Origin of the sequence: Chryseobacterium sp. SNU WT5 (genome assembly GCF_007362475.1) — a bacterium.
In the GTDB taxonomy this organism is placed as follows: domain Bacteria; phylum Bacteroidota; class Bacteroidia; order Flavobacteriales; family Weeksellaceae; genus Kaistella.
On record NZ_CP041687.1, the window covers coordinates 1,902,278 to 2,017,620 of the forward strand.

The 115,343-nt window shown below is 35.5% G+C and carries 84 protein-coding genes and 5 tRNA genes (2 of these 89 running past the window's edge); 65 read left to right on the forward strand and 24 right to left on the reverse strand.

What is annotated here, in order from left to right:
- The 6 genes from FNJ88_RS09105 to FNJ88_RS09130 all read left to right on the forward strand — a co-directional run.
- Window positions 1–776, forward strand: the 3' portion of a protein-coding gene (locus FNJ88_RS09105) for a site-specific integrase (RefSeq protein WP_024564037.1). It extends 493 nt beyond the left edge of the window; the window shows 776 of its 1,269 coding nt (coding positions 494–1,269); its start codon lies off the left edge, out of view; it ends in the stop codon at window positions 774–776.
- Between the two features lie 115 nt (window positions 777–891).
- Complete coding sequence (locus tag FNJ88_RS09110; RefSeq protein WP_228050545.1) at window positions 892–3,915, forward strand: Eco57I restriction-modification methylase domain-containing protein; 3,024 nt, start codon at window positions 892–894, stop codon at window positions 3,913–3,915.
- Between the two features lie 61 nt (window positions 3,916–3,976).
- Window positions 3,977–4,639 carry a hypothetical protein gene (locus tag FNJ88_RS09115; RefSeq protein WP_139351752.1) on the forward strand — a complete coding sequence of 221 codons (663 nt, stop codon included), beginning with the start codon at window positions 3,977–3,979 and terminating at the stop codon, window positions 4,637–4,639.
- 559 nt (window positions 4,640–5,198) lie between these two features.
- Window positions 5,199–8,213, forward strand: coding sequence for a TonB-dependent receptor plug domain-containing protein (locus FNJ88_RS09120; RefSeq protein WP_228414507.1), 3,015 nt, complete (start codon window positions 5,199–5,201; stop codon window positions 8,211–8,213).
- 18 nt (window positions 8,214–8,231) lie between these two features.
- Window positions 8,232–9,713: a SusD/RagB family nutrient-binding outer membrane lipoprotein gene (locus FNJ88_RS09125; protein ID WP_143852828.1), complete on the forward strand. Its 1,482-nt coding sequence runs from the start codon at window positions 8,232–8,234 to the stop codon at window positions 9,711–9,713.
- 57 nt (window positions 9,714–9,770) lie between these two features.
- Window positions 9,771–12,116 carry a phosphocholine-specific phospholipase C gene (locus FNJ88_RS09130; RefSeq protein ID WP_143852829.1) on the forward strand — a complete coding sequence of 782 codons (2,346 nt, stop codon included), beginning with the start codon at window positions 9,771–9,773 and terminating at the stop codon, window positions 12,114–12,116.
- A gap of 89 nt (window positions 12,117–12,205) precedes the next feature.
- Here the strand turns inward: FNJ88_RS09130 and FNJ88_RS09135 are convergent, their stop codons facing one another.
- Genes FNJ88_RS09135 through FNJ88_RS09145 form a run of 3 tightly spaced genes read right to left on the reverse strand, consistent with a single transcriptional unit; the run spans window position 12,206 to window position 20,479 of the window.
- Window positions 12,206–13,123, reverse strand: coding sequence for a YihY/virulence factor BrkB family protein (locus FNJ88_RS09135; RefSeq protein ID WP_143852830.1), 918 nt, complete (start codon window positions 13,121–13,123; stop codon window positions 12,206–12,208).
- 16 nt (window positions 13,124–13,139) lie between these two features.
- The gene (locus FNJ88_RS09140; RefSeq protein ID WP_143852831.1) at window positions 13,140–15,485 is read right to left on the reverse strand and encodes a BamA/TamA family outer membrane protein; all 2,346 of its coding nucleotides are present in this window, start codon (window positions 15,483–15,485) and stop codon (window positions 13,140–13,142) included.
- Entirely contained in the window at window positions 15,485–20,479 is a 4,995-nt protein-coding gene (locus tag FNJ88_RS09145) for a translocation/assembly module TamB domain-containing protein (protein WP_228414618.1), read from the reverse strand. The genes FNJ88_RS09140 and FNJ88_RS09145 overlap by 1 nt, the downstream gene beginning before the upstream one ends.
- A gap of 407 nt (window positions 20,480–20,886) precedes the next feature.
- On the opposite strand from FNJ88_RS09145, the gene FNJ88_RS09150 reads away from it, so the two are divergent.
- Window positions 20,887–21,300, forward strand: coding sequence for a type II 3-dehydroquinate dehydratase (locus tag FNJ88_RS09150; RefSeq protein ID WP_143852832.1), 414 nt, complete (start codon window positions 20,887–20,889; stop codon window positions 21,298–21,300).
- A gap of 35 nt (window positions 21,301–21,335) precedes the next feature.
- Here FNJ88_RS09150 and FNJ88_RS09155 read toward each other — a convergent pair whose 3' ends face one another.
- The gene (locus FNJ88_RS09155) at window positions 21,336–23,177 is read right to left on the reverse strand and encodes a cation:proton antiporter (protein WP_143852833.1); all 1,842 of its coding nucleotides are present in this window, start codon (window positions 23,175–23,177) and stop codon (window positions 21,336–21,338) included.
- Window positions 23,177–23,695, reverse strand: a complete 519-nt coding sequence (locus tag FNJ88_RS09160) for an NAD(P)H-dependent oxidoreductase (protein WP_143852834.1) — start codon at window positions 23,693–23,695, stop codon at window positions 23,177–23,179. The genes FNJ88_RS09155 and FNJ88_RS09160 overlap by 1 nt, the downstream gene beginning before the upstream one ends.
- A gap of 95 nt (window positions 23,696–23,790) precedes the next feature.
- Here FNJ88_RS09160 and FNJ88_RS09165 point away from each other — a divergent pair, with 95 nt between their 5' ends.
- A complete protein-coding gene (locus tag FNJ88_RS09165; RefSeq protein WP_317132170.1) occupies window positions 23,791–24,927 on the forward strand; it encodes a hypothetical protein in 1,137 nt (378 codons plus the stop codon).
- 3 nt (window positions 24,928–24,930) lie between these two features.
- On the opposite strand, the gene recJ is transcribed toward FNJ88_RS09165, so the two are convergent.
- Window positions 24,931–26,652: a single-stranded-DNA-specific exonuclease RecJ gene (gene recJ / locus FNJ88_RS09170; protein WP_143852836.1), complete on the reverse strand. Its 1,722-nt coding sequence runs from the start codon at window positions 26,650–26,652 to the stop codon at window positions 24,931–24,933.
- A gap of 306 nt (window positions 26,653–26,958) precedes the next feature.
- Between recJ and FNJ88_RS09175 the strand changes: the two genes are divergently transcribed.
- Together FNJ88_RS09175 and FNJ88_RS09180 are read left to right on the forward strand one after the other, a co-directional pair.
- Window positions 26,959–27,666 (forward strand): ferritin-like domain-containing protein, encoded by a 708-nt coding sequence (locus FNJ88_RS09175; RefSeq protein ID WP_143852837.1) that lies wholly within the window; start codon window positions 26,959–26,961, stop codon window positions 27,664–27,666.
- Between the two features lie 42 nt (window positions 27,667–27,708).
- Window positions 27,709–28,515, forward strand: coding sequence for a ferritin-like domain-containing protein (locus FNJ88_RS09180; RefSeq protein WP_143852838.1), 807 nt, complete (start codon window positions 27,709–27,711; stop codon window positions 28,513–28,515).
- A gap of 119 nt (window positions 28,516–28,634) precedes the next feature.
- Here the strand turns inward: FNJ88_RS09180 and FNJ88_RS09185 are convergent, their stop codons facing one another.
- Window positions 28,635–30,257 carry an ABC-F family ATP-binding cassette domain-containing protein gene (locus FNJ88_RS09185; RefSeq protein ID WP_143852839.1) on the reverse strand — a complete coding sequence of 541 codons (1,623 nt, stop codon included), beginning with the start codon at window positions 30,255–30,257 and terminating at the stop codon, window positions 28,635–28,637.
- A gap of 179 nt (window positions 30,258–30,436) precedes the next feature.
- Between FNJ88_RS09185 and smpB the strand changes: the two genes are divergently transcribed.
- The 5 genes from smpB to FNJ88_RS09210 all read left to right on the forward strand — a co-directional run bounded on the left by smpB (window position 30,437) and on the right by FNJ88_RS09210 (window position 35,098).
- Entirely contained in the window at window positions 30,437–30,895 is a 459-nt protein-coding gene (smpB, locus tag FNJ88_RS09190) for an SsrA-binding protein SmpB (protein ID WP_143852840.1), read from the forward strand.
- Between the two features lie 77 nt (window positions 30,896–30,972).
- Window positions 30,973–32,406 carry an OmpA family protein gene (locus FNJ88_RS09195; protein ID WP_143852841.1) on the forward strand — a complete coding sequence of 478 codons (1,434 nt, stop codon included), beginning with the start codon at window positions 30,973–30,975 and terminating at the stop codon, window positions 32,404–32,406.
- Between the two features lie 98 nt (window positions 32,407–32,504).
- Window positions 32,505–33,245: a YebC/PmpR family DNA-binding transcriptional regulator gene (locus FNJ88_RS09200; RefSeq protein ID WP_143852842.1), complete on the forward strand. Its 741-nt coding sequence runs from the start codon at window positions 32,505–32,507 to the stop codon at window positions 33,243–33,245.
- Between the two features lie 57 nt (window positions 33,246–33,302).
- On the forward strand, window positions 33,303–34,127 hold the full coding sequence (locus tag FNJ88_RS09205; protein ID WP_143852843.1) for a UDP-2,3-diacylglucosamine diphosphatase: 825 nt from the start codon (window positions 33,303–33,305) through the stop codon (window positions 34,125–34,127).
- Entirely contained in the window at window positions 34,127–35,098 is a 972-nt protein-coding gene (locus tag FNJ88_RS09210) for a glycosyltransferase family protein (protein WP_143852844.1), read from the forward strand. The genes FNJ88_RS09205 and FNJ88_RS09210 overlap by 1 nt, the downstream gene beginning before the upstream one ends.
- A 15-nt stretch (window positions 35,099–35,113) precedes the next feature.
- Here FNJ88_RS09210 and FNJ88_RS09215 read toward each other — a convergent pair whose 3' ends face one another.
- Complete coding sequence (locus tag FNJ88_RS09215; protein ID WP_143852845.1) at window positions 35,114–36,970, reverse strand: CocE/NonD family hydrolase; 1,857 nt, start codon at window positions 36,968–36,970, stop codon at window positions 35,114–35,116.
- A 62-nt stretch (window positions 36,971–37,032) separates the two neighbouring features.
- Here FNJ88_RS09215 and FNJ88_RS09220 point away from each other — a divergent pair, with 62 nt between their 5' ends.
- The 4 genes from FNJ88_RS09220 to FNJ88_RS09235 all read left to right on the forward strand — a co-directional run bounded on the left by FNJ88_RS09220 (window position 37,033) and on the right by FNJ88_RS09235 (window position 40,262).
- Window positions 37,033–37,647: an alpha-ketoglutarate-dependent dioxygenase AlkB family protein gene (locus tag FNJ88_RS09220; RefSeq protein WP_143852846.1), complete on the forward strand. Its 615-nt coding sequence runs from the start codon at window positions 37,033–37,035 to the stop codon at window positions 37,645–37,647.
- 162 nt (window positions 37,648–37,809) lie between these two features.
- Window positions 37,810–38,289 (forward strand): BON domain-containing protein, encoded by a 480-nt coding sequence (locus FNJ88_RS09225; protein ID WP_143852847.1) that lies wholly within the window; start codon window positions 37,810–37,812, stop codon window positions 38,287–38,289.
- Between the two features lie 5 nt (window positions 38,290–38,294).
- Entirely contained in the window at window positions 38,295–38,714 is a 420-nt protein-coding gene (locus tag FNJ88_RS09230) for an SH3 domain-containing protein (RefSeq protein WP_143852848.1), read from the forward strand.
- A gap of 297 nt (window positions 38,715–39,011) precedes the next feature.
- Entirely contained in the window at window positions 39,012–40,262 is a 1,251-nt protein-coding gene (locus FNJ88_RS09235; protein WP_143852849.1) for a dicarboxylate/amino acid:cation symporter, read from the forward strand.
- A 468-nt stretch (window positions 40,263–40,730) separates the two neighbouring features.
- Here the strand turns inward: FNJ88_RS09235 and FNJ88_RS09240 are convergent, their stop codons facing one another.
- A complete protein-coding gene (locus tag FNJ88_RS09240) occupies window positions 40,731–43,172 on the reverse strand; it encodes a TonB-dependent receptor plug domain-containing protein (protein ID WP_143852850.1) in 2,442 nt (813 codons plus the stop codon).
- 268 nt (window positions 43,173–43,440) lie between these two features.
- On the opposite strand from FNJ88_RS09240, the gene FNJ88_RS09245 reads away from it, so the two are divergent.
- From FNJ88_RS09245 to FNJ88_RS09300, 12 genes are all read left to right on the forward strand, one after another.
- On the forward strand, window positions 43,441–44,547 hold the full coding sequence (locus FNJ88_RS09245) for an Mrp/NBP35 family ATP-binding protein (RefSeq protein ID WP_143852851.1): 1,107 nt from the start codon (window positions 43,441–43,443) through the stop codon (window positions 44,545–44,547).
- Window positions 44,548–44,597: 50 nt separating this feature from the next.
- Window positions 44,598–44,849, forward strand: a complete 252-nt coding sequence (locus tag FNJ88_RS09250; protein ID WP_143852852.1) for a NifU family protein — start codon at window positions 44,598–44,600, stop codon at window positions 44,847–44,849.
- Between the two features lie 146 nt (window positions 44,850–44,995).
- Window positions 44,996–45,856, forward strand: coding sequence for a BadF/BadG/BcrA/BcrD ATPase family protein (locus tag FNJ88_RS09255; protein WP_143852853.1), 861 nt, complete (start codon window positions 44,996–44,998; stop codon window positions 45,854–45,856).
- A gap of 78 nt (window positions 45,857–45,934) precedes the next feature.
- Window positions 45,935–48,220, forward strand: a complete 2,286-nt coding sequence (locus tag FNJ88_RS09260; protein ID WP_143852854.1) for an NADP-dependent malic enzyme — start codon at window positions 45,935–45,937, stop codon at window positions 48,218–48,220.
- Window positions 48,221–48,255: 35 nt separating this feature from the next.
- Window positions 48,256–48,840: a Holliday junction branch migration protein RuvA gene (gene ruvA / locus FNJ88_RS09265; protein ID WP_143852855.1), complete on the forward strand. Its 585-nt coding sequence runs from the start codon at window positions 48,256–48,258 to the stop codon at window positions 48,838–48,840.
- 36 nt (window positions 48,841–48,876) lie between these two features.
- The gene (gene sprA / locus FNJ88_RS09270) at window positions 48,877–55,920 is read left to right on the forward strand and encodes a cell surface protein SprA (protein WP_228414508.1); all 7,044 of its coding nucleotides are present in this window, start codon (window positions 48,877–48,879) and stop codon (window positions 55,918–55,920) included.
- A gap of 227 nt (window positions 55,921–56,147) precedes the next feature.
- Window positions 56,148–56,813, forward strand: a complete 666-nt coding sequence (gene folE, locus FNJ88_RS09275; protein WP_143852857.1) for a GTP cyclohydrolase I FolE — start codon at window positions 56,148–56,150, stop codon at window positions 56,811–56,813.
- 180 nt (window positions 56,814–56,993) lie between these two features.
- Window positions 56,994–58,460, forward strand: coding sequence for a cysteine--tRNA ligase (gene cysS / locus FNJ88_RS09280; RefSeq protein WP_143853905.1), 1,467 nt, complete (start codon window positions 56,994–56,996; stop codon window positions 58,458–58,460).
- 167 nt (window positions 58,461–58,627) lie between these two features.
- Window positions 58,628–61,285: a 4-alpha-glucanotransferase gene (locus FNJ88_RS09285; RefSeq protein WP_143852858.1), complete on the forward strand. Its 2,658-nt coding sequence runs from the start codon at window positions 58,628–58,630 to the stop codon at window positions 61,283–61,285.
- A gap of 238 nt (window positions 61,286–61,523) precedes the next feature.
- Window positions 61,524–62,468 carry a hypothetical protein gene (locus tag FNJ88_RS09290; RefSeq protein ID WP_185145798.1) on the forward strand — a complete coding sequence of 315 codons (945 nt, stop codon included), beginning with the start codon at window positions 61,524–61,526 and terminating at the stop codon, window positions 62,466–62,468.
- Between the two features lie 310 nt (window positions 62,469–62,778).
- Window positions 62,779–63,192, forward strand: coding sequence for a hypothetical protein (locus FNJ88_RS09295; RefSeq protein ID WP_143852859.1), 414 nt, complete (start codon window positions 62,779–62,781; stop codon window positions 63,190–63,192).
- A 97-nt stretch (window positions 63,193–63,289) separates the two neighbouring features.
- Window positions 63,290–63,790 carry a ferritin gene (locus tag FNJ88_RS09300; protein ID WP_143852860.1) on the forward strand — a complete coding sequence of 167 codons (501 nt, stop codon included), beginning with the start codon at window positions 63,290–63,292 and terminating at the stop codon, window positions 63,788–63,790.
- 59 nt (window positions 63,791–63,849) lie between these two features.
- On the opposite strand, the gene FNJ88_RS09305 is transcribed toward FNJ88_RS09300, so the two are convergent.
- Window positions 63,850–67,011, reverse strand: a complete 3,162-nt coding sequence (locus FNJ88_RS09305; RefSeq protein ID WP_143852861.1) for a UvrD-helicase domain-containing protein — start codon at window positions 67,009–67,011, stop codon at window positions 63,850–63,852.
- A 90-nt stretch (window positions 67,012–67,101) separates the two neighbouring features.
- On the opposite strand from FNJ88_RS09305, the gene rpsU reads away from it, so the two are divergent.
- From rpsU to FNJ88_RS09405, 20 genes are all read left to right on the forward strand, one after another.
- On the forward strand, window positions 67,102–67,299 hold the full coding sequence (rpsU, locus tag FNJ88_RS09310) for a 30S ribosomal protein S21 (RefSeq protein ID WP_125025681.1): 198 nt from the start codon (window positions 67,102–67,104) through the stop codon (window positions 67,297–67,299).
- An 83-nt stretch (window positions 67,300–67,382) separates the two neighbouring features.
- Window positions 67,383–68,264 carry a tyrosine-type recombinase/integrase gene (locus FNJ88_RS09315; RefSeq protein ID WP_143853906.1) on the forward strand — a complete coding sequence of 294 codons (882 nt, stop codon included), beginning with the start codon at window positions 67,383–67,385 and terminating at the stop codon, window positions 68,262–68,264.
- A gap of 3 nt (window positions 68,265–68,267) precedes the next feature.
- On the forward strand, window positions 68,268–68,558 hold the full coding sequence (locus FNJ88_RS09320) for an HPF/RaiA family ribosome-associated protein (protein WP_143852862.1): 291 nt from the start codon (window positions 68,268–68,270) through the stop codon (window positions 68,556–68,558).
- 101 nt (window positions 68,559–68,659) lie between these two features.
- Window positions 68,660–68,733 (forward strand) — tRNA-Thr (locus FNJ88_RS09325).
- A 19-nt stretch (window positions 68,734–68,752) separates the two neighbouring features.
- A tRNA-Tyr gene (locus FNJ88_RS09330) sits at window positions 68,753–68,835 on the forward strand.
- Between the two features lie 84 nt (window positions 68,836–68,919).
- A tRNA-Gly gene (locus FNJ88_RS09335) sits at window positions 68,920–68,992 on the forward strand.
- Between the two features lie 52 nt (window positions 68,993–69,044).
- Window positions 69,045–69,116 (forward strand) — tRNA-Thr (locus FNJ88_RS09340).
- A 489-nt stretch (window positions 69,117–69,605) separates the two neighbouring features.
- Entirely contained in the window at window positions 69,606–70,793 is a 1,188-nt protein-coding gene (gene tuf / locus FNJ88_RS09345) for an elongation factor Tu (protein ID WP_143852863.1), read from the forward strand.
- A gap of 56 nt (window positions 70,794–70,849) precedes the next feature.
- Window positions 70,850–70,920: transfer RNA gene (locus FNJ88_RS09350), tRNA-Trp, on the forward strand.
- 13 nt (window positions 70,921–70,933) lie between these two features.
- Window positions 70,934–71,137 (forward strand): preprotein translocase subunit SecE, encoded by a 204-nt coding sequence (gene secE, locus FNJ88_RS09355; protein WP_143852864.1) that lies wholly within the window; start codon window positions 70,934–70,936, stop codon window positions 71,135–71,137.
- Window positions 71,138–71,152: 15 nt separating this feature from the next.
- On the forward strand, window positions 71,153–71,695 hold the full coding sequence (gene nusG, locus FNJ88_RS09360; protein ID WP_143852865.1) for a transcription termination/antitermination protein NusG: 543 nt from the start codon (window positions 71,153–71,155) through the stop codon (window positions 71,693–71,695).
- Window positions 71,696–72,333: 638 nt separating this feature from the next.
- Window positions 72,334–72,777, forward strand: coding sequence for a 50S ribosomal protein L11 (rplK, locus tag FNJ88_RS09365; protein WP_143852866.1), 444 nt, complete (start codon window positions 72,334–72,336; stop codon window positions 72,775–72,777).
- Window positions 72,778–72,788: 11 nt separating this feature from the next.
- A complete protein-coding gene (rplA, locus tag FNJ88_RS09370) occupies window positions 72,789–73,481 on the forward strand; it encodes a 50S ribosomal protein L1 (RefSeq protein WP_143852867.1) in 693 nt (230 codons plus the stop codon).
- Between the two features lie 14 nt (window positions 73,482–73,495).
- Window positions 73,496–74,092, forward strand: coding sequence for a 50S ribosomal protein L10 (rplJ, locus tag FNJ88_RS09375; protein ID WP_143852868.1), 597 nt, complete (start codon window positions 73,496–73,498; stop codon window positions 74,090–74,092).
- A 54-nt stretch (window positions 74,093–74,146) separates the two neighbouring features.
- Window positions 74,147–74,512, forward strand: coding sequence for a 50S ribosomal protein L7/L12 (gene rplL / locus FNJ88_RS09380; RefSeq protein ID WP_143852869.1), 366 nt, complete (start codon window positions 74,147–74,149; stop codon window positions 74,510–74,512).
- A gap of 367 nt (window positions 74,513–74,879) precedes the next feature.
- The gene (locus FNJ88_RS09385; protein ID WP_185145799.1) at window positions 74,880–78,713 is read left to right on the forward strand and encodes a DUF11 domain-containing protein; all 3,834 of its coding nucleotides are present in this window, start codon (window positions 74,880–74,882) and stop codon (window positions 78,711–78,713) included.
- A 12-nt stretch (window positions 78,714–78,725) separates the two neighbouring features.
- The gene (locus FNJ88_RS09390; RefSeq protein WP_143852871.1) at window positions 78,726–79,271 is read left to right on the forward strand and encodes a hypothetical protein; all 546 of its coding nucleotides are present in this window, start codon (window positions 78,726–78,728) and stop codon (window positions 79,269–79,271) included.
- Between the two features lie 115 nt (window positions 79,272–79,386).
- Window positions 79,387–79,740: a hypothetical protein gene (locus FNJ88_RS09395; RefSeq protein WP_143852872.1), complete on the forward strand. Its 354-nt coding sequence runs from the start codon at window positions 79,387–79,389 to the stop codon at window positions 79,738–79,740.
- A complete protein-coding gene (locus tag FNJ88_RS09400) occupies window positions 79,737–79,952 on the forward strand; it encodes a hypothetical protein (RefSeq protein ID WP_143852873.1) in 216 nt (71 codons plus the stop codon). The genes FNJ88_RS09395 and FNJ88_RS09400 overlap by 4 nt, the downstream gene beginning before the upstream one ends.
- A 68-nt stretch (window positions 79,953–80,020) precedes the next feature.
- Window positions 80,021–80,566 (forward strand): hypothetical protein, encoded by a 546-nt coding sequence (locus FNJ88_RS09405; RefSeq protein WP_143852874.1) that lies wholly within the window; start codon window positions 80,021–80,023, stop codon window positions 80,564–80,566.
- A 63-nt stretch (window positions 80,567–80,629) separates the two neighbouring features.
- Here the strand turns inward: FNJ88_RS09405 and FNJ88_RS09410 are convergent, their stop codons facing one another.
- Together FNJ88_RS09410 and FNJ88_RS09415 are read right to left on the reverse strand one after the other, a co-directional pair.
- Window positions 80,630–81,394: a TIGR03915 family putative DNA repair protein gene (locus FNJ88_RS09410; protein ID WP_143852875.1), complete on the reverse strand. Its 765-nt coding sequence runs from the start codon at window positions 81,392–81,394 to the stop codon at window positions 80,630–80,632.
- A complete protein-coding gene (locus FNJ88_RS09415) occupies window positions 81,395–82,654 on the reverse strand; it encodes a putative DNA modification/repair radical SAM protein (protein ID WP_143852876.1) in 1,260 nt (419 codons plus the stop codon).
- A gap of 636 nt (window positions 82,655–83,290) precedes the next feature.
- On the opposite strand from FNJ88_RS09415, the gene rpoB reads away from it, so the two are divergent.
- From rpoB to FNJ88_RS09435, 4 genes are all read left to right on the forward strand, one after another.
- Window positions 83,291–87,118, forward strand: a complete 3,828-nt coding sequence (gene rpoB / locus FNJ88_RS09420; protein WP_143852877.1) for a DNA-directed RNA polymerase subunit beta — start codon at window positions 83,291–83,293, stop codon at window positions 87,116–87,118.
- Between the two features lie 83 nt (window positions 87,119–87,201).
- Complete coding sequence (gene rpoC, locus FNJ88_RS09425) at window positions 87,202–91,467, forward strand: DNA-directed RNA polymerase subunit beta' (protein WP_143852878.1); 4,266 nt, start codon at window positions 87,202–87,204, stop codon at window positions 91,465–91,467.
- Window positions 91,468–91,590: 123 nt separating this feature from the next.
- Window positions 91,591–91,902 carry a DUF3467 domain-containing protein gene (locus FNJ88_RS09430; protein WP_143852879.1) on the forward strand — a complete coding sequence of 104 codons (312 nt, stop codon included), beginning with the start codon at window positions 91,591–91,593 and terminating at the stop codon, window positions 91,900–91,902.
- A 225-nt stretch (window positions 91,903–92,127) separates the two neighbouring features.
- On the forward strand, window positions 92,128–92,634 hold the full coding sequence (locus FNJ88_RS09435) for a thermonuclease family protein (protein WP_228414509.1): 507 nt from the start codon (window positions 92,128–92,130) through the stop codon (window positions 92,632–92,634).
- Window positions 92,635–92,705: 71 nt separating this feature from the next.
- On the opposite strand, the gene ribB is transcribed toward FNJ88_RS09435, so the two are convergent.
- Entirely contained in the window at window positions 92,706–93,827 is a 1,122-nt protein-coding gene (ribB, locus tag FNJ88_RS09440) for a 3,4-dihydroxy-2-butanone-4-phosphate synthase (RefSeq protein ID WP_143852881.1), read from the reverse strand.
- Between the two features lie 259 nt (window positions 93,828–94,086).
- Entirely contained in the window at window positions 94,087–95,097 is a 1,011-nt protein-coding gene (locus FNJ88_RS09445; protein WP_185145800.1) for an LLM class flavin-dependent oxidoreductase, read from the reverse strand.
- Between the two features lie 536 nt (window positions 95,098–95,633).
- Here FNJ88_RS09445 and FNJ88_RS09450 point away from each other — a divergent pair.
- Complete coding sequence (locus tag FNJ88_RS09450; RefSeq protein ID WP_143852883.1) at window positions 95,634–96,539, forward strand: IS1595 family transposase; 906 nt, start codon at window positions 95,634–95,636, stop codon at window positions 96,537–96,539.
- 518 nt (window positions 96,540–97,057) lie between these two features.
- Here the strand turns inward: FNJ88_RS09450 and FNJ88_RS09455 are convergent.
- From FNJ88_RS09455 to FNJ88_RS09500, 10 genes are all read right to left on the reverse strand, one after another.
- Window positions 97,058–97,300 (reverse strand): hypothetical protein, encoded by a 243-nt coding sequence (locus FNJ88_RS09455; RefSeq protein WP_185145801.1) that lies wholly within the window; start codon window positions 97,298–97,300, stop codon window positions 97,058–97,060.
- A gap of 55 nt (window positions 97,301–97,355) precedes the next feature.
- Window positions 97,356–97,697, reverse strand: coding sequence for a hypothetical protein (locus FNJ88_RS09460; protein ID WP_143852885.1), 342 nt, complete (start codon window positions 97,695–97,697; stop codon window positions 97,356–97,358).
- Between the two features lie 145 nt (window positions 97,698–97,842).
- Window positions 97,843–99,045 carry a hypothetical protein gene (locus FNJ88_RS09465; RefSeq protein ID WP_143852886.1) on the reverse strand — a complete coding sequence of 401 codons (1,203 nt, stop codon included), beginning with the start codon at window positions 99,043–99,045 and terminating at the stop codon, window positions 97,843–97,845.
- 2 nt (window positions 99,046–99,047) lie between these two features.
- Window positions 99,048–99,842 (reverse strand): phage baseplate assembly protein V, encoded by a 795-nt coding sequence (locus tag FNJ88_RS09470; RefSeq protein WP_185145802.1) that lies wholly within the window; start codon window positions 99,840–99,842, stop codon window positions 99,048–99,050.
- A 54-nt stretch (window positions 99,843–99,896) separates the two neighbouring features.
- Window positions 99,897–100,493 (reverse strand): hypothetical protein, encoded by a 597-nt coding sequence (locus tag FNJ88_RS09475; RefSeq protein ID WP_228414510.1) that lies wholly within the window; start codon window positions 100,491–100,493, stop codon window positions 99,897–99,899.
- Between the two features lie 315 nt (window positions 100,494–100,808).
- Window positions 100,809–101,414, reverse strand: coding sequence for a hypothetical protein (locus tag FNJ88_RS09480; protein ID WP_143852887.1), 606 nt, complete (start codon window positions 101,412–101,414; stop codon window positions 100,809–100,811).
- Between the two features lie 6 nt (window positions 101,415–101,420).
- The gene (locus tag FNJ88_RS09485) at window positions 101,421–101,600 is read right to left on the reverse strand and encodes a hypothetical protein (RefSeq protein ID WP_143852888.1); all 180 of its coding nucleotides are present in this window, start codon (window positions 101,598–101,600) and stop codon (window positions 101,421–101,423) included.
- A gap of 147 nt (window positions 101,601–101,747) precedes the next feature.
- Window positions 101,748–102,344: a hypothetical protein gene (locus FNJ88_RS09490; RefSeq protein ID WP_228414511.1), complete on the reverse strand. Its 597-nt coding sequence runs from the start codon at window positions 102,342–102,344 to the stop codon at window positions 101,748–101,750.
- Between the two features lie 6 nt (window positions 102,345–102,350).
- Entirely contained in the window at window positions 102,351–103,754 is a 1,404-nt protein-coding gene (locus FNJ88_RS09495) for a hypothetical protein (protein WP_143852889.1), read from the reverse strand.
- Window positions 103,755–103,765: 11 nt separating this feature from the next.
- Window positions 103,766–105,736 carry a type VI secretion system Vgr family protein gene (locus FNJ88_RS09500; protein ID WP_143852890.1) on the reverse strand — a complete coding sequence of 657 codons (1,971 nt, stop codon included), beginning with the start codon at window positions 105,734–105,736 and terminating at the stop codon, window positions 103,766–103,768.
- 417 nt (window positions 105,737–106,153) lie between these two features.
- Between FNJ88_RS09500 and tssD the strand changes: the two genes are divergently transcribed.
- The 9 genes from tssD to FNJ88_RS09545 form a co-directional block, all read left to right on the forward strand.
- Window positions 106,154–106,561, forward strand: a complete 408-nt coding sequence (gene tssD / locus FNJ88_RS09505) for a type VI secretion system tube protein TssD (RefSeq protein ID WP_143851843.1) — start codon at window positions 106,154–106,156, stop codon at window positions 106,559–106,561.
- A gap of 223 nt (window positions 106,562–106,784) precedes the next feature.
- Entirely contained in the window at window positions 106,785–107,816 is a 1,032-nt protein-coding gene (locus FNJ88_RS09510) for a LysM peptidoglycan-binding domain-containing protein (RefSeq protein WP_143852891.1), read from the forward strand.
- Window positions 107,817–107,853: 37 nt separating this feature from the next.
- Window positions 107,854–108,342: a DUF4280 domain-containing protein gene (locus tag FNJ88_RS09515; protein ID WP_143852892.1), complete on the forward strand. Its 489-nt coding sequence runs from the start codon at window positions 107,854–107,856 to the stop codon at window positions 108,340–108,342.
- A 17-nt stretch (window positions 108,343–108,359) separates the two neighbouring features.
- Window positions 108,360–110,498 carry a DUF5675 family protein gene (locus tag FNJ88_RS09520; RefSeq protein ID WP_143852893.1) on the forward strand — a complete coding sequence of 713 codons (2,139 nt, stop codon included), beginning with the start codon at window positions 108,360–108,362 and terminating at the stop codon, window positions 110,496–110,498.
- A complete protein-coding gene (locus FNJ88_RS09525) occupies window positions 110,491–111,735 on the forward strand; it encodes an SH3 domain-containing protein (protein ID WP_143852894.1) in 1,245 nt (414 codons plus the stop codon). Before FNJ88_RS09520 ends, FNJ88_RS09525 begins: the two co-directional genes overlap by 8 nt.
- 43 nt (window positions 111,736–111,778) lie before the next feature.
- A complete protein-coding gene (locus tag FNJ88_RS09530; protein WP_228414512.1) occupies window positions 111,779–112,204 on the forward strand; it encodes a DUF4280 domain-containing protein in 426 nt (141 codons plus the stop codon).
- Window positions 112,205–112,295: 91 nt separating this feature from the next.
- A complete protein-coding gene (locus tag FNJ88_RS09535; protein WP_143852895.1) occupies window positions 112,296–113,582 on the forward strand; it encodes a hypothetical protein in 1,287 nt (428 codons plus the stop codon).
- A 79-nt stretch (window positions 113,583–113,661) separates the two neighbouring features.
- Complete coding sequence (locus FNJ88_RS09540) at window positions 113,662–114,618, forward strand: tetratricopeptide repeat protein (RefSeq protein WP_143852896.1); 957 nt, start codon at window positions 113,662–113,664, stop codon at window positions 114,616–114,618.
- 354 nt (window positions 114,619–114,972) lie between these two features.
- Window positions 114,973–115,343, forward strand: partial view of a DUF5991 domain-containing protein gene (locus FNJ88_RS09545; RefSeq protein WP_143852897.1) — the 5' portion only. 346 nt of this gene lie beyond the right edge of the window; only the first 371 of its 717 coding nucleotides appear in the window; it begins with the start codon at window positions 114,973–114,975; its stop codon lies off the right edge, out of view.

The window sequence follows — 115,343 nt, forward strand, 5'->3', positions numbered from 1 at the left end:
TGGATGAGGAGGGCTATAACAAGTTCCAACATTTTTTGGAATCAAAAAATCATAAAAACTCTACTATTCTGAAAGAGTTTAAGTCTTTAAAGTGGTTTTTAAAATGGGCAAAAAGAAAAGGATATCAAACAAATTCCTATTTCGAACTATTTCAACCAAAACTAAAGAACATTCCGAAAAAAGTTATTTTTCTTTCACAGGATGAATTGAAGAGATTTCGTGAATATGTAATTCCCGAAAACAAAAAACATCTTGAAAAAATTCGGGACGTTTTCTTATTTCAATGCTTTACCGGTCTGCGATATTCTGATGTTTTTAATTTACGGAAATCGGACGTCAAAGAAAAACACATTGAAATAAATTCTATAAAAACATCTGATAATCTCACAATCGACCTTAATGCGCATAGTCGTGAAATTTTGTTAAAATACAAAGATGAAGATTTTGTGCAAAATAGAGCTTTACCCGTTATTAGCAATCAAAAAATGAATGACTACCTAAAGGAGTTGGCAGAGTTAGTAGAAATTGATGAACCTATTACGCAGACTTATTATATGGGAAAAAAAAGAATTGACGAAGTGTTACCGAAATATTCTTTACTTGGAACTCACTGCGGTAGAAGAACATTTATTTGCAATGCATTATCACTTGGGATTCCTCCGCAAGTAGTAATGAAGTGGACTGGACATAGTGATTACAGCGCCATGAAACCCTATATAGATATTGCTGATGAAATAAAAGCAACCGCAATGGAGAAATTTGATTTAATAATTTAAATATTGGGACCAGGGGATTTGGTAATGTTTTTTAATCGGCAAGAATTATATTTTATTGTAACTTTGCAATAAGGTGAAAAATTCTGAACTACATAAACTTCTGATTAAGTTAAACTTGGAAAATACTGTTTTTTATAAAAATGAACAGGATGGCTCTTATGATTTTGATTTTCATCCGGATATCCTAAATAAAATTAAAAGAATTTCTCCCGATGCAGTCTATGTATTCAATAACCAACCTTTATTACTGTTTTTTGATTTAACCAATTCTGATGATTTAAATAAAGAATCTGAGATACATAAAAAAGTTTGGTCTTTTGATAATTCCCCAATCGTTTTTATATTAAAAGACAAAGATATTTCTATCTATAATGCTTTAAATTATATCAAAAATAAAGATGGTAGAGGCGGTTATCTCCAAGAGGTTGAAATATCTGATGAAGAAAGAGACGAGAAATTTTCTTTTTGGAGTTTGCAGTCGGGGGAAACTTGGGCTTGGTTTCAAGATGAATACTTGTCTAAAAAAAACGAAAACCAAACACGGGTTAATCAGAGACTATTTCAAAACATTAAAGATGTACGAAATTATTTAACTGATAAAACAAAATCAAATTTTCTTGATGAGAAATCTGCCAATTCTTTGATTCTAAGATTAATTTTTATTCGATATTTAATTGATAGAGGTATCAAGATTGATGAGGCGTATATTTCAGGCGAATCACTTAATGAAAAAAGAAAAAACTTTATTCTTTTAATTTCAGAACCTGAAAAACTCAATCAATTATTTGAAAGACTTAATGATAATTTCAATGGTGTTCTTTTCAAAGAGACAGATATAAAGTTAAATCAAATTCAAGCAAATTATTTAGCTGATGTTTTTAAAGGAGAGCTTGAGCAACAAGGCTCTTTATTTGAAGGCTCTTTCTTTGAGATTTTTGATTTTTCAATTATTCCTGTTGAAGTAATATCGGGTATTTATGAATCTTTGATTGATGATGAGACTAAAGATTTAGATTCAGCAGTTTATACTCCGTCTTTTTTAGTTGATTATATTTTATCAGATACTGTTGATAAATATCTGAATCAAAATAATGTTTCAGAATGTAAAATTTTTGAGGTTGCAGTTGGCTCGGGAATATTCTTAGTTCAATCTTTGAGAAGAATGATTGAAAAAGAAATTGAACTTAATGGAGATTCAAATAAAAATGAATTTAGTAACAAAATTAGAGAAATTGCTAAAAATAATCTGTTTGGAATTGATATAAATGAAGAGGCTCTAAAAGTTACTTGTTTCTCAATTTATATAGCATTATTGGATTATCAACAGCCAAAAGACATTGATAAGTATCCATTCCCTAATCTTTTAGGGACTAATCTTTTCAAAGCTAATTTCTTTGATAAGTCACATGATTTTAATAAAGTAATAAAAAATAATCCACCAAAATTTATATTGGGGAATCCACCATGGAAAAGCAAAAAAGAAGATGTAGTTCATGTTAAATGGTTAAAGGACAATAAAAAAACAGTTGGCAGATTTGAAATTGCTCAGTCATTTCTTTTGAGAGCTAAAGATTTTATGAGTGATGAAACACAATCGGCACTCATTGTTACTAGTACAATTTTCTATAATGTTTCACAAAAAACTAAAGGATTTAAAAAGGATTTCTTAACTACATTTTGTGTAGAAAAGTTTTTTGATTTATCCCCAGTAAGAAGATTAATTTTTGAGAAGAAAAATAGTCCTGCTAGTATCGTTTATTTTAGACTATCAAAAGATAATGATTGCCAAAAGAATATAATTAATCATCAATCAGTTAAATTTAATCGTTTTATCAAATATTTCAAAATGTTAGTTATTGAAAGGTTTGATCAAAAAGCGTTACCACAGAAATATTTTTTAGAAAATGATTGGATGTTTAAGGTTGCCTTATATGGAAGTTATTTGGATTTTAATTTCTTGAAAGTATTACCTCAAAAAAATATTGGGTCAATTATCAATAATAACACTATCTATAAAGGGGCTGGTATAGAAAGAGGGAAAGATCCGAATTTTTTTCCAGAATTAATTGGAATGAAAATTTTAGAAAACTCTCAGATTGAACAGGGCTACACTAATACCAAAAATTACAAATCTCTAAATAAAGAAGACGTTTATTTGTCGAGGGGGAGAGATAAAAATATTTTTTTGGGCAATAAAGTTTTATTTAAAGAACAGGCTCTTAATGAATCAGAACCACTAATTTCTTTTTCAAGTGAGGATTTTGTTTTTAGAAAAGGGGTGTTTTCTATCTCTTCAAAAACTGAAAATATTATATTATTATTATATTCTTTACTTAAATCTGATTTAAGTCAATACTTTCTTTTTCTAATTTCTGGTGCCTGGGGAGTAGCAACTAGACCCGCTATAAGATTTGATGAAGAATTACTAAGGATGCCATTGCTTGATTTTGATAAATCAGTATTAGAAAAATTGGTTAATAATGCTAAATCAATTATTGAATATTATGCCACTTTTTATGACAAATTTAATCTTGGAAAGCCTTCTGTAAATCATTTTTTGCTCCAAAAAAATAATCAAATAATTAATGACTCTTATGGTGTCAAAGACTACGAGAAGGATTTAATTGATTATGCTTTAAATGTCTCTCGTTATCAGTTTCAACAAAGCAAACAGCATCTTGTTACTAATTTTAATGATTCTGACCACCGTAACCAAAAACAAGTTTTAGAGAAATATGCCGATGTTTACATAAAAGAATTTGAGGAAATATATTATGATGAGTTTGTAAAAGTTGAGATTTTTACAATGAGACATTTCATTGCAATGAATTTCATTATTACAGACAAAAAGCCAAAAGAAAAAATATCATATCCTAAAAATACTGATGAAAAAGATGTTTTGGAGAAACTGGCAAATAATTTGACTATTGAAAGAATAACAGATACCAGCGACCCATCAAAAAATCTATATATTCAAAAGGATATAAAAGGATTTGAAAGTGATTCTTTTTATATTATAAAGCCAAATGAATATAAATGTTGGCATCGTGCAATGGCATGGTATGATGTTGCAGAATTTAAGCAGGCTATTCAAGAAGCAGAATTAAAACGTCTTAATAACATTTCTGCCAATGATTAGTAACGCCGATAATTTTAAAAAGAATAGAAATCGGGTTATAGAATCTCATGTTAGGAAAATAATGAGATATGTAATTGACTGCTATCATCTTATTTTAAAGGATGGAAAGAAATATGATTATGCTACAAGGGGGAAAATAAAGCAAGAAGATTTTTTAAGAAATGGACTTGTTGATGATTATATGAGGGAAAATATCAATCTTTTAAATGACAGCCCCATTAATGAATATTCAATAGAGAATTTTATCAATAAGGAATCTGCTGAATCATATTATGATGCTAAGGATGGTTTAATGCATGACGATAAAATAGATATTAAAATTGATTATCCTTATTTGAAATTAGATTTAGAAGATAAGTTGACTTATTTTGCAATAGAATGTAAAAGAATTAAAACTAATACAGATTCTATTGCTTACATAGGTGATACTATAAAGTTTTCACAGAGAAGCTATGTAAAAGGACGAATACCTTATGAAGGGCAAATCGGATTTATTGAAAACCCCAAAATATCCCATTCTTCAATTTTTCCAATAATAAATAAAAAGTTAAAATCTAATAAAAATTTGACTACTATTAAAGATTTGCAGTCTGAGATTCTTGCACCAAACTTTGAAGGTTCTTACAGGTCTCTACACCAAAAATCAAATGAAACAAAAGACAAGTTTTCAGTCTTTCACTTATTGTTCGATTACTCCAAAATCGTTCTAAATAATTATGACTAAATTAAGAAGGTTGAACTGAATTGATTTTGGTCCCTACTTCAAAAATCAGGGACAAATTCAAGGGATGTTCAATATTGTTTATAACGCTTTAATGTTTCTTAAATATTTGTAAATTATTTAAAATCAACGAAATGAATATTTATTGTGTTTTATTGAAGTATATTAATATTCCCCTACGGGCTACTTAACTTCCGAAATTTATTTCGGAAGTTTTTTTTATATGTGCAGGTGATACTTAAATTTCAGTTTTCTATAACATTAGTCAGCCTTTTACATTTCGTATTCACTATTTCACTACAATTGGCTTTTTTTAGATTGTTACATAGAACAATCGTGACCGTCACTTTCAATCCTTATTATAACATCTACTATGAGAATATTTTGTGATTCAAGAAATTGGAAAGTATTTAATTTCTCTCGATAAGCTGAACAAATCTTTTCAGCAACTTTCCTAATTTTACGACATCTACAACCCAGTACGCAATATTCATTAATAGTTAAGAAACTGTTAATAGTGTTTCGTAGCGCTGCCTATAACTTTGCAAAAAATTTCAAAACTATGAAACGTGCTATGTTAAGCAGGAAACTATTAATGCCCCTTAGTGTCATCCTTTTATATGGGGGATTAGATGCGCAAGTAATTACCTCAACCAAAGAAAAGACCTCGCTCCTGAATGATTCAATCAGTACCACAAACATTGAAGGAGTGGTTATTACGGCCTTAGGAATTTCAAAAAAGAAGGATAATATTGGTTATGCAACGCAGGAAATCAGTACAAAACAATTTGAAAGTCTTACGACTCCGAATATATCGAACCTATTTGCTGGTCAAGTATCAGGATTAAATGTATCTAATCCACCGGGCATGCAGCAAAAGCCCATATTTACGCTTCGTGGAAATACTAATCTGATCATTGTTCTGGATGGTGTAATTGTAAACCATGAAGTTTATCAAAACTTGGATCCTAATAATATAGACAACATCAATGTTCTAAAAGGAGCTCCAGCATCAGCTCTTTATGGTTCACGAGGTCGCTACGGTGCAATTCTCATCACCACTAAAAGCGCAAAGAAGAAAGGCTTCAGTGTAGATTTTTCTCAAAACTTAATGATAAGTGCTGGCTTCACGAATTTACCTGAAACTCAACACGAATACGGAAATGGATCTCATGGTGAATATGAATTCTGGGACGGTGCAGATGGAGGCGTAAATGATGGAGACATGATTTGGGGTCCGAAATTTATTCCTGGTCGTAAGGTTGCTCAATGGAATAGTCCAATAAGAAATAAAGTTACCGGTGAAACTATTGATTGGTACGGTGCAGTGACAGGAACAGCTTATGATGACCGCTCAAAATTTGAAAGAGTTCCTATTGATTGGAAATCTCATAATAATTTAGATAATTTTCTTAAACCTGCTTTAATTTTTAATAATAATTTCGCAATCTCCTATAAAACTCCAGCCAACGAATACCGACTCTCTGGAAATTATATGAAATATGACGATAGAATTCCCGAAGCCTATTTACAAAGATCCGGACTTACATTTTCTACCGTTAATAAGATTACTCCCAGATTAACTTTTGACAGTAAACTTAACTACAATAATACCTACACTCCTAATGTTCCCAATTATGATTATAATCCAAGTGGGCACATGTATACCATTCTTATCTGGATGGGCGATGATGTAAATGGCAACGATCTGAAAAACCACATGTGGGTTCCCGGTCGAGAAGGGATTAAACAGGCCAATTATAATTATGCGTGGTACAATAATCCTTGGTTTGGAGCAAAATATTTTAAAAATAAAAATAACACCGATATTATAAACTCTCAAGCGGGTTTACAATATATCTTCAATAATAAATTGAGCGTTAGAGGAAAAGCTTCTGTGGTGCAAAACCATAATATGCAGGAAATATTAAGTCCAAAATCCTATTTTAATTACAGTGCTCCGCGTGAGGGAGGCTATCAAAAAAATGACTACAAGCAGGTTGATCTTAACTATGATATTTTAGCAACTTATAAAGAACAGCTCGGTGAAAACGTTGATATTACTGCCAATATTGGAGGTTCTGGTTTTTATAGAAAAACAAAAGTGGAGAATTCGTCGACTGACGGCTTAAAAATGCCACAGGTTTATACCCTGGAAAACTCAATTGGAGATGTAAAGAAATATAACTATTTAACTGAAAAATTAATATACAGTACCTATGCTTCCTTAGATGTTGGTCTTTATAAAGCACTTTTCCTAAATCTATCAGGAAGAAATGACTGGTCCTCTACACTTCCGAAACAAAACAGATCCTACTTTTATCCGTCTGCTTCCCTAAGTGCCGTATTATCCAAATTTATTAATCTTCCGGAATCTGTTGATTTACTGAAATTGTCAGCTTCTTGGGCAAAGGTATCTTATGATTTTGAACCTTATTCAATCAGAAATTATTATTTAAATAATGGAGGCACCACTTTTAACGGTTTGCCAATGTACTATTATCCTAGCACTCTGAATTTTGAAAACTCCATTTCTCCTGAACAAACCCGTTCCTATGAGTTGGGATTAACCGTGGGTATGTTCAAGAACAGATTCACCTTTGAAGCTACTTATTTTAATACTAAAGATTACGATAATATTCTACAATTCCCGGTGGCTCAATCTTCGGGATATGTAAATCAGTACGTCAACGGAAATGATTACACAAATAAAGGACTAGAGCTTACTTTGGGTCTGACTCCTTTTAAAAATGGAGATTTTCAATGGCGCACTCTTATTAACTGGAGTACTTTCGAACAAAAATTGACTTCTATTTATAAGAATGAGAGTACTTACAAGAACATTAAGCTGAACGAACGCACGGATAGCTATTATGATTATGCCTGGGAGAAAACTCCCGACGGTCAACTCATTTTGGATGCGACTACCGGTATGCCGACTCGTGCAAATAACCCGACGAATCTGGGACATCTAAATCCCGATTGGACTTTTGGGTTTACCAATAATTTAAAATATAAAAACCTATCCTTAAGTGTTGGTATCGATGGGAGCTTTGGTGGCGTGATGAGATCTCAAGTTTCAGAAAAAATGTGGTGGGGTGGTAAGCACCCGCTTTCTACAGATTACAGAGATGCAGAATATGCAAATCCAGGTACCTATTATTTTGTACCACAAGGAGTGAATTATAATCAGACTACAAACTCGTACGTTCAACATACCAAAGCAATCAGTTTTCAGGATTGGGCACAAAATTATCCTTACAGAGCCAGAGTTACAGAAGAAGAGGGTGGTAATTTTGCTAATGTTTTCGACCGCTCCTTCGTAAAATTACGCTCCGTTATTCTTGGGTATGATTTTACCCCTTATCTAAATCCTTCCTGGATGATCAAGAATTTTACCGTGAATGTGTCCGGCTATAACCTATTTATGTGGAAGAGATCCAAAAATCTATATTCAGATCCGGATTATAAAATCGGTGGGTCTGGCGTAGGAACTGGTAATAGTTCTGCATCCGGAAACGATATACAAGATCCGTCCAGCCGTTGGATAGGATTGGGTTTTAGCGCTAAATTTTAATTTAATCAACTTATAAAAATGAAAACAATATTTAAATATATCCTGTTATCAGGAACGTTATTTTTAACTTCTTGTGAATCTGATCTTACCTCGATCAATGTGAATCCAAACGATTTGGTGTCAGTAGACGCTAAACACCTTTTTACGTATGTTTCTAAGGATATCTTTCAGGTAGATGGCGATAACCATTTCGCATCTCGAATGATGATTGCCATCGATGGTGAAAACTCTTACCAGTATTATAAATGGAATGATGCTTCTTTTTCAGATTACAGCTCTACGTTACTCAACGTTAGTAAAATGATGGTGGAAGCGGAAAAGGTTGGGAATAAAAATTACGTTGCGATTGGCAAGTTCTATCGAGCTGTAATTTTCTACAAATTAACCCTTAAATTTGGAGATATTCCTTATTCAGAAGCATTGATGGGAGAAAGTAATATTACTAAACCAAAATATGACAAACAGGAAGATGTTTTTGCTGGAATTCTCAATGAACTGAAAGAATCCAATGATTTAATAAATGCCACTGAAAAAATAGAAGGGGACATTATTTATCAGGGAGATTCACAAAAGTGGAAGAGACTTATCAATTCTTATCGATTGAAAGTACTCATGACTTTGTCTAAAAAGAGTACTGTAAATGGACTTAATATCGCATCTGAATTTTCAAACATTGCTACAACCCAACCTTTAATGGAATCAATTGCAGATAATGGACAATTGAGGTTTTTCGATGCCGCAGATAGCAGGTACAGTACCTTTAATGACAGTGGCTATGGATCCAGTCTTTATATTGCAAATTACTTTGTAAACCTTTTCAAAGATCGAAAAGACCCTCGCTTATTTACTTTTGCAGAGCAGACCTCGGGCGCAAAAGAAGCTGGGAAAGCAATCACCGATTTTTCTTCCTACAATGGTGGTAATCCTGTCTCTCCTTATTCTGATAATGCCGCTTTGGTTACTGCAAAGAACATCTCAAAAATTAATACTAGATTTTATCTGGACCCCGTAAATGAACCTTCTAATATCTTAAGTTATTCAGAACTTGAATTTATTTTAGCGGAAGGATCGGTAAGAAATTGGATCAATTCTGCTTCAGCAAAAAGCCATTATGAAAAAGGAATCGCAGCCAGTTTTGATTTTTATCGCAGGTATGTGAAAAATGCAGAAGCCTATTTTGCCGGTTTTAATATTGCTAATTATTTACAAAGTGATGTTGTGAAATTTAATGATGGCGACAGTGTACAAGATAAAATGAAGTTGATATTGGGACAAAAATACATGACCATGTTTCATCAATCTCAGTGGACTTCCTACTATGACTATCTACGGACTCAATATCCCGCATTGCCACTTCCTGCTGGAATGTCGCATCCTCCATACCGTTTCAGATATCCGATGCCGGAATACAACTACAATTCAGAAAACTTAAACGCGGCGTTGCAACGACAGTTCAATGGCAAAGATGATATTAACGAAATGCCTTGGTGGTTACAATAATTAATGCTTTTTAATAAGGATCATATTAAAATAATTCAACTTTGATGATTAGAAATTATGGATAGAAAAACCTTTTTGGAGAAGTCTGCTATGCTTATGGCAGGTTTAGGAACTGCGGGAGTTCTGCATCCCTCCATTTTGAATGCTTTCAAGATTGAACCTGCCGGCAATAGTTTTTATGATGCTGAACACGTTGTTATTCTCACGCAGGAAAATAGATCCTTTGACCATGCTTTCGGAAGTATGAAAGGGGTTCGTGGTTTTTTGGATCAGCGAGCCTTCATAAAACCTGATGGGAAGAGCGTTTTCTTCCAGCAGAAAAAAGGGAAATATGCAATTCCTACCAGACTCGATATTAAAAATACAAAAGCAACATGGATGAGTGCTTTACCTCATTCTTGGCGAGACCAAATAGAGGCATTCAATGGTGGTAAATATGATCAATGGATAGAAGCAAAAGCTTCGGGTCGAAAAGAATATGCAGAAATGCCATTGACAATGGGCTATTATACACGAGAGGATCTGCCTTTTTATTATCAATTAGCGGATGCTTTTACCATCGCAGATCATTATTTCTGCTCTTCACTCACTGGCACTACACCTAATCGGCTCTTTCATTGGTCAGGTACTATTAGAAAATCGAAAGAAGGTAGTGTAAAAGCAAATGTTTACAATGGTCATATTAATTATGACAAACAAAATCAGGCGACCTGGGAAACTTTTCCGGAACTTTTAGAAAAGAATGAGGTAAGTTGGAAGATTTATCAAAATGATATTAGTCTGCCGAAAGGAATGACGGGCGAACAAGACGCCTGGCTGAGTAATTTCACCGATAATCCGTTGGAATGGTTCGTACAATATCGTGTTCGGTTTTCGCCAGGGTATTACCATTATATTCCCTCGCTCATTCAACAATTCGAGAAAGAACTTGCTGAAAACCCTAAAAAAGCAGTTCAATTAAATGCGATCATTGATGATCTCAAAAAAGATATAGAAAATTACAAACCAGAGGATTTTAATAATTTAAATAGTTTTGAGCAAAACATTCATCAAAAAGCTTTTTCTACAAATATCAATGATCCGGATTTCTGGAAGCTTGATGAAAGTACGGATAGCAACGGAAATAGATTAGTGGTGCCGAAAGGTGATGTCCTTTACCAATTTAGAAAAGATACAGAAGAAGGAACGCTTCCATTGGTGTCGTGGGTTATTGCTCCCGAACGTTTTTCCGATCATCCAGGATCTCCGTGGTACGGTGCCTGGTTTATTTCTGAAATGATGAATATTCTCACGAAAGATCCTGAAGTTTGGAAAAAAACAATTTTCATTATTAATTATGATGAAAATGATGGATACTTCGATCACGTCATCCCTTTCACACCTCCTAATAATCCTTCACAACCAGTCGATTATAATGGTGAAAGTGGCGCGGAGTTTATCCATAACTCTCAAAAGTATATGCAAACTGATGGACTTCAAGAAAAAGATCTGGTAGAAGGACCAATTGGATTAGGCTACCGGGTTCCATTAATTGTAGCATCACCTTGGACAAGAGGAGGTTATGTGAATTCTGAAGTGTTTGATCATACGTCGGTAATCCAATTTTTAGAAAAGTTTATTGAGAAGAAATTTAAGAAAGACGTACGCATAGACAACATCAGTGACTGGCGCCGTGCAATCTGTGGTGATCTCACTTCCATATTTAACCACTCTGGTGAGAAAAGCCCCGTAATTGATTTTGTGGATCAACGTCATTGCGCTTCACAGATCAACGCTGCGAAAGATAAACCTGTACCAGATTTTAAATATTTTAATAAAGAAGAAATTGCCGGTGATTTATTGGAAATTCAAGAACGAGGGATAAAGAAATCCAATTCACTGCCCTATAATTTTCTGGTTAATCTCACAGAAAGCGGTATTGTAATGGAGAATACAATAAAAAAAGGAGTTCCATTGCAGGTTTTTGATCGTTCTAAACTGAAAGAAGCAGTAGGATTTTATTTCCCGTATGCATTATTTGGTAAACAGAAACTGACTCATTCAATCGTTGGAGCTTGTGATTATGAAGTTTTTGGTCCTAATGGATTCTACCGTTCTTTTGAAGGGGAGTTTGAAGATATTAAGAAGAGGCTTCAGGTAAAATTACTTACAGATGAAGAACGTAAAGTTTTCTTGGTGTTTTCTCTTAAAGGTTCAAAAGATCAAAAGATAGAGATTCACGATCATTACACTGGAGGCAAACAGGAAATTTTAGTTTCCAAAAATGAAAAAGTGATTCGTATAGAAACGCCTGAGCAATCTGGCTGGTATGATCTTGAAATAAAAACGCAAGATTTTAGATGGCGCTTTGCAGGTCGTGGTGAGAATGGTAAAGAAAGTATCTCCGATCCTCATTGGGCATAATTACAGTTGAATTATTAAAAAGAATTAGGAACTACATTCTATTTTTAAGTGTCGAGGTTAAATCGTTTATTCTGATTTCATCTCGGCACTTATTTTTTTTCAGCCAAAGATTCCTGATATAATTTTTCTCCACTCCATTTCGCATGTTTCGAGGGAGTTATATTAAAACCTTTCTTTTTGGAATATACCTTGGTGAATTCTGCGCCAAAGAAAATAAGCATACAGGAATAGTTAATCCACATCATTACTAAAATGATCGTTCCAGCTTTTCCAAAGGCTGAGGTAGGTTTTAATTCTGCGAAATAGAGACTTAATAATAGTTTGCCAACATTAAACAAAATTGCCGTCAGGAATGCGCCGGTCCAAACTGCTTTCCACCGAATTTCAACATCGGGCAATACTTTAAACATAAAGGCGAAAAGTAAGACGACAATCGCGAACCCAACACCGTAATTCACGACCTCCATTAAGATGTACGTTTCTACGCCTAAACTGTACATGATAAAATTATTGAGCAAACTGATGGCAGAAGAAAGCACCATGGTGATCATCAATAAAAATCCAATCACCAGAATCATCCCGAGAGAGTTAGCGCGATCTAAAAGAAACTTGAGGATGGCTTGTTTTGGTGCAGGTTCAACGTCCCATAATTTATTTAAGGATTTTTGCAATTGGAAAAAAATAGTGGTAGCACCGAAAACCAGGGAAAAGACACCGACCGTTTTCATGAAAATATTTTCCCTGTCGATTAAGGCGCTCGCAATTAATTCCTGAATACTGGAGGCTACATCGTCTCCCATCATGCTGCCGATTTGCTCAGTAATCTGTCCCCGGATTGCTTCTTGCCCGAAAAAATGTCCTGCGATCCAGATAATAATAATCAATAAACCAGGAATTGCGAAGATGGCATAATAGGCCAAACTAGCAGAATCGCGCGTAGCATCAGAGTTCACCCATTCGGTAGCTGTTTCTTTTAAAGTTTCCCAGTAAAATTTTATCTTTTTCATTTTCCTCTTCTATCAATTAAAACGGATATCCAATCGCAATGTTTAGGATTAAATTATCCTTTCTCCAGGCACCGCTTCCGAAATCAATTTTATCAAAAGTCCAGCGATTGCCTTCTTCGTAATAAGGAACTCTAAGTGGCACCGCAAGATCAAGTCTTAAGATAAGAATTGAAAAATCCAATCGAAGACCAACTCCAGCTCCAACTGCAATTTCTTTTGCAAAGTCTTTGGAGAACTTTCCGCCTGGTTTTTCAGGATCTTCATTAAGTAGCCAAACATTTCCGGCATCAGCGAAAACTGCAGCATTCAAAAACTTATAAATATTGGCGCGGTATTCGGCATTCAATTCAAGTTTAATATCTCCCGATTGATCGAAGAAGAAATTTGCTTCTTGATTTCTAGGATCATAACTTCCCGGTCCTAAAGTTCTGGCACGGAATGCACGGACACTATTGCTTCCACCCACAAAAAACTGTTTAACATAAGGCATCGTCGTCGAGTTGCCGTATGGCAAACCAACGCCCACAACTGCTCTGGTCGCAATCGTGCTTTTTTCATTCACCTTTCTATAATAACGGAAATCATGTTCCATTTTCGCATATTGGCTGAACGGAATATTGAACAGTTCTTTTTGTTTGCCTGCTTTGGCATCAGCGCCACTCACCAAACCCGTTATGGTTCCTGCTAAATCTACACTTCCTTTATAATAGAAAGTGTTCTTTTTCGGAAGCATCGTAGTCGTATAGGTATAACTATAAGTCGGTCCGAAAATCAACTGTTTATCTATTACTCGCTGGAGCGAAGGATTTGCTTCAATACCCTTGTCAACATTTCCCGTGATTTGTTCTAAATATTCATCACTTACATTTTGAGGTTTAACCAAAGTCACCTCAATTACTTTTAAATCGTGTTCTTTGCGCTCATTTTCCTTCCAAACATAGCCGAAAGAAGTATTGAAATTATGCAACGTGTATAATTTGGTTCGGCTCAAATATTCATATCCAAGATTAACGTTGGTTCTTGGAACATAGGCGCTTGAAGAATGAAATTTGAACGGCGCCACAATTCTTGGAATTGAAAGTTGGGCATTGGCTCCAAAACGGATAATATTATTCGCATCTTTTGGACCACCAACTTGAATATCGGTCGCGCCATAAATTGAGCCTTTCAATTGTTCTGCACCGCGGAAGAAATTTCGGTTGGTCCAGTTGAGGTTGACTTCTCCACCAGTATAGTTCGCTGAATTGGTTTTTCCTAAAGTTTCCAAACGTAGAGATTGAAATGGTCTTGGCGTTAAAAGATAATATGCATCAAATTTGTGGTTCAAAGAATCTGAAACTACGAATTCGTTTTTTACAAATTTAAAAACACCCAAACTGATAAGTCTGTTCAATGATAAATTATGGTCTTTTCTGTTGTAAAGATCTCCACGATTAAAGTAAAGTGTTCGGTCAAAGATCTTTGGTTTAAATTTATTTTCCGGATCGATGATATAGAGATCATTGTAGACCTTCACCGAATCCGTTTTGTAGGGAACACCGTATTTTCCCAGTTTCACATCATCAATATTATAATCTGCAAAAACGATGGTTTTATTAATAGTAAATTGATCTTTTGCAATTTCTGGCGTGTTCTTTTTCAGTTTGACGAAAAGTTCAACTTTTGGTTCTTTCATTACCGTACTGTCCGCTTGAACAATAATATTATCAGGACTGAAATAATAGAAACCTCGATTTTTTAAGTGTTCATCAATTCTTTGTCTTTCGGCTTTTATCACATCTAAATCAAAATGACTTCCAACTTTTAAGAAGGTTTTGTCTTTAATCGATTGAATCTCAGAATTGATAACGGTTGAATCTTCAGGGAAATTTACTTGACTAATTAAATATCTTGCTCCAGGTCGCACTTTGTAGATGACTTGCGCTTTTTTATTTTTAGCAATCGTGTCAGATGACGCTTTAGCATTAAAGAAACCTTTGTTCTCAGAATAATTAACGATAATCTTTTTATTAAATTCCCGATCTACGTCACCTAATAAAACCGGTTTTTCACCAATTTTATATTTCAGCCAATAGCGAAGTCCTTTTTGCTTTTTTGGTTCTTTGGTAATATTATAAATATAAAGTCGAGGTCTTAATCCTAAAAAAGAAGAGTTTGGTTTTGGCCTTAATTGATCTTGAAGTGCTTCTTTTAAATTAGATTTCTCTTTTTTCGAAAGCGTATCATTTTTAATATTAATTTTTGCACCAGTGTAAAGCATCTGATTTTCTTGTAGGAACTTGGTATTGCTACAAGACGAAATTACAATCGCAAAAGATAATAGTGTTGCTATTTTAAAGGAGTATGTTTTCAATTTTATCATTATTTTGAAGACGTATTTTGTTTTCTAATTTCTTTATTCTTTTTTGATTTTTCAAAAATCTCCCGGAATTTATCGTAATCCAAAGTGATAATGAATCCAATTCCGGTTTCGATAATCTGACCTTGCAGTGCAACCTGATAATCATTTTTACGATAAGCACGCAACATATATCTGCCGTCTTTTGACAAACTGTAATCCAAAGTAATATCGCCAGCAATATTGGTCATCTGCTCCTTTTCACGAGCATCTCCTTCCAAGGCAAAATTATTTCCAACCGTCACTTTTAAACGGTCATCGAATAATCTTTTACTCAAACCAATATTCAAATCAGTTCTTTCATTTTTATTTCCAGTCGAATAATCTTCAGTTGATTCTAAGTCGAAATTGAGTTCAACGCCACCGATTAAGTCTTTTGCCAGATTATTCAATTGTTCTGATAAAATTCGACTCACAGATTGTTTCGCCAAAGTAGAAGCAGATAATCCAGTTTCACTTTGGAAAGGATTTTCGCCAATAAATCTGTTTAGCAATAACAAAGCAAAAACCTGTTTGTTCATTTCAGATTCGTCCCGTCGCAGTTGATCGAGCTTGGCCGTTGTATTATCGATGACTTCTGCCGATACAGAATTGTTTTCCTTGGAAGTCGTAATGTCGAATGTAATAATCGGCTTCATCAGTTCGCCTTTCATCATTAATAAAGTGTTGAAAGGAATTCTTTGTTTGTATTGATTCAACTGATTTCCAGAAACGCCCGTTAATTGTTGCTGCAATAAATCGAGTGGCGCCGCATCGGTTTTATAAACTGCCGTAATATCTAAATTCGCTGTCATCGGTTCGCCAGTCCAGGTGATCGTACTTCCTTTTTCAATCTCAAATTTTCTTTTTAGTAAACTCACCGACATTTCATAAGCTCCTTTTTCAACCTGATAAACTCCGACTAAAGTTGTTTTTCCCGATGGATCAATTCCACCTGTTAATTGTGCTTCTCCTTGAAGTTTTACAAAATCGCCGTTGGCTTTATCGATAATTAAAGAAATTTTTGCTTCTTTATTTACTTCAATATTCACGTTAACATCCATTCCTTTAATCTGGCTTTGGTCTGTCAATGAATCTGCTTTTACGGTTTTCTGTAGCGCAATTTGATCTTGATCGATAAATTCTACAATTCCTTCTCTATCCTCTAAAGAAGGTGAAGATTGCGGTAAAACAAATGTAAAATCTGTTTTATCGGTTACAGCTAAATTTCCATCAACTTGTGGTAAATCTAAATCTCCGCGAATTTTCAGGTCTGCATCAATCGCCAAAACACCGTACATTATTTTGTCATTCTCTTTTTCAGAATCTACGACTTTGAAATTTTTCGCATTCACATCTAAGTTAAAGGCGAAATCTTTATACGTTTTGGTAAGTACCGATCCGTCAATCACAATCGCATTTCCGGATTCATCTTTAATTTTAAAATCATTGAAATCGATTCCACGGTTGGTAAATCTTATTTCATCATTGATATGTTTAAAGCTGCTTCCTAATTGAGTTATTCCTAAACCTACATCATTAAATTTAATTCCACCCAAAACATTTGGCGCATCAGTTTTTCCGCTAATTTTCAAATTTCCGGAGAGAAAGCCTTCTGCATTTTCGATGGCATTCATAGATAATCCTTGAACCGTTTTCATTTGAAGTTGCTTCATGTTGAGGTTCATATCCAAACCACTTGATTTAGTATTGAATGTTCCGCCCAATTTCACATCATTGTCAAAACCAGAAAGTGCGATGTCTGCACGAATTAAATCTGCACTTTGATTACTTGCTTTTATATCTAAATTCCCAACCGGACTGCCGTAAACAAATAGATCGGTCACATCAATATCCGAGGTAAACGTCATATTGTTTTTCAAATCCCGAAGTTGCGCCGTTCCATTAATATTTCCTTTTGCCAAAAGCGAATCTTTTTTAATAAGCTCAGTAATGGTTTCAATTTTGAAATTTTTAAGGTCAATATTGAGCGGACTGTTCGGAACATTGGTTTCCGATTGCACACGAATTTCACTTCCGTTATTTGAAATTGCAAAACTGTTGGCTAAAATTCCGCCGCTGCTTATTTGTAAATAATTCTCTGGCGAAACTTGCCAATTGTCGTAGTTCAGTGTTAAACCATTAGGATTCAACGTGATTTTCGTCAAATCACCGATTTTCTCCACATTTCCAGCAACTAAAAATTGAGTTGTATCTTTTCCATCTTTCGTGGAAGCGTTGTACGTGATAAGGTTATCTTTAACATCGCCATTCAAACTCACTTTCTGAAGCGCCATACTTTCATTTTTAAACTCCGCCAGTTTTACATCGTAAACTAAAGCATCATTCAAATTGTTGATTGATAAAGTACCGCCACTGATTTTGTTGGCACCATAAGTCACTTGCGGAATTTGTCCGTTAATTTCTAGCTTTCGAGAGTCGGCATCATAATTTCCGACCAAAGTGATGGGTTCAAATTCTGTTAATTCAGGAACAAATTTTCTGAGGAGATTATCATCTTTAATTTTTGCATTAAAAGTGAAAAATTGATTCGCATCTATTTTCGCGATTTTCGTTCCTGGTTTTTGATACTGATAGTATTGATTAATGGTATTTTGAAGTGAACCTAGAATCTGAGTCAACTTATATTTTCCATGTAAGTCGATATCTGCAATTTGGGATTTCAAAGTAATTCGATTGCTGTCTGCGGTTGAAACTGCGTTTAGAAAAACTTCCTGCAAAGGAAAAACATCTTTCGTATCAGAAATGGCAAAGTTTTTTAAAGTCAAATAACCGTTGGGTGCATCAGGATTTAAACTGCTAAAATCACCATCTAAATCACCTGCAAGAATCATTTGGTCATCATAGAAACCGAGTTTATTCAAATCTAATTTCCGAATCGTTCCGTTCACTTTAATCGATGGATCTTTATCAGTAAAACTACCTGAAGCCAGTAATTTTAAATTGGCATTTGGATCTTTTGAATCGAGGTTAATCACATAAGCACCGCGATTTACTTTGCCGGTCAGTGCCATATTTTGGTAAGTATAACCGTTGTAGGCAACTGATTTTATATTTCCTTTAATATCAGCATTTGCTTTATTAGGATCGAAACTTTGTCCTTTCACCGCGATTTGTCCGGTAATAGAACCTAAATCTTTATTCTGAATAATCTTGCCGATTTGTAGATTTTGCAAGTTGGCCATAAGATCGTAACGTTCTTGATCCTTTCGTTTCATATCAACAGACGCCCGAATTCCAGCATTTCCTAAAGTGGAAGTGATTTTCAAATTGGTATTAACAATTTGAGTCGTTCCTTTTGCTTTTCCTACAATTTTAAAATAAGAAGGAAGGCTAATATTCGTCGGAATTGTATTTTTCGGAACTAAATTATATATGGTTTTCGCTGATGATGAAAGTTCCCGAACATTTAAATCGTAATAAAGATGATCAGGATCCATCGCATTTTTCACGTTTCCGGAAGCGTGTACTTTTAATTGATCAATTCCTGAAAGTTCCAGATTTTGAATTTGTAAATCGTTCACCGTTCCTTTCAATCTTGTATTTACATTTAAAATAGCATTAGGATATTTATTAAACGGCGCGGTATTTCTAAGGGTTGGAACCAACATTAAAATATCAGAAAAGCCAACTTTAGATTTTTGGATATTGGCGGTGATTTTTACAGCTCCAGGATTTGCAGAAAGTTGTTCAATCGAATTATAATTCAAAACCACTTCATCGCGTAAAATCGTTTTTGAAGTTTGTAAATACAAATCTTTCAAATATGCTTGTTGGTCTTCAAATACAAAATCAGTCTCGAATTTCTGAATATCCAAACCACGACCTTCTTTGATTTCTGCTGATTTTACCTGACCTGCAAAAGTTCCGTCTTTCATTTTGAAATCAGAAAGTTCCAGATTCATTTTAGAAAAATTCAGATGATTGAAATCCATCCCACTTCTGGTAGGAGCAATCGCTGTATTATCGTAAACAACTTTTACATCATCCAGAATTAATTTATTGAGCAAAAGCGCTAATGAGGTGTCGTTGGAATTTGGAGTTGTTTCCGTTTTCTTTGGATTGGCATTTTGAGCCGGCAGAAATAATTTAGCATTAATGTCTGCGCCTTTTAGATAAAGATTCTCGACTCCAAAATCACTTTTTTCTAAATCGAGTTTACTGATTTTGGTGCTGAGTTCCTTGAAAATAACTTTAGCAAAAGTCTTGGTGTTGTCATCACCGTAGTCGATGTTGAAATTGGTGAGTTTAATTTTATTTAAACCTAATTTTAAAGGACTTTGTTTTTGTAGAGAATCTACTTTTTTTTCCACTTTATCGGTAACTTCTTCAAGCAAATCCTGTTTCAATTTCAAACGCAATCCATCCATATTGATGTCATTCATGGCGTAAGAATTCTTTTCAAGATCGAAGGTTTTTACCCTGGTGTCAAAAGATTTGAAATAAAGATTGATGTCATTTCGGGATTGATTATCGATAAATGAAATACCGATATCTTTTAATTTGATTTTATCTAAAGAAATAATAAATGGTTTCGACGGCGTTTCTTCTTCATCTTTGGTAGCAAAAGCATCTAAAATATAATCGAAATTAAAAGTGCCATTTTCATTGCGAATGACATTTGCTTTCACACCTTGCAAATCAACGGAGGTAATGTCAGCCGTGTTATTAAGGAGTTTTGGAATATTTAAACCAACATCTAATTTTCTAGCAAAAAGAAGCGTGTCGACTTTCTGACCTTGCAGATAAAGATTTTCCATCACCAAACTATTCGGGAAGCCGACATAAACCCGGTCTAAACTCACTTTGGTTTTTATCTTTTTTTCGAGATAATTCACCAATTTTCCTTTGGCAAAATTCTGGACAGATGGCAATTGTAAACTTAAAACCAAAACAATCACCAACACCAATAATGATGCGATGAAGATTCCAGTATATTTTAAAATCTTTTTATAAATATTCACAAGGGTAAATTAGAATTTGACAGTAATGCAAAAATACATTTTCTTTATTACAGCGTCTTTAAAAACTATTTTTTAACAGGCTGAAACTTGTATTTTGAAACAAATTGATTTCACATCAATTTTTATTCCTAAAATCTACTAATGAAAAGAAAGACATTGCTTTATAAAAGAACAACTTAATAATTCTAATATTGTTTATATTAAACTATTATTTCTTTGTAAAAAGAGAGTTAAATTGCAATAAGTACAAAGGTTTAATTTTTCAGACTACATTTCCGGAAACGTTTTGGTGGAAACAATGGTTTTGCTATAAAAAATCAAATTTTGCAAAAGATGTAGGATATTGGATTCTATTTTAAAGCTTTTTTTAACTAAAGCCATATATTTGTAAAAATTTGAGCATGAAAATTCTAATTCTTAATGGACCTAATCTAAATTTACTTGGAACGCGTGAACCCGAAATTTACGGAACTGTTTCAATGGATGATTACGTAATAAATTTGAGGACAGAATTTCCTCAGCATGAAATTTTCTCTGATCAGTCAAATGTCGAAGGGGAGCTTATAAATCGGCTTCAAAAAAATGATTTTGATGCCTTGATCATTAATCCGGGTGCTTTTACTCATTATTCTTATGCGATTGCTGATTGCCTGAAAAATATTTCTAAACCAAAGATTGAAGTTCATATTAGTAATATTTACAAAAGAGAAGAATTCCGCCAAAAGTCTGTTACCGCAGTAAATACAGATGGGGTGATAAGTGGGTTTGGAATGAAGGGTTACTTTCTAGCGATTTCAAGTTTAAGTTCTAAATAGTGTGTTAAGCTGGAAAAGAAAGCTCAATCTATTTTCTAGTTTTGGTACTCTTCATATTCGTTCCATTGTGATTCATCGAAGGAATTGCTGTCTTCCGCTAGTAAATCTGCTTCTCTTTCCAGATATTCTTTCATGGTAAACGTAACCTTGTCTTTCAGCTGTTCTTTTGCTAATTTCCTGGTCATCGCTTTGTCGATTACTGTAAATCGCTGTCCTAATCTGCGGGCAGCATAAGCTCTCATTCCCGTCGCTTTTAAAATATCAACAGCCATATTTACCGCAGTTCCGAGGGTTTCTCTGTAAATGTCATCCACACCATTGTTGATAAAGTCATACGCATCTGAACGATTTTTCGCTCTTACGAAAATTTTCATCTGAGGGAAGTTTTCTCTGGCGTATTCCAATATAAATTTATTTTTTTCTGGACTGTCTAAACATAAGATGAGTAAATCTGCAGTCTCTGCGCCTGCGGAGCGGAGAATCCCAGGTTTTGCAGCGTCACCGAAGTAAACTTTAAATCCATTCGATCTTAATAAATTAACCCGTTCAGGATCATTGTCCAAGACGGTCGCAGTGATTCCATTCACACGCAGTAATCGTCCTACCGTACTTCCAAAATGCCCAAAACCAACGATGATTATTTTTTGCATTTTGATTGGTGTGTCCAGTTCCTCAGGTTCTTTTTTTATGTTGTGAGTCCTGGGCTCAATAAATTTTTCATTAATAATAAGAAGGATTGGTGTGACACACATCGTAATCGCAGTTATGGCCATTAATTGTGCATTTAATTTTGGATCCAGTAAGTAGAGGTTAGTTGAATAGTTGATAAGTACAAAAGCAAATTCGCCAATCTGCGCAAGCCCAAATGCTACTAAGAAATTCTGATGTAGTTTTAATTTAAAGAACTTTCCAACACCCATTAAAACACCAAATTTTACAATCAGTACTACTACGGTGGTCGTAAAAATAAACATGGGGTCTTCCATGATGACGAAAAAGTTAATTGTGGCGCCTACACTAACAAAGAAGACTGCTAAAAGCAACCCTTTGAAGGGATCGATTTGACTTTCCAGCTCATGACGAAATTCGCTTGTTGCCAACATAACGCCTGCAATAAAAGCGCCTAAAGCTGCACTGAGACCAACAGAATTCATTAATTCAGAAACTCCAATCACCAAAAAAAGAGAAGAAGCAGTCAACAGTTCATTCATTCCTGATCTCGAAACGTATCTTAAAAAAGGAACGAAAATATAGCGACCCAAAATAATCAATGCTGCAATACCTAAAATAATAGAAAATGGCTGCAGCCAATCGGGTAGCAACTGCAAAAGGATTTGATTCTCATTTTTCTCTGATTGCTGTGCAATAACCGGTAATAATGCTAATATCGGAATCACTGCAATATCCTGAAAGAGTAGAATAGAGAAAGAAGCCTCGCCAACTTCTGTTCGGAAAATGTTTTTTTCTTTTAGGGTTTGCAAAACAATCGCTGTAGAGGACATTCCAAAACATAAAGCTGCAACCAGCGCTTTGTCTGTACGCCAACCGGCCCAATAAAAAATTAGAAAGAGTATGGATATCGTGAAAGCCATTTGCCCAAGACCCATTCCAATAATTTTTTTCCTGATAACCCAGAATTTTTTCGGTTCAATTTCTAATCCCACCAAAAAAAGCAACATAATAACACCAAATTCTGTGGCGTCCATAATATCTTTGGAATCATTTCCAGTAAGTTTTAATCCAAAGGGGCCGATGATTATTCCACCCAAAATAAATCCGATCACCGAGCTTAAGCCCAGTTTACGAACCAGTGGAACCATAATAATTGCAGCTCCCAAAAATATTAAGGCAGTTTGTGCCAATGATGCTTCAGCCATTATGTATTTAAGCTTTTTATAATTTTAGCGGTAATTTCTTTTAATTGATCCTCCTCCAGATCATCTGCTTCATAGACTGCTATAATTTCTTTAATTTCAATGCCGTTTACTTCTAGAGAGAGCATAAGTGTTTTCATCAACTCCTTGATCGTAGTATGGTAAAGGCCGTCTTTCTGATAATTTTCTGCGCTCGCGCCAATAGTCACAATGATAATGGCATCTTTATTATTTAAAGGATGCTTACTTTCTGCTTTCCAGCTCATATCAAAAACTTCATCAATCCAAAGTTTCAATAAGGGAGGAAGTCCAAACCAAATAAGCGGAAAATGAAAAACCAACCGCTCAAATTCTTTGATTCTTTTCCGTTCGCGGAACGTCAAAATGTGAAAATCAGGATATTCTTCGTATAAATCTTTAAAAATCAAATCATCCGAAGTGCTATACGCTTTGATCAACTCTAAATTTGTTGAAGAGTATTCGAAATAGGGGTGGGCAAAGATGGCAAGCGTTTTTTTCACAAAAATATTATTTCCCTAAAAATACTGAAAAATTTAAAAAATAATCTATTGTATGCAGGAAATCTTTATTATTTTTGAATATGGTGCAATTAAAAGTGGATACGAAAGAGGGTAAAAGAGAGTTTTTAAACTTTCCAGCACGTTTGTTCTCCAAGGATAAAAATTACATTCGACCATTAGATCAGGATATTGAAAAGATTTTTGACCCGAAAAAGAACAAGTTTTTCAAATTGGGTGAATGTGAGAGGTATCTCTTTAAGAATGAAAAAGGAGAAACTGTTGGAAAAATTGCCGTTTTTATTAATAAAAAGTACAAGCAGAGCCAACTCACTGGGGGAATTGGTTTTTTTGATTGTATTGATGATCAGAAAGTCGCAGATTTTATATTTGATTTCTGTAAAGATTGGCTTCAGCAAAAAGGTATGGAGGCCATGGATGGACCCATTAATTTTGGAGAGCGAGATCAGTTTTGGGGCTTGCTGATTGAAGGTTTTTCTGAACCTTTATACGCTATGAATTATAATCCGCCTTATTATAAAAACCTTTTTGAAAACTATGGTTTTGAAATCTTTTTCAACCAATTGTGTTTTGGTAGGAAAATTCATGATCCTGTGGCTCAGAATTTTATGGATATGCACGAGCGGATTTCTAAAAATGAAAACATTACTGCAAAGCCATTAAAAATTAAGTATTTAAACAAATTTGCGGAGGATTTCGCAGAGGTTTACAATAAAGCATGGGCAAGCCATGGTGAAGGAAAACAATTTACCACTACCCAAACTCTAAAATTATTTAATAATTTGAAGCCTGTTATTAATGAGCATATATCATGGTTCGTTTATGAAAATGAAAAACCAATTGCTTTTTGGATGAATATTCCCGATTTAAATCAATGGTTTAAATTCTTTAACGGTAAGTTTGGTATTTTGCAGAAAATTGCTTTTCTAATCATTAAAAAGTTTCGAAAGAACAGAAAAATGGTTGGGTTGGTTTTTGGGATTGTCCCCGAATGGCAACGTAAAGGAATCGATGGATTTTTAATCTGGGAAGGGACCAAGCATTTCAAAGAGACTACTGATTTTGAAGATTATGAAATGCAGTGGATCGGTGATTTTAATCCGAAGATGATAAAAATTGCGAAAAATTTAGAAACTTCAGTTTCTAGAAAATTGGCAACCTACCGATATCTTTTTGATCGGGAAAAGGAATTTGAGAAACATAAAGTTTTGTAATATTTATGCCTCCATATTATTAAACTTTACATCGCGTATACTTAAGAAGTAAGTTACATTGCCTTTCCAATGATTTTCTTCAGCGGTAAAGGCGATATCAAAACGTTTTTGTCGAAAGTCATCTGCATACTTACCTAGTTTAAAACCAATGCATTCAATGTTTTTGCCAGTTGATTCCTGGCGGATAAAAAACTTAAGATGGCTATTGTCTTTTCCCATAATTTTCACATATCCTGCAACTTTTACATTCTTCAATACTAGCACAGGTTTCATATTATCGGGACCGAAAGGCGCCAATTTGCGATGAAAATTAAAGAAATCTTTATTCAGATCATCAATCTCAACTACAGAATCTATCGTTATGCTTGGCTCGATCTGATGTTCCTGAATTTTTGCAGCAACTACTTTTTCAAACTTTTCTTTGAATAATTCAAATTTATCTTTTTCCATAGATAATCCTGCTGCTGCGGGATGACCACCAAATTTCAAAAACAGATCAGAGCACATTTCTAAAGCATGGTGAACATCAAAATCAGCGACCGATCTTGCAGAAGCAACGATTTCACCATTGTTACCATCTGCGAAAACGAGCGTCGGTTTATAATAGGTTTCAATTAAACGAGAAGCAACAATCCCGATAACTCCTTTATTCCAGTTTGGACCATAAACTACCGTACTGAAGTTCTTGAGTTGTCCAGTGGTTTCTACCTGTAATAAGGCTTCTGTGGTACTACTCATATCCATTTCTCGTCTGGAATCGTTAAGGTTTATGATGTCGTTTACGATTTGATGAGCATGTTTAAGGTTATCAGAAACCATTAATTCTACCGCAGCCTTTCCTTGAGAAATGCGACCGGCAGCGTTTATCTTAGGTGCAATTTCAAAAACAATATTTGAGATTTCGAAAGTGGCTAATTTATCTTCTGGAATGAGCATTCTTAAACCGAGATTTCGAGTTTTTCGTAATACTTTTAAACCTTGTTTTGCTAAAACTCGATTTTCACCGCTCATCGACACAATATCGGCCGCAATAGAAATTGCGAGTAGATCCGTTAATTCGAAAAGTTCCGCTTCCGGTATTTTATAGATGGTGTTTAGGCCTTGACAAAGCTTAAAGCCTACGCCACAACCAGAAAGTTCTTTAAATGGATAGCGGCAGTCTTTTCGCTTAGGATCCAGAACTGCAACCGCTGCCGGTATTTCTTCACCAGGTAAATGATGATCACATATAATAAAGTCAACTCCAAATTTTTTCGCGTACTCAATTTTATCTAATGCTTTAATACCGCAATCGAGCGCAATAATCACGGAATATCCATTTTTGCTTGCGTAATCAATCCCTTCCTCCGAAATTCCGTATCCTTCAATATTTCTATCAGGGATATAGTATTCTAAATATTTTCTTTCAACGATTTTGCTGAGATACAAGTAAACTAGGGCAACAGCAGTAGTTCCATCAACATCATAATCACCATATACCATGATTTTTTCGCCATTTTCGATCGCTGTTGCGATTCGATCTACGGCAAGTTGCATATCCTTCATTAAAAAAGGATTGTGAATATCGTTGAGGTTTGGTTTAAAGAACTCGCGGGCTTTTTGGTAATTATCAATACCACGAAGGACTAAAATTTTGGATTCAAATGTTCCAAAACCCAGGGAGGAGCTTATTGCGTCCACGGTATCCTCATCTGGTGCGGCTTTGTAAATCCATTTTTGACTCATAATGTTACAAAAATAGGAAAAATTTGTGAGCTCATAACTTGTTGAACAGGTGCAGAAAATCAAAAATAGGTCAAATGTAAAAGTTTGATTTTTTCCGGTTAATATTATTAATAGAATTAGCTTTTTATTATGGAAACTGAATTTATTTATGATAATTATTAAATAATCATAAAATAAAAAATAATTTTCAACACTGATAATCAGTAGGTTATGTATTTTGTAAAATTAATTATCAATTTCTAAATCTAAATTTTATTCTACGTCGTAGTTATTAATAGAACCTTATTAATCAACAAATAAAATAGTATGGAAAAAACAGTACATGTGTCCAATAAAGGTGCAACCTTGGATACGAGCAGAAGAAACTTCTTAAAGTTAGGGGGCGTAGGTCTAATGGTTGCCGGCCTTACCATCGCAGGATGTAGAGAAGATGATTACCAATTTCCGATGGATGATGTTTTCGATTTAGGGAAAGGAGATTTAGGGATTCTTAATTATGCCTACGCATTAGAGCAGTTAGAGGCAGACTTTTATACCAAAGTAGTCAATAATTTTTATAGAGGAATTAACGATGAAGAAAGACAACTATTCACCGATATCTATCATCATGAAGTAATACACCGAGACTTTTTCAAAGCTGCAATTAGCGGTGCTACGAGCAGTATTTTACCAAAGCTCGAATTTAAATATGATGGAGTAGATTTTAACAGTAGAGACTCTATTTTAGCAACATCCAAAGCATTGGAAGATACTGGAGTTGCAGCATACAATGGTGCTGGTAAATATATTAGTAACCTGGATTATTTAGTTATCGCAGGAAAAATAGTTTCTGTTGAGGCAAGACACGCCTCTGCAATCAGAAATATAATTAATCCAGGATCGGGTGATTTTTCTGGTGACGATGTAATCGATGTTAATGGACTTGATTTGGCTAAAGACCCAAAAGATATTGTGAAAATTGCCGGCGGATTTATCAAGACGCCTTTCACTTGGAAAGAACAGGGGATCGGTTAATCGCGACGTTTTTAAATTATTAATTAAAAAAAAGAAATTATTATGAACTTACTTAATATATTAGATAAACTGTCAGATGATCAGTTTTTCACTAAAATGACTTCCCGTTCCGAAGGACTTTCAGATATTGCCAATTTCGGCAGGAAAGCTGCAATTGCTAGTATTCCGCTTGGATTAGGATCGTTTATGGCGACATCTGCAAAAGCGGAAACCACAAAAGATTCTGTTTCTGCAGCTTCTGATTTAATTGGTGCTTTGCAGTTAGCATTAACTTTAGAGTATCTTGAAGATGAATATTATAGAACAGGATTGGCAAAATCAGGATTAATTCCCGCTGGCGATAAAGTTGTTTTTCAACAGATCAGCAAACATGAAACGGCTCATGTTGCATTTCTAAAAGCGACTTTAAGTTCATTGGGGACCAGTCCTGGATCCAAACCAACATTTGATTTTACCGTCGGTGGTACTTTTCAACCGTTTGATGACTATCAGCAATTTATGATTTTAGCGCAAGCTTTTGAAGACACGGGAGTAAGAGCATACAAAGGGCAGGCTGGAAATGTAGCTTCTAATAAAGGGGTGTTGCAAGCGGCATTACAAATTCATTCTGTAGAGGCAAGACACGCTTCCCAAGTTCGTAGAATGCGCGCGAATAAAGGATGGATAGAGTTAAAAGATGGAGGTAGAATGCCAGCCGAGACTGACGCGGTTTATGCTGGTGAGGAAAACATTATGCAAGCTGGTTTTAATACCTCTTCATTATTTGGTGCGCCAGCAGGATCCGCCTCTTTTGATGAAATACTATCAGGAGACGATGCTTCAGCGATTGCGCGTTTGTTCATTGTATAATGAAGTCCGTTATTAATAACCTTGCCCATATTTAAAAGGAGCATTGTTCTAGTTATAGTAAAGAAAAAGCCGTTCAGTAATTTGAACGGCTTTTTCTTTATTAAAATAGGTGACTAATTCTAAGAATACATTTGCTGTTGTAATTCTTTTACTTTTTTGTCTTCTAAATATTCATCGTACGTCATTTCGCGATCGATAATTCCTTTCGGCGTCAATTCCACAACACGGTTACATACTGTTTGCAACATTTCGTGGTCATGAGAAGAAAGTAAAATATTTCCTTTAAAATTCACTAAGGAATTATTTAAAGTGGTAATACTTTCTAGATCCAGATGATTGGTAGGTTCGTCCAATAATAGAACATTGGCTCTTTGCAACATCATGCGGCTAAACATGCAACGCATCTTCTCACCTCCTGAAAGGACGGTGCAGGACTTAAGTGCTTCATCACCAGAGAATAGCATTTTCCCCAGAAAACCTCGCATATATTCTTCGTGACGTTCTTCATCATTTTTTGTAAACTGTCTTAGCCAATCTACTAAACTGATATTTTCCTGAAAGAAACTCGCATTATCCAAAGGCATGTAAGATTGATTGGTTGTAATTCCCCAATTGAATTCTCCTTTATCAGCTTCAACGTTACCGCTTAAGATTTGAAAGAATTCTGTAATCGCCAAAGAGTTTTTAGAAATAATCGCTACTTTATCTCCTTTCTTTAAATTTAAGTCAATTTTTGAGAAAAGCAATTCCCCATCTTTTGTTTTTTCTAATCCTTTAATTTCAAGAATTTGGTCACCTGCTTCACGTTCCGTATCAAAAATAATTGCCGGATAACGTCTGGAAGATGGTTTAATATCTTCGATATTCAGCTTATCGATCATTTTTTTACGTGCAGTTGCCTGTTTTGCTTTCGCCACGTTGGAGGAAAATCGTGCGATAAAATCCTGTAGTTCTTTTTTCTTGTCTTCTGCCTTTTTATTAGCCTGTTGTCTTTGTCTTGTCGCAAGTTGAGATGCCTGATACCAAAAAGAATAATTCCCTGTATAAAGATTTAATTTTGCATAATCTAAATCTCCAATATGGGTACAAACGGTATCAAGGAAGTGACGGTCATGCGAAACAACAATTACGGTGTTTTCGTAAGTAGATAAGAAATCTTCTAACCAAGCGATCGTCTCAATGTCCAGGTCATTGGTAGGTTCATCAAGAATTAAAACATCTGGATTACCAAATAGAGCCTGTGCTAAAAGTGCTTTTACTTTATTTTGATTTTCTAACTCGCTCATCATCTGGTAATGCATTTCATCTTTGATGCCTACGTTAGAAAGCATCGTCATCGCATCCGATTCAGAGTTCCAGCCTCCCATTTCATCATAAAGAACGCCTAATTCTCCTGCTTTAATACCGTCTGCATCAGAGAAATCTTCTTTTGCATAAAGGTTATCCATTTCAGTTTTTATTTCAAAAAGCTTTTGATTACCTCTTAATACAGTTTCTAGCACGGTAAAATTATCGTAGGCAAAGTGATCTTGCTCTAATACTGACATTCTTTTTCCAGGTTCCAAGGATACGGATCCGCTGGTAGGATCTTGCTGACCCGTTAATATTTTTAGAAAGGTAGATTTACCTGCACCATTGGCGCCAATAATTCCGTAGCAATTTCCTTTGCTAAACATGATATTTACCTCGTCAAAAAGTACTCTTTTTCCGAATTGTAAAGATAAATTAGATACTGTTAACATATAGTTTTGTAAATTTGATGCAAAATTACGAAAAGAAATTGGGTTTACGAGTATCTATTAAATCGACCTAGATTTACCGATTGGTTGCTTTTTCCAAATTTCTACTCCCAAAATTTTAAAGTGTCTTGTTAAAATTATATAATATTTAACATTTCCGAAATTATTTAAATCCAAAGATTATGAAGATTGAAAAATCAATCGCAATTTTTAATAAACGAGCTCGTTTTGAATATGAAATTTCAGAAGAGATCGAAGCAGGCATGGTACTTACCGGCACAGAGATTAAATCATTGAGGTCTTCTAAAGCAAGCATCACCGAATCCTTTTGCCAGTTTATTGATGGGGAGTTATATATTATCAATATGATGATTGATGAGTATAAATTAGGAACTTTTTATAATCACAAAACAAAAAGGGAACGGAAATTGTTGTTGCACAAAAGAGAATTGCAGAAGTTTGAAAAAAAACTCAAAGATGTTGGGAATACAATCATTCCTTTAAAGTTATATATTAATGAAAAGGGGAAAGCAAAAATCCTTATTGCACTCGGTAGAGGTAAAAAACTTTTCGATAAAAGGGAGGGTATCAAAGACAGAGAAAACAAACGAAATCTCGACAGAATATTAAAGAAAAGTTAAAAAAAGAAGACAAATCTTTGTTTATAAAGAAAATTTATATTTATTTTGCATTATCAATTATTTAATCATTTAATTCTATGAAAAATCTAAAATTAGGAATTTCAGTATTAGCTCTTACTATAGGCTCTACTGTTTTCGCTCAGACTACCAGCAACCCGTGGTTAATCGGTGTTGGTGCTCATGGAGTAAATCACGTTGCCGGTGGAGGTAATGCTGGGAATGTACTCTCAACAGCTGTCGGTGGAACTGATCAAGGTCAATTGTACAACATTAACAATTTTACAATTACACCTCCACTTTCAAAATTAACAGTTGCTAGAAACTTAAGCAAGTTTTTAGTTCTAGACTGGCAAACTTCCGTAGGGAATGTTGATAACAAAAAATTAGGTATGGGAAAAGAATTTTTCCTAATGACTGGTTTAGGTCTTCAATTGAAAGCCAATGGATTTTGGAATGAAGAATCTTGGTTTGATCCATATGTAAGAGTTGGTGCAAACTACTTGAGACATGATTATACAGGTCAAGCTAACGCAGTGAAATCTGATGGTACAAACATTGGTGCTGACCACTTTGCTTTAGCAACAGGTCTAGGATCTAATTTCTGGATTACTAAAAACTTCGGTTTAGGTATTCAAGGTGATTACGTATCTACGCCAACTGATAAATCAACAGCTGCTAACTTTTGGCAAGCATCTGCTTCATTATTATTTAGATTTGGAAATACTGACAAAGATAAAGATGGAATCTTAGATAAAGATGACAGATGTCCAGATACTCCAGGTTTAGCAGAATTCCAAGGTTGTCCAGATACTGATGGAGACGGAATTCCTGACATTGATGATCAATGTCCAGATGTTGCAGGTCCAGTTGAAAACAACGGATGTCCTTGGCCAGATACTGACGGAGACGGTGTTGTTGATAAAGACGATGCTTGTGTAGATGTTGCAGGTCCAGCTGAAAACAATGGTTGTCCTTGGCCAGATACTGACGGAGACGGAGTATTAGACAAAGATGATGCTTGTCCTACCGTTTTCGGTCTTGCTCAATACAATGGTTGTCCTAAACCTAAATCTGTTACTGCTACTGAAGTAGAAGGAGAATTGAAAAATATTTATTTCGATTTCGACAAATCTACAATCACTGCTGAATCAGGTGCAAGATTAGACGCTGCTGCAACGCTTATCAAAACTGACGGAGGTAATTACTTACTAGAAGGTCAAACTGATAAAAAAGGTGCTGAGGCTTATAACTTAGACTTATCTAGAAGAAGAGCTGCTGCTGTAGTTACTGCTTTAGATTCAAGAGGTGTTGATGCTACTGCACTTAAATCAATCGGAGTTGGAGAAGCGAAAGCTGTAGTTCCAGAAACTGCTTCTAACTCAGAAAGACAACAAGATAGAAAAGTTGTAGTAAGAGCTATTGAAGACGCAACAGAATGGGCTACTTTCAAAAAGCACGACGTTGAAGTTAAAAAAGCTGCTAAAAAAACAACAACTAAAAAAAGAAAATAATTAATTAATTATTATTCTGAATATTTAAACACCCTCAATTTGAGGGTGTTTTTTTGTTAACAAATTTGTATTTTTGTACTTATTAATTCACAGTATATATGGGAAGAGCATTTGAATATAGAAAAGCTTCTAAAATGGCCAGATGGGATAAAATGGCTAAAACATTTTCAAAAATTGGTAAGGATATAGCACTTGCTGTTAAGTCAGGTGGACCAGATCCTGATACAAATCCAGGTTTAAGAAGATGTATCCAGAACGCAAAGGGAGCCAATATGCCCAAAGATAACGTCGAGCGTGCAATTAAAAAGGCGAGCGGTGTTGATGCAGAACATTACGAAGAAATCACCTACGAAGGTTATGGACAAGGCGGGGTTGCATTTTTTGTAGAGTGTACTACAAATAATCCCACAAGAACGGTAGCCAACGTACGTGCAATTTTTAATAAATTTGATGGTAACCTCGGTAAAAATGGGGAACTTGCTTTTATCTTTGATAGAAAAGGAATTTTCTCACTAGATAAATCTCTTATCAAACTTGATTGGGATGATTTTGAAATGGAAATGATAGATGGTGGTGCAGAAGATATCGATCATGATGAAGTAGAGGTTTTTATTACGACCGCTTTCGAAGATTTTGGAACACTTTCACATAAGTTGGAAGAACTTGGTATTGAGCCTAAAAGTGCCGAAGTACAGAGGATTCCCAATAATACAAAAGAAGTTACGGCTGATCAGTTCAAAAGTAATATGAAGATGCTGGATCGATTTGAAGAAGATGATGATGTTCAGAATGTTTACCATAATATGGAGATTACAGAAGAGCTGCTGGAACTTATTTAAATCATCATATAACGTTAATAAATAGTTTACATAGAAATGCTTTCTTTGCAGTAAACTATGAAAAGAAACGTTGATTTGGTAGTTATCTCTGATGTTCACCTGGGAACTTACGGGTGTAAGGCAAAAGAGTTATTGCAGTATCTCAATTCAATTGAGCCTAAAACTTTAATTCTAAATGGCGATATCTTCGACATTTGGAATTTTAAAAAATCCTATTTTCCCAAATCACATCTGAAAATAATAAGGAAGATCCTTTCTTTTGCGAGTACAGAAACAGATATTTATTATATAACAGGGAATCATGATGAAATGTTTCGAAAGTTTACCGATTTTGAAATAGGTAATCTTCAGGTCTGCAATAAGATCTGTCTTAATCTTGATAACAAGAAGACCTGGATCTTTCATGGTGACGTATTTGATGCATCCGTCCAACATTCGAAGTGGATTGCTAAACTTGGTGGAAAAGGATATGATCTTCTAATTATGATCAATAATCTGACGAATTGGTTATTGGTTAAAATGGGTAGAGAAAAGTATTCCTTTTCTAAAAAAATTAAGAATAGCGTTAAGAATGCAGTGAAGTTTATCGGAGATTTTGAATTAACTGCGGCAGAACTGGCGATTGATAACGGTTACAATTATGTCGTTTGTGGTCATATTCATCAACCGCAGATTAGAGAAGTTGTTACCAAGAAAGGATCTTGTGTATACCTTAACTCTGGTGATTGGGTTGAGAATTTATCGGCATTGGAGTACCACCAGAAGAAATGGAGCATTTTCTACTATGAGGAGCATAAGCATTTATTAAAAGAGGACGTATCTACAGAGTTTCCGGAAATTAGTCAAATAGAGCTGATGAAAATTGTAACAAATTTTTCATAATGAAAGTTTTATATGCATTCCAGGGCACAGGAAATGGACATGTCGCCAGAGCACAGGAAATTGTTCCTATTCTTAAAAAACATGTGCAAGTTGACACTTTGATCAGTGGTCACCAATCTCAACTGAAATCTAACTTTACTGTTGATTTTAAGTATAAAGGAGTATCATTGCTTTACAACAAAGCGGGTGGTTTATCATACCGCAAAACTTTTTTGGAAAACAATTTTTTTGAAGCTGCAAAAAATATAATGGATATTGATCTTTCGCAATATGATTTAATCATTAATGATTTTGAACCTTTGACAGGTTGGGCCTCGAGGTTTAATTCAGTCCCAATTATTGAATTAAGTCATCAGGCATCTTTCGGCTTTAAAGAAACACCTAAACCCAAGACTAAAAATTTTCTTGGTGAACTTGTGTTGAATAATTACGTTCCTTGCGTTCGAAAAATCGGTTTTCATTTTGAAAATTATCATGTTCAGATAAAAAAGCCTGTCATTAGGGGAAAAATAAGAGATCTCTATCCCACTAAGAGAGGATATTATATGGTTTATTTACCAAGTTTTTCGAATGAAAACATCATGCACGTTTTAAAAAAAATTCCCGTGGAATGGAAAGTGTTTACAAAAAACAACAGTTTACATCTGAAAGAAGGGAATGTGGAGATTTTTCCTATCGATGAAATTAGATATTTAGAATATTTTGAAAATTGCGAAGGAATCTTATGCAGTGCTGGTTTCGAAACTCCGGCTGAGGCGCTATTTATGGAAAAGAAGTTATTTGTGATTCCGATCCGCAATCAATATGAACAGGAATGTAATGCTTGTGCTCTAGACCAATTAGGAATACCTAACTCTAAGACATTGAACGATGAGGATATCATGAAATGGGTAGCTACTGATTTTGATATTAAAGTAAACTACCCAAATGTTATTGAAGAAATACTGCTAAACGAAGTATTAACTTTTTAATTGAGACTTTTTATATTATTTTAGGACATTCACTTCAATGGAGCTATCACCAAAAATCTTGATAAACGCTTTGGTGTAATCATCTTTAGTAGCAAAGTTTGGATTTTCCATAAATTTTTGCGGATTTATTGCAAACAGAGGAAACCAAGAACTGGCGATTTGAATTTGGATCTTATGGCCTTTTTTGAAAGTGTGAAGAACATCTTGTAATTTAACAGCAACGGAAGTTTTTTGATTTGGAACCAGTGCTTCCCCCTTTTCTCTTGAATTTCTAAATCTTGCAGGCATAATTTCACTTCTTACCATTTGATGGTAATTTCCGTAAACTATTCCTTCTTTTTTTTCTTTCGGGACGAAATCTTCAGGATATATGTCAATTAATTTTACTACAAAATCAGCATCTGTAGAAGTCGAGGAAATATTTAACTTGGCTAAGATCTCTCCAGTTAGGGTGAGCTCCTCGGTTAATAATTCTGTTGTAAAAGTTAATACATCAGGACGGCCTTCTGCAAATCTTTGATCCTCACTCATGTAATTTCGGGGAGTAAACCCATTAAAATCTTTCAAATTTGCTGAACTCAACACAGGATTATTTGGATCACTGTAATATTCCGAAATATTTTTTGATGACTGATTTCTTAATGTTCCATCTGCTAAGTAAAGAGACAGTTTCTGGGTGTTGTTTGGTGGATAAACAGAGAATTCTTTCCATTCCATTTTCCCGGTGTCAAACATGGTTGCTTCTGGTAAACCTGCATCAACTTTAGCGTCTCCTTTTAAATAATGTTTAAAAAAGGGAGTTTCTAACTTTGTTTGATAATAAGTCGAAATGCTATCACCAAAAAAAATCTCGTTATGAAATTGCTTGCCTGGCTCTCTAGACCAAGCCCCATGAGAAAAAGGACCCATTACAATGGTGTTTTTAGCTTTTGGACTCGTTTTCTCAATCGTCTTGTAAATGTTGAGCGGGCCAGATAGATCTTCTGCGTCAAACCAGCCGCCAACAGTCATTACGGCATGATTTATATTTTTAAGATGAGGTAATAAACTACGCTTTTGCCAAAATTCATCGTAATTGGGATGGTTCATAATTTCAGTCATAAAGAAATTGTCTTTGTAGTATTTCTCGTATCCATCTTTTAAAGTCCCCATATCTCTGTAAAATTTAAGACCATCTTCAGAGGTTTGTTTAACAAAAGTATCCATGTACCAAGCTTTATTTTCAGCTTTTGTTTTTTGAACTCCAAAGACAGGGAACGTTCTAAAGTAACCCAGCATAAACCTTCCATTATGAAGAAAATCATCATTCCAAAAATCAGAAATAGGAGCTTGAGGTGAAGAAGCTACTAATGCGGGATGTTCGGAAATGGTGCCGGCTGCCGTATAAAATCCTGGATAGGAAGTTCCGTATTGTCCAATTTTTCCATTATTGTTACTGATATTTTTAATCAGCCAGTCAATCGTATCATAGGTGTCCGTACTTTCATCCACATCTTTTTTCGTTTTATGTTGGACTTGTGGAGTCATATTCGTGAAAGTTCCCTCACTCATATATCTTCCCCGAACATCTTGGTAAACAAAAATATATTTATCATTCATTAAGTATTTATTGGGTCCTAAAGAAGGTCTATAGACCTCTTCACCATATGGAGCGACACTGTAGCATGTTCGCTGCATTAAAAAAGGATATTTCTTTGATTTGGAAATGTCTTTAGGGATATAGATTGACGTAAATAATTTTACTCCATCACGCATTGGAATGTAAAGTTCTTTCTTGATGAAATTTTCCTTTACAAAAGAATTGTCAGGTTGCTTTTGCGCAAACGAAAAAACAAAAAATAAAAGCAACAAAAGTTGGAATGTTTTTTTCATAAAAATAATTTTAAACGAATGTAAGAATTAATTTACTATAATTACTGAACCAATAATAAGTTATGAATCTCTTCGAAAATACGGATGCTCCTACAATTAATCTATTGCCCCAAGATGGAACTGTTAATTATTTTGGTAAAATATTTGGCAAAGGTAGAGCTGATGATTACTTTGAGAAACTGTTAGACAAGATAGAATGGAAAAATGATGAGGCGGTAATATTTGGTAAACGGATCATAACCAAAAGAAAGGTAGCTTGGTATGGAGACAAGAATTTTCAATATACTTATTCGAAGTTAACAAAAACCGCACTTCCGTGGACCAAAGAACTTTTGGAATTGAAAGAAATTGTAGAAAAGAAAACTGGCGAGCAGTTTAACTCCTGTTTGTTGAATCTTTATCATGATGGTAGTGAAGGAATGGCTTACCATAGTGATGCAGAGAAAGATTTAAAGAAAAATGGTGCGATTGCCTCCTTAAGTTTTGGTGCAGAGCGAAAATTTTCATTTAAACATAAAACAAATAAAGAAAGAATAGACATTGATCTCCACAACGGAAGTTTATTGGTGATGAAGGACCAAACCCAGACATTTTGGTTGCATCGGCTTCCAGCTAGCAAAAAAATTTCTTCACCACGTATAAATCTTACTTTCCGTATGATTGAGAATCATGATTAGTGACTTGTTCAAAATTCACTATATTTGATTAAGTCTTGAGGTTAGTTATAAAAACAGGCCTGTTTTTGCTTAAATTTAAGAAAACTTTAGCATGAATTAAACAAACGGCACACTATTTATTATTAATTTTGAGTATAATTTTTAACATAAAATAACTTTACTATGAAAAAAACAATCGCAATGGCAACATTGGCACTTGCAGTGTCTTTCGGTTCTATCGCTTGTAAAAAGAAAGTTTCTGATGCAGAACTTCAAACACAAGCTACAACAGTAGTGACCTCTAATCCCAATGCTTCTGTGGAAGTGAAAGATGGTCAAGCTCATCTAAGCGGAACTTTTGCAGATAAAGCTTCAAAAGACGCAATGATTGCTTCTCTGAAAGCAATTCCAGGAGTAAAAGATGTTCACGATATGTCAACCATCGCTGAGCCAGTTGTTGTAGAAACTACTGCAGCAGTTGATCCCGCAAATGTTCAGAAAGTAACCGATGCTCTTAAAGATTTCCCTTCAGTAAAAGCTGAAGTAATAAATGGTGAACTAACTTTAACCGGAAATGTGTCACCTGCACAAGCTAGAAACATTAAAATGTCTGTCGATGCTTTGCAAGTTGGAAAAGTAAATTATAACTATACTGTAAAATAATCAAAATGAGTGCATTACAAGATAAATACGCAAGTGTAATTTCTGCAGCCCAGTCTTCGGGAGTTTCAAATCTTCAGGTTTCAGAACAGGATGGGATTTTATATGTTTCCGGAAAAGCAAGTTCTTCTTCTGCTAAAGACGCAGTATGGAATGCTTTAGGAGCAATCGATTCTACTTATTCAGCTTCAGATATTAACGTAGATGTACAAGTTGCTGGACTTGCAGCTGGTGCTTCTTTGAAAGTGAATACAGAGTCTTCTAACCTTAATATCAGACAAGAACCTTCTACAGAAGCTGCAGTAGTTGGTAAAGCTGCAAAAGGAGAGTCGGTGACTTTAGTAGAGCAGACTTCTGAAGAGTGGTGGAAAGTAAAAACTGCTGATGGAGAAGAAGGTTATGCTTACGCAAGATATTTGCAAGCGTAATTTGAAACTTACCTAAAAAATAACCTCTGATTATCCAGAGGTTATTTTTGTTTGTAGCCATCGCAGATAAGTGATAAGACCTAGCATTATTTCGTGTTAGGATCATTTCAATTATCTTCATTTTCTCTGCCATATGGAAACTTAAACAAAAAAATTGAGTACAAAATGGAAGATCGTGTTGAAATTCAATGAAAAATATAAAGTAAGAGTAGGGGGACCGTTTGTCCAAATCACGAAATCTGAATCAGTTTTTAACAAAAAAACATATATTTGTAAATCTTACAATAAAAAATTCTCATGAAAGGTCAAAACAAACTGTTCATCGCCATTATTATTGCGCTTATTATAGGTGTTGTTATGGGCGGTGTAGTCCATACCCAATATCCTGAAAGTTCCGAAGGATTTTCAAAAAACATTAAACTGTTAGGAACTATTTTTATCCGATTAGTTCAGATGATTATCGCACCGCTGGTATTTACAACTTTAGTAGTGGGAATTGCCAAGATGAGCGATATCAAAATGATCGGTAGAGTAGGAACCAAAGCGATGCTGTGGTTTATCACCGCGTCACTGGTATCTTTAATGATAGGATTGGCTTTTGTAAACTGGTTAGAGCCAGGATTGGTGATGCAGTTAGACAAGCCGGCAGCAGATGCAGCAGTAGAAGTTGTTGCAAGCAGTCAGGGATTATCATTGGAAGAATTTGTGAAACATATTATTCCTAAAAGTTTATTTGAGGCTTTTGCAACCAATGAAGTTTTACAGATTGTAGTATTTTCAATTATGTTTGGGATAGCTCTTGCCAATATGGGTGAGGAATATACCAAACCTATTGTAAAAGCCCTGGATATTTGTGCTCATGCCATCTTAAAAATGGTAGGATACATCATGTGGTTTGCGCCATTAGGAGTCTTAGGTGCGATCGCGGCAGTAGTTGCCACCAATGGATTCGACATTTTCAAAGTATACGCAATATACCTCAGAGATTTCTTTTTTGCCTTGGCAGTTCTATGGTTGGTGCTTTGTATTGTTGGATACATGATTTTAGGAAATCGTCTATTCGAATTATTGAGAAGGATAAAAGAGCCTTTACTCATCGCGTTTTCTACTACAAGCTCAGAAGCAGTTTTCCCTAAACTGGTAGAGGAGCTCGAAAGATTCGGATGTAACAATAGAATTGTGTCGTTTATTTTACCATTAGGATACTCCTTTAACCTTGATGGAAGTATGATGTATATGACGTTTGCAGCGATCTTTATTGCGCAGATTTATGGAATCGATATGACTTTAGGACAACAGGTGATCATGCTTTTGGTTTTAATGTTAACATCCAAAGGAATTGCAGGTGTTCCGAGAGCAAGTTTAGTGATCATTGTAGCAACTTGTACCATGTTTGGGATTCCACCTGAAGGTATTGCACTGATTTTACCAATTGATCATTTCTGTGATATGGGAAGAAGTATGACCAATGTTTTGGGTAATGCTTTGGCAACATCTGCAGTTTCCAAGTGGGAAGGCCAACTCGACAATCATGGTGGGGATTTATAATAAAATTCTAACCGGGATCATTCATTAAATTTTGATAAATATATTTAAGTTAATATTTTGATGTTCGTAAATTACTAAAAGACAAAATCCCGGATTTTCGGGATTTTGTCTTTGTTTAAATGTTTGTTTTCCTGCTCTCATTGACTCTTCAGTTTTCATTAAATGATGTTCCAAAGTGGAAGTTGTTTTAGTAGCGAAAGATTTTAAAGATGTTTCAGTTTCCCACCGGTGCTTCTATAAAAAAAGTAACAAATTACCCGTTTACAGATTAATACACTTTTTTTTGAATTAATCCTACAATCGCTTAGGAATGTTTTTTTTAATGCGAATTATACTACTGAAATTTTGATTTTAGATGTTTTTTGATTGTGAGTAGGAATTTAAACAAAGTCATTATTTACAATATATTGAGTAAAGAAAAAACCACTGCATTAAGGCAATGGTTTTTATTATAGGTAGTGAGTTTATTTAGAAAGTATAATTCAACCTTGTAAAGATTTGTCTTCCCAAGAAACCCATTTGTACCGGATCAAAAATACCACCAGATTCTGTATTTCCATCTGAAACAGCTATTTTTTGCATCGTCGGATACCGGTTAAACAGATTTTTCGACCCTATCGTAAAGTTTAATTTTTTGGTAAAATCATATCCGAAGGAAAGATCAGTTGTTAATCGTGCATCATAAAATTGATAATCATCGGGTCCATTGTAACCAATTAAAGCAACTTTATCAAATCTTACTTCCTGCAGATTGATATTAAAATTATTTATTTTATAATTTAAACTTAGATTAAATTTATTCTTAGGAGCAGATGCCAAAATAAAAGCTCTTTCCCGGGGACTTAAGAAAATTTCTTCCTTACCCGTTAGATTTGCCGGGGTATTTACGGACGTAATTTCCATGTCATTAAAGTTAGCAGCAAAACTAGAAGTCAATTTACCGCTTCCGATATTTTCTGTATAAGTTAAAATAACATCTAATCCCAAGGTTTTGGTATCAATTGCATTGGCGAAAAATTGAGCCTGATCTACTTTTGCGTCAATTAAATCTTGTCCTATCTGACTATCGCTTTGGTCGAAATTTCCTGTTAACACTATCCGGTCTTTTACCCGAACGTAGTAACCATCAAGGGTAGCTGTAAATTTACTGGAATTGAAGGTTATCCCGGCACTGCCGTTCAATGATTTTTCCTGTTTTAGTTGTGGTATTTGTGCTGCCTTTGCCAAATCGCTGTCGTTAGACGCCAATTGAATGGTTACAAGATTGCCACCTTGGAAATTAGTGAAATTTAAGCCATAGAATTTCTGAACCAAAGAAGGTGCTCTAAAACCACTTGAAAATGATCCACGAAGCGCAAGTTGATCTGTTATTTTGATCCTTGTTGCCAGTTTTCCATTGATTGTACTTCCGAAATCGCTATAATTTTCAAATCTACCTGCTGCGCTGACCATCCATGATTTCGTAATGTCAAGTTCTGTATCCAGATAAGCTGCAAAATTATTTCTATTTTGATTTACGGCAAGAGAGTAACCCGGGAAACCTTGTGATCCTCCTGGTCTCACGTCTCCTGAGATAGGATTTGTAACCAATAAACCAATTGGAGTTAAAGCAGTTACTATATTGCCATTAATATCGTAAGAAGCATAAGATTGTTCTTCTCCTTTAATGATTTTAAATTGCTCATATCGAAATTCTGATCCAAACGCGATATTTAATCCTTCCAGAACTTCAAAACCTTTTGAGGCGTTAAAGCCTGTGGTATTTTGCAATAAGGAGTGTCCACCAGCATTAAAATTTGTTTTGGAATTCGCTCCCAAAGTAGCATTTACAGTATTTTTGATGTCATACAGGAATTGATTACTTCCGAATGCATTGTAAAGATCTACATCCCAATTTGCAGCTTTGAATTTTAAGCCGTTATTAAAATTGAAATCTTTTATCATTGTATTTTCAATAGGATTAAAACCGTTAGGATAAATCGAAGGAATATTTCCATCTGCATCTGCCTCTCTTGTCCATGCGTAAGCATCTGTGTTTCGGTAAGAATATCCTCCAAAAGAGTAGAAGTCAGTTTTCTCCGTTAAAGGAACTTCTGCATTATAAAAAAGGTAATAATTGTTGGATTTTGCATCACCGAACCGCTGTCTTGGAGCGGTATAAAGTGTGGGATTAGCATTTCGAAATGCATAACCTTTAGAAAGAACTTCACCTGTAATATTAATAAAGCCACCTTTGCCACCAATCTTAGTCCCGTAATTACCACTGAAATCAAATGTCTGCCCATCCAATTTTTTATCAGATACTACGTCATTACCACCATCAGGACTTCTAAATAAATTCACTCCGTAGAATGCTTTGGCTTCAAAACCTTGTTTCCGGTCATTTAATATCACATTGATAACACCAGCAATCGCATCCGAGCCATATTGAGCAGAGGCTCCGTCCCGTAAGACTTCTATCCGTTTAATTGCGTCCAAAGGAATTGTATTCATATCGGTGCCCGAGTTTCCGCGCCCTTTGGTACCAAATAAATTGACCAGTGAGGATTGATGATATCTTTTTCCGTTTAATAAAACCAAAGTCTGGTCTGGCCCTAATCCACGTAAAGTGGCTGGATCAACTGCGTCAGAACCATCAGAGCCCGATTGTTTATTTGAATTAAAAGATGGAGCTGCAAACTGTAATAGTTGATTCACATCTACCTGTCCAGTGGCTTGACTGATTTGTTTAACATCAATCATATCGACAGGAACCGGCGTGTCAATTGCTGTTCTTTTTTTATTTCGGCTGCCCGTAACCGTGATCTCATCTATACCTTGTACAGAAAGAGTGTCCGAATCTTTTTGGGTATTCTGAGCGTAAGTTAAGGTACACACACAAAGAATTAGTGCTAAAACGATTTTTTTCATTGGTTTTTATTTTAAACCAAATGTAAATATAAAATTCTAATGTTTTAGCTACTTTTAATTTAAAATATTCAATAAATTGTAATAATATGTAGTGTTTGTGTAATTGTTTGGTTGTTTGTGGACGATAACGATTATTTCAATTTAAATTCATTACCTCATACTTTTACAAAATTAGTCGCGAGGTAATCAAACATTTATCATAAAGTTTAATTATTCTAAATAACAAAAAAATCCGTAAATTTGACCATCAATTTATTATAAAACGATTATGTTGACGAAAGAAAAAGTTCAGGCATTTCTGAAAGAAATAGAAGTAGATGATTTAGTGCACAACTTCCAGGTAATGGGAAATGATGTATATATTGATATGACTGCGCATTCACCAGCCATGCATGAAAAGAAAAAGCTAGAAGCAGCGATGAAACAGGCTTTTGCTTCCGAGTTTGGGGAAGAAATAGTGCTGAAGTTGAAAATTGCTTCTCCAGAGCCTTCTGAAGTTCAGCAAAATCAAATCAAAGGAAAACAAATCAAAGGAATTCAAAATATTATTGCGATTGCTTCTGGTAAAGGAGGCGTAGGGAAATCTACAGTTGCTGCAAATATCGCAGTTACCCTCGCAAATATGGGGTTCAAAGTAGGAGTTTTAGATGCTGATATTTATGGACCTTCTATTCCAACAATGTTCGATACGGAAGGGGCAAAACCAATCTCAGTAGAAGTAGACGGTAAAAGTTTGATGAAACCTGTTGAAAATTACGGAGTCAAAATGTTGTCGATAGGCTATTTTTCGGGTGCTAACCAAGCGGTAGTATGGCGTGGTCCAATGGCTTCAAAAGCCTTAAATCAAATGATTAGAGATGCAGATTGGGGCGAGTTGGATTTTCTTTTGGTAGATTTGCCTCCAGGAACAGGAGATATCCACTTATCAATCATACAAGAGGTTCCCGTTACAGGAGCGATAATTGTAAGTACGCCGCAGCATGTAGCTTTAGCAGATGTTAGAAAAGGAATTGCAATGTTCCAGATGGAAAGTATCAATATTCCGGTGCTAGGACTGGTAGAGAATATGTCGTACTTTACTCCTGAGGAATTACCGGATAACAAATATTATATTTTTGGAAATCAAGGTGCTCAATATCTGGCTGAAGATTTAGGAATTCCTGTTTTGGGAGAGATTCCTTTAATTCAAAGTATCCGTGAATCAGGTGATGTTGGCAGACCAGCTTCGCTACAGGAAGGTTCTAAAATTGCCGAGATTTATAAGAAGACAACGCAGAATATGATTGAAAGTTTGGTAGAAAGAAATAAAAGTCTTCCCCCGACTGAAGCAGTGAAGATTACCACCATGGCTGGATGTTCGCCAAAGAGTAAATAATTTATTAAAGTTTATAATTATCCAGAATTATTTTGGATTAGAGTTCAGATATGACAAATAAAGATTTGAAACACGAAGAAACAGTGACCAAGGTTTTAAATGCTTTGGAAAGTATTCGTCCGTTTTTAAATAAAGATGGAGGAGATATTGAACTCATTGATGTGCAGGAGCATAAAGTGTTAGTGAAATTAATTGGAAACTGTAATGGTTGCCCTATGAGTTTTTCTACCATGAAATTAGGGGTCGAAAATACAGTAAAACAATTTGCCCCGGAAATTTTAGAAGTGGTGGCAGTGGAATAAATGAAAAGATGTAATGTTTATAATAGAACGGACTTTCGTCCGTTTTTTTTATTAGCACTTTAAAAACGCTGTTATTTCAATTATTTCTCAAAATAGAAATAGGATTGAATTTAAATTAATATTTTAGCGGATTAAACGAAAATGATATGATTGCCATAATAGACGGCGGTTCTACAAAATGTGATTGGGTGATCCTTGATAATTCAGGTAATCCACATTTAAAGACCACAACCCTGGGTTTTAATCCCAATATTATCAATACGGATTTTATCAAACAGGAAATTGATAAAAATGAGGAGCTCTACTTTTTAAAAAGTCATATCGAAAAATTATTTTTTTATGGTTCTGGTTGTGGTACAGCAGCGAATGCAAAAAAAATTGAGCATGAGTTTGTACAAACATTTCCACAAGCAGAAATTTATATAAAAGAGGATATGACTGCCGCCGCATATGCTGCGTATAACGGAAAGCCAGGAATGGTCTGCATTTTAGGAACAGGCTCTAATTCTTGCTTTTTCGATGGTGAAAAAATTAGAATTGATTTACCGTCACTAGGTTTTCTTATTGGTGATGAGGGAAGTGGGAGTGCTTTAGGGAAGCATTTGCTCAGACGTTTTTTTATGAAAAAGCTTCCAGTGGATTTGGAGCGGGAATTCATCAGTAAGTATAATCTTACCATAGAAGAAGCGATTAAAAACATGTATCATAATCCACGTGCTAATGCCTACTTAGGCGAGTATAATCGATTTATTTCAGAACGAAAAAATCATCCTTACTTTCAAAATATGGTATTCGATGAAATGAAAAATTTCCTTGACTATCAAGTTTTGCCTTATCCGGAAGCGCATGAAGTTGAAATTAACTTCATAGGTTACATTGCTTACATTTATGAAGATATATTGCGGGCGGCCGCAGCAGAGCTTAATTTAAAGATAGGAAAAGTAGTACAAAAACCTATTGAAAGCTTAGTGGATTACCACAAAAAATATATACTGAATCTTATTTAATTCAGTGATAAAAATTTTATTAAATATTTAGAAAGATGAAGATTTAGACCTTCATTTCTTCTTATAAATTCTTAGTTTATGGCCAGTAAAAATAAAAGAGACGAAAAAAACTTTAATCAGGCGGCGCTTGATTATCATAGAAGTGATCCTAAAGGTAAAATTGAAGTAATTCCTTCAAAACCTCACTCGTCACAAAGAGATTTATCATTAGCCTACTCGCCTGGTGTTGCAATACCATGTTTAGCTATTGAAAAAGATCCTAAACTAGCCTACGAATATACGGGGAAAGGTAATTTAGTAGCAGTAATTTCAAACGGAACCGCAGTTTTAGGGTTGGGAGATATTGGAGCAGAAGCATCAAAACCTGTAATGGAAGGCAAAGGACTTTTATTTAAGATTTTTGCTGATATCAATGTTTTTGATATTGAAATTGATGAAAAGGACCCCGATAAATTTATAGAAATTGTTAAAGGAATTGCGCCAACATTTGGTGGGATTAATTTAGAGGATATCAAAGCTCCAGAGGCTTTTTATATTGAAAAAAGACTGAAGGAAGAACTCAATATCCCTTTAATGCATGACGACCAACATGGTACTGCGATTATTTCTGCAGCAGCATTATTAAATGCGCTGGAAATCGCAGGTAAGAAGATTGATACCATTAAAATGGTCGTAAATGGTGCTGGAGCAGCAGCCATTGCATGTACCAATTTATATGTTGAGCTAGGTCTTAAAAAAGAAAATATTTTGATGTGTGATTCCAAAGGAGTCATCAATCATCACCGTGACAATTTAACTCCCGAGAAATTGGATTTCGTTGTTGAAACTGAACTTGAAACGTTGGCGGATGCATTGAAAGGGGCAGATGTTTTCATTGGTTTGTCCAAAGGAAATGTGATGACCCCAGAAATGTTGCTATCAATGAGTGCTAATCCTATTGTTTTCGGCTTAGCAAATCCTGATCCAGAAATCGAATATGATTTGGCGATGGAGACCAGAAAAGACACGATCATGGCAACAGGAAGAAGTGATTATCCTAATCAGGTAAATAATGTATTAGGGTTCCCTTATATTTTCCGCGGAGCACTTGATGTGCAGGCAACAGGAATTAATGAAGAGATGAAACTTGCGGCTGTGCGTGCAATTGCAGCTCTTGCTAAAGAACCCGTTCCAGAGGCAGTAATTTTGGCCTATAATTTAAAGAATCTTAATTTTTCCAGAGAATACTTTATTCCAAAACCATTTGATAATCGTTTGATTACAAAAGTTTCAATTGCAGTAGCAAAAGCTGCCATGGAAAGTGGGATCGCCGGAAAACCAATTGAGAATTTCGAAGACTATGAAAATGGTTTGCTGGACAGAATGGGTCGTGATGAGAAACTCATCCGTATGATGCAGAACAGAGCTCGATCTAATCCGAAAAGAGTAACCCTGGGTAATGCAGAAGAGTACAATGTGTTAAAAGCAGCACAGATTCTTTATGAAGAAGGTATTGCTCATCCAATCTTATTGGGCGAGAAGAAATATGTTCAGGAACAAATGAAGAAATTCGGTATTGAGCTCAATGTTCCTATTGTAGATCCGTCGGGTGATGAGCAGGAAGAGAAGCGTATACAATATCGCGAGACGCTTTGGAAGCTTCGTCAGAGGAAAGGAATGAACGAGTACAAAGCCAAGAGATATGTGCGCCAGAGAGATTACTTTGGTCCGCTGATGTTGCAGCATGGTGATACCGATGCATTAATTGTAGGGTTCTCAAAAAATTATTCTTCTACACTTAAGCCTATTTTAAAAATTATTGAAAAGGAAAAAGGAGTAGACAAAATCTCATCCATGATGATGATCATGACGGAAAAGAAGCCTTTATTTTTTGCAGATACGTCTATTAATCAAAACCCCACCTCAGAAGATTTGGTGAATATTGCGAGAATGTCTGAACTTACCGTGAAGACTTTTGCTATTGAGCCTAGAATTGCGATGTTATCTTTTGAAAACTTTGCAGGAATATCAGAAACTTCAAAAAAGGTAGCCAAAGCAGTATCTATTTTGCATGAGAAATATCCCAAAATGATTGTTGATGGTGAAATTCAACCAGACTTTGCTTTAAATAGTGATCATCTATCCGATTATCCATTTTCAAAATTAGGGACCACCCCAGCAAATGTTTTTGTTTTTCCAAATCTGGAGAGTGCGAATATTTCGTATAAAATAATCAGAGGTCTAAAAGTAGCGCAAGTAGTTGGTCCTATTTTAATGGGTCTTAAAAAACCAGTTCACGTTTTACAAATGCGCGCAAGCGTAGATGAGATCGTAAATTTAGCGACAATTGCGGTCTTAGATGCGCAAAGAAGAGAGAACGGCTAATTCGATCATTTTAATTTCAGTTCAAAACACACATCATGATTTATTCACTTAAAGGAATTGTGCAACAATTACATCCAACCTCCGTCGTGATAGACGTACAGGGAGTTGGATATTTGGTTGGCATCAGTTTACAAACTTCTGAAAAATTGACTTTGGGAAAGGAGACTTTTCTAAATATCCAGCAGATTATTCGGGAAGATGCCAATCTGTTGTTTGGCTTTAACACAATTTTAGAAAAAGAATTGTTTAATTTGTTAATTAGCGTTAATGGAGTTGGACCTGTTTCTGCTTTGATTATGCTTTCTTCCTTAAGTTTAAATGAGATTGCTACCGCCATACTTTCTAATAACAGTGGGCTGTTGCAGAAGGTGAAAGGAATTGGAGTGAAAACCGCGGAAAGAATCATTGTTGATTTACGGGATAAAGTGCAGAAATTCAATGTTTCTGATGAAAATATTTCTACTTACACGAATAATAAAGTTAAAGAAGAATCGTTATCTGCTTTAGAGGTTTTGGGAATTCCGAAGAAAACGAGCGAGAAGATCGCAGACCGTATTCTGAAGCAAAATCCCAATCTTACAGTGGAAGATTTGATAAAGCAAATCTTAAAAAACATTTAACATTTGGACAAGAATATATTTTTTCAGCGTAGATTTTTGATTTTTATATTCACGTGTTTTTCTTTTTTAGCACTATTTGCGCAGGAGAAACCCAGTGACAGTTCGTCGGTACGTCAGGAGTTTCCTTTACCGAATCCTTTACGATATGATGCCTTCTACGATGTAGCAAGTGGCATGTATATTCTCTATCCTAAGATCGGGAACATGGTAGTCGGAAATCCGGTTTCCATGACTTCTGAAGAATACCATAAGTATACACTTAAAAATCAATTAAGTAATTATTACAAAGAGAAATCAACAACAAGTGCTTTAGGATATCGTAAAGATCAAACTGATGCCATTAAAAAAGGATTGTTGCCGTCTTTAAATATTAAGAATAAACTGTTCGAATCAATATTTGGTGGCAATAAAATTGAAATTATACCACAAGGATTTGCCTCCTTTGATATCGGTGCGCTTTACCAGAAAATTGATAATCCATTAATATTACCACAAAACAGGACGAGTTTTGCAATTGATATTCAACAAAGAATACAGCTCGGCTTATTAGGAAAAGTTGGTGAGAATCTACAACTTAAAGCAAACTACGATACTCAAAGTGGTTTTGCTTTTGAAAATCGCATGAATTTAGTTTGGCAGGCAAAAGGAACCTGGAAAGATTTGCAGTCCAAAGGTCTAAATGACAGAACGACAAGTGGCGAAGACAAAATTATAAAAAGAGTAGAATTTGGAAATGTAAATATGCCGCTTTCTACAAGCTTGATCCGCGGTTCTGAATCTCTGTTTGGATTAAAAACTGAATTCCAACTTGGTAAAACATATGGAACTTTAGTGTTTTCACAACAGCAGGGTGAAGCCAGAAACATCGTCGCTCAGGGCGGTGGAGTAATGAACACCTTCAAATTAAATGCAATTGATTATGAAGATAATCAACACTATTATTTAGGTCGTTATTTTCTTAACAGTTATGATAATGCGTTACTGAATTATCCTCAAATAAATTCCAGAATCAATATTACGAGAATTGAAGTCTGGGTTTTAGATCAAGGTTCAGGTAATCTGCAAGACCAAAAAGGGATTTTGGGAATTCGTGATTTAGGGGAAGGTACTACAGGCTATCCGGATAATGGTCAAAACAATTTATATCAGAGTATTGTCAATTTAGGACCGTCCATTCGCGATGCCAATACCGCCTATAATGCAATAAACCGTCAAACTTTTCCGAATGCCAATGGCACACCCGAAACATATATTGATGGGGAACAGTTTATTTTCAACAGGAAAGCAAGGAAGCTGAATCAAAATGAATTTACCTTTCATCCACAGTTGGGTTATATGTCACTTAACCAAAGGTTAAATGATAACCAACTTCTTGCAGTTTCCTACAGTTTTACGTTGAATGGAGATAACAAAGTGTATAAAGTGGGGGAGTTTTCAGAAGAAAGCCCAGTACTTATTACCAAAGTTTTAAAACCCAACAGTTCGGTGAAAACTACTTCTCCCATGTGGGATTTGATGATGAAGAATGTTTATTCTTTAAACAGCAATCAAGTGAACCCCGACGGATTTTTATTGAATGTTTTTTATCGTGATCCCCAAAACGGTGGAAAAGTTAATTATCTACCGACTACCGTTAATAATCCAACCTCACAGGTTAATGCTAATCTTTTGAAATTGTTCAACTGGGACCGTCTTAACATGAACAATGATTTACAACAGGGCGGCGGAGAAAACGGCGATGGAATTTTTGATTTTGTTCCTGGTGTAACAATCGATCTTGAAAATGGAAAAGTAATTTTTACGAAAGCGAAACCTTTTGGAGCATTTCTTCAAAATGTTATAGGAACCAACGACCCTAAATTTGTCTTTAATGACTTGTATGACCAGCAAAAGCAAGTTGCTTCCCAAAGCAATCTGGCACTTCGTTACACAATGGAGGGCCGGTACAAAGGATCTCAAGGTTCAGGAATTTCTTTAGGTGCGATCAATGTTCCGCAGGGATCTGTAAAAGTTACGGCGAATGGAGTACAGTTACAGGAAGGGATAGACTATACTGTAGATTATATGTTGGGAACGGTGAATATCATCAACGAAACGGTGAAGCAATCTGGCCAGGCAATTAATATCGCTTTAGAAAGTCAGCTGGTTTTCAATACCCAACGGAAGAGATTCTTAGGTTTAAATTTAGAAAGAAGGTTTAATGAGCATTTGACCGTTGGTGCAACAGTCGTAAATTATGCCGAAACACCTTTAACACAAAAGGTAAATTTTGGACAGGAAGCGGTGAATAATACCATGGCCGGATTCAATTTATTATATAATAATGAGTTGCCATTCCTAACAAGACTGACGGATAAAATTCCTTTTGTAAATACAGAAGCACCATCCAATTTAAGTTTCTTGGCAGAAGGGGCTTATTTGATTCCCGGTCAAAACAAGGGAATTGGTGACCAGTCTTACATTGATGATTTCGAACAAAGTACTTCAAAAATATCCCTAAAAGAACCTGGAATGTGGAGTTTGGCTTCGAAACCGGAAAAAAATCCAGAACCTTTCTTCTTAAATGGGAACCTAAATAACGATCTGGATCATGGAAATGGGAGAGGATTATTAACATGGTACAATATTGACCCTCGATTTTACGGAATTGGTGGTAAAGCACCTTCTGGAATTAATGCAGAAGCAGTTTCTAATCACGCATCCAGAAGAGTACAGACTTCAGAATTATACAACAGCAGAGATTATGTAGCAGGTGAGCAACTGTACACCAATACTTTTGATATCAGTTATTTCCCCATAGAAAGGGGACCTTATAACCTCAATCTTAATGCAGAAACCACGCAACAAAGATGGGCTGGGTTAATGAGACCTATTTCAGTTTCCAACTTTACCAATTCCAATATTGAATACGTTGAATTTTGGATGATGGATCCTTATGCCGACGGAAGTCCTTTGGGAGCAAATCCAAAATTACTTTTGCAATTAGGAAATGTTTCGGAAGATGTGCTGAAGGATGGAAAATTGATGTACGAAAACGGAATGCCTACACCAAATGTACCAGCAAATACTACCAATACGAATTGGGGAGTACAGCCTAATCAATTTCCTGTACTTTATGCTTTTTCTACAGAAGGCGAAGATCGTGCTGCCCAGGATTTAGGATATGATGGTTTAGATGCGATCGGTGAAGCTGCAAAATTCGGGACTAACTTTGTGAATCCTGTTACCAATCTTGGGGATCCTGCGTCTGATGATTTCGTGTTTTATTTATCCGATAAGTTCCAAGGTTCGCAAGCAAGCTCGTTGATGGAGCGTTACAAATATTTCCGTGGTCCAGAGGGAAATTCTCAGAGCAATACTTTAGAAGTTGCCACACAGACGCCGGATGCAGAAGATGTAAACCGGGACTATAATCTTGATCAAAATGAAAATTATAACCAGTATACCGTAAGTTTAGATAAAAACAATATGGTTCTGGGACAGAATTTTATTGTTGATGTTAAAGAAGTAGAAGCTAAATTTCAAAACGGTCAAACGGGGAAAAATAAATGGTTCCTGTTTCGAGTTCCAGTTGCACAATTTGATACGGGTGCTGGCGAAGCAGATCCTTCAGTTTTAAATAATGTGCGTTACGCAAGAATGCTTTTAACAGGGTTTGATCAAGCTTCCACGATTCGCTTCGGAACATTGGACCTGGTGAGAAGTGATTGGAGAAAATACACTAAAGATATTGCTACAGCGATAAATGATAATGAAGGAATTAATTTTGTAACCGATCAAAATCTGGATGTAGGAAGTGTGAATTTAGAAGAGAATGGTCTCAACCAACCTCCTTATGTTCTTCCTCCAGGGATCGACAGACAGGTTCTTAGTGGTAACGCTGGAACACAAAGACAAAATGAAGCGTCGCTTTATTTAAAAGCATCGCCGCTGGAACGTAATTCATCAAGAGGAGTTTTCAAAAATGTCGCTTTAGATATGCGTCGTTATAAAAAGTTAGAACTTTTCGTTCATGCAGAAGATTTAAGAGATGTTAATTCTAGCAGCTATGATCCTGAGGCGAAATTCTTTATCCGTTTCGGAAGTGATGCCACAGATAACTATTATGAATACGAAGCTTCCTTAAAGTACACGTCTAAAAATGCAAGATCACCACTGGAGATTTGGCCTCTAGAAAATAATGTAGATTTACAGATTCAAAATTTCATCGATGCTAAATTAAGAAGAGACCAGAATTTTCCTACTCAAATTGATTTACGGAAAGAGGATGTAGAATACGGCGCAATAGATCCTGATAAGAAAATCTATATCAAAGGTAGACCTAGTTTAGGAAATGTAACAACGATCATGTTGGGTGTAAGGAATAAAAATCTTGCGACCAATAAAGAGGTTATTGTTTGGGTAAATGAAATCCGTCTTTCTGAAATTGAAAACAAGGGAGGTTATGCGGGAAATGCCAGTCTGAATTTCAATCTAGGGGATTTTGCTTTGGTGAATGCCAATGCATCTTACTCTTCAATCGGATTTGGTGGAATTGCCGAAAAACCATCAGAGAGATCACAGACGCTGCAGTCTGCATATAGCATTAACACCACTGTTAATGTAGATAAATTTTTACCTGAAAAAATAGGGCTTAAAATTCCGGTAAATTATTCTTATACCCAGACCATCGAGGATCCAAAATACAATCCACTGGATAATGATGTTACGTTCGACGAAGCGCCAAATAGAGAAGAACTAAAAAAAGTCGCTAGAACTTACACACAACAAAGAAGTATTGGTGTAGTCAATATGCGAAAAGAGAGAATGAATCCGAACAAGAAACCAAAATTCTATGATGTAGAAAATGTTTCTGTTACCGCGATTTATAATGATGATTACTTCCGCGATGTCTATACCAAAAAGAATTACCGACAATATCTTCGGGGTTATGTTGATTACAACTATTCTTTTAAACCTTTCGTCATTCGACCTTTTAATAAAATGGTGAGCGACACTGCAAAATCTTATAAATATTTAAGATGGTTAAAAGAAGTGAACTTTAACCCAGTTCCAACCCGACTTTCTTTCAGAACTGAAATTGACCGTAATTATAATGAGTTAGAATTTAGAAATATAGATGCCATTCTTGGTGGTAATGCAGGTCAGGATTTTGAAGTGATCAGAAACAGAAACTTCTATTTCGGTTGGCAATATGGATTAGGGTTCAATTTTACCAAATCATTAAAGTTGGAAATTAATTCTGCTATGCGGACTTTAAATGATAATTTGAGTGTCTATGATATGAACAATAAATCGATTTTTACGGACCCTTTCCGAGCAGGAAGACCGGTTTTATACAATCATCGTGTTCAGTTAAACTATAGATTGCCGTTTGAATATTTACCGTATTTAGATTTTATCAATGCAGAATTGGGGTACGGATTTACCTATAACTGGAATGCCAGAAGTACCGTGATGACCAATTTCGTAAATCCAGAAACGAATCGTGCAGAAAGTTTAGGTAGCATTGGTCAAAATTCCAATAATATCATTGCCACTTCGACAGTTGACGTCCCAAAATTCTTTGGAAAATTCAAATATTTCCAAACTATCAATACCAAAATGCAGAAGCGTAAACAAGAAATTGATTCCTTGAATAATGTTTACAATATGGCGTGGCAGAAGAAAGATAAGAAGAATACATTCAAGAGTTATAAATTTAAAAACAAACTGAGTCCAATGCAAAGTATAGCTTATGCATTAACCTCAATTAAACAGTTGGATTTCTCTTATAACGAAACTAATGGTATTGTTTTACCAGGTTTGCTTTCTGCGCCAAACTGGTACGGATACGGACAGACTTTAGGTGGACCAACATATGGTTTCTTATTAGGTTCGCAGGCAGATATCAGAAGAACGGTAATTGAAAACGGTTGGATTTCTAATTCCAATTATATGAATGACCCTTATTCTCAAATGAAGAATCAGAACTTCCTGGCAAATGTTCAGATCATGCCTGTGAATGACTTTAGAATTGATTTTAATTTCCTGAAAAACTATAGCAGTAATTTCACGCAGGGTGGTTATAATGTAGATGCGGATTCTAATCCTGCGAATGGATTCCAATTCTCTTTCGGTACAGATTTAATTACTTATTCAAGAACAGCCTGGACCTTTGGAACTTCATTTACAGATGGTAGTACTATCTATGATAACATGATTGCCAATGCGAAAACGATTTCTCAGCAAATGAGCGGAACAATTAATGCAGATGGGTATTCCGATGGGCATTCATTAGCCAATGCCTATGTTTTGGTTCCTGCTTTTCAGGCAGCTATAGAAGGTAAATCTCCTAATGGTGCGATGAGAGATGCTAAAAAATCAGGTTTTCCACTACCAAATTGGAGAGTGACGTATTCCGGGTTGAAAAACATTCCATTTATTAATAGTCAGTTTTCAAAATTTGATATTTTACACGGTTATACATCAACCTATACCGCGTCGGGAATTCAGTCCAGTATTGATTATTATAATGCACAGAATCCTGGAATTTCAGATAGAGATGCCTTTGGAGATATTTATAATCCTTATACGTTCTCACAAGTTGGATATGTTGAAGCTTTTGCGCCATTAATTGGAGCAGATGTTACCATGAGAAATAACATGCAGTTTCGTGCTCAGTACAACAGGGACCGATTGTTTATGCTTGGTTTGGTGAATCATACCTTGACTGAAGATACAGGGAAAGAATATATTTTAGGCTTTGGTTATATTTTAAAAGATTTAAAAATGAAGTTGAACTTTAAAGGAAAAGAACGAACGATAAAAAGCGATCTTAATTTACGTGGAGATTTTTCTTTGAGAGACAGTCAGACCAGAATTACCAATATTTTACAGAACGATTCGCAGATAACTGGTGGCCAACGGATGATGAGTGTTAAATTTTCAGCAGATTATAACATGTCACAAAATTTTAATATTAGATTTTTCTATGATCAGCTTTTAACAAGATATAAGATCTCTACCGCGTTCCCTCTTTCAACCATTCGGGGAGGATTAACCGCAACCTTCACATTTGGAGGAACAGGAGGTTTCTAAAAAACGTAAACTAAAATTAAAACTCAGGATTTAGATTCTGAGTTTTTCTTTTTAATTATAGATTTTTTCTGGGTATGCGAAAGGGTTTGCTATTTAAAGTGGCTTTGCAATCGTAATCTTTCAGGATATTTATATTTCTGCATATTGAACAATTTCTCATTTAAGATTTTACAACCTTCTGAAAAGCAAAATTAAATCCTTAATTTTGTTTTTATATTATCAAACTTATGAATGATCATTTAGATAACGATGACGACGTATTCACCGGAAAAGAACATACTCCTTTGCGCCCTGATGCTTTTGAAAAAACACCGGAAGAAAAAATCGAAATTATTCAAAAACATTTCCATGAGATTATGGAGACTTTGGGTATGGATATGACCGATGATTCTTTGAAGGATTCTCCGAAACGGGTCGCCAAAATGTACGTGAATGAAATTTTTGGAGGGCTTCTTCCAGAAAATAATCCGCGTATTTCTACCTTTTCAAACAAGTACAAATACCGCCAAATGTTGGTGGAGAAAGATATTACTGTTTACTCATTCTGTGAACATCATTTCCTGCCAATTATCGGTAGAGCACATGTAGCATATATTTCTAATGGGGAAGTTATCGGACTTTCCAAGATCAACAGAGTCGTAGATTATTATGCAAAACGTCCGCAAGTTCAGGAACGATTGACCATGCAGATTGTAGATGCCTTGAAGGCTGCACTGGGGACCAATGACGTTGCCTGTATCATCGAAGCGAAGCATTTGTGTGTGAATTGTCGTGGTATAAAAGATACTGCAAGTTCCACAACTACTGCAGAATTGAGTGGCCTTTTCCGAACTAATCCGATTACAAGACAAGAATTTCTACACTACGTGGGAAGTCGGGCCAAATTGGATTAATTTTTTTTAACTACTACCAGCAATTTAACCGGGGAGAAATTCTTTACTAATTTTGCTGAGTAAAATGCCTTTCCCAACAATAAAGCGACATCGAAAGATTCTACTTGAAAAACGTACTCTTGGCGTCGTTGTGTGAAAGATTGGATTATCAAAAACCAATTATAAATGATTTTAAAAGAAATGACTTTAAAAATATACAATTCCCTGTCTGGTGAAAAAGAAATTTTCACGCCTATTCACGAAAATAACGTTGGAATGTACGTTTGTGGACCTACCGTTTACAGCAATGTACATTTAGGGAATGTGCGAACCTTCATGTCTTTTGATTTTATCTATCGCTCATTGGTTCATTTAGGATACAAAGTTCGATATGTAAGAAATATTACTGATGCTGGACATTTGACAGACGATGGTGATGTAAATAATGACCGTTTTGTAAAGCAATCCCGTTTGGAAAAATTGGAGCCAATGGAAATCGTGCAGAAATATACCGTTGATTTTCACAAAGTTTTAGAAGTATTTAACTTGCTTCCGCCAACTATTGAGCCTACTGCTACTGGGCATATCTTAGAGCAGATTGAACTGACTCAGAAATTAATTGATAAAGGTTTTGCTTACCAAAGTAATGGTTCGGTCTATTTTGATGTTTTGGAATACAACAAACGTGGCTTAAATTACGGTGAACTTTCCCGCAGAAATATTGAAGAACTTTTTGCCAACACCAGAGATTTAGATGGACAATCTGAGAAGAAAAATCCACAAGATTTTGCACTCTGGAAAGCAGCGTCACCTGCACATATTATGCGTTGGAATTCTCCTTGGGGTGAAGGTTTTCCAGGCTGGCATCTAGAATGTACCGCAATGTCCACAAAATATCTAGGTGAGAAATTTGATATTCACGGTGGTGGGATGGATTTGAAATTCCCACACCACGAATGTGAAGTAGCACAAGGAAAAGCATGCAATGATGTTTCACCCGTAAATTATTGGATGCATGCAAATATGTTGACCATGAATGGACAGCGAATGAGTAAATCCACCGGGAATTATATTTTACCGATGGAGCTTGTTTCCGGCAAAAATGATTTTTTTGAAAAACCTTTTCATCCGACCATTGTGCGTTTTAATTTTATGCAGGCACATTACCGTAGTGTTTTAGATATTTCTAATGAAGCAATGGTTGCCAGTGAAAAAGGATTTCAGCGTTTAATGGAAGCCATGAAAATACTTTCAAATACTAACTTTCCAACCGCTGAGGTTTCAAGTTTTGATGTAAAAGCGTGGAAAGAAAAATGCTACGCTGCTTTAACAGACGATTTCAATTCGCCAATTTTAATTGCTCATCTTTTTGAAGCGGTAAATTTCATCTTTAAATTAAAGGATGGAAAAGAAACTATAACTGAGCTCGATTTGCAGGAATTAAAAACATTAATGAACGATTTCGTTTTTGATGTTTTAGGATTACAAAATATTGAAGAGAACAATAACGAGAAATTAGACCAGACTTTACAGGTTTTAATTGACTTAAGAAACCAAGCCCGTAAATCCAAAAACTTTGAACTCTCTGACCAAATTCGTGACCGTTTGCTTGCTGAAGGAATTGAGTTGAAAGATGGAAGAGAAGGGACAAGTTATTCTATTTCCTGAATGGAGTAGAAAGGTGACTTCTAAGTTTACATTTAATATCCTCCTACAGAAATATAGGAGGATATTTTTTTGAGTTTTTCTCCTCTACTGTCTTAACTCGTTAGGATCAAGTTGCTTTTACAGTTTCCTACAAAAATTCTGTAACTTGCATTGATAAGATTTTTTTTATGAAACTCTATCTCAATATTAATTACAGAACGAATTTCGGTGAGAATTTACAAGTCGTAGTTTTTGAGGAAGGAACTAATGAAAAAACATATCCTTTACGATATTGCGAGAATGGAAATTGGACTGCTGAGGTCGATTACTTTTCTAGAAATATAGTGTATAGATTCCAGGTGATCAATGATGAGGGATTTGTTTTCGATGCAGAATTTTCTTTGCACCATTTAAAATTTCCACATAATTATGAAGAATTTGTTATTTATGATTTCTGGAATTCCAAGAATTTTCCAGAGAACTATTTAAATAATAAAATATTAAAAAACAGACTTCGTCATTTTAAAGCCGAAAAAGTTTCGGTCTTGAAAAAGCACACGCATATTTTTCGGTTAGAAGCACCAATTGATCATCTGAATTGGAAGGTGGTGATCTTAGGTAATTGTGAAGCATTGGGAAACTGGGAATATCTGAAGACGGTACCGATGTCTCAAACAGATTTTGGGATTTGGGAAGTAGCGTTAGAACTGCCGCATAATCAAATAATCCAATACAAATATGGGTTAAAGAATCTAGACTCAGGTGAAGTTTTTGATTTGGAATATGGCGCAAATCGATGGACTTTGCCAAATGACGAAAGGAATACGCTGTTCATCAAAGCAGATCATTATTTTCGATTTAAGCCTTATCAAATGTATCATGCAGCTGGAGTAGCCGTTCCTGTTTTTTCTTTAAGAACAAAAAATGGTTTTGGCGTAGGTGAATTTTTAGATTTAAAAAAGCTCGCTGATTGGGCCAAGAAAACAAATCTTTCTATTTTACAGATCTTACCTGTTAATGATACTACGGCGAATTACACTTGGTCAGATTCTTACCCATACGCTGCAATTTCGGTCTATGCGCTACATCCCCAGTATTTATCAATTGAGAATCTGGAGCATCAAATGACCGAAGAATTAATGTCAGAATTTGTAGCAGAGAGAAAAAATTTAAATTCTCTACATCATGTCGATTATGAACGAGTGGTTTCCGGCAAATGGTATTATGTCAGATCCATTTTTAAAATAAAGAAAGACGTTATTTTAAAAGACCGGCATTTTAAACAATTCATAAAACAAAATGAAGATTGGTTGATTCCTTACGCGGCTTTTTGTGTTTTACGGGACCAATACAAAACCCCTAATTTTAACGAATGGAAAACGCATAAGAAATATATCAGTGGAAAAATAAACTCTTTTTTTGATCCACAACATAAATATTTTGATATCGTCATGCTGCATTGTTGGGTGCAGTATCAATTACACGTACAGTTAAAAGAAGCAATTAATTATACGCATAGTCTAGGAATTTCTGTAAAAGGAGACTTGCCGATAGGAATTTTTAGATATTCGGTAGAAGCGTGGACCGCGCCAGAGCTTTTTGAGATGGATTTTCAAGCTGGAGCACCTCCAGATCAGTTTAGTGATTTGGGACAGAACTGGGAATTTCCCACTTATAATTGGGAGGCTATGAAAAAAGATGGTTACAGTTGGTGGAAGAATCGTTTCAAAGCTTTAGAGCAATACTTCGATGCAATGCGGATTGATCATATATTGGGGTTTTTTCGGATCTGGAGAATGCCTATGAGTGCAACACAAGGAATTTTAGGCTATTTCTATCCAGCGATTCCCGTAACAATGGATGAATTCTTTGCGAGAGATATTCCCTTTAATTATGAAAGATATTGTAAACCTTTCATCAATGATCAAATTCTTGCTATCTATTTCGGAGAACAAAAGGATAGAATCATCGACCATTTCCTGAATGCACATACGGACGGTTCTTATTCTTTTAGGCAACTATTTGATTCTCAGCGAAAACTTACCGATTATTTTAAAACCAATGCTTTTGGAGAAGCTGAAGGTCAGTTGGTTTCTTTAGCTGCAAATGTGCTTTTCTTAGAGGAACATTTAAAAAATAATGAGACTGTTTATCATCCAAGGTTTAATATTGAAAAAACTGCTTCTTACCAATATTTGAGCGATGACGAGAAAGGAAAACTGTCAGAATTATATGTCGATTATTTCTTTAAGAGACAAGATGGGTTGTGGTATCAGAAAGGCATGGAAAAACTCCCGGTGATCTTGAATGCTACTGATATGTTAATTTGTGGTGAAGATCTAGGACTGGTGCCCGAATGCGTTCCAAAAGTAATGAATCGATTAGGAATTACAGGTTTGAAAGTACAGAGGATGCCTGCAGGTAATATACCATGGTACAATCCCAAAAAAGTAGGATATATGAATGTAATCACGGCTAGCTCTCACGACAGTTCTACGTTGAGGCAATGGTGGCATGAAAATCGGGTTTTCACTCAGCAGTACTTTCACCAGCAATTAGGTCAATATGGTACTGCTCCATGGGATTTAGAACCAGAAATAGCAGAAATGATCATGAAGCAACATCTTTATAATGATGCAATGCTGGCGATTTTCCCTATTCAGGAATTTTTTGCCACGGACAAAGATCTTGTAAATCCAGATACGAATGAAGAAAGGATCAATGATCCCTCCAGTTTTCCGCATCATTGGCGATATCGAATGCATCTTAATTTAGAACACTTAATTAATCAAGAAGAATTTAACCAAAAGATAGCATCGTGGATTTCTGATTCCAATAGAAATTAAATTTAATTTTTATTAAATCAAAAGTTGTTTATCAAAGGATTTACAATTTAATCAATTGTTAATCATTGTTTTAAAAATAAGTTAGTGCCTAGGTTTTAACTTTTTTTTCATTTTGATATCAAAACATTAGCAGTGCTATGGAATTTACAATTTATTATACCTAATAAAAAGATACAGTTAAAATTTTGGCACGTTATTTTATTAATAGTTAAATAATTAACCAAAACAGCAATTTGAAATGAAAAAAATACTACTTGGTTTATCGGTGTTTTTAATGACATTGGTTTCCGCCCAAAATTACCCTGATTATTATCCGAATAGCAGTTATGGAAGCGATCAGAATTATAGTGATTATGATGACGAGTTTTATTTCCCAGATGATTACTATTATGAATATCCTTCTGATTATTATAGCAGTGATTTATACAGGAGTTATTATAATGATTACCGCAAAAGTATTTATAATGTAAATTGGAATCGATTTTTTGCGACCTACAGACTTTCACCTTGGCAAGTGCAGGAAATCATGATGCTGAATGAAAGCTTCCCATCTTACTCGGCTTGGAATTCTTATTATAGATATAATCCGGACAGATGGTACTATGATAGATTTTATGCATTACAAAGAATATTAGGACCAAATGTCTTTGTGGTTTTCCAGAATAATTATTACCGCGGTTATAACCCGATTGTTTATTATCAAAATTACAATCGCAGACATTACGCAAGAAATATTTATGTAGTTCCGAGATACCGGAACATTAATGTCAATGTTTATAGAGTGAATAGAAATGAGTATCACCAAAGTAATCCAAGAGTAAACATAGGGTTTACAAAAGATCAGAGGTCAAGAGCCACTCAAAGTAATAATAATATTGGATTTAGAAGTGAAGGAGTAGTCGCTGGAAGTAGTACTGGAAATAATGGATTCAGAAAAGATTCTTCGACTCCTACCAGAACCGAGGTGACTACGAGAGATAATAGAACGAGAAGTGAAGTTCAAATTCCTAGCAGCAATAGTGGATTTAGAACGGGCAGCAGCAGGTCAGAGCCAATGAAACCAAATAACTCGCCGGTTAGAAAAGTAGAAACTAATTCAGGATTTCGTAATGGTGGTAATTCTGGGACTTCACCACAGACAACTAACGCAGGAAAATCGGGATTTAGACTTACCGCCCGATAGTTTTAGATTTTAATGTTAATAATGATGGAGAGCAGTTTGAAAAAAGCTGCTCTTTTTTAGTATTCATTTCTAATAAATTCAGCAGTGTATTAAGAAATCATTTTTCAACGCTGTCCTGTAAAAATTAATTGGTCGTTATCCTCTTTTAACTATCTGAAAATTTACTTATCCAACATAAAATAGAAGCAGTTGAATGCAACTTTTTGTAAGTTTTTTGTTTTAACAAAAGTTTATGATTCAATGGTTTAACTATCCATAATTATCTTTATCAAACAAACAGAAAACAAGAAATACTATAATAATTTATACAATGAAAAAATTAATTTTTAGTGCAGCTTTCGTTACGATCGGGACTTTTGTAATGGCACAACAAGCGACAAAAATGCATAAAATGGATCCAGCACAAATGGAGCAGAAAAGAGGCGAGCACATGTTGAAAATGAAAACAGACTTGAACCTTTCTGATGCCCAGGTTGCAAAAATAAAAGCTTTACAAGATCAAAGAATAGCAGAGAGAAAACAGATTGCTCCACAGAAACAAGCTGAAAGGAAAGCCAAAATGGAGCAGATGAAGGCCAAGAGAATGCAGCATCAGGCCGAAATGAAGCAAATTCTAACGCCTGAGCAATACCAGAAATGGCATGCAAATAACAAGGGTAGGATGCATAAGAATGGCAAAATGATGAAAGGAAAAAAAATGATGATGATTCAAAAAGCGAAATAATCAGTTCATAGTTTTATTTTTTAATGTTAGGCGGAGCAAATGTTCCGCTTTTTTTTTGCTCCTATTTTTAATATCTTTGTTTTAAATAGAATTTACAATGATCAGTACAAAAATAGCAAGTTTGGTTAACGACCAAATTACGAATGAGCAGTACGCTGCGCAATATTATTTATCAATGTCTGCTTGGTTTTCTGCCCGCGATTTAGATGGAATTGCTAATTATTTCCGCATTCAAAGCAAAGAAGAATTGATGCATGCTGATAAGATGTTCGATTATCTAAATGATGTTGGAGCAGAAATTAAAATTGGGGCAATCGAGCAGCCTCCTCATCAATTTGAAGATGCTACGGATATCTTTGTAAAAGCTTTAGAACACGAAAAAATTGTTACTAGAAGTATTTTTAATATACTTAAAAACGCCAATGATGAAGGTGATTTTGCAACCGTATCTTTTCTGCAGTGGTTTGTAACCGAGCAGGTTGAAGAAGAGGCAAACGCTTCGCAATTGGTGACTAAAATAAAAATGGTGTCCGAAAATCCTTCTGCGCTTTATCTGTTCGACCAGGAATTGGCGCAAAGGGTATTGTTAGCACCTTAAATTAAAAAGAGCTTTTGCCTTTTAAAAAATAAACCTGCCTCGGAAGAGGCAGGTTTTCTTTACACGTAAATCAATTCGCTCTTCATTACTTTTTTACCCAGTTTTTCCAGTACAGATTGGTATTGATCCACTTGCAGCTGATGTTTTTCCTGTGGATCTCCAGTTTTAAAGTCGATGATGATGATTCCGTTTTCTGTCTCAATTAAACGATCTGGTCGGTATAATTTAGACACTCCATTTTCAGAGATCATGATATCTTTTTCGTTAATGATTGTACGGTTTTCTAGGAAGTAATCCTTATACCGCTCATCCTCAATAATATGCTGAATTCGCTCAGTGATTCCAGTTTTCTCTTCATTTGTAATAATCCCATCCAAAAGGTATTTCTCCAAAACCTTCGCAACATCTTTAGTAGTATTTATTTCTGCTAAAATCTCATGAGTAAAAATTCCCATTCTCACTTTTTCTACGCGATTTTGATAGCTTTTTGAAGGAGTTGCGATTTTCACGGCATCCGGATATTTGTGTTTATCGTTATGAAACTGGATCGGTTTAGTGATGAATTCTGTCTTTTTTGTCTTTTTTATTTTTATCAATTGCTCCGTAGGCGTTTCGTATAAATCGAAGGAATTGATCATTTCGCCACTTCCATTAAGTGGAATTTTAGTTTCTAAAAATCCATAAATATCAAGATGGTTGCTGGTCTGATTCGGTTTTTCAATGTAAAGGAAAAGTTGTTCTGCGGCTCTGGTAGTTGCCACATATTGTACACAGAACAGATCGATCTTTTCCTGATAAGAATTTCCCTGATTAAATTTTTGTATTTCATCATCGTAAATTTCCAGATTATTTTTGAACAATTCTACATTCACAGAATTCAACTTTTCCTGAGAATGCGTATCAAACCAGTAACTTCCAGATTTTTTTGGCGCAGAATTTTTTAGGGGTATTAAAACCACTGGAAATTCTAACCCTTTGGATTTGTGAATTGTCATAATCTGTACTGCATCTACATTCTCTGAGGCTTGTATGGTCTTGGTCTGAGCTTCTTCTTCCCAGAATTTTAAAAACTCTTTCAAAGTAGAACCTGCGTTTTGCGAATAGGCGTAAACCATCTCCAGATAATTAAATAGAAAATCGGTTTCCTTTCCTTTAACTGAGAATTGCTGCAGATGATGTTCGATAAAATTGTAAAGATTCAGCTGTAATAAGTTTTCGGAACTTAGTTGAAGTTTATATTTCTCTGAAATGAATTCCTGCATTTTTGTTTTCTCGTTCAGCAGTAGTAACTCCATAATTTCACTGCTAAAATCTTTTACTTCTATGCGCCCCAAGACTTTTAAGTAATACAGCATCTTCACCGGAAATTGGAAATTCTTTGGATTCTCTTCCCATTTCAGGAACTCATTTAAAGCTAATAAGGTAATTGACAGATTGAGTGTTAATCCCGATTCGGAGATGGTTTTGATGAAGACCTCGTCGCCCTTATAATTGACTTTCAAATTGCCAAGTAATTGGGAATAATTTAAAATATCAAAATTGCCACGACAAAGAATTGTGATATCTGAAAAACTAAAACCTAGATCAAGAGTCGTTTGGATATCGTCCCGCATCTTTTCGGCTACACTTTCATAGTATAGTGTTTTTTTGCCGGTGTTTTCGATCAGGTTAATTCTCACGCGACCATCCGATCCTGATCTCGCAATTTGCTGAGAACCTTCACCAAAAATTTTTTGATGTTCCAGTTCTGTGAATTGTGACATATACTGGTAGAGTTGGTTGTTAAAATCAACAATATTTCTTGCACTTCTGTAATTAAACTCCAAATTTTCTACATCTGCAAAAACAAGTGGTTTTGGTTCTTCCTTCTTATTAATGATGTCTAGCATCAATTGTGCATCGCCGCCACGAAAGCGGTAGATACTTTGTTTAGGGTCGCCCACAAGCGTAAAGCTCATATTTTCCTGGGAAACAGCATGATTTCGGAGTGGTAAGAAATTCTGCCACTGGAGTGATGAGGTGTCTTGAAATTCATCAAAGAAGTAATGCGAAAATTTTGTTCCTATTTTTTCATAAATAAATGCTGTAGGCTCTTCGCTCAGGTTTTCATGAATCATGATATTGAACTTTGATAAAAGAACCAAGTCATTTTCTAACTCAATTTCTGCAAGTTTATCCTGAATTTCCTTATTAACCTTTAATGGAAGAAGCGCATTGAGAATCTGCTGCTTTTTCTCGGCCTCTACATGATTGGTGATGATCTTTTTTCGTTGTGAAATTAAAAAATCGATGATTTCTAGAATTTCACCTTGCCGATGTTTGCTTTTCGTGGAGCATCCTTTTAGAATCGAAGCAATTCTTTTTTCTTCTGCTTCCATATTACTGTAGAGTAAAGGTGTTTTATTTAGTAGAAATTTTTCAAAAAAACCACCTATTCCGTTCTTTCCATCTGCAAAATCACCTGTTTCAAGGTTTTTTTCTAAAAGTAAGTTCAAAACTTCTTCCGCACTTTTTATAGAGTCTTCCCGCAAGTCTTTAATTTGTTCGCGAAGATTTCTTTTAGATTTTTCATAAACTTCCCAGTCGAAATCCTTGTTTTCATTAAGTCTGAAATAGTGTTTGTCTTGAACATATTCTTTAGCAGAATTGTAAAGGGTCTTATTGAGGTCAATACGGTCGTTATTATCTAAAGTGTAATTGACGAAATCCATGAACGCATCTGAGATTTCATTTTCTGCACCAATGTCCTCCAGCATTTTATCAACTGCTTCAATAAGGAAAGGTTCTGCATTAATTTCTAAATTAAAATTTTGAGCCAATCCTAATTCCTGAGAAAAGCTTCGTACCAACTTTGAATTAAATTTATCAATGGTGCCAATATTTAAAGTAGAGTAGTGGTGCAGAACATAGTCCAGCATTTTTTTTGAACGTGCATGTAAATCCGTAAGAGACACATGAGTACCTCCATTTTTAAGTTTTTGCTGAATATTGATTAAATCCTGATCGTTGACGTAAGATGGCAGAGAAAACTTTTTTAACCATTCTATAATCCGATGTTTCATCTCACTGGCAGCTTTGTTTGTGAAAGTTAACGCCAGAATATTTCTTATTTTGTCTGGTTGGGAAGGGTATTTTAAACAAATAGATAACAGGTTCTGTACCAGGGCATAAGTCTTACCAGAGCCAGCAGATGCGTAGATTACTTTATAGTCAGATTTCATAGAATAACTTAATTGAGTTTAAAAATAGGAAATTAATTTGTCAATTCAGAAAAAAAACATACTTTTGCAATCCAAAATGAGATGTAAATTATGTTAATAATCCCAGTAAAAGATGGTGAATCCATCGACAGAGCATTAAAAAAATACAAGAGAAAATTCGACAAGACAGGAACGATCAGAGCTCTTAGAAGTCGTCAACAATTCAACAAGCCTTCTGTTGTTAAAAGACAGAAAAATGTTAAAGCTGCTCACAAGCAAAGACTTGTAAGTAAGGAAGAACAAGCTTAAAGAAAAAATTTCTTTTAGAAATACAATAATCACTTTTCAAATAAGTATATTTGAAGAGTGATTTTTTGTTGTTATATATGGAGATGATAGAACGGTTTTTGGAGTACATTGAAGTGGAAAAGCGTTATTCAGCACACACGGTAACTTGTTATCGGAGTGACTTACTAGTGTTTGCGTCATTTGTACTTAGAACAGAAGGTCATCAGGATCTTCTAAAAGTGGATAAAAAAATCGTCCGAAATTTCATGTCAGACCTAAGTGTTTCTAATATTTCTAAGCGAAGTATTAATAGAAAGCTATCTACGCTGCGTAGTTTTTACCTGTTTTTATTAAAACTGCAGCAGATTACCGTGTCCCCTTTAGAAAGTATTCAGTCCTTGAAGTTTTACGCCGAAAAACAGATTCCCTTCTCCCAAGCTGAGATGGAGGAGTTGAAGGTTACAACGGTAAAGCCTAAAAACTCCAGCTTTCTGAAAGAGTTAATTGTAGAAACTCTATATCAAACAGGAATGCGTCGTGCCGAGCTTTCTGCACTGTTACTGGAAAATGTAGATTTCAGTAAAAAAGAAATTAAAGTGATTGGTAAAGGGAATAAAAGCCGCATCATTCCCGTTTCCGAAGATCTGCTTAATGTATTCACCGAATACCTGTCTAAAAGAAAACCACTGGAAGAGAGTGAGATGTACTTTTTCATCAATGATAAAGGTAAAAAACTCAATGACAAATTTGTCTATTCTACTGTAAACTCCTATCTTAGTATTGTCTCAAATAAGGTGAAAAAAAGCCCGCATATCCTAAGGCATAGTTTTGCAACACATGTTTTAGATAACGGAGCCGAAATTTCTAAAGTGAAGAAATTGATGGGACATTCGTCGTTGGCATCAACGCAGGTTTATACCAATGCGAACATCGAGCAATTAAAGAAAGTGTTTAACAATGCTCATCCGAGAGCAAAAAAAATCTAGATTATGAAAATTAAAGTTCAATCAATTGGATTAACCCCACATGCACCATTAGAAGAGTATTTAGAAAAAAAATTAAATAAGCTCGAAACCTTTTACGATAAGATTCATGGGTGTCAGGTTTTTTTAAAGGTAGAAAATACAGGAGCAAAAGATAATAAGACCGCAGAGATCAAATTGGAAGTTCCTGGTGATGATATCGTCGTAAAGAAGACTTCTTCCTCTTTTGAAGAGAGTATTGACTTATGTGCTGATGCAGCTAAAAAGCTGTTAATCAAGAAAAAAGAACTGGCTTAAAAAAAACTTTAAAAAAAAGTAAAGAAATATTTGTAAGATTAAAAAAAACTACGCTATATTTGCACTCGCAAAAAGAGATAAGTAGTTCTTTAAAAATCTTTGCCTCCGTAGCTCAGCTGGCTAGAGCAGCTGATTTGTAATCAGCAGGTCGTGGGTTCGAGTCCCTCTGGAGGCTCATAGAAAAAATAAAAATTGGGGAGGTTCCAGAGTGGCCAAATGGATCAGACTGTAACTCTGCTGTCTTACGACTTCGTAGGTTCGAATCCTACCCTCCCCACATTTTTTATTATTTGCGTTGTGTAGTTTAAAAATTATTTTTAAATTTGCAAACCGTTTACCAACAGTTTTTGGAAACAAAAATGCGGAAGTAGCTCAGTTGGTAGAGCGTCAGCCTTCCAAGCTGAATGTCGCGAGTTCGACCCTCGTCTTCCGCTCAAAAGAAATCACAACCAATATACCGGCTTGTGATTTTTTTTTAAACTTTTCGCCGACTTAGCTCAGGGGTAGAGCGTTTCCTTGGTAAGGAAGAGGTCGTGAGTTCAAATCTCATAGTTGGCTCTATTTTAAATCTCTCTTTCTTAAGGGAGATTTTTTTTCTATCATCTCTTCCATTCATTCTTATCTGATAGTTAAAGTTTTTTTTATTTGTCTATAGTAGTGATTGATTAATTAATGTAGAATGGTCCTTCTAATGCGAATGCTGTTTTCTGCATCGATTTCTCGGACTAGTTAATGAAAAAAGAATAATTCTAATTTTGTCTCGCAAAAGAATATCCCAAGTTTTCAGTGATATAAATGGAAGCCGAACGTATGTGTTTTTTTTAATTCGAAATATAAGAAGCGTTTCTGTAAATTTAATTCACAGACTTTCATAAATAAATAATTTTCCTTAAATTTGCAGTCCCATATTTATAATAGAATCGTGGGCTGCTGCAATCTGTGATTACGAATATTTAAATTTTTCTCAAAAAACATTTCCAATATTCAAAAAATCACTATATTTGCGCACTGAAAAAAGGAATAATTAATTAATAAATAATTTATATCATGGCAAAGGAAACGTTTAATCGTAGCAAACCGCATTTGAACATTGGTACCATCGGTCACGTAGACCATGGTAAAACTACACTTACTGCTGCAATCAGCAAAGTATTATCTGACAAAGGATACGGAACAGCAAGAGATTTCTCTTCTATCGATTCTGCACCAGAAGAAAAAGAAAGAGGTATTACAATTAATACTTCACACATCGAATATGAAACTGCAAACAGACACTACGCTCACGTAGATTGTCCAGGTCACGCCGATTATGTGAAAAACATGGTAACTGGTGCTGCTCAAATGGATGGTGCTATCTTAGTAGTTGCTTCTACAGACGGACCAATGCCTCAAACTAGAGAGCATATCCTTCTTTGTCGTCAGGTAAACGTACCTAACGTACTTGTATTCATGAACAAAGTTGACATGGTTGACGATGTTGAATTATTAGAGTTAGTAGAAATGGAAGTAAGAGAGCTTCTTTCTTCTTATGACTATGATGGTGACAATACACCGGTTATTCAAGGTTCTGCTCTAGGAGGTCTTAACGGAGATCCTAAATGGGTAGCGAAAATCGAAGAATTAATGGATGCTGTTGATACTTGGATCGAACTTCCAACAAGAGACGTTGACAAAACTTTCTTGATGCCAATCGAAGATGTATTCTCTATTACAGGTCGTGGTACAGTTGCTACAGGAAGAATTGAAGCAGGTGTTATCAATACAGGTGATCCAGTAGATATCGTAGGTATGGGTGATGAAAAATTAACATCAACTGTAACAGGAGTAGAAATGTTCCGTAAGATCTTAGATAGAGGTGAAGCTGGAGATAACGTAGGTATCTTGTTAAGAGGTATTGAGAAAACTGACATCAAAAGAGGTATGGTAATCGCGAAAGCAGGTTCTGTAACTCCACACAAAAAATTCAAAGCAGAGGTTTATATCCTTTCTAAAGAAGAAGGTGGTCGTCATACTCCATTCCACAACAAATACCGTCCACAGTTTTATGTAAGAACTACAGACGTTACAGGTGAGATTTTCTTACCAGAAGGTGTAGAAATGGTAATGCCAGGAGATAACTTAACAATTACAGTAGAATTGTTACAGCCGATTGCTCTTAATGTAGGTCTTAGATTTGCAATTAGAGAAGGAGGTAGAACAGTTGGAGCTGGTCAGGTAACTGAAATTACTGACTAATTTCTAAAAATATATTAGAGGTTCCGTAGGGAAACTTACGGAACTTTCTTTTAATTACGGGCATCGTCCAATGGTAGGATACCGGTCTCCAAAACCGTTGATCAGGGTTCGAGTCCTTGTGCCCGTGCAAATAAATGATAATGAGCTTAGTAGATTTTATTAAAGGTTCTTATATAGAATTCAAAGACAAAGTAGAGTGGCCCAAATGGCCAGAGTTGCAATCTTCAACGATTGTAGTAACTGTGTCGACTGTTTTATTGGCCATATTTGTTTTTGGTGTAGATTCATTGTTCAGTAAATCTATTGCGAATATTTTATCGCTCTTTATCAATCTGTTCAATTAAAATTATTTTCCAAAGATGAGTGACTTAAAGTGGTATGTTCTAAAATCCATAAGCGGACAGGAAAGTAAGGTGAAAGCCTATATTGAGAGCGAAATGAAGCACTATGGTTTCGAAGATTTCGTAACTCAGGTAGTCATTCCTATGGAAAAAGTGATCCAGGTAAGAAATGGTAAAAAGGTACCGAAAGAAAAACCTTATTATCCAGGATACTTAATGGTTGAAGCTAATCTTGTAGGAGAAGTTCCGCACGTTATCAAAAATATTCCTGGAGTAATTTCATTCTTAAGTTCTACTAAAGGTGGGGATCCTGTGCCAATGCGTAAGTCTGAGGTGAACAGAATGCTTGGTAGAATGGATGAACTTTCTGAATTTGCCATGGAAACTGCAATTCCTTTCGTAGTGGGAGAGAATGTGAAAGTAATCGATGGACCTTTCAATGGTTTCAATGGTACGGTGGAAAAACTTCATGAGGAGAAAAAGAAAATCGAAGTTTCAGTAATGATTTTCGGTAGAAAAACTCCAATGGAATTAAGCTTTATGCAAGTAGAGAAAGTTTAAAGAAACTTCTTCAAAAAAAAATAAAAGAGATCGTTCAACAGAGCGATCTCTTTATTGTGTTTAACTTTCATTATTTGTTAATCGTTTTTTGAAATTAAAGTTTTTAAAAGTATTTTTAAGTTTCTTTTTGCTGCTGCAATTTTCCTTTCTTAACATAATATAGGATCGTTTTTATATGTTTTTTTTTTTTTTAAATAATTGAAAATGAAGCTGGATTAAAATACCTCTTTTTGGGAAATTATTTATTACCAAGTGTTTTTTAATAAAATTAGGAATGGCCGCAATTCGTCATTATTTATTTTCTCTGCGAGCTTTGCTAATTGAAATACCTTTGCGAAGCTCAATAGAGCTTGAAAAACAACATTTTTGTATAAAATCTTTGCGGAATTTGGGATTATAATTTGCAATAAGATTGTAAATGGATATACATTAAATTAAATCTATTTAACCGACCAATATTGTGATTGCATGAAAACTTATGAAATTCTTTCTAAAAATCAACATCTTACCTCTTGTGTATTTAAAAATTATTCTTAATTTTGCAATCCGAAATGTAGAGTAGTGAGATAAGATCACTTCTTTACAGATTTATAAATGCTTCCACATTCATAAATTTCTTAATTTTTTAAAAAATCAAAATGGCTAAAAAAGTCTTTAAAATGGTTAAGCTCCAAGTAAAAGGAGGAGCAGCAAACCCATCTCCACCAGTAGGTCCAGCATTGGGTTCTGCAGGGGTGAACATTATGGAGTTTTGTAAGCAATTTAACGGAAGAACTCAGGACAAACCTGGACAAGTTTTACCTGTAGTTATTACAGTATTCGAAGACAAATCTTTTGAATTCGTAATTAAAACTCCACCAGCTGCAATTCAACTTTTAGATGCTGCAAAGCAGAAAAAAGGTTCAGGAGAGCCAAACAGACTGAAAGTAGGTTCTGTTTCTTGGGATCAAGTTAAAAAAATTGCTGAGGATAAAATGGTAGATCTTAATTGCTTTACGATTGATGGCGCCCTTACTATGGTTGCAGGAACTGCAAGATCTATGGGTTTAAAAGTAACAGGAACTAAACCAACTAACGCTTAAAACTTATAGAAATGGCAAAATTAACTAAAAAGCAAAAAGAAGCTTTAAGCAAAATAGAAAAAAACAAAATTTACTCTCTTGACGAAGCTTCTGCTTTAGTAAAAGAAGTAAACTTTGCAAAATTTGACGCATCTGTTGATATCGCAGTTCGTTTAGGAGTAGATCCTAGAAAAGCGAATCAAATGGTTAGAGGGGTAGTTTCTCTTCCTCACGGAACTGGTAAAGATGTAAAAGTATTGGCTTTGGTAACACCAGACAAAGAAGCTGAAGCGAAAGAAGCTGGAGCTGATTATGTAGGTCTTGACGAGTATTTACAGAAAATAAAAGATGGTTGGACAGATGTTGACGTTATCGTTACCATGCCAGCTGTAATGGGTAAATTAGGTCCATTAGGTAGAGTATTGGGTCCAAGAGGTCTAATGCCTAATCCAAAATCAGGAACAGTAACTATGGATATCGGTAAAGCGGTAGCTGAAGTTAAAGCTGGTAAAATTGATTTTAAAGTTGACAAGTACGGTATCATCCATGCTGGAATTGGTAAAGTGTCTTTCGATGCTGCCAAAATTAAAGAAAATGCTTCTGAGTTAATTCAGACATTGTTGAAATTAAAGCCAACTGCATCTAAAGGTGTTTATGTAAGAAGTATCTATATATCTTCTACCATGAGCCCAGGTATTGCAATTGATACTAAATCTGTAAACTAATAAACTGAAGAACAATGACAAAAGAAGCTAAAGTATTAGTAATACAAGATATTAAAGAAATGTTGCAAGATGCCAAAGTAGTCTATGTAGCAAATCTAGAAGGAATGAATGCTGCTGCAACTTCAGAATTCAGAAGACTGGCATTTAAGCAAAATATTACAATGAAAGTTGTAAAAAATACGATGCTACAAAAAGCAATGGAACAAATGGAAGGAGTAGATTACTCCGATATGTTCCCTTCTTTCAAAGGAAATACTGCTTTGATGATTTCTGAAACAGCAAATGCTCCGGCAAAGTTAATTCAGGGATTCAGAAAAAAAGCTGAAATTCCAGCTTTGAAAGCTGCTTATTTACAAGAAACTTTCTACATCGGAGACGAAAACTTGACCACTTTGGTGAACATCAAGTCTAGAGAAGAAATGATTGGTGAAATCATCACATTGCTTCAATCGCCGCTTAGAAATGTTCTTTCTGCACTTCAAAATAAAGAAGATGCTGCTGGAAAAGCTGAAGAAGCCGCTCCGGAAGAAGCAAAGGCAGAAGAAACTCCAGCAACAGAAGCTGCTCCAGAAGCAAGTGCTGAAGCTCCAGAAGCACCTAGTGCAGAGTAATTAGACTCAAAGAAAAATCAAAATAAATCGTTCAACAACAAAAACATTATTAAAATGTCAGATTTAAAAAACTTAGCGGAAACGCTTGTAAACCTAACGGTAAAAGACGTAAATGAATTAGCTACTATCTTGAAAGATGAGTACGGAATCGAACCAGCTGCTGTAGCTGTTGCTGCTGGAGGTGGTGCAGGTGAAGCTGTTGAAGAAAAAACAGAATTCGACGTAATCCTGAAAGCTGCAGGTGCTTCTAAATTAGCAGTTGTAAAATTAGTTAAAGATTTAACTGGTGCAGGTCTTAAAGAAGCTAAAGATATGGTAGACGGAGCTCCGACTGCAATCAAAGAAGGTATCTCTAAAGACGAAGCTGAAGCTTTGAAAAAACAATTAGAAGAAGCTGGTGCAGAAGTAGAAGTAAAATAATTTCTATTTACACGACATACAGAAACCGCTTTCCATTGGAAAGCGGTTTTTTTTTTTATTTTATCAATATGTTAAAATGCTTAATGTTAATATATTGCATTTTAAAAGTATGATTTCTATCAAGATCACTTTTAATTTCGAGGTTCATAAAAGTCCAGTAAACTACTGTGTGGCGCATATCGAATTATTGTATTCATCAAATATAAGGCGTATTTTTGCAAATTAAATTTTATATTAAAAAGGAAGCAGTTGTGAAATTGTTGATCAGTTTATTATGGGGTTAATTTTATTAAACAACTTTACTGAAATCCTATTATGATCTCCTTTTAATTTAACAATTGACCTTATAAACACTTACTGAATGAACATGAATTTTACTAGATTCTTAAGATCTTTTGCCCTTATTTTGAGTGGATGTGCTTTGGCACAAAGTCCCAATCTGGAAATGGCCAAAATTACTGGCGATGGAAATCCCACGGGAAACGGACCCGCTACTTCAGCTACGATCACCCTTCTCAAAAATAGCAATAATCCCACAGGAAATACATTTAGTACCTATTCTCCTGACTTGACAGCTACCTATGCTATTTCTAATTCGCAATATGTTCCTACAACGACCTTCACAAATTCTAGTGTTGTGATAGGTTTAGATACCGCGGGTGTTCCTGGCTATGGGCCCATGAACTCTTACGGTGCTCCAGCAAACAATAATTTTACCTCATCGGGTTCCACGGCAGGTAATGGAATTGATGTTCTGAATAATTATGGAATAAAATTTTTAGTACTCACTCAGCCTTTACGGACCAATAATATATCCACTAGTGGTGCTTATTATATGGCGGACCTTACTATTACTTTTAATCGAGCCGTAAATAATCCGATTATTCATTTAGGTGGTTTAGGTGGATACGTAAATACTTTAGGGTTTGCTTCAGGATTGGAGCTAACTGGTTCTAACATTGCTTTGAGTAATCTGCTATTAGAACGGGTTTCGGGAAATAGTCCTGCAGGAATAACAGTATCAGGAAAGCAGATTTATAATAGTTCTACATACATCTATGCTGATGGGGTAAATTCTGGTAGTGGTTCTATTAGGGTTAAAGGGAATGGAATTACCTCGCTGAAATTTCTTGTATTTATCCGCGGTGATGGTTACATGACAGACCCGATTAACTGGGCTACTTATGATACAGACGGTGACGCTTTCACCATGGGAATCAGTGTTCTGGAAAGTGACCTCCAAGTGACAAAAACCGTCAACAATGCAAATCCTACCATTGGCAGTAATGTTATTTTTGCAGTAACTGCAAAAAATAATGGACCATCTAATAATACGGGAGTTCGGGTAAATGATTTACTACCCTCAGGTTATACGTACGTTTCGCATACTGCTAGTACAGGAAACTCATCTTACGTGCCGGGAACTGGTATTTGGACGATCGGAAACCTTGCTGATGGTGCAACAAGCACTTTATCGGTTTCTGCAAAGGTAAAAGCAACGGGTAATTATACCAACACCGCAACAATTAGTGGGGATAATGGGGACTTTAATATTAATAATAATAGAGCGACCGCGCAAATTTTTGATCCCCTGGATTCTGATACCGATGGCTATATGGATAATGTTGATTTAGATAGCGATAATGATGGGATTCTTGATAGCAATGAAGGACGGTGTGTAACTCCTGTCAAATCAGGAAGCTGGACGTCTTCAGGAAATCAGGCGACTGGGGCCGCAGGGGTAGGGATTTCATTCAACTCTACACCAATTAGCGGATCTACCAGTAATTCTTATACTCCTACAGGGGCTTTTGCGAATGCAACAAACTTTTGGCAATCTACAGGAATTATGGGTAGCCCTTCACTAGAATTTGAATATTTTTGGGATACTTCACCAGAAGGAGGTACAACGCCAGCAAGTACAGATGCTGGAACGAGACAAGTTACTGTAACATTTGCTTCTCCCGTAAATAGAGTATTATTAAATGTTGACCGCCTTGGTGGGTATGGCATTAGCAGCTCTAATTATTACTCTAACTCCGCTGAGTTTAGCCTTACTACTGCTAATGTTTTAATGCGTAAACTAAGTGGTAATAGTCAGTTCATTGTAAATAACAACAAATTTTTTAGGGACCCTAATGTAAATCTAGGAACTGCTATACCTTCTGCAGAAGCAACAACTGGAATTACTGGGACTGCTGCTGGCACGATTGAACTGAAGAAAAATGATGGTACAGCATTTACTTCGTTAACATTTACGGTAACAGGTGTGGGCGTTGAGGGTACCGGTGCCGATGGTTTAGAAATGATTTTTGAAGTTTGTAAAGATCAGGATACAGACGGAGATGGTATTCCAGATTATTTAGATTTAAATTCAGATAATGATGGTTGTTCAGATTCTAATGAATATTATAATAATGCGACCAGTGCCGCTTCCGGTCAGCAATTTGGACAAACTGGGGGAGCTATAGCGCCTGTAAAAGCAGACGGAACTGTTAATTTACCTGCAGCAACATATTCCAGTTCAACTGGCGGAAATGTAACTGTAGCAACTACTGCTTCTATTAACTCACAACCTACAGACAAATCCGTTAATTCAGGATCAACTACAACGTTTTCAGTAGGAGCAAGTTCGGAAAATAGCACCTCGTTTGCAAGTGGGATGCCAGTTTATGGAACACCGGGGAATAATAATTCAAACCTCACTTATCAATGGCAAGTTAGTTCAAATGGTGGATCCACTTGGACCAACATTTCCAATGGAGGAGTTTATTCGGGTGCTACTACTAACACAATAACCATCACTGGAGCAACAGTTGGGATAAATAATTACCAGTATCGTGCAAAAATTACCGTTAAGAATAATATCTGTACCTCTTTAACATCTCAGGCAGCAAAGTTGAATATTCTTCTGTCTTTAGATTCTGATGGCGATGGTATTCCTGACGATATCGATTTAGATAACGACAATGATGGGATCTTAAACACTGACGAAATGTATTGCGATCAGAATACAGCGCCAAATGGGGCGTTTCCCGTTTCAACTGGTCCTGCGACGACACCTGCATTTACCAACCAATTGCTATTTTTTGACTGGTCTGGTGTGACTTTAAGTGGGGCCGCTACATATCCAATTGTAAAAACAGTCGTTCATAATGGGGTGACTTATACTGCCAGTATTAGTAATTTCGCAGGAGCAAATCTTATTTCCAGTAAGAATTTAACGTACGGTGGACCATCCCAGATGGTGGGGCGTTATTATGATCTAGGGGGAACTTTTCAAGCGGCCTTTAAAAACACAGCAAATACATCAACAGCAACATCATTTAAGGTTACGATTTCTGCTAAAAAAGGAACCATTGAATACCCTGTGAATGTGGTCGTTTTTGATGCAGAAACAACCAACAGTGCTCAAAATGAGCAAGTGAAATTTGTGGTTGATGGCAATGGTTCGCCCTTCGCTTTGCTCGAGCAGACTGGCACGGGATCTATTGGAACTAACATTACGGGAGTAGGAACAAACACCATCACCTACGTTAACACCCAAAGCAGTAATGTGAACGCGCTGTACACCACTCAAGGTTATTCTCCCTCAGTGACGGTAAGTACAGTCGTGAATAGCAGTCAGCAGGGTATCGGATTTGGCGTACGCCTTTATTGCGACACCGATAATGATGGAGATCCAAATTTTTTAGACCTTGATTCCGATGGCGACGGATGTCCAGATGCCGGCGAAGGTGGTCGGAAATTTCCGAATACCAGTTTTGCAACCGCTATTGGATTTTTAGGAACTCAAGTACCAAATAAAAATCTTGGAAATACGGTAGATGCTAATGGTATTCCCATTATAGCAAGTCCAACAGGGCAAACAATAGGAGATTCGAAAAATGCAGCGGTTAATTCTTGCATCTGCTACAACGATGCGAATACCACCGGAACTGCGCTACCAACAAATCACGGCATTACCTTATTGAAAAGAGCGGGCGCGGGTAATGGTAATTGGCCTATGATCAGGACAGGAGCGCACACGGCCTTAGAATCTAATACCAAGGGATTTGTGATCACCAGGATTCCAACCAGTGGTTTAAGTAATATAGTGGACCCCGTTGATGGAATGATGGTTTACGACACCACTGCAAAATGTCTCAAAATATACAATGGCTTTACATGGAGTTGTTTTACTGAACCTACATGCCCATAAAAATAATTAACAATGAAAAAAATATATAGCTTACTGTTTCTTGCGATATTTCCTGCTGCAAAAGCGCAGGTCATTATTGGTGATGTCATCGGAACTGCTCCTTCCAATAAAAAAGGTTCTGTCTTATTAGAGTTTGCCAATACCAATAATAAAGGTCTTGTCTTGCCTTATCTTCGAACGCTGCCCACTACTCCCGCAGAGGGAACGATTGTATTAGATGCGTCTTCTGCAAATGCTGCTCGAGTGAAATATTATAACGGAGGGTGGATCGACTTGAGCAATCAGAACGGGATCGTCACGAGTTCGCTCAACCAGCAACCCACGATTGCAAAAGCTCCTGAATTACCAGCTGCAAAATCGATTATAGGGTCCAGTTCTTCTACTGCAGATGGTGTTTTGGTTTTAGAATCTACAACCAAGGCCCTGGTTTTACCACAGGTTACAACAGTCGAAAATATTATTAATCCTGCACCTGGAATGATGGTTTATATTAACAAAGACGGAGCTAAAAGGCTTGCCGTTTTCAATGGCTCGAAATGGTCATTTTGGAAACCTTAAAATTCCGATAGTCAGTAAATTAAGTCACTTCTTAAGGGGTGACTTTTTTTGTTGAATAATGAAAAAATTTATTTATTTTTGCATCCACACAAATAGATCGAAAGATAATTAAACTTTGGAGAGACTTTTACTCTTTATTTTTCTAGCTTCTGCAAAGAACCTCTCTGGTATTCTACATGCCAGGAAATTTCTGCTATTTTTATTTTGCTTTTCTCTTAGTGTTAACCTAAGTGCTACCGAACATGAGACTGCAGACAATAGTACCAATGAGGATATTATATATGTAACAAAGGGTGCTGCGGTTTATGGTGAAACCAATACTATTGAGGTAAAGGTAGGTTCTGTTTCTACCAAGAAGGAGGAAGCAATTAAACTCCAGGTGGTTAAAAAGTCTCCGGTCAGTATTGTTAAGAAAAAAGAATCTAAACAGTTACAGGATTTACAACAAATAATGGTGGCTGGCCAATGAGTAGAAAAGGTGGTCATACAGCATTAGAATCGAATACCAAAGGTTTTGTAATTACCACAATTCCAACAAGTGGTCTTTCTGATATTACCAATCCAGTCGACGGAATGATGGTATATGATACGACGGCAAAATGTTTGAAAATTTACACCGTAGATGAATCTTTACCAGTTAATACCGGATGGAAATGTTTTAAAACACCGGCTTGCCCGTAATCTAAACCCTTTTAATCCTAAAAGCAAAAATATCTGCTCTTAGGATTTTAACAATCAATTATAGAAAAATGAAGAAATTAGGAATAATAACTGCACTATTGATAATGACCGCAAGTTCTGCGCAGGTCATCATCGGTGATGATAAAGGAACGGCACCGTCAAATAATAAAAGTTCTGTTTTATTGGAATTTGCAAACACTAATAATAAAGGAATTATACTGCCTTACGTGCGTACGGTTCCGGCATCTGCGACAGAGGGAACTATTATATTGGATGCCACTTCAGCCACAACTGCCCGTGTGAAATACTACAATGGAACGTGGGTAGACTTAAGTGGGCAGGATGGGACAGTGACCTCCGCATTGGCAGACCAACCCACTCAGGCGGCAGTTGCAGAAATTGCAGATGCTAAATCAATTATGGGTGCGCAATCTTCTGCTGCAGACGGGGTTCTTATATTGGAATCAACTACCAAAGCCATGATTCTACCTCATGTGACAGATGTTCAGAATATTGTAAGACCAGCTCCTGGTATGATGGTTTACGTGACTAAAGCCGGAGCCAAAAGGCTTGCCGTTTTCAATGGTTCGAAATGGTCTTTCTGGAAACCATGATATAAATAATTTCAAATTAATCAGCCACTTCTAATGAAGTGGCTTTTTTAATAAATAAGTCTCTTACAATTTCTCCGTCAGGTATTTCCAATACCTTTTCGGTAAAGACTGTACATGAAGTTTTAAGTTTTTACGCTCCGGAATATTGGTTTTAAAGAAGTAGCGCTGCCATAATTTTTGGTACTGCATTTCTTCTTCGTGCAGCAGGTTTTCAGTTTTTTTAAAATGCTTGGTTTGTTCCCGGCCGGGTTCAAAAAACTGGACTTCTTTTAAATCATAGAAAATTCCGTACTGTCTTTTCAAATCGTAGATCATCCATTTCTGATCCTGATAACGGTTTTTAAAATGGGAGATGATCAGCGGCAGTACATTAAAATCAGGTTCTATCTTAGCGAAAAAGACCTCGTCCTGTAATTTCTCAAACCGAACAAAAGCATGCATCCGGTGAACTTCGCGACTTATTGATTTGGTGATTTTTGCGATGTCCATCATGTCAGCATTGGCAAAGTTATTCAGAATATTTTCTTTGGGAAATTGAACTGAAAGCGAAACCGCGGCAAGAATTAAACGCTCCGCCTGATCGCTTTCCGATAAAAAAACCCGTAACAATTGCGAAACACCTTTTTTACCGAGGTGTTTCTCCATTTTTGCTAAAACGCGGTCTGCTTTATGCTGATCAGTAAGGACTTCATGGGGTAAATCAAAGATCGATTCGGTATGGTATTTTTCGCTCGAAATAATAGTTGCCGGCTCCAAACGGTATTCGTACCCCTCGAACACGGCAGTCAGCAAGCCTTCAAAAGTTCCGTCGTATAAAAGAATGGTCATTTAGAATAGAGATAACTGTTCCGAGAAAGGATTCTGAAATTTCGATTTCATTCCCTGCAGGATGATTTTTCTAAAATTGAAATCGTCAATGTATTTATTAAAAATATTTTGCGAGTCAAATTCTACGAAATATTTAGCGCGGTTCGTTGCCACACCCATTTTTTTAAGATGCTCCAAATTGAGTTTTTGAAATTTTCGGGCATGTAAAATTTTATTCACAGACTTGCCGCCAATTCCCGGAATTCTATAAATCATTTCCTTGGTAGCGGTATTTATATTCACCGGAAACTGTTCGCGATGTCGTAATGCCCACGCGAGTTTCGGATCGACTTCCAAATCGAGAAAAGGATTGCTTTTTTCCAAAATCTCATCTGCTTTGAAGCCATAAAACCGCATGAGCCAGTCGGCCTGATAAAGACGGTTTTCACGCAGCATCGGCACTTGGGAGTCGATGGATGGCAGGCGTTTATCTTCCAGCATCGGTACATAGCCGGAGTAATATACTCGCTTGAGATTGAAGTTTTTATAAAAATGATCTGCGACTTTTATTATTTTAAGATCGGTTTCATCCGTGGCACCTACGATCATCTGTGTAGACTGGCCGGCTGGAGCAAATTTGGGCGTGCTCTTAAAAATTTTCTTTTCCTCTTTGTACAGGATCAGTTCATTTTTAATAAAACCCATGGGTTTGATCATCTGATCGTGCGATTTTTCAGGTGCTAATAATTTCAATCCAGCGGTGGTCGGGATTTCTAAATTGATGGACAGTCGGTCCGCGTACAGACCTGCTTCTTTCATCAGTTCATCACTGGCACCGGGAATGGATTTTAAATGGATATACCCATTAAACTTGTGCTCGTTACGTAATTTCTTGGCCACACGCACCAAGCGTTCCATGGTGGTATCGGCATCTTTAAATATGCCGGAACTTAGAAACAGACCTTCAATATAGTTTCGGCGGTAGAAATTAATGGTCAGATCGACGACTTCCTCTACCGTAAAAGCGGCACGCTTAATATCATTGGATTTTCTGGAAACGCAGTAGGCGCAGTCAAAAATACAGTGATTGGTAAGTAAAATTTTTAATAAAGAAACGCATCTGCCGTCCTCGGTGTAGGAGTGGCAAATTCCCGACGCGTGGCTGTTACCCAATCCGCCTTTGCTGTTTTTCCTGTTGCCACCGCTTGATGAGCAGGATACGTCGTATTTCGCCGCGTCTGCCAGGATCTCTAATTTCTCTTGAAGACGGGGAAAATTCATATTTTAGTATTTTGGGATAACAAATTTACAACCTAAAAAACCGTCTGGCAATATATTAGTAAACTTTAACGTTAAGTCTAAATCATTGTCTGGCAGTAACTTGTCTGTTTTCGATTTAACATAATTTTCAGAAGTCTGACGTGATGCTTTATGGGGTCAATTTAATATTTGCCCGAAGGAGTTCGTTTCTTTGTTGGTGACTGGTTAAAAATTTCTTCCCGTGCATATTTGAGTGGTGTTTGGGAAGTTTAGGGTTCATTTTCAGTGACATAGTGGGTAATAATTTGCCGGAATCAAATAGAAAACGTATCTTTGCACTCAATTTTGGCGCAAATAATTGTTTACTTGACTTTAAAATATTGATTACCAACTCTTTCATTTTGTGAAAGGGGGTTTCTTGTTTTAAAAACATATCATCATTTAATATCCGCCAGAATTGCAGTGAAAATATTTTGCACTACGTCGTGAAAAGATATACCGATGTTGCAGTTAGAAAGAGCCAGGTAAAAAGAGCCTAGAGCCAAGACTTCTCCTGATTGCGCCAAAAATCAACCGTCTGAACTCTGATTCTTTTCTAGTTTCTTTCTGATATTTTGAAAACAAAATATTTTTTAACCCTCATTCTTTAATTTTTTTATGAGTAAATCTAAAGCAGTCGCTAAAACTCAGGCTAATGAAAGAATCAATTTTTCCGAAGCAAAAGGAAAAGTTGTGACTCCTGACTTTTTGGACATTCAGATCCAATCTTTCAAAGAATTTTTCCAGTTGGATACCCTTCCGGAGCAGAGACTAAACGAATCTTTGTACAAAACCTTTGAAGAGAATTTCCCAATTACCGATTCTAGAAATAATTTCGTTTTAGAATTTCTGGATTACTTGGTAGATTCGCCACGATACTCGAGAGACGAGTGTGTAGAAAGAGGTTTAACCTATTCGGTTCCTCTTAAGGCTAGACTTAAATTGTATTGTACTGACCCGGAACATGAAGATTTCCAAACGGTGGTACAGGACGTTTATTTAGGTCCGGTTCCTTATATGACGCCATCTGGATCATTTATTATTAATGGTGCAGAGCGTGTAATTGTAACTCAGTTACACCGTTCACCAGGGGTTTTCTTTGGTCAGACTTATCACGCCAACGGAACTAAATTGTACTATTCCCGTATTATCCCGTTTAAAGGATCCTGGATGGAATTTACAACCGATATTAACAACGTAATGTTTGCCTATATCGACCGTAAGAAAAAATTGCCTTTAACAACTTTGTTAAGAGCGATTGGTTACGAATCCGATAAAGATATCTTGCAAATTTTCGACCTTGCCGAAGAAATTAAGGTTTCCAAAGCAGCTTTGAAAAAAGTAGAAGGAAGAGTTCTTGCAGCGAGAGTGTTGAACACTTGGTTCGAAGATTTCGTAGATGAAGATACGGGTGAAGTAGTTTCTATCGAAAGAAATGAAATTATTTTAGACAGAGAAACAGTTCTTGAAAAAGAACATATCGATATGATTATGGATTCTGGTGTGAAATCAATTTTGATTCACAAAGAAAATTCTCATGAATTTTCAATCATTCAGAATACATTACAAAAAGATCCAACCAACTCAGAAAAAGAAGCGGTTGAATATATTTACCGTCAGTTGCGTAACGCAGATCCGCCCGATGAAGAAACAGCACGTGGAATTATTGAAAAATTATTCTTCTCCGAGCAACGTTATTCATTAGGAGAAGTTGGTCGTTACCGATTGAACAAGAAATTGAATTTAAATATTCCTGAGAAGACAGAAGTTTTAACAAAAGAAGATATCATTGCGATCGTAAGACATTTGATCCAGTTGGTAAATTCTAAAACTGAAGTTGATGATATTGATCACTTATCAAACAGACGTATTAAGACTGTTGGTGAGCAATTATCAGGACAGTTTGGGGTAGGACTTTCTAGAATTGCAAGAACAATTCGTGAGAGAATGAACGTTAGAGATAACGAGATCTTTACGCCGATTGATTTAGTAAACGCAAAAACATTAACCTCTGTAATCAACTCGTTCTTCGGAACCAACCAGTTGTCTCAGTTCATGGATCAAACCAATCCACTATCAGAAATCACGCACAAGCGTAGACTTTCTGCCCTTGGACCTGGTGGACTTTCAAGAGAGAGAGCAGGATTTGAGGTACGTGACGTTCACCATACGCACTACGGACGTATTTGTCCGATTGAAACTCCAGAGGGACCAAACATTGGTTTGATTTCATCTTTAGGGATCTATGCAAAAATCAACACTTTAGGTTTTATCGAAACTCCTTATAGAAAAGTAGAAAACGGTAAAGTTGACTTAAAAGGTGCTCAAATTTATTTGAATGCTGAAGATGAGGAAGATAAAGTGATTGCACAGGCAAATATCGAGATGAAAGACGACGGAACAATCAACACAGACAGAGTTATTGCTCGTTTGGATGGTGATTATCCAGTTGTTGAGCCTCAACAAGTAGACTTGATTGATGTTGCACCTAACCAGATTTCTGGTATTTCTGCGTCATTAATTCCGTTCTTGGAGCACGATGATGCGAATAGAGCCTTGATGGGATCGAATATGATGCGTCAGGCAGTACCATTATTGAAACCAGAAGCACCAATTGTAGGAACAGGTTTGGAAAAACAAGTTGCCAGTGACTCTAGAGTTTTGATCAATGCAGAAGGTAATGGTGTTGTAGAATATGTAGATGCTGACAAAATCACCATCAAATATGACAGAACTGATGATCAGGATTTAGTATCTTTTGAATCAGGTACAAAATCATATAAATTGACCAAATTCCGTAAAACCAACCAGAGTACAACCATCACTTTGAGACCGAATGTAAGAGTAGGTGAAAAAGTAGAAAAAGGTCAGGTTCTTTGCGATGGTTATGCAACTGAAAATGGAGAATTAGCAATCGGAAGAAACCTTACTGTAGCATTTATGCCATGGAAAGGGTACAACTTTGAGGATGCAATTGTGATTAATGAAAAAGTAGTTCGTGAAGACTGGTTTACTTCAATTCACGTAGATGAATATACGCTGGAAGTTCGTGATACCAAATTAGGTATGGAAGAACTGACTGCAGATATCCCTAACGTTTCTGAAGAAGCTACTAAAGATCTTGATGAAAACGGAATGATCAGAATTGGTGCAGATGTGAAACCTGGTGACATCTTAATTGGTAAGATCACTCCAAAAGGCGAATCTGATCCAACTCCGGAAGAGAAATTATTAAGAGCGATTTTCGGTGATAAAGCCGGAGATGTGAAAGATGCTTCCTTAAAAGCAGATTCTTCGTTAAGAGGAGTTGTTATTAACAAGAAGTTATTCTCAAGAAATATCAAAGACAAGAAGAAAAGATCTGAAGAGAAATTGAAACTTGAAGAAATCGAAAATACCTACAAAAGTAAATTTGATGAATTGAGAGGAACCCTTCTTGAAAAATTAGGAACACTTGTTAATGGTAAAACTTCTCAAGGAGTAAATAATGATCTGGCTGAAGAAATCATCGGTAAAGGGGTGAAGTTTACAACAAAATTACTTCAATCTGTTGAAGATTATGTGAATGTAAGCGGAGCTGACTGGACGGTTGATGCAGAGCGTAACGACTTGGTGAAGCAGTTGATTCACAATTACAAAATCAAGTACAACGAAATTCAGGGTGTTAAAAACCGTGAGAAATTTGCTATTTCAATTGGTGATGAACTTCCTGCAGGAATCATTAAGCTTGCAAAAGTATATGTTGCTAAAAAACGTAAACTGAATGTAGGGGATAAAATGGCGGGTCGTCACGGTAACAAAGGTATTGTATCCAGAATCGTTCGTGAAGAAGATATGCCATTCCTTGAAGACGGAACACCGGTAGATATCGTATTGAATCCCCTTGGAGTACCTTCTCGTATGAACATCGGACAGATCTACGAAACCGTTTTAGGTTGGGCAGGTCAGAAGCTAGGATTGAAATTTGCAACGCCAATTTTCGACGGTGCAAGTTTAGAGCAGATTACAGAATATACTGAACAGGCAGGTTTACCAAAATATGGTAGCACCTATCTATATGACGGTGGAACAGGTGAAAGATTCGCACAGCCAGCAACGGTTGGAATTATTTACATGTTGAAACTGGGTCACATGGTAGATGACAAGATGCACGCACGTTCTATCGGACCTTACTCATTGATTACGCAACAGCCATTAGGAGGTAAAGCGCAGTTTGGTGGACAAAGATTCGGTGAGATGGAGGTTTGGGCATTGGAAGCATTTGGTGCTTCGAATATCCTTCGAGAAATCTTGACCGTGAAGTCTGATGACGTGATTGGTAGAGCCAAAACTTATGAAGCGATCGCGAAAGGAGAAGCAATGCCTGAACCAGGTATTCCAGAATCTTTCAATGTATTGTTACATGAGCTTAAAGGTCTTGGTCTTGATGTAAGACTTGAAGAATAATTTTAAATTTTAAATTATAAATTTTGAATGTAACCATTCAGAGAATTAATCTAAAGTCTAAAATCTAAATTAAAATCGAACAGATGTCAAACAAAAATAAAACAAGTAATTTTACTAAAATTACGATTGGTCTTGCTTCTCCGGAGAATATCTTACAAGATTCCCGAGGTGAAGTTCTAAAGCCCGAAACTATTAACTACCGTACGCACAAGCCGGAAAGAGATGGTCTTTTCTGTGAAAAGATATTCGGTCCTGTAAAGGATTATGAATGTGCGTGTGGAAAATACAAAAGAATCCGATACAAAGGAATCGTTTGTGACCGTTGTGGAGTAGAAGTTACCGAGAAAAAAGTACGTAGAGAAAGAATTGGGCATATCGGTCTAGTTGTTCCTGTGGCTCATATCTGGTACTTCCGTTCTTTACCGAATAAAATCGGTTATCTTTTAGGATTGCCGTCTAAGAAATTAGACATGATCATCTATTATGAAAGATATGTAGTAATCCAACAAGGGATTGCTAAGAAAGCAGACGGTGCGGATTTTGATGATAAAGAGTTTTTAACAGAAGAAGAATATCTAGATGTTCTGGAAACACTTCCTGCTGAAAATCAATATCTTGATGATGCTGATCCGAATAAATTCATCGCCAAAATGGGTGCTGAAGCGGTTGAGCAATTATTAAGCAGAATCGATCTTGATACTTTATCATTCGACTTGCGTCACAAAGCGCATAACGAATCTTCAAAACAAAGAAGAACAGAAGCCTTAAAAAGACTGAACGTTGTAGAAGCGATCAGAGGAGCAAATACAAGAATGGTCAACCGTCCGGAATGGATGATCATGAGAGTGCTTCCTGTAATTCCACCAGAATTGAGACCTTTGGTTCCATTGGATGGTGGTCGTTTTGCGACTTCAGATTTAAATGATCTTTACCGTAGAGTAATCATTAGAAATAATCGTTTAAAAAGACTTTTGGAAATTAAAGCTCCTGAAGTGATCCTTAGAAACGAAAAAAGAATGTTGCAGGAATCTGTAGATTCATTATTCGATAACACGAGAAAATCTTCTGCTGTAAAATCAGAATCTAACAGACCATTGAAATCACTTTCTGATTCATTGAAAGGTAAACAAGGTCGTTTCCGTCAAAACTTACTTGGGAAACGTGTGGATTATTCCGCCCGTTCCGTAATCGTCGTAGGTCCAAACTTGAAACTACACGAATGCGGTATTCCAAAAGATATGGCAGCAGAACTTTACAAACCGTTCATCATCAGAAAACTGATTGAAAGAGGAATTGTAAAAACGGTGAAATCGGCAAAAAGAATCATCGATAGAAAAGAGCCAGTTGTTTATGACATCCTGGAAGGAATCATCAAAGGTCACCCGGTTCTATTGAACAGAGCACCTACTTTGCACAGACTTGGTATCCAGGCATTCCAACCGAAATTGATCGAAGGAAAAGCAATCCAGCTTCACCCATTATGTACCACTGCATTTAATGCGGATTTCGATGGTGACCAGATGGCGGTGCATTTACCTTTAGGTCCTGAAGCGATCTTAGAAGCACAACTTCTAATGTTAGGTTCTCAGAATATCTTGAACCCTGCAAATGGTTCTCCGATTACTGTACCTTCTCAGGATATGGTTTTGGGTCTGTATTATATGACCAAAGAATTATCTTCAACTGACGATATGAAAGTATTAGGTGAAGGCCTTGCTTTCTATTCTCCACAAGAAGTAGAAATCGCTTATGCAGAAGGAAAAGTTTCCTTGAATGCAAAAGTAAGATGTAGAGTTCCTGTAAAAGAAGAAGGTGAATTAGTAACCCGATTGGTAGAAACAACTGCTGGTAGAGTATTATTCAACCAAATTGTTCCTCAAGGAGTAGGATATGTGAATGAACTGTTGACCAAGAAATCATTAAGAAATGTAATTGGTAGAATTTTGGCAGATACCGATTTCCCAACTACAGTAAAATTCCTGGATGATATGAAAGACTTAGGTTATTCTCATGCATTCCGTGGAGGACTATCATTTAGTTTAGGTGATATCGTAATTCCAGAAGAAAAGAAAGGCATGATTGCAACTGCTGTAGAAACAGTAGATGAGATCAAGGCTAACTATAACATGGGGTTAATTACCGATACAGAGCGTTATAACCAAGTAATTGATGTCTGGACGAATACCAATGCAGGATTAACCGAGATGATCATGAGCAGAATGAAAACCGATCAAGGTGGGTTCAACTCTGTATATATGATGCTGGATTCTGGAGCGAGGGGTTCCAAAGAACAGATCCGTCAGCTTTCCGGAATGAGGGGATTGATGGCAAAACCACAAAAAGCTGGTTCTACAGGAGCAGAAATTATCGAAAACCCGATTGTAGCGAACTTTAAAGAAGGTCTTTCCATTTTGGAATACTTTATCTCTACTCACGGTGCTCGTAAAGGTCTTGCAGATACCGCTTTGAAAACGGCAGATGCTGGTTACTTAACAAGAAGATTGGTGGATGTTGCACAGGATGTAATCATTACCCAAACGGATTGTGGAACTTTAAGAGGAACAGAAATTACACCACTTAAGAAAAATGACGAAATTGTTGAAAGACTTTCTGAAAGAATCTTAGGTAGAGTTTCTTTACATAATATTTACGATCCGGAAACCGATGAGGTTATTGTTGAAGCAGATGAGTTGATCAACGAGGCTTTGGCAAAACAAGTGGAAGAATCTGGAATCGATCACGTAGAAGTTCGTTCACCATTAACTTGTGAAGCAACAAAAGGTATTTGTGCAGCTTGTTATGGTAGAAACTTAGCGACTGGTAAACCTATTCATATGGGTGAAGCAGTAGGAGTTATCGCTGCGCAATCTATTGGGGAACCAGGAACTCAGTTAACATTGAGAACCTTCCACCAAGGGGGAACTGCAGGAAATATCTCTGAGAATCCATCGATCGTTGCAAGACGTGATGGTATCGTAGAAATGGATGAGATTAGAACGGTTACCTCTGAAAACGAAGCTGGTAAAAAAGCAGAGATCGTAGTATCCCGTTCAACAGAATTCCGTTTGGTAGCAGACAATGCTGCAAGAACACCGTTGATGGTAGCAAATATTCCTTATGGATCTGAGTTAGCTGTTAAACCAGGTGACAAAGTGAAAAAAGGAGATCTAATCTGTAAGTGGGATCCGTATAATGCGGTAATCATCGCGGAATCTGCAGGTAAGATTGAATATGAAGATATTATTCAAGGGGTTTCATTCTCATTGGAGATTGATGAGCAGACTGGTTTCGAAGAGAAAGTAATTTCTGAATCGAGAAACAAGAAAGCAGTACCTACTTTGAAAGTTGTTGACTCGAAAGGAGTGGAGCAAAAAGCATACAATTTACCAGTTGGTGCACACATCATGGTAAATGATGGTGAGAAAATTAAGTCTGGTAAAGTTATGATCAAGATCCCAAGAAAATCTGCAAAATCTGGAGATATTACAGGGGGTCTACCAAGAGTTACCGAATTATTTGAAGCAAGAAATCCTTCAAACCCTGCAGTAGTAACAGAAATTGATGGAGTAGTATCTTACGGTAAAATCAAAAGAGGAAACCGTGAGCTAGTTGTGGAAGCAAAAACTGGAGAAATCTCTAAATACTTAGTAAAACTTTCGAATCAGATTCTGGTTCAGGAGAATGACTTCGTAAGAGCTGGTTCGCCACTTTCCAACGGATCTACAACACCAGATGACATCTTGAAGATTAAAGGACCAACTGCCGTACAGGAATATTTGGTGAATGAAATTCAGGAAGTATATCGTCTGCAAGGGGTGAAAATCGATGACAAACACTTCGAAATTATTGTTCGTCAGATGATGACGAAAGTTTCAATTGTGGATGGTGGAGATACTCAATTCTTAGAAGGTGCTCTAGAACACAAAGGTGATTTCTTAGCAGAAAACAACAGAGTGTTCGGATTAAAAGTAGTTGTAGAATCAGGAGATTCGAAAGAATTTAAACCTGGTCAAATGATTACTGCCAGAGAACTAAGAGATGAAAACTCGAAACTGAAACGTGAAGACTTAGCTTTAGTAGAAGTTCGTGAAGCGTTATCTGCAACAGCTACACCGGTATTGCAAGGTATCACCAGAGCGGCACTTCAAACGAAATCATTTATGTCTGCGGCATCGTTCCAGGAAACGACCAAAGTATTGAACGAAGCGGCGGTTTCAGGAAAAGTGGATTACTTAAGCGGACTGAAAGAGAACGTAATTGTAGGTCACCGAATCCCGGCAGGTACGGGTCTGAAAGACTATCAAAACGTTATCGTAGGTTCGAAAAAAGAATTCGAAGATATTAACTAAAATAAGAAGTTAGAGTTTAGAAGTTAGAAATTAGATTTTTTCAAGACCATGAAATCTTTCTAATATCTGGCTTCTAACATCTAATTTCTAAAATCTAATTTATAATTAAAATATTTAACAAAAATGGACAATAATCAAAACCAAAATCAAGATCCAAACAACATCAACATTCAATTGAACGAAATGGTAGCAAGTGGTGTTTACTGTAACCTAGCACTAGTTAACCATTCTCCTTCAGAATTCGTAGTAGATTTTATCCAAATGATGCCAGGAGTGCAACAAGCGAACGTAAGATCAAGAGTAATTCTTGCTCCATTACACGCTAAGAGAGTGATGGCAGCTTTGCAACAAAATATTACTAACTATGAGCAACAATTCGGAGAAATCAAAGAAATGGAACCTTTCGTAGTAGGACAAAATAACGTACAAGCTTAATTAGCAACGTTTTTTATATTGATCCCGATTCATTTATTTGAGTCGGGATTTTTTGTGATCAAATAAGAAACTTAGAAGAATAGACATTTGTGGGAGTGAAAAATATTTACTCCAGGATATTAATATTTACTTTGATACTAAAAATAGTGCTCGATGTTTTTATTAATTGTAAAGAATTTAAGTATCTTCTCCGCTTCACCTATTTAATAAAACATGACATCTTTCTTGAAACGAAAATCAATCATTCTACTGACTCTCTTCTTTTTTGGAACCAGCTTTCTAACCGCTTTCTTCGACTATCCCACGCAATTGAACCAACTTGTTCTTAAAGTAAAAATAATTGGTGTAAAAGATGGCGATACCGTGGAGGGATTGTACTATCAACTTCCGATCGTGATTCGGCTGGAACATATTGATGCTCCTGAAAAGAAGCAGCCCTTTGGCACCGTTTCAAAACAAAAACTCTCTTCTTTAGCGTTTGGGAAAACAGTCACTATTATCAGTAAAGGTAAAAAAGGTAATTATGATCGAAACGGTAGACTGATTGCGGAAATCTATTTAAATGAAAAAACCTGCCTCAACAAAGAAATGCTGAAAACAGGTTTAGCCTGGCATTATAAAAAATATTCTACAAATACCGAGTATGCTCAATTAGAAAATACCGCACGGAAAAATAAAACAGGTCTTTGGAATGATAAGAACCCAATTGCTCCCTGGAGTTTTAGAAAATAGAAGGTAAGATCTTTTCTGTTAAAGGTAGTTGAGCTAATTTTGACAATCTACAATCTACAATCTACAACCTTCTACAATTCTACCATCTCTGTAACCTCAACATCATAACCACCTACAAGGGGTTTCTGTGCTGTGTTTTGAGAAATTACCCGAAATTTATTAATTCCTAAATTCTTTAAAATCTGTGTCCCTATACCATAATCATGGAAATTAGAAGCCAGCGTCGGTCTCTTTTCCTGACCATCCTGGAAATCTAGAAACTGTTGCAATTTACGCATCGTATTTTCAGAGTTGGAAACATTGTTAATGAAAATAATTGCGCCTTTGCCTTCTTCATTGATCATTGAGGTCACTTTTTCCAACAAGGGTTTTTCGCCACTTGTTAAACGGCTCAACACATCAAAATATGAATTTGAAGCCTGAACACGTACCAAAATAGGTTCGTTTTCTGCCCATTTTCCTTTCGTTAAAGCAAAATGAATTTGGTCTGTACTTGTTTCTTTAAAAGCGAAGAAATCGAAATCACCATAAAAGGTTTTTACTTTTCTTTCTTCCAGACGTTCGATTAAATCTCCCTTTCTTAATTGGTATTCAATTAAATCTTCGATGGATACCAATTTTAGATCGTGCTTTTTTGCTAAGGCATATAATTCAGGAAGTCTGGCCATAGAACCATCATCATTCATTATTTCGCAAATCACACCACCTTCTTTCAGACCGGCTAATTTGGTTAGGTCTATCGCTGCTTCAGTATGACCAGCTCTTTTCAGTACACCACCTTTTTTTGCTCTCAATGGGAAGATATGTCCCGGACGCATAAAATCTGCCGGTTTTGTCTGTTCGTCCATTAAAGCTAAAATAGTTTTGCTTCTGTCACTGGCGGAAATTCCAGTAGAAACGCCCTCACCTAATAAATCGACAGAAACTGTAAATGCGGTCTCTTTGGGATCACTGCTTCGAGTCACCATGATATCCAATCCAAGCTCATCACATCTTTTTTCAGGTAGTGGCGTACAGATAAGTCCACGGCCATGAATCGTCATGAAATTAATAATTTCCGGAGTGGTTAATTCTGCTGCAGAAAGAAAATCTCCTTCATTTTCCCGGTTTTCATCATCAACTACGATGATTATTTTTCCGTTTTTAAGATCCTCAATTGCTTCAGCAATCGTATTTAGTTGAATATCTGACATTTTACTTTTAGATTTTTGCAAAGGTACTGAGATTTCCGGCAACAGACAATTCTAATTTGGGTGTCTATTCCGTCTTCCACTCCCGTTTTTTTTCCACACCTCAACCCATACCAAAACAAAAGAGGGCAAAGGAAAAAAGAACTCCGTTCAAACCGGGACACAGATTCTGGCATTCTTTAACTTTTGGGATAAATAATTAAGAAGTTTTGTTTTTAATAACTAAATAAAGATATACCCTGACAAGGTTCTTGAAAACAAATTATAATAGCGGATCATTCAATTCATCAACCGCACTTCTAATAATTTCATACGATTTAATTCGGGCTTGATGATCGTAGATAGGCGACGTAATCATCATCTCATTCACTTGAAATCTTTTTTGAAACTGCTCAATTTCTTTTTTTACGGTCTCTTTACTTCCTATAAAACTATATTTCAACATTTTTTCAACATGCATTTTTTCCATCTGATTCCAGATTTCATCCATATCATTAACTGGAGGAGCGTACGGTTTTCTATCATTTCGAATCAGGTTAACAAATGCTTGAAACAAAGTGGTTGAAAGTTTCCTGGCTTCTTCATCAGTTTCAGCTGCGATTCCATTGACGCAGGCAATCGTAAAGGGCTCTGGAAACTCTTTGCTCGGTTGATAATTTTGATGGTAAATCTCAAAAGCCGTTTCCATCATCTGAGGTGCGAAATGTCCAGCGAAAGCATAAGGCAAGCCCATCTCTGCAGCAAGCCAGGCACTATCCGTACTCGATCCCAAAATATAAATCGGAATATCACAACCTTCACCCGGAATGGCTCTCACCAAACTATCAGAATTCTCAGCGGAAAAATATTGTTGTAATTCTTGGATTTGTTTCGGAAAATGTTGATTAATATTTTGGGGATTTCGTCCCAAAGCGTTAGCCGTTAAGCCATCCGTTCCTGGCGCTCTTCCAACACCCAAATCTATTCTATTGGGAAATAAACTTTCTAAGGTTCCGAACTGTTCAGCAATGACTAATGAACTGTGGTTTGGCAACATAATTCCACCAGAACCTACCCTTATTTTCTCAGTTCCATTTGCTATAAATCCAATTAAGACAGAAGTTGCGGAACTTGCAATACTTGTGATATTGTGATGCTCGGCCAGCCAAAATCTTATATAATCTAATTTTTCGACGGCCCTCGCTAAATCTAAACTGTCATTAAAGGTATCGTGAATGGTTTTATTTTGTTTGACTGGTGCTAAATCCAGTACAGAAATTTCGAATTTTTTCATTGTAATAAGTTAAGGAAATCGATTGGTTTTTACTGCGCTATTGCTATAGGGCTATAAAATCGAAGCAAGTTCTTTTAAAAGATATCCAAAATTTATGCAACTTATACTTATTGACGAATAAATGTAGAAGTTTTTAGTGGAAAGTTTAATTTGAATCTAAAATAGTTGATTTGAATGGTAACAACTAGGATTTGTAATAATCCACAAAAACTGGAACAATTAAAAATTATACTTTTAATCGTTCCTGTTTTTGGGGAAGATTACATAGATCTTTAAACATTTTTGTACCAATAGTCAACTAGTTTATTCAGCTTTTTATTTCTAGTAATTAAGTATCTATCAATTTTACTAGAATGAACGTAGGCCTATATAGTAATATGCCCTAGTCATTTGTAATTATCAGGATAGGTTTGTAAAACAAATTGTTCTTCTTCGCTTTGATATAGAAAACAAACAGTGTTATTCAAAATAAGTTTTAATGTATGTCCGTAACTTCCCATAATTCCGTATATTTGTTTGATAATTAAATAATTGAGATGAATATTTTTAGTTTTGGCGTAGAGTTTAGCAGTGAAGAGGATTGTATATCTCATTTCAAAGCAGAACGTGACAAAATTGGTGTTTCCTGCAAGTGCGGAAAAACTGATTTTTTTTGGATTAAAAGCAGATTAAGTTACGAGTGTAAATCTTGTAGAAAGCGAACTGCATTACGAAGTGGAACCATCATGGAGAATTCCAATTTGTCCTTTCTAGTTTGGTATAAAGCGATGTTTTTGATGAGTGCAACAAAAAAGGGATTTTCTGCTAAAGAAATGCAAAGGCAATTAGGTATGAAGCGCTATGAGCCAGTTTGGGCCATGATGCACAAATTGAGAAAAGCGATGGGAAAACGAGATGAAAGATACACTTTAGAGGGCATGATTGAAATGGATGAAGGGTATTTTACAGTTGAATCTAGAGAACTGGAACAAGAGAAAGGGATTCGTGGAAGAGGTGCAGTTGGAAAGCAAAATGTTGCAGTGATGGCGGAATCTACGCCATTAGAAAATATAGAAACAGGAGAGACATCGAAATCTTGTAGATATTTTAAAGCAATAGTATTAGAAGATCATACAGCAGAGGGAATTAATGAGACTATTAAAGAATCTTTGGCAGAATCCAGCATAGTTTTTACAGATCAAAGCACGTCATATGTTGATATATCACAACTTGTAGAAATTCATATTTCAGAAAAATCTTCGAAAGAAACTACAAAAGATACTTTGCGTTGGGTTCACATATTTATCAGTAATGCGAAAAGGAATTTATTAGGAAATTACCACAAAATAAAACGCAAAAACCTTCAACTTTATCTAAATGAGTTTGTTTATAAGTTAAATCGGAGATATTTTGAAGATAAACTGTTCGATAGACTTGTGCTAGCAAGCATTACAGGAGTATGATTAAAAACGGATATACATATAAGTTTTTTATCCTCCTGCGTTTTATTCTTTTTTCAAACTAAAATGCCTACTGAAGATATATAATAAGCTGAGCACTATTTTTATATATTCAGTATCTAACTGGATGCCTATTTTCCCCTTTTCAAAATATATTTATAATCTTCTTTCTCATCAACAGATTCATCAATTTGTTTTGTCTCTCCAGTAAAAGAGTTAATTTTTAACTCTAACAAGTAGAAAGATTTATCTTGTTTATCCTTTGTTGGATCTGTTTTATATCCAAAATAATAAAAGTTGTTAGAGTAATAATAAAATATAGGTTCAAGACTTTTAAATTTATTTTGTTCGTGATAAAGTATAAATATTTTTTCAGCATCATCAAGCGATATTTTTAAAGATTTTTGCAGTTCGTTGAACTTTTTGTGAATTTTGGTAGTATTTCATATTAGTATTATTTCTATTTAATTTGTTGCATGAAATAATTAATAAAGAAAGTATTAATAATTTTAACATTACTTTTATGGTTTAAAGTTTGCTGACTCTTTTTTTATAACCTCATCATCTGATGGCTTGCCGAAATTTTGTTTTGATGAACTTACAAATTTTTTCAACTCTGATAATAGACCGGAAGGCATTTGTGTATCATCAGAAATTTGATTAATTACTTTGCCAAATTTTACAGGATATCCTTCTTGAATTGCTGTTTTTACAGCGGTAGTGCATTGTTCTCCTGTCCATGGGGACACGCTATAAACTTTCAAATATATATAGTGTTCTTCTTAACATTTTTGCATATGCTTCTCCTTACGTAAAATTTTATTTAACAACAGAAATTTCTCCAGTATCTGAATTTATTTTCGCTAAAAAAATTAATTGTGTAGTTTTTTCAGTTCTTTTATCATTTTTACTTGCAAATCCTATATAATAAAATCCATTACATATGTATACGACTTGGTAAAATGATTCTTTGTCATACGGACTTTCTTTAATAGTAAAATTTTTAGCAAAAGAATCTTTATAAATTTCAAAAGCTTGTTTGCTTGAAATTTCTGATTTATTTTCAATTTTTGTGAAATTGTCATTATCTGAATAAATTTTTTCAAATTTATTACAACCTAAAAGTGATAATATTCCCATAATTATTATAATTTTTTTCATATTTAAGGATTAGGATAATCTTTATCTTCATTTTTTAAAATTACTTCATTTGCAGATTCATTAAAGTGTTGTTTTGAACTTGAAATAAATTTTTTGACTTCAAAAAGTAAACCAGACGGTTTTTGAGTTTCATCAGATATTTTGTTTATATTTTACCTATTCTAAAAGGAAAAGCTTCTTGTATCGCTGTTTTTACTGCTGTAGTACATTGTTCACCAGTCCAAGGAAAAACACTATATATTTTTAAATGTTTGTATCGTTCTTCCCACCAATTCAACATTTTTTTTGCTTCACTTTCTTTTACATAAAATTCTATTTTATGAATCTCACCATAAATATTTGTATCATCATCATACCAATCAAGTTTAATAAAATCTAAAACCTGATTGAGTTTCACATCATTCGGACTAATTCGCAATCTATCAGCAATCATTTCTCCCCACCATGGGCGTCCTGGTGAAAATGTTTCACTGATAGAATAAATAGGTTTACCATCTTTGTCCACAGCTTTTAAATCTACAAAATCATCCTTATCACCACCATCATTAAAATCGTAATCATATTTTTTTTCACTAATTATTGTTTGTGAATAATCAGGACCATAATCAAAATATCTTTCACCAATTGCCATTGCAGAATGACCTGCAAGACCTATTGCATTGATAGCTTCACCATAATCAATATTTTTAGCCGCTCTTCCTAAAGAATAGTGAGAATGTGGAAGTTCTACCAAAACAGTTATTAAAACTTCTTCTTCGTAAACAATTAAATAATTAGATTCTTCAATTGGAAGAGATTTGGTCTCATATTCTTTATCACTGATATCAAAATATCTACAATCGAAATACAATTCTATCTCATTTCCACCATCATCAACTGTATATTTTACTAATTCATCTGTTAAGGTTATAAGAAGGCTTGCTTTTCCGTTCGAATCTGTAAATAATTCATTTACTTCTTCATATTTATTTGTTGCAGGGTTCTTATCGCTGCTATATAATTTAATTGGATCATCAGGGTTTAAGAACCCATCCCAATCCATCAAATTAACAGTTATTTTACTATTTTTAGGAACCTTGGTTTTGTCCATCTGAATGTGAAATTTCACTTTTTGACCTATTAATGCTTCTTTAATAGTCCGATCTTTTTTATCCGTCCACCAACCCTTGATAAAGTAGTTTCCCACTGGTGGTGGCTCAATAGGATTTCCAAAAACAGTTCCTTTATCAGCTGTAAAATGGCTTCCTTTTCCTGCGTATGCTGTAAATTTATCTGTAAAAACAGTCCATTCTTCAGTCTCTATAAGATTCTTACCGCCTACAATTCTAGTTATATTTCCTCCAGCCATGATTAATGGTGTTTTGAGTTTTCGCCACTGTTATTATCAAACGTACCTTTTGTGTGAATTTCATTTTTATTTTCAGATATGATAGATTTTTCCTGTGACTGATCATGTACTTTTTTTGCGCGTGATTTTCTTTCTCCCTGTGCAATTTCTGTTATGTTTGCAGCCATTAATGAATAATCTAGAATTGCATTTTGCACCATCGTTCCTCCAGCAGTTATCGCATGATTTGCTCCAGCACTTTCACTAATGTTGATTTCAGCAGTTGTACTGATATTCATTCCTGCAGTAGTATTAATATTCTCAGCTACAATAAAATTCATGTTTTTAGAAGTGAAAGTCATCGTCTCCGGCGCTGTAATATTAATATTGCTTCCCGTCGTATCTAAATGAATCTCATTTCCAGATTTATCGGTGATAATAATACTTTCGTCTTCCGTAAAAACGATTCGGTGTCCACTTCTGGTTTGAATGGATTTTACACGATTATCCGCCCCACCTCCAAGACCAACCTGACCATGAAACATTCCACCCATTACAAACGGGCCATCCGGATGATTGTGCACAAAACCCACCATCACTTGATCACCAACTTCGGGAATGGCAACATAACCACGGTTTTGAGAAAGCTGGTCCGTTCCACCTGCATCAGGACTCATCATTCTGATGAAATCGGTAGTGTCGTGCAGTTGCCAGTCCAATTTTTCATTCACTCGTCCATAACCTACTAGATCTCTTTTGCTGGTTACAGTGGCTAATTGTGGATGTGGATTTGCTGCAGTTAAACCAAAATAAACCATCACTTTAATGATAGCTATTTTTGCAAAATAGAATTCTTTGAAACTATAGAATTGTTAATTATTTATAAAAGGAACGATTTTTCTACTTAGTTTTTCACCGGTCTTACCATATAGATAAATTTCTTTTATCTGATCACCAGAAATTTGGTGGGAAATGAACCAAACTTTTTTACCATCAATTTCTTGCTTTAAAACTTTTGTTTGATAACCAGAATCTTGATAACCTTTGGGCAAATTGATTTTATGTTTTTCGCAATAATTAATAAGATTCTCTGGAGTAAAATTATAACCTTCATCTGTATTCTCTTCCTTAATGAGTTTGCCAGTTTCATCAAAATAATACCAAATTCCTACTGGCGAACCGTTATTAAACGCAATTCCTTTATTCTCAATACTTTTTGAAGGATAAAAATTTTTAACAAATGAAAAATAGGTTTCTTCGTTATATTTTACTTCTCCAAACCCCACATTAGCAGAGGTATAAATAATATGTTCTTTATTTATAATTATATCTTCTCGACTATCCTTCATTATTTTTGTTAATTTTTCAGATTTATTATCTAAGTTTGAGATCATATCTTTTGAGATTTTTTGAGATTGGCATTGTATAAAAAACACATTTGATACGCCCAAAAATATTAATTTTTTCATCTTTTTTATTTTATTGATGCATTTGATTGTTTCCATTACCAATAAAATCGAGAACATCTGTTGTTATTATTTCCGCTACCTAAACGGTGCGAATAATCTAATTAATTATCGGTCTTTGTAAATTCGTAAGTAAGTTGGGCATTCGGGGAGGTCTCTTTGTTAGTAAATGTATGCGGCAAATTCATGGCTTGCAGTCTGCTCGTTTTTACTTTTAAAAACCACCATATAATCGGCCTTTGGTGCAGAAAATCCTGAAACGCAGGCACCGTTGGGATGATCCCCATTTTCTGCAAAATAAAAGGCTTTAAAGTTTACTTAATTATTAATAAACGGAACTATTTTTTTACTCAATTCCTTACCAGTTTTGCCGTCTAAAATTAACTTTTCGATCTCGTCCGCAGAAATTTGATGAGATATCATCCAAACTTTTTTACCGTTTTCTTCGCGTTTATCTACTATTGTTTGAAAGCCGGAATCCTGATAGCCTATTGGTAATTTTATTTTGTGTTTTTCACAATATTCCACAACATCTTCGGGAGAAAAATGATAGTCCTCATCAGTGTTTTCTTCTTTGATAAGTTTGCCTGTTTCATCAAAAAAATACCATATACCAATAGAAGAACCGTTAATGAATAAAATTCCTTTTTTTTCAATATTTCCATTATCACTAAAAAATTTATTATATTTAAAAAACGAATTTTGTATAAATAAAGTTTCTCGATATCCCGGAGATTGAGTATCTTGAATATAAATGTTAGCATCTTCTTTATACTTAAAATATCCTCTTACTTCATTTTTTTTAAACTTTGCAATATCAAATCTTTCAAATTTACTATCAGCTTTTGGTATCATATTTTGGTTTTTTTGTGAACTGCATTGTAAAAAAATACTCAGCAATGCAATAATTATTATTTTCGTCATAACATTTTATTTAATTGAAGCATTGGCTTGCTTCCATTGCCAGAAATATAGAGAACATCTGTTGTTATTATTTCCACTACCTAAACGGTGCGAATAATCTAATAAATTATCAGTCTTTGTAAATTCGTAAGTAAAGTGGGCATTCGCAGAGGTATCTTTGTTAGTGAATGTATGCGGCAAATTCATGCAGTGCAAAAATTCATGGCTCGCATTCTGCTCATTTTTACTTCTAAAAACCACCTCATAATCCGCCTTTGCTGCAGAAAATCCTGAGACGTACCCACCGCTGGGATGATATCCATTTTCTGCAAAATAAAAGGCTTTGAAGTTTACTTAATTATTAATAAACGGAACTATTTTTTTACTCAATTCCTTACCAGTTTTGCCGTCTAAAATTAACTTTTCGATCTCGTCTCCAGAAATTTGATGAGATATCTTCCAAACTTTTTTACCGTTTTCTTCGCGTTTATCAACTTTTGTTTGAAAACCAGAATCTTGATAGCCTTTCGGTAATTGTATTTTGTGTTTTTCACAATATTCCACGACATCTTCGGGAGAAAAATCATAGCCCTCATCAGTGTTTTCTTCTTTGATAAGATTGCCTAATTCGTCAAAATAATACCAAATTCCTACTGGCGATCCGTTATTAAAGGCAATTCCTTTATTTTCAATACTTTTTGACGGATAAAAATTTTTAACAAATGAAAAATAGGTTTCTTCGTTATATTTTACTTCTCCAAACCCAACATTAGCAGAGGTATAAATAATATGTTCTTTATTTATAATTATATCTTCTCGACTATCCTTCATTATTTTTGTTAATTTTTCAGATTTATTATCTAAGTTTGAGATCATATCTTTTGAGATTTTTTGAGATTGGCATTGTATAAAAAATACATTTGATACGGCCAAAAATATTAATTTTTTCATGTTTTTTTATTTTATTGATGCATTTGCTTGTTTCCATTGCCAATAAAATAGAGAACATCTGTTGTTATTATTTCCACTAACTAATTGATGTGAATAATCTAATAAATTATCTGTCTTTTTAAATTCGTAGGTAAATTGGGCGTTCGCAGATGTTTCTTTATTGGTAAATGTATGCGGTAAATTCAAGGAATGTAAAAATTCATGGCTTGCAGTCTGGTCATTTTTACTTTTAAAAACCACCACATAATCTGCTTTTGGTGCAGAAAATCCTGAAACATTTCCACCACTTGGATGATAACCATCTTCTTCAAAGTAAAAGGCTTTAAAGTTTGTCGTGTATTTTCCCGGGTACGTTTTCTCCAATTTGCTTTTCAAATAATCCTGCAATCCTTTCCCGTTACTTTTTTTATTAGAATCTATTTGGCTGTTAGTTACAAAATTAATAAAATCTTTCTCGGCCGTTAAATCTAATTCAACAATATCTGATTTCGAAGATAATTTGATGTAGGCCTGTGCTAAATATTGATTGATACGGTCTTTTTCTTTATCTATATTCGGAATTTTTGGAGCAGAAGTAGGTGATAATTTAGTTTTAACCTTCACGAACACCACATTTTTTTGTTTGGTAATGTCATTTGCCCAAACACTTAGTTTTCCAGCAATGGCCTCTGTATTTGTGCCGTTATCATTTTTAAAGGCTTTCAATTCAACAGTTTGGTCTTTGGCGAATTCTTTTATGCATTTAATAGTAACATCAACATCATTTAATGCGACATTCTTTTTTCCTTTAATATCAATTTTATTGGGTTTAAAAGTAAAATAATCAGATTTGGTAAATTCAAGATAATCTGCCTCCTGATTTATTTCGGCAAAGAAAGTGATTTTGACCTCTTTATCTTTCATGAGGGATAACCAAGGACTATAGTATTCTTCTGCGACATCTTTTCCTGTTTTTTTATCTTTGTGAGTTTTCCAAGGAATTGAATATGGTTTGTACTCTTTTTTCAATTTATTAAACATTGTTTCATCTGCTTTAAAAAAACCATCATATTTATTCACATAATTAGGATCAGAATGATCTACTTTTTTTGTGAACTTTGCATCTAAATATTGATATGCAACTACTTCTTCAAACTTATTGTCGTTAAAAAGTTTGGTATCATTCATTCTTAGCCAATCAAAACCGAACTCTCCCTTCCAATTTTTATGAGGGCGAAAGGAGACAATTAGTTGTATTGGTTGAGGAGCAAGTGGCGGAGTTGTTGGACTTCCATAGCTTACTCCGCTCTTCTCACCTTTTTCTGTAACAAATTCTGCTGCATTATCTATAATACTACTTTCGGAAAAAATGTTATAATCTCCTCCAATAATTTCCGTTATTTTACCTTTTACAATTCTTGTTCTACTCATTTTACAGAAAATTAATAGTTTTTAGACTTTTCACCGCTGTTGTTTTGAACTTCTTCTTGCGCATGTCTATTTATGGACGCACTGGAACTACTTTCTATACCTTTGTCAGAATTTACAGTTGTTTTTCCTTTCTTCGTTTCACTATGCACATCGCCTTCAATCATTTCCGTTAGTTTCCCTGTAATAAACATACTTGCATCACCAACAACTGAAGTCATTTTCATAGCTCCAACACTTTGGGTTGCATTCATTCCAACCGTTTGGCTATTATTCATTCCAATCATTTCGCTGGCATTCATACCCACATTCGTGGTCATATTCTCTCCAACATTAATATTCATATTCTTACAATTCAGCGTCATCGTTTCCGGCGCCGTAATATTAATATTGCTTCCCGTCGTGTCCAAATGAATCTCATTTCCAGATTTATCGGTGATAATAATGCTTTCATCTTCTGTAAAAACGATTCGGTGTCCGCTTCTTGTTTGAATGGATTTTACTCGATTATCCGCTCCACCTCCTAAGCCAGTTCCCCCATGAAACATACCACCCATCACAAACGGCCGATCCGGATGATTGTGCACAAACCCCACCATGACCTGGTCACCGACTTCCGGGATTGCAACATAACCACGGTTTTGAGAAACCTGATCCGTTCCGCCGGCGTCGGGAGACATCATTCTGATAAAATTAGTCGTATCGTGCATTTGCCAGTCGAAGCGAACGGTCACGCGGCCTTGCCCTGAAGGGTCTGTGTTAGAAATGACGGTAGCGATTTGAGGTTCAGCTTTGGGTAAAACAAAATCCGGTTTCGGCATGTAATCCGTATCCGAAGCAATGGCTTCAAAAGTTCCGGTGTAATGACCCAAGGTATCGATATCGTGCGTGACTTCCGTCATCATGACGCGGGTGAAGTAACTCGTTTGGTTAGAATCTGTTTTTCGCATTTTCAGATCTGCGACACAGCCTGGATAGAGAAAAGGAACCGTGGTGCCACCCGAGACGGTGAAAACTTCTACGGCTTTACTCCCGGCTTCACTTGTCTGAGAGTTCACGATATCCATATCGGTGGTCGCTTTGATAGGCGCTACCTGAAGTGATTTTGTTTTGAAGATTCCTTCGTTATTAGTGTACGACGTTTTCGCCAGATCACTTTTATGTTTAATAGGTGTTTCTCCAGAAGTCAGTTTTGCATGAGAACTGCTGTTGTAGCCATAAAAAGTCGGTTTAATGTGAACTGCTTTTAATTCGACATTGATATCGGAAACATTGCTGCCGAAAGTCAATTCAATTGCTTTGTTCTGAGGTGGCATATTTCCAAAGTGCAGGACCTCACCATCGTAGAAAAACTGTTCGCCGTAAGCTTCTGCCATTCTCGCGAGATAATTATAATGCGTTTCTTCATATTGTGCACTATATAATATCTGAGAAGAAGCTTTGGCATCCACTCTTACATCATAAGCACTGCTGATTCCCTGTTTAATGACACGATCTGCAATGATTCCCATATTCACCGGACCATCACCGCCAAAACTCTGGGTGTGTGGCGCAGCATCCAATAAAATAGTCGGACTGAATCCTTTCAAAACAATATTTCCTAAACTGTGACCGTCCTGACTGAAACTCACTCCCGTAATGACGCCCACAAAAACACGCTCCGGACTGTCGTCGATATCTTTGTGCATGATCTTTACCGTCAATCGGTTGCCTAGAAAGCGGTTGGCTTCTTCCAGCTGATGAGTTTGTCTTTCTCCTAAAGCATCATGGGCAAGGGTCAATTCAAAACTGTGGTGCCGTCGTGCACTTTGAGTGAGTTTAAAATGTTTGTAATGCTTGATGATCTTTCCATTGATGACGACAGAAAGTTTCACCAAACGGTTGATACCAGCCTGATGGTTATTTTTAATACTATCTGCGTTATTTTGAGGCGTAAACTTCTGGGGTTTGAAAAATACTGCTTCTGAATTTCCGTTCTTTTCCATATCGTGTGTTTTGAAAAATTAAAATTATACCTTGTAAACCTTAGTGTTCAAGGTGATTTCAAAATAGGTGATCGTTGGCTTCGTTTAAAAGGGACCAAGTACAAAAACAAATTTAGTTTAAATACTTCAATCTAAGTTGTAGTAGATCTACTACAAAATTTCGGGATTTTTCGTGATTTTAGCTGTAAAATGAAAATTTTGCTTGGGAATTTTAAAAATCAAAAAATCCGCGTGCGCCTATTACCAAAGAGTTTAACGCCAAATAAAAGAGCGAAATCAGCTCTTTTCGGGCTTGTAGTAAAACTACTACAAATTCCAAAATAAATAAAAATCGCTTGTGATTGAACTGAAAGACTTGTAGGTTTGAATTATTAAAATCAATCACAAATTAATAGTTAACCTTAAAATTTAGAAATCATGGCAGCAAACAATTCAAGAGCAGTCTTAAAATTCAATAACGGAGAAGACTCCAAAGTACTAAAACTAAACTACAGTGTAGCGAGATCTACAGATGTTTCGGGTAGAGTAGCATCTGATCCAAGCAATGCAATTATTAAAGTAACGATCGAAGCGACAGACAAATCTGACATCATCGAATCATTATTGAATGGAAAATACAAACCAACGGTAGGTGAAGTAACCTTCAATAAATCTCATGAAGAAGGAACTTTGATCAAGTTGAACTGGGAGAACGGATATGTAATTCAGCACGAAGTAGAATTCGACGCAATGGACAGCAACAGTATGTTGGTTTCTTTCGTTATCAGTGCCGAGAAGATCACTTACGGTGGTGGCGAATATGAAGGTATTTGGCCAGGAAAATAAGAAACCGAATCAATTATTTATATTAATGCCTCATCTATGAAAATATTTGGGGCTATCTGTTACTTCGCTGGGTTTAAAATTTAGAATATTGTTTTTTGACCTATAATTTTAGATAATATATAGAGGAGTAATTTATTAAAATAAACCTAATAAGAGTGTCAAGAGAAGTGAATTCTTATAAAAATCTACAACACCATTAACACCTGATCTTAAGCCTGTATTTATGTTGAATGATCTTTTAATATATCAGATAAAAACTAACGATACACTGACTTCTATTGCTGAAGAAATAGGGATGAGTTCGCAGGAATTGCTGAACTTTCACAATTCGAATTGTCAGAAAGTGGGACTATTGTGGTTCAATGGTCTTGCGGGTATTGAAAAAATAGTTATTCCAAAGAATTATAAAAGCGAGGCTCAAATTAGGAAAGAAATTGATCAGTCGTTACCTTCTCAGAATTTAGCGCCTGCTTTTTTTGCGGCTTCATATCACTGCAAAGAGTCGTTCCTGAATGCGGGCGAAAAAACCATGAATCTGGAGTATGAGGTCGAAGTTGCTCTTAGAGAAAATGAAGAAGAAAGCTCTTCAGGTCTGATCGCATCGGTAAAATGCTTTAGTTTTAAGAAAGACGGCCGTACACCTGATGATAAAATGAGCGAATTATCAATATCCTGCATTGACAGTATTAACCCACTTTTATTTGATGTTGCTATTGGTGGTACAATCAAAGGTATTCCTCAATTTAAAAAATTAGCAGAAACTTTTGCAGCTAAAAGAATTGAACTCGAAGACTTTTTTACAGGTGAAGTATCTCAAAAGTATATGGATAAGTTTGCAGGTATTTTGGATAATGAAGCGTATTTTCTATCACAGATCCAATCCACTTTGCTTTATCAGCTCCTCTTTCCCAAAATGGATTTTTTCTACCAACGGAAAGCCAAATTGGAACCTTTTTGTCCGGTTAAAAATTCGTTTCCTGCCGATTTTCTTTTTGAAACAACGTATGAACATGTGAGTGAGCAGCATTTAAAAACGATAATGTCCGGGAAAATTGCAGAGGCGATCAGTTTGCCGGAGCTACTTCGAGGTCGAAGATCAGGAGAAGAACCGGAAGAAGCTTTAGAAGCCGGTATTATTTTGAAATATACGACAGATAAGGAAACGAAAGAGTTGCAGAATGCGAAAGCCCTAATCACCTTGCAACAGGACGGCGAGCTTTATAAAGAGCAACACATAGAATTGCGTAAGAATTAATATTGGCGTTAAATAACGAGCATATAAAACAGAAGATATGGGACAAGACAGCGAACATGACGGTAAATATTTTGTGATCCCCAAAGGGAAAGCGATGTGTGATAAAGGAACATCCTTTCCGAATTTTAAAGTCACAAGTCACCAAAAACATTATTGGAACGATGAGGATGGTAAAACAGATTATCTCGCCGTGACCGAAGATGATCTTACTTTTAATCCACCGGCCGCACCCTTTGGAAGTTGCTCCGTGAAGAATGGCAATCCCTGCACTTTTGCACCAGCTGGGAAATGGCAAAAACCGTATGAGAAAGTAAAAGTGATGGGCAAAAGTTGTCTAACGGAAGCCTCAGAACTGATGTGTACCATCGGTGGAAAAATTACGGTGATGAAGCATGGGCAGCAGAGTGAGGCGGGGAAGAGTAATGTGAAAAATGCAAGTGCTAAAGAACAGCACGTGTACAATCCCTTAGTGGATTTTGAGGAGTTTCAGGAGGAGATTAATGGTAATGAAGCAGAAGTCTGGTAACATTAAAAAGAAAAGTTATGGCAAAGAACGGAGTATCAGCAGTTTCTGGAAATATCAGTCCAATAGTGGGCCAAAAATATAATTATAAGATTGCTTCATGGTATCCGGCTACACATGTTTCCGAAAAAATCCCTGCAAAAGTTACCTGGGAATTGTTTAAAAAACGGAAGAACGGAAAATTTACTTCTACCAACATCAAAAAAATTGGAAAGAGTGATTTTACTTTTGGCGAAACTGCTGCCGGAGAAACCTACCGTCTGGAAGCTTACTTATACAAACCGGAAGGTGGTGGGCTCATCATTACGCCTAAGCCTGCAAAAATTCCGAAAATAAATAAAGTTGAGCTTTTTTATGTTGACGATACTAAAGGCACTTTGTTTAGTTTTATGGAAAAGCTCCGCGCTCGCGCCAATTGTGTGAACATGTTGGGGAAAGAACTCGTTTTTACACTTTGGGAAGACGATGCAAAAGGAGCAGGTCACAACCCTGCTAACCGCGCAATTGATGCGAAGAAAGCAAAAGTAAATAAAGATGGAGTGGCGGTGGCAGAATTTTCGCTCTCTTCTGCATTGATGTTGAAAGCCGCGCAAGGCGAAGCCGATTCCAAACTAGAGTTTTACGTCACGGTGGAATATTATAAAACTAACAAGCACTCCACTAATAATGTCAACGTAAACAATCCTTATCCGCAGCAATCAAGTCCAAAATCACCGTCGCCAAAGACTCCGGCAAAACCCAAAGCTAAAAGTTCTCCGGCGGAAAAAAAGCAACCAAGCAAGAAAGAAGAAAAGGGAATATGGGATAGTTTTACTGAAAGTGTTTCACAAACAAGCGGCGAAATATGGGATTGGGCAGAAAGTTTAGGAACAGCGGTTATGGAAAAATTACCAACGATAGCTAAACCGGAAGGGAAAAGTCCTGCGATTGTGAAGGAACTGAAGATTGAAAAGAAGGAAGAAGTTAAAAAAGACAAATGTCTTTGCAATAGGAACTTTACTCCTGAAGAGTTTGAAAGCATTATCCACGGTTTAAGAAATAGCGAAACAAATGTAAAGAGAGATAGTGGGTATTCATTATTTGGAGCATCTAACTGTAAATTGAAAAAAGAAGACAAAACTATAGACAAACTGCGAGATCAAATAAACGGTATATTTAATAAGTATGGAATAAATACCTGTATAAGAAAACTTCATTTCTTGGCACAAATATATCACGAAACAGACCGCTTCAGAACAACATTAGAATATGCAACTGATAAAAGTTATAAGCCCTATTTTGGGAGGGGATTAATGCAGTTGACTTGGAAAAGTAATTATGAAATTTATAAAGCCTATAGTGGTGTAAATTGTGTGAAAGACTATGATTTAATTTCAAATAATTTAACTTATGGTAGTGATTCTGCTGGTTGGTATTGGAAACAGGGGAAAGTATTAAGTGTTGGGAAAAGATGGAAAGGACCTTCTGATGCTCCTGCCTACGTTAAAGTTCATAAACCAGATTATCCAAAGAGTGTAATAACATACAAAAACGGAGATAAAACTGTTAAATATGGAACAGTTGACTTTGGTTTAATTGCTGATGATGATAAAGTTGACTTAATAAGTTATTTAGTTAATGGTGGTTCAAATGGTTTAAATGAAAGACGAAACTATGTTTTCACTCTTAAAAATATTTTTAAATATCCTCAAGAATGTATTAACGGACAAAAGAAAAAAACGGCTTCATCAGAAAGCTCAACTGATACTGTTACTATTCGATTAGTTAGAAAATGGGAAACTCATAAATCTACTATTGGTGAATTTACTATTGATAATACAGAAATTAAAGGGTATTTTCTTGAAGAAAAGGGACCCGATACAATAGTATCTGGAAATGAACAAAGGGTTCCTATTGGGACATATAGTTTAGAATGGCACGCAGGAACAAAAATTAAAAAGGGTTTAAAATTATATAATGATGTTGTTTCAAAATCAAGAGCAATTTTAATACATTCAGGAAATACATCAGATGATACAGAAGGTTGTTTAATTGCAGGATCGACAAGAACTACGGATTTTGTAGGCGGAAGTAAAGTGAAATTAAAAGAAATTTTCGATTACGTAGAGGAAATAGGTATAAAAGACGCTAAAATTATTATAACACAAGCATATGAATAAACTATTTTTAATCATCATCACGTTATTTATATCGTGTAAAAATCCGTCACAAGAGAAAATTGATTCGTCGAAAGACTTATCAGTTTTAATGGAATCTTTCTCAAACAAAAAGGAAAAAAAATTTTTAGAAAACTTTCCAAAAGATTTCAGTTCTTTTAAAAACACCTTCGGATGGAATGATGAAAAAGATTCGCCAGAAATTTTATATAAAGATTCTAGTAAATATATTGACTATTGGTTTTTACTTATTCAAAAACCAGCGTATACTTCATATGAGAAGCAAATTATCTCCATTTTAAAAAACGGGCACTGGGAAGCAGATGCAGTAAATTATTTTAAAAATAAATCTTTTGACTACATCAAAACAAATAAAAAATATAATTTAATAAACTCGTTAAAAAATGCTGAAGCAGAATATGTTTTATTATTTCTATTTAATCCCTCGCACACAAAATATGATGCGAATTTTGTCTCCAATTTGGATAAAGATAAACAAGAAATAATTAAAGCACTCTTTTCCAACACAATATCTTCCGAAAAGAAGAGAAGTTCTTTCAGTTTTTATGAAGAAAATCAGGATTATTTTGTAAGATCTTTCGATGTAAATAAAGACGGAAGGACTGATAAAATTGTAAGCAGCATAGCATATCACGGAGAAGATCTTTTTGTTTTTTATGGAAATAGTTCAAATGAATATAATTTGGCACTCGAAACCCGCAATTTTTCAGAAGACGGAGGTAATATAATTGAAAATATATATCCAATAAATAACTCTAAAGGCTTGATTATAAAAACATATTTTCCTGACAGAGGATATTATGAAAAAGAATATTATATCATTCCACAAGATAATACATGGATTCTGAAAAATACAATTTATAAAACAATGTCTGATGTATCAGAAAATGCAGTAAAATATATTTGCGACGTTACACAAAATATTGATATTACTAAAGCAGGTTGGACAAATAAAATAAATCCAATACCAAAAGAAAGTGAGAGAAATAAAAAATGTAGAATTGAAAATGTTTCACGAGATAGTAGAAAATACTTTATCCAAGATCCCGATGGTTACACTAATCTTAGAAAAGACAAACTTGCAACATCAGAAGTTTTACAAAAAGTAAAATCTGGTGAAAATATCGAAGTTATAGACAATTCTGGTGATTGGTTTTTAGTAAAAACTAAAGAAGGAAAAGAAGGATACATTCATAAAAGTAGAATTAAAAGCAAATAAAATTTCAATAAAAAACTGTTTTTTCCGAGCAGTTTTTTGTTTTTTGGAGAACGATGAGATCTTTGACATTTATGATAAAGTATATTTCGTGATCCCAAAAGGGAAAGCGATGTGTGATAAAGGAACATCCTTTCCGAATTTTAAAGTCACAAGTCACCAAAAACATTATTGGAACGATGCGGAAGGACAGGCCGATTATTTGGCCGTAACCGAAGATGATCTTACTTTTAGTCTACCAGCCGCACCCTTTGGAAGTTGCTCCGTGAAGAATGGCAATCCCTGCACTTTTGCACCAGCGGGGAAATGGCAAAAACCGTATGAGAAAGTAAAAGTGATGGGTAAAAGCTGTTTAACGGAAGCCTCAGAACTGATGTGTACCATCGGTGGGAAAATTACAGTGATGAAGCATGGTCAGCAGAGTGAGGCGGGGAAAGGAAATGCAATCGATGCAAATTCAGCGGAACAGTAAATTCTAAATCCTATCATAGATTTTGATCAATTTAAAGAAGAGATTGAAGAAACTGATGATCGCCATGCGTGGTAATTATAAATTTTAAATTATGACAAAAGGAGGAGTTTATAGAATAAAGGGGGATAAGAATCCTTTAACCGGCGTGAAAACTTTTTACAATGTTGTAGAATGGTATGCAGACACACCTGTAGCTAAGAGAAAAGAAGAGTTGGTTATTTGGGAACTGTATGTCAAAGGAGATAATGGGTATAGAAGCACCGGAATTAAAAAACGGGGAATCAATCATTTCACTTTCGGCCCCAACGCGCATAAATTTTCTTATAAAATAGAAGGCTATCTACATCAGCCGGAAGGCAAAGAACCTATGGCGATTTTTGTGCAGCCGCAGAGAAATGAAAAAGTGAAACCTGTAGAAAAAGATATTTTAGGCGTAAGCTTGACTTATCATGATGGTTCTAAAATTACCAAAGCACTCAGTTACATGGATCGTCTGAAAGCTCTAGCAAAATGTCAGGGTTTGGAAGGATTAAAAATTGTTTTTACTCTTTGGGAAGATGATGAAGCTAAAGAGGGTCACAATACTAAAAATCAATATATTACTAAATCACCAGAGATCGAAGTTGACAGTAAAGGTTATGCGCGCTGGAATTTCACTCTGTTCAATACATACATTACTTTGGCAAACAAAAGAGAAGATGAAAAGAAAAAACATGAATATTATGTAACTCCGAAATATGTTGGAAAGCATACAGCATCAGGAAATGTAAATGTTAATAATCCAAGTGGTGAGAAAGCCAGTACTTCTACTAAGCCATCTACAGAAACGCAACAACCTCCTCTGAAAAAAACGCCAACAAAAAAACTAGCTCCTAAAGCTAACTCACAAAAAAGTTCTACAAATCCTTCTTCAGAAAACAATCAGGCAGATGTAAAAGGGTATGTAAAAAGTGTGAGGATAACAGATAAGAATGGGGATGCTTTCACGTCTAATCCAAAATTTGGAGACACTGTAAGAATTACTATTAATGCAAAAGATGTGAAAGGTTTAGCTTATAATTTAAGAATTTGGGAGAGAGATTACATTGGTAAACCTGATATATTGTATAATGAAATTCATACCTTCAAAAATGATTTGCAATATGTACTCTGCACCCCAGACTACAAATTGAGGGAAAGTAAAGCTTATGAAGATAAGAAAGCATCTTTTGCTTGGGGGCTATGGCACGATCCAAATTTCTCAAAATCAGGTTGCAAAAAAGATAAAACACTTGCAATGGAAGGTTATCAGAGATATATTGATTTAACAACAGATAATGATTCTACAACAAATTATTACGGCATTCAAGGTTTAAGTTATTTTTCGGATTTAGTTTAAGCCAAAACTGTAAAGGGCAAAGTAAAAAAATATGTAAGTGTCAGGAAAGCAGCTTTATAATGATTAAAAGAATTAAAAGATGAATAAAATATTATATTTATTAGTAATTTTTCAATTCGCCAATTGTAAGCAATCTGCTGACAAAGAATTGAGGAGCAAGCGGATTGTTGAAAATAAAATAATTAACAATCAGAAAAAATTAGGAGACACAATTCACGGGGATTTTAATAATGATTTGATAACAGATTATATGGAAATCATAAATAATAATTCTGATAAGATAATAAATATCTTCTTGGGGAGCAGTGCTGGAAAATTTGATTTGGTAAAAAATTTTTCAATTTCAAATGATGATTTTAGTGAAGTAGAAAATCCACTTCAGAATTTTTTTATTTCGAAAGGAAAACCTGGCGAAATTATCTATGGAGCTTCTTGCTGTGCAAACTTTAAAACCACGGAAACTTACTATTATAAATTTTTTAAAAACAATTGGTTTCTATTTAAAACATCTGTTTCAAATGTGGAAGGAGATTTTATTCCGGCTATAAGTATTGAAATAAATGATTTATCTAAAAGCATCGATGGAAAAGTTGCTACTAATAAGACTGAATACAATATAGAAATTACAAAATTGAAAAGAAATAATTTGGAGCATCTTTTAAATTATGATAAAAAATATAGAACCGCTTACAAAAACAAAACTTTAAAATTTGTAAATACTTTGGGCTTTGATGAATTGGCTGAAATGACATATTTTATTCCAATTACCGAAGCAAACGTTAATTCCTACAATGATATTGCATTTTATAACTCTTTCACAAAAGATGGAAATAATAGTTCTATCTTTTTATTAAAAAAAATAATTCACCAATTTCCCGACAGGGTCGTAGCTTACCTAAATTTAGGTGATTCTTATTGGGCAAATGAAAATAAAGAGCAAGCAGAAATCGTTTATAAAAAGTATATTGAAATTATGAAAACACAGAACAAAGACTTATCAAAAATACCGCAAAGAGTTTTTGAGAGAATAAAATAAAATATTTAAACTGTTATTATTGATTAGTTTTTTAATAATTACTAAAAAGAAAAGAGCTTAATGAAATTGCGATTAAATAAAACAATATTACTAATAATCTCGTTATTATTGCTTTCTTGCAAAGGAGATTCACAACAAAGCAAAATTCCTGAAAAACAGGAAATAAAAGTAAATAATGAAATAAATTTTTTTGATAAAAAATTTGATAAATCTTTTTATTCCTTAATTATCGATGAATCGAACATTTCAGATCATCCAATAAAATCCTATATCGATTGTAACCAAGAAGGATATTTCACTGTTCATTTTATTCCTAAAAGTGACGATTTAAGATATTTTTGGAAAGGTAATTTTTTGGAAAATTATGATTTTGACAATATCGATATCGAAAAAGATAGTAAAAAAATTCATGTAGTTTTAAACAATAAACTTAACGAATATAATATTTTTGCATACCAAATAAAAAAAGATTTTTTGTCCTCTAATGTAGATTGTACAGCAGAAAGTGCATTTGCAAAAGAAAACTGTGTTGCTAATATTTACTATTTTAATCCCACCAATAAAAAGTGGGAATTATTAAAAAATCAGAAATCAGAAACCCTACCTCCATATTTTAATTCAGATTATTTTTTAACCAACTTCCCCCAATATTTTACGACATCAACAAAAAATACAGTTAATAACAAACAATCAAACACTTCAAGAATATGCTCAAACCAATCAGA

Coding starts and splice junctions, on each gene's coding strand:
- FNJ88_RS09115 (WP_139351752.1), top strand. CDS start 3,977: ATGAGATATGTAATTGACTGCTATCATCTTATTTTAAAGGATGGAAAG.
- FNJ88_RS09120 (WP_228414507.1), top strand. CDS start 5,199: ATGAAACGTGCTATGTTAAGCAGGAAACTATTAATGCCCCTTAGTGTC.
- FNJ88_RS09125 (WP_143852828.1), top strand. CDS start 8,232: ATGAAAACAATATTTAAATATATCCTGTTATCAGGAACGTTATTTTTA.
- FNJ88_RS09130 (WP_143852829.1), top strand. CDS start 9,771: ATGGATAGAAAAACCTTTTTGGAGAAGTCTGCTATGCTTATGGCAGGT.
- FNJ88_RS09135 (WP_143852830.1), bottom strand. CDS start 13,123: ATGAAAAAGATAAAATTTTACTGGGAAACTTTAAAAGAAACAGCTACC.
- FNJ88_RS09140 (WP_143852831.1), bottom strand. CDS start 15,485: ATGATAAAATTGAAAACATACTCCTTTAAAATAGCAACACTATTATCT.
- FNJ88_RS09150 (WP_143852832.1), top strand. CDS start 20,887: ATGAAAATTCTAATTCTTAATGGACCTAATCTAAATTTACTTGGAACG.
- FNJ88_RS09155 (WP_143852833.1), bottom strand. CDS start 23,177: ATGGCTGAAGCATCATTGGCACAAACTGCCTTAATATTTTTGGGAGCT.
- recJ (WP_143852836.1), bottom strand. CDS start 26,652: ATGAGTCAAAAATGGATTTACAAAGCCGCACCAGATGAGGATACCGTG.
- FNJ88_RS09175 (WP_143852837.1), top strand. CDS start 26,959: ATGGAAAAAACAGTACATGTGTCCAATAAAGGTGCAACCTTGGATACG.
- FNJ88_RS09180 (WP_143852838.1), top strand. CDS start 27,709: ATGAACTTACTTAATATATTAGATAAACTGTCAGATGATCAGTTTTTC.
- FNJ88_RS09185 (WP_143852839.1), bottom strand. CDS start 30,257: ATGTTAACAGTATCTAATTTATCTTTACAATTCGGAAAAAGAGTACTT.
- smpB (WP_143852840.1), top strand. CDS start 30,437: ATGAAGATTGAAAAATCAATCGCAATTTTTAATAAACGAGCTCGTTTT.
- FNJ88_RS09195 (WP_143852841.1), top strand. CDS start 30,973: ATGAAAAATCTAAAATTAGGAATTTCAGTATTAGCTCTTACTATAGGC.
- FNJ88_RS09200 (WP_143852842.1), top strand. CDS start 32,505: ATGGGAAGAGCATTTGAATATAGAAAAGCTTCTAAAATGGCCAGATGG.
- FNJ88_RS09205 (WP_143852843.1), top strand. CDS start 33,303: ATGAAAAGAAACGTTGATTTGGTAGTTATCTCTGATGTTCACCTGGGA.
- FNJ88_RS09210 (WP_143852844.1), top strand. CDS start 34,127: ATGAAAGTTTTATATGCATTCCAGGGCACAGGAAATGGACATGTCGCC.
- FNJ88_RS09215 (WP_143852845.1), bottom strand. CDS start 36,970: ATGAAAAAAACATTCCAACTTTTGTTGCTTTTATTTTTTGTTTTTTCG.
- FNJ88_RS09220 (WP_143852846.1), top strand. CDS start 37,033: ATGAATCTCTTCGAAAATACGGATGCTCCTACAATTAATCTATTGCCC.
- FNJ88_RS09225 (WP_143852847.1), top strand. CDS start 37,810: ATGAAAAAAACAATCGCAATGGCAACATTGGCACTTGCAGTGTCTTTC.
- FNJ88_RS09230 (WP_143852848.1), top strand. CDS start 38,295: ATGAGTGCATTACAAGATAAATACGCAAGTGTAATTTCTGCAGCCCAG.
- FNJ88_RS09235 (WP_143852849.1), top strand. CDS start 39,012: ATGAAAGGTCAAAACAAACTGTTCATCGCCATTATTATTGCGCTTATT.
- FNJ88_RS09240 (WP_143852850.1), bottom strand. CDS start 43,172: ATGAAAAAAATCGTTTTAGCACTAATTCTTTGTGTGTGTACCTTAACT.
- FNJ88_RS09245 (WP_143852851.1), top strand. CDS start 43,441: ATGTTGACGAAAGAAAAAGTTCAGGCATTTCTGAAAGAAATAGAAGTA.
- FNJ88_RS09250 (WP_143852852.1), top strand. CDS start 44,598: ATGACAAATAAAGATTTGAAACACGAAGAAACAGTGACCAAGGTTTTA.
- FNJ88_RS09255 (WP_143852853.1), top strand. CDS start 44,996: ATGATTGCCATAATAGACGGCGGTTCTACAAAATGTGATTGGGTGATC.
- FNJ88_RS09260 (WP_143852854.1), top strand. CDS start 45,935: ATGGCCAGTAAAAATAAAAGAGACGAAAAAAACTTTAATCAGGCGGCG.
- ruvA (WP_143852855.1), top strand. CDS start 48,256: ATGATTTATTCACTTAAAGGAATTGTGCAACAATTACATCCAACCTCC.
- folE (WP_143852857.1), top strand. CDS start 56,148: ATGAATGATCATTTAGATAACGATGACGACGTATTCACCGGAAAAGAA.
- cysS (WP_143853905.1), top strand. CDS start 56,994: ATGACTTTAAAAATATACAATTCCCTGTCTGGTGAAAAAGAAATTTTC.
- FNJ88_RS09285 (WP_143852858.1), top strand. CDS start 58,628: ATGAAACTCTATCTCAATATTAATTACAGAACGAATTTCGGTGAGAAT.
- FNJ88_RS09290 (WP_185145798.1), top strand. CDS start 61,524: ATGAAAAAAATACTACTTGGTTTATCGGTGTTTTTAATGACATTGGTT.
- FNJ88_RS09295 (WP_143852859.1), top strand. CDS start 62,779: ATGAAAAAATTAATTTTTAGTGCAGCTTTCGTTACGATCGGGACTTTT.
- FNJ88_RS09300 (WP_143852860.1), top strand. CDS start 63,290: ATGATCAGTACAAAAATAGCAAGTTTGGTTAACGACCAAATTACGAAT.
- FNJ88_RS09305 (WP_143852861.1), bottom strand. CDS start 67,011: ATGAAATCTGACTATAAAGTAATCTACGCATCTGCTGGCTCTGGTAAG.
- rpsU (WP_125025681.1), top strand. CDS start 67,102: ATGTTAATAATCCCAGTAAAAGATGGTGAATCCATCGACAGAGCATTA.
- FNJ88_RS09315 (WP_143853906.1), top strand. CDS start 67,383: ATGATAGAACGGTTTTTGGAGTACATTGAAGTGGAAAAGCGTTATTCA.
- FNJ88_RS09320 (WP_143852862.1), top strand. CDS start 68,268: ATGAAAATTAAAGTTCAATCAATTGGATTAACCCCACATGCACCATTA.
- tuf (WP_143852863.1), top strand. CDS start 69,606: ATGGCAAAGGAAACGTTTAATCGTAGCAAACCGCATTTGAACATTGGT.
- secE (WP_143852864.1), top strand. CDS start 70,934: ATGAGCTTAGTAGATTTTATTAAAGGTTCTTATATAGAATTCAAAGAC.
- nusG (WP_143852865.1), top strand. CDS start 71,153: ATGAGTGACTTAAAGTGGTATGTTCTAAAATCCATAAGCGGACAGGAA.
- rplK (WP_143852866.1), top strand. CDS start 72,334: ATGGCTAAAAAAGTCTTTAAAATGGTTAAGCTCCAAGTAAAAGGAGGA.
- rplA (WP_143852867.1), top strand. CDS start 72,789: ATGGCAAAATTAACTAAAAAGCAAAAAGAAGCTTTAAGCAAAATAGAA.
- rplJ (WP_143852868.1), top strand. CDS start 73,496: ATGACAAAAGAAGCTAAAGTATTAGTAATACAAGATATTAAAGAAATG.
- rplL (WP_143852869.1), top strand. CDS start 74,147: ATGTCAGATTTAAAAAACTTAGCGGAAACGCTTGTAAACCTAACGGTA.
- FNJ88_RS09385 (WP_185145799.1), top strand. CDS start 74,880: ATGAATTTTACTAGATTCTTAAGATCTTTTGCCCTTATTTTGAGTGGA.
- FNJ88_RS09390 (WP_143852871.1), top strand. CDS start 78,726: ATGAAAAAAATATATAGCTTACTGTTTCTTGCGATATTTCCTGCTGCA.
- FNJ88_RS09400 (WP_143852873.1), top strand. CDS start 79,737: ATGAGTAGAAAAGGTGGTCATACAGCATTAGAATCGAATACCAAAGGT.
- FNJ88_RS09405 (WP_143852874.1), top strand. CDS start 80,021: ATGAAGAAATTAGGAATAATAACTGCACTATTGATAATGACCGCAAGT.
- FNJ88_RS09410 (WP_143852875.1), bottom strand. CDS start 81,394: ATGACCATTCTTTTATACGACGGAACTTTTGAAGGCTTGCTGACTGCC.
- FNJ88_RS09415 (WP_143852876.1), bottom strand. CDS start 82,654: ATGAATTTTCCCCGTCTTCAAGAGAAATTAGAGATCCTGGCAGACGCG.
- rpoB (WP_143852877.1), top strand. CDS start 83,291: ATGAGTAAATCTAAAGCAGTCGCTAAAACTCAGGCTAATGAAAGAATC.
- rpoC (WP_143852878.1), top strand. CDS start 87,202: ATGTCAAACAAAAATAAAACAAGTAATTTTACTAAAATTACGATTGGT.
- FNJ88_RS09430 (WP_143852879.1), top strand. CDS start 91,591: ATGGACAATAATCAAAACCAAAATCAAGATCCAAACAACATCAACATT.
- ribB (WP_143852881.1), bottom strand. CDS start 93,827: ATGTCAGATATTCAACTAAATACGATTGCTGAAGCAATTGAGGATCTT.
- FNJ88_RS09445 (WP_185145800.1), bottom strand. CDS start 95,097: ATGAAAAAATTCGAAATTTCTGTACTGGATTTAGCACCAGTCAAACAA.
- FNJ88_RS09450 (WP_143852883.1), top strand. CDS start 95,634: ATGAATATTTTTAGTTTTGGCGTAGAGTTTAGCAGTGAAGAGGATTGT.
- FNJ88_RS09460 (WP_143852885.1), bottom strand. CDS start 97,697: ATGAAAAAAATTATAATAATTATGGGAATATTATCACTTTTAGGTTGT.
- FNJ88_RS09465 (WP_143852886.1), bottom strand. CDS start 99,045: ATGGCTGGAGGAAATATAACTAGAATTGTAGGCGGTAAGAATCTTATA.
- FNJ88_RS09470 (WP_185145802.1), bottom strand. CDS start 99,842: ATGGTTTATTTTGGTTTAACTGCAGCAAATCCACATCCACAATTAGCC.
- FNJ88_RS09475 (WP_228414510.1), bottom strand. CDS start 100,493: ATGAAAAAATTAATATTTTTGGGCGTATCAAATGTGTTTTTTATACAA.
- FNJ88_RS09480 (WP_143852887.1), bottom strand. CDS start 101,414: ATGACGAAAATAATAATTATTGCATTGCTGAGTATTTTTTTACAATGC.
- FNJ88_RS09485 (WP_143852888.1), bottom strand. CDS start 101,600: ATGAATTTGCCGCATACATTCACTAACAAAGATACCTCTGCGAATGCC.
- FNJ88_RS09490 (WP_228414511.1), bottom strand. CDS start 102,344: ATGAAAAAATTAATATTTTTGGCCGTATCAAATGTATTTTTTATACAA.
- FNJ88_RS09495 (WP_143852889.1), bottom strand. CDS start 103,754: ATGAGTAGAACAAGAATTGTAAAAGGTAAAATAACGGAAATTATTGGA.
- FNJ88_RS09500 (WP_143852890.1), bottom strand. CDS start 105,736: ATGGAAAAGAACGGAAATTCAGAAGCAGTATTTTTCAAACCCCAGAAG.
- tssD (WP_143851843.1), top strand. CDS start 106,154: ATGGCAGCAAACAATTCAAGAGCAGTCTTAAAATTCAATAACGGAGAA.
- FNJ88_RS09510 (WP_143852891.1), top strand. CDS start 106,785: ATGTTGAATGATCTTTTAATATATCAGATAAAAACTAACGATACACTG.
- FNJ88_RS09515 (WP_143852892.1), top strand. CDS start 107,854: ATGGGACAAGACAGCGAACATGACGGTAAATATTTTGTGATCCCCAAA.
- FNJ88_RS09520 (WP_143852893.1), top strand. CDS start 108,360: ATGGCAAAGAACGGAGTATCAGCAGTTTCTGGAAATATCAGTCCAATA.
- FNJ88_RS09525 (WP_143852894.1), top strand. CDS start 110,491: ATGAATAAACTATTTTTAATCATCATCACGTTATTTATATCGTGTAAA.
- FNJ88_RS09535 (WP_143852895.1), top strand. CDS start 112,296: ATGACAAAAGGAGGAGTTTATAGAATAAAGGGGGATAAGAATCCTTTA.
- FNJ88_RS09540 (WP_143852896.1), top strand. CDS start 113,662: ATGAATAAAATATTATATTTATTAGTAATTTTTCAATTCGCCAATTGT.